This is a genomic window from Alteribacter natronophilus (assembly GCF_006007885.1).
Classification (GTDB): Bacteria; Bacillota; Bacilli; order Bacillales; family Salisediminibacteriaceae; genus Alteribacter; species Alteribacter natronophilus.
This window is the reverse complement of sequence record NZ_VCRO01000002.1, coordinates 287,932-403,274: the sequence shown is the minus strand read 5'-3', so window position 1 is coordinate 403,274 and position 115,343 is coordinate 287,932. Positions and strand designations below refer to the sequence as shown.

Here is a 115,343-nt window from a genome sequence, read left to right as displayed (position 1 = left end):
ACGCTTTCACAGCTCCCGGAACCGAAGTTACCATCCCATTCGAAGTTCGTACTGCCTGAGGATACACGAGTCCCGTTTCAGGATTAATCAGTACGTCTGGTCCAAACGCCTGTGTCGCCTGGGAACGGTTATCGATCGATATGTACTCGTCCTCTTCGGCAAGATACACAAGCATCATGCCGCCTCCCCCGATCCCACCTGAAAATGGCCGGGTTACACCCTGGGCAGCTGCACCTGCAATCGCTGCGTCAACGGCATTACCACCCTGTTCAAGGATATACATCGCCGCCGCTGAAGCCTGGGGATCTTCTGTCGCCGCAGCGCCTCCGTAGCCTGTGACCGAATCTTCCTGATCCTTCATGAAATCAGCATAACCGCTTCCGGGAAAAGCAAGTGTCCCGAAAACCATCACACCGGCAAGAACCGAAGATAACAGCCGTTTCTGTCGAATCTTCATCACTCCACCCCTTCATTTAGCAGAATATTAGCAATATTTAAACCTTATCACAGATATTTCGAGGGTGGAAATAACTATAGGTAATAACGCTATAAGGAGAGGTTATATCCAGATAGGATGCAGCTGTCTGCACGTTTCTTATCTATAATAAAAGCACAGACCCCGGTTTAAGGATCTGTGCTCGTTTTTATCCCCCAAACAGGTTTGCCGCGAGAGCAACGAGCGGAATTGTGCCAAGGGACAGAACTGTCGATACAGCGATGGTAACCACGGCCGTTTCCTCATCTCCGGCGTACCGGCCAAAAAGGATCGCCGAAAGCGTAATTGTCGGCATGGCTGACAGGATGACCACCAGTGCCTGAAGAAACGGATCGAGCGGGGTCATGAGAACAACCGCCAGCGTAACAGCAGGAATAACCATCAGGCGGATCACAAGCGGAAACCAGATCTGTCTGTACACCTTAAGACCCGCCACACGGAAATGGTTGTACAGCATCATGCCGATATACAGCATCGCAAGTGGTGCTGCAAGCCCGGATAAAAGAGCAGTCAGCTGCTGGAGAATGGCAGGCGGCTGAAAACCGGTCACCCCTGCAGTCAGTCCGGTAACGACCGCAACAAGCGGCAGGTTGATCACAGACTTCAGCTGCCGCAACTGAAACTTCTCCCCCGACTGAAGCAGGTAGACCCCGACACTGAATAAAATAAGGTCGAGCCCGGCATCGAAGACAGCTGCAAGGAGGCCTCCCGTTGGACCAAAAATCGTTGCGCACAGAGGAATCCCGATAAACCCGGTATTTCCGAGGGCTGCAAGTATTGTCATTTTTTTAGCGAACAGGGAACGAAAACCGGCGATACGGGTAAAAATCCACGCAAAAAGAAGCGCTCCGAGATGAAACGCAAGCGATATAAAAAAGATCAGGATCGCCTGATTCAGCAGCTGATCTGTGACCTCCGTATTAAAAACGCCGTTCAGTACGATTGAGGGAACAGCTATATTCAGGACAATCAGGATCATCGCCTGTTTCACTTCAGCTGTCACCGGCACCTTCGAGGCAAAAAAGGCCCCTATTCCGATCATGACACCCATGACCATAATTGATGTTATGACTACTGTTATATCCATGTTTGAATACCTTTCTGCCTGAGAGTTATGACAATAAGTTTAGCAGGTTAGTACTTTACGTGCATTAATAACAAGTAAGAAACGACCGCCTGTCTGGAAAGGATATCCGTAATTCCTGTCGAAAGATAAATAGAGTTATAGAATATACAGTCGTAAAAAAGCATGAAATGGTGGCAGTGCTAAATGATTTCACGTTTAAATATGATTCAGAAAAGGAGGTCGATGAGATGAAGCAGTGTCCGGCTTGTGAAATCCCGGTATCGAAACGTGCATCTTTCTGCCACTCATGCGGTGAACGTCTTGCAGGGTCTGATGAGAATACCAGCCACGTGGAAACGGATCACTCCTCACACGAAGCGCCCCTTTCTCCTCCAGCAGAACCTGCCGCTTCACATTCGTCTGCCACCCCGGATGAAAAAGAAGAGCTTGATGCTTTTGTCGGGAAAAACCAGTCATACTACTTTGACAGGTGGGAGCAGTCAGACGATCCGTCACGTACAGCAGGATGGAACTGGGCCGCTTTTTTTCTGAGCGTGTTCTGGCTTGGCTATCGGAAAATGTACGGCCTCATGATTCTGGTTATGGCCGTGAATTATTTTCTTCCGTTTTTTGTGAGGTCGGAACTTCTCGTCTTTGTTTTACTGATCAGCATCTCTATCTTCCTCGGCCTCAGGGGAAATGCCATTTACTACAGGCATGCGAAAAAGAAGATCGGTGATACCCATAAAGTAACAGGCGACATCCGGGCCGACCTGGCCAGAGCAGGCGGCACAAACCTGTGGAAAGCACTGGGGATTTTCGCTATCTTTGTGGTTGCTGTCTTCATTTTGGAAGAAGTGCTGTATCCGCATCAGTCAGCGGTGGAAAGTACATTCTCAGGCGGTGATCTGAACACCATCGTAATGGGGACAGGGATGGATGCCGATGCTGCCATCACGGGCCAGAAAACCACCTTCTCTCCTCTTGAGAACATCTTTATTAATGTTTCCTTTGGTGAGACAGTTGGTTCCAACTTCGACATCTACATCAGCAAAATGGAGCAGGGTTCAACACTGATGTACGATCAGTGGACCACCGACATCAACCCGACCTGGGATAATATCTCGTTTGTTCTGTACGATTCCTACTATGACCCCATATTTGAAGAAGGGGAGTACCTGCTGCAGATCTTTACCAAAGACGGTCTGGCAGGTGAACAGACCTTTACAGTACGATACTAAGAGGAGAGACTCATTTTGGATAAATGGTTTTATGCAAACGAAAGGGAAATATACGGTCCATACAGTGAGCAGGAGTTTCTGTCACTGATCACAACCGGAAAAGTTACACCGGAGACATTCGTCAAAAGAGAAGCAGACACGACCTGGTCGCCGTTGAAGGAATCCGGATTTTCCACTGAAGAAACGGCTGCTGTAAAAGAAGCGGAATTTTCCCTTCCTGATTCTGTGGGAACAGTTTTCAGGGGAGCTGCAGACAAGGTCAATCAGATGATTGGGGAAAAAGAGCAGGTCGACCTGAGACTCTCCGATGTCTTTTCATCCGTATCAAAAAAGCATTCAAAAGAAGAAGCTGAACTGCTGTTTATATCCGGCACTGCACAGACAACTCCCGAAGAAAAAAATATATCATCATCGTGGCCGAAACCGTGGCTGTTTTCCAGGGTGTTCTTATACTTAGCCCTTACGTACCTGCTTCTTTACGTATGTACATTTACGTTTTACAACGTCAATGCCATTCCCGGTCTCATTGTAATCGGCGCCTTTGCGGTACCGTTCTCCCTTCTCGTCTTTTTCTGGGAAACGAACGCTCCGCGAAACATCAGTATCTTTGAAGTTGTGAAAATGTTTTTTGTGGGAGGCGTGGCTTCAATCGTAGCCACCCTGTTTATCTTCTCCCTCTTCCCTGTCTACACATTGGACTTCGGCGGTGCAGTTACCGTCGGTGTAATCGAGGAAGTGGGCAAGCTCCTGATAGTGGCGTTTTTCATCTATAAACTCAATACGAAATATATCCTGAATGGACTTCTGATCGGTGCAGCAGTTGGGGCGGGATTTGCCGCCTTTGAATCGGCAGGCTATGCCTTTAATATTGGCCTGATGTTTGGAGAGAGTGCCATGGTCGAAAACATCTTTGACCGTGCCTGGCTTTCCATTGGCGGACACGTCGTCTGGGCTGCCATTACCGGTGCTGCACTCACACTCGTAAAAGGGGCGTCAACACTCACAAGTGAGCATATTTTCAACAGCCGCTTCCTGAAAATTTTCGCTGTCCCCGTTGCTCTACACGCCATCTGGAATATGCCGCTGTATACGCTCGAGGCATTTTACTTCAAATATCTCGTTCTGGTCACCATTGCCTGGATTTTTATTTTTACGCTGATGAACGCAGGGTTAAAGCAGATTACGAGGCTGAATGAAGAGATAAGGGAGGAAGAGAAGGGCAAAAGAAGCAATGCTTCGCCAGACTGATTACCCCGTGGCCTTTCTCCAGTAAACAATAAAGAGGATCGCCAACCGAGTCTGGCAGATCCTCTTTATTCGTTGTTTGTCAGAATGATAATTTACAAATCCGTATGCCACAGCCGCGGGCTCCTGCAGGAGGCTGGTGTGGAGTTTTACATCCCACCAGTATTATTCCAATTTTATCATTACGACTGACTTAAGGAACAGCAGGAGGATATTCTTGCATACCTTAAAGGCTTCATACAAAAAGCGAAGCCTGGTTTGCTTCGCCCTTGTATGCGGCTGAATCAGCAGGAAAAATCCCTTTTACTCATCCTTCACAAAAATGGCCACGTTCTTATCCACAGAACCATTGTGAACCTGAGGAACCACGCTGTGCAGTTCCCAGCCTTCCTTTGCTTCTTCGTTCAGCAGGGTTTCAAATTCCATTCTTCGCCGGTCAAAGACCAGTTCATCCACTTTCACTGTTTTGTACTGCTTCATTCGGAATTACCTCCATTGCAATTTATAAGCGCATGTCCTCTTCATTGACCAGGTCCATTGCTTCCTTAAACGGACGAAACGACTTTCCGGCAAACAGATCATTGAAGATCCGCCGTTCGGCTGTCCGGTAGGATTCCCCCATCTTAAGATCGAATTCTTCATTAAACAGCTGAAAATGCCCCGAGCGAGGGGTCGCTTCCCCGAAAAACAACCCGTCTTTTCCTTTCAGCATATCCAGACGGATGAACGGTGCAGGAATCTCCCTGCTGGCTGCTTTCACCATCTCCAGTTCCTCGCGTGTAAAGCCGTTTCCTCTGTAAAACTGTTCGTCGTATCTTCCGGTCTGAACAATATTCATATCTTCATCCCAGTAACAGAACTTCTTTTTATACATTGGATTCGTCTCTGAAACAAACAGGACTTCACCATAGAAACAGTAAAATTTCAGATCTGATGGCGGCTGTGTGTCCTCCTCTACACCGAGTATGAGCTCTTCAATCATCCATTCGTCTTTCAGGAGGTACGGCCTTGCCCGCTTCTGATCGCGCTCAAGCTGCTTTAGAACATCCTGTTCAAGCTCCGCCCAGCTGTCAAGCCACTTGCCTCGCCGAACAGAAAGTATTTTGTCGGGAGAATAGATCAGATATACACCCATGGAGCCTCGGGAGGAAGTTGGTTTGACAACAACCGGGCCGGTCTGCTCAGGAATTTCCTCAAATTTGTATGTCCGGCTGTCAGTATGGGGCCGTCTCAGGCCAATTTGATCGGCAAACTGGTACCCTCTCGTTTTTTTATTCAGCTTCCATGAATGTTCCGGAAAGCCCATCTGCTTAAGTGAAGACTGTTCAATCATAATCTCCTTATAGGACATGGCCTTTGGCAGTGTCATTTTTCTCCGCTCAAACTGTTTAATGGTGGCATAACTGACGTGCTCCGGCTTTACTGCCCGCCTGAGCTCATTGTACAGCGGATAATTTTCGTCAGATTTTATTTTCATATGCTTACTTGAGACCAGTTCTTCATAATACTGATAGAATCGCTCGTCTACTTCCCGGTGAAGCTGATGCAGGTCGCTGATCTGCTCCTTAACTGCATCATAATCGTCAAGATCGGAAGAATGATGATTACCTTCACCAAAGATCCGCTCTGAAAGTGACGGAGCCGCCTTAAGGGATAAGCCAGCAGCCTTTTTTGATTTTTTTACGCCTGTACCGCTATTAAAGTATGAAGGGCGAAAATCCCGGGGATTGGCGGTTTCCTGCGTCTCTTCTTTTATTTTCTGAAGGATTTCAAGTGTAAGTGAGCCAAACAGCGGCTTTTGCGCTGCCAGTTGATACAGCCAGGTAACTCCGCGAAAATTCATTTCTATAAATACAGGCTTCCCATCCTCACCTACAGCTACATCCCAGGATATAAAGTCATGGTGAAGGATTTGAGCATGCAGTTCTTCGACAAATTGAACAAACTCCCCGTAATTTGGAATCTGAGCACGTTCCTTAAACGAGTAGCCTGTGCTTGGGTGTTCATCGTGCCTGAAAGCATGCTCGTCTATTGCAAAATCAAGGAGCCTCCCCTTATCGTCCACCCCCACGCATACTCCGCCTGTTCCGGCGTTGTCACGAATACTTCCGTCAGCCCCGAATCGGGCAAACGTGAGCAGGTGCTTTACTTGTCCCTCCCACCTCAATGTGACCATACGAAGAGTATTCACAGAATTTTGATGGGGTTTTGCCATCACCCTATGCTGCTTCACAATATGCTGGATGGTAAAGTTTGGTCCATAGTATGACTCCAGGTCGGCCAGCCTCTGCGGTTTACCGTCGACTGTGATTCCCTCTTCTGTCATTTCAATCAGGTAGATGCCGGTGCCATTATTTGTGGTGCTCGGTTTTACGATATAAACTCCCTCACCGGAAGCTCCTCGCAGGTATCCTTCAGCTTCTCCTGAAGAAAGAACATTGTTTTCCGAATCGTAATATACTCCCCTAACCCGTTTTACAGCTGTTTTTGCCATTCGGTCAGTATCAAGAAGCTGTTCGTACAGGTTTTTATCACGATATACGTTCTTTTTTGATGACCCATTCAGGTACGGAACCACTGTTTTCCACACAATCGATGTAGGGATAAGATCCTTTTCTTTTCTGCCTGTTAACTGATGAAAAGCAGCATGGAGAGACGTGTCGATTTTTTCTCCTGTTCCTTTCTCCCAATGTGCCTGAACCTCATCCAGAAAAGCCGGTTCCGGTTTGCTGAGAAGGCCTGAATCAAGAAAGACACGGTGTTCCTTCATATTTATATTTAACCCAAAATTCCGGTAATGCTCTGTCGTCTCCGCCACAGTGAAATAATATCCCTTTTCATCCTCGCCTGTCCGGTAAACCAGCTCTCCCCCGTTTTTTTCGGTCAATGCTTTTAAACACTCCCTGCATTCCTCCGGGGTAACTGGGCGAACAGAGAAGTCTGTCTTTCTGTTATCAGTAACAATAGGATAAAAACGGAAGCCCGTCTCCCACTTTCCATCCTGCTCAGTAAACTGCAGCTTAGCCAGAAGGCTGTATGGAGGGGCGTCCATTGAAGCGTATCTGCCAGGGGAGTTGAATACATAATTGCCGATGGAATAGGCAATTAGTTTCCCATCGGATAAGGTCATTTCATTTGCCATATGGGTGCCATGACCAATAATGTGATCCGCACCTGCCTCGAGAATGGCTTGACAGCGTTCACGTATCCTCTCGTTGTCAGACGCCCATTTGTAGTCGCGTCCCTGCCAGTGAGGGATTACCAGTATAATCGCTTCAGGTTCGCGGTCACGAATATCCCGGATCCTTTTCTGCATTCTGGAGAGCGCCAGTGAATTGACACCAGCTTTATCCTTTTTGGCTATGAACCCGTAATCTTCCCGGTATCGCTTCGATGCTCTCATTCCAGTAAAAATAAACACTTTCTGCTCTGAATATTCTCCCTTTAAACTCAGTTCCAGAGGTGCAGATGCCTCTTCTCTGTCAGCACCCGCACCCACTGTCTTAAATCCTCCGGTTTCAAAGGCCTTTACTGTATTGAGGAAAGGCTCTTCTCCGAAATCAAGCGCATGGTTGTTTGCCATAGTCACGGCATTTACCCCAAGCTCGTTAAAAACAGACAGTATTTTATCTTTTTCATCCCAGTTCGGGTACTGTTTTCCTTCCAGGGGAGCAGCAGGACCGTCCAAAAATACAGATTCAAAGTTCAGGATAAAGTAATCATCGGCAGCTGTGAGAGGAGATACTTCTTTGAAAAATGAAGAAGGATCGTTTTTCAGACGTTCGTGGATATGCTGCCATTTCGGCTTATCAAGGTAATACTCCCCAAGACTTGTATCGCCCGCAATGGTAATGGTACTGGAATAGGCCATTGTATTACTCCTTTTCTTTCATTAGTAAAAGGCTCGGACCCCAAATTGCAATGAATTGGGGGCTACCGGGCAGCTTATTCGTTATTTTTTAAAATACGGTAATAGGAAATGAAGCTCGAGATGTTGTGCTGAGTAAAGTCGTTTCGCAGTTCAAAATGGTTAAGATGGCGGTGTACTGCGCCAAGGCAGAGATCTTTGTAATCAAAGTACATTACTGACTCCGGTTTCAGCTGCATTTGAAGCTGAAACTTGATTCCTTCCTCGATCGCTGACTTGTACTTCTCTGCTTCACTGTGATAGCCGTGATCGGATGCCAGTCTGTAGGCAGCACCTAGCCCCTCACTTCTGCATGCTACAGGGGTGGAAGCAGGTGTACCTGGCTTTTCGTAGGAACCGTACCAGCCTGGCTTTAAATCATCACCAAGGCGCTGGGCGCGAATGATCGCCTCTGATACAAAGAAAGCATGTTTAAGATACATTTCCTTCGGCCGCTCACGATACAAATCGTTCAAAGCATACAGAAGCCAGTGGTCATGGGCAATTGTTTTCAGAGTTGCATCGTTATCCCGGGTATTTATGAGATAATTTGCTTCATTTTCTCCTGCATCGAGCCACTTCTCATTTCCATCCACCTGATATAGGCGTGCCATTGCCAGGATTGCTTCTCCAGGATAATAGTGCGAAACAAAGTCCGTATCCTTACCGGTGGAATACTTCTGTTTGTGAACACTGAAGCGATCATGACCGTTCTGCAGCTCATAAATCCAGGTAGCCATGGACTGCATGATCGGCAGGTACTGCCTGTCCCCTGTTACCTGAGTATATTTCGCAAGCGCTACAATGCTCAGGCCGTTTCCACCCAGCTTGATCAGATCTCCTTCCACAACCACGTCGACTTCGTGTCCATTGATGGTAAGCTTTTTCGTCTGTTGAAGCAGAAAATCGATGGCACGCTGTATTTCTTTAAGAAGACCATCATCGGGCATGAGTTCGTATGTCTCGATCATGGAATAGGTCGTTCCGGCATGGCGGAGAATGTTGTAATCGTCCGGTTTCTGATTCAGATCCGGAAGAAAGCTGTACACAAATTTCCCTTTGGAGTTAACTGCGTGCTTATAGTAGTTATCCTTTGCTAAAGCAACGGCGTCCCACATGTCCTGAGCTGTGAGCTGGCCGTAGGAACGTCTCCCCCTTGTGAGGCGCAGGTACCCTTCTGATTCACTGTAAAAGTGCTCTTCTGTCTTAAACTTATAAACATCCATGTAGTCAGAAGCAATCATTCTTTTAACCGCTTTTTTATTGGATGAGAGAAAATGCTTTTCGAAAGCCCCGTACACACGCTCACGGACAATCTTTCGGTTTTCAACCATTCTGTAGGCCTGCACTTCTCTAGGCAGGAATGCAGTGTTAAAAGATTTACCAAAAAGAAGCCCGTCCCCGCCCCGGTTGTATCTCACTTCAGCACGGTCAATATTAATCCGGCTGGTTTTTCTTTTTACCGGACGAACACTCGTAACGATGTCGAGCTTCACAGATTCAGCCTTAAAGCCTGCAGGTTTATTTCTGTTAAAACGTCTCACAGCAAGTCTTACCGCCTCGTCCAGAGTTTCAGCAAGTCCCCGGCTCACAAAAGCACGTGAGTTGGCATCACTGACCGAAATAAACACGACCATTTTTCCGTCTTCCATCCGGTAGGAAGCTTCATAGTGATCCGTTTCTTTATACGCTCTGTTTTTCCCGGACAGCACATCCTGATAGATCGATTTTACTAGTTTCTCCAACTGACAAACCCCTTTAATTTATATTTTGTGATACTGTTTTTCTCTCTATGTAAGTTTCACAATTAAGTAGTTCAATAGTTTCCAGTATCGATTATAACAGAGGGATATGGGAAATTTGTCACCTTTAGGGAAAATATCGTATTTTCCACAGGAAAAGTGCACTATTACCTTTTCTTATAAGACTACTCTCTTGTAATTCAGTCTAAATAAATCCCGGAATCTCAGTGGATTCCGGGAAAATTCAAATTCAAGGTTATTAATCATCCAGCAGATCAGCAATTTTAGCGAGGGTTACAGGATCCGCTATTCCATTTACTGCAAGGTTGTATGTTTCCTGAAATTCTGATACCACGCCCATCGTAACTGGTCCGTAGCGCTCGGATGGATTTTCAGGGAAATTTCCGAAGCCAAGAGCTGTCAGATTCTGTTTCAGAATTTTAATTTCAGGCGCTTCATTTCCATCTGTATAAATAGAGTGGAAAATCGCCTCTACCATGTTTAGAGTTTCTTCATCTGCAATGCCTGATACACTTAGGCTATAATAGTCCTGAAATCCTGTCACTACCGCTGACGTAACTGGTCCATACAGCTCAGAAGGAGCCGCAGGGAAGTTTCCAAAACCAAGGGCTGACAGATCCTTCTTCAGGGAAACGATCTCAATTCCTCTATCCCCATTCTCAAATGGCACCTCAAGCGGCGGGATCATCTCGAGAATAAGTGCGTATGTTACCGGATCAGCAAGGCCGTTCACAACAAGATCCTGATCCTTCTGGAAATCAGAAACGACGTTCATCGTTACCGGTCCGTAGTTCTCGGACGGGCTTGACGGGAAATTTCCGTATCCAAGATACGTAAGACGTTCTTTCAAATCTTTAATTTCAGGAGCAGACTGGCCGTCTGTGAATACAGAAGTCAGAATGGATTTAATCAGTCCAAGTGTCGCTTCATCAGCTTCACCTGTTACTTCAATGCCGTAGTAGGACTGGAAGGCTTCTACGACACTTTTCGTTACAGAACCATATGTTTCAGACGGGTTCGCCGGGAAATTTCCAAACCCGAGCTCGGTCAGGTGAAGTTTGAGTTCTCTAACTTCAGGACCAACGTCTCCGTCCTTGTAAGGTACTTCAAGCGGAGCGAGAAGATCTTCAATTTTGGCAAGCGTGACAGGATCCGCGATCCCGTTAACAACAAGCCCGAAAACTTCCTGGAAGTCCGCAACAACACCCATTGTAACAGGTCCGTAACGCTCTGATGGGTCTGCAGGGAAATTACCAAAGCCAAGGGCTGTCAGATCGAGCTTAAGCTGCTTGACTTCTGCTGCTTCTCCGCCGTCAGTGAACACGGATGCAAGAATATATTCGATCAGGCCGAGTGTTTCCTGATCTGCTTCGCCAGTTACTTCAAGTCCATAATATACCTGAAACTCCTCTACAACTCCTGATGTTACCGATCCGTAACGCTCTGACGGGTCTGCAGGAAAGTTGCCAAAACCAAGCTCTGTAAGTTTAAGTTTAAGCTCACGGACTTCCTCACCTTCATCGCCGTCTTTATAAGGCGGTTCAAGAGGAAGGGCAACGATTTCTATACGTCCTTCGCCATCAGCGTAGTCGATCGGTTCTTCTGCCGCAGTATAGTTCTCTGCTAATTCAATCATCGCTGTCGTCATTAGTCCGTAATCGGCCAGTCGTTCACCATCAAACGTGTAGCCGCTTCCACCGGTAGCAAGGAAATCCGCTACCGCTACCGTGTAAGTGGATTCCATGTCGATTGTTTCCCCGTCAAGGCGGATGTCAACGTCGTAAAATTCACCACCACGGGTGTAAATCGTGTAATTCGCGCCGGACGTTTGAAGATCAAGACTGTTTCTACGTTCAAATGAGTATTTAATTTCTTCGTAAATTGCTTCGCCAGTCATTGCAATAACAGTAATTTCGTTTGCAAATGGCTCCACAGTGTAAATGTCTCTCATCATAACTGTTCCTGGATCAATGCTGGCACGGATACCACCATTATTTGTAAACGCCATATCCGCCCCTGCCGTGATTCTCATTGCATCCGTCCAGAAGTTACCAAGCTGAACGTCACGATCATAGCGAGGATCGCGGGAAAGACCGGTGTTCGAATAACCGATTTCCTGATCAAGAAGTTCATCCAATTTGTCGTTCCAGTAGTCAATAATGTCCTGGGTCGGCTGGTAAACTTCTGTCAGTTCTTCTGTATTCTGAAGAAACCCATCTACCCCAGTCACGTCAAGGGAATCTTCGTCAAGCGTAATTGTCACGTTACCTACATTATTACTGTTGGCACCTGTCTGAACGATCGGAGTGCCATTTACAACAGAAGGCTCTTCCAGCACGGTGTGCGAGTGTCCGCCGACAATGAGGTCAAAAAACTCAACTTCTTCAGCCAGGCGTTGATCCACACTATAACCCACGTGAGTCAGGCCAATAAACACGTCAACTTCATCTGCTTTGTGAGCATACTCTCTTGCAGTTTCCACCGGATCAGGGAATTCCAGTCCAACAAGGCCGGATGGCGCTGTAGCCGGAGGAGACTGAGTCAGACCCAGAATTCCTACAGAAAGTCCGTCAAGATCGAATTCCATGTAAGGCTCAGGCTGCTCAATAGCAATTGTATCGTCAGTCACAATCGTATTGGCACTGATCCATGGAAAATCGGACTCTTCCACTCTCGCCTGAAAATGTTCCTGACCGTAGTCAAACTCATGATTTCCGATTACCATTGCATCGAGTTCCATAGAGTTAAGAATCTCAATAAGCGGTTTACCATACTCCAAGTCTACTACCGGATTGCCACTGAAAATATCACCGGCATCAAGATAGAGACTACGCTCAGCTGCCTCTCTTTCTTCATTAATATACGCTGCAGCTTTTCCCAGCGGATCAATCGCAGCATGAATATCGTTCGTATGCAGAATCTTAAGTTCCAGTTCACCACTGCTGTCTTCTTCTGCATGTCCACCCGGTGCAAACACCGTAAATACGAGCAATACAGCAAGAGCAACTGCATAAATCTGTTTCAAACCCAATTTTGTCACCATAAATTCCCTCCCAAGGATTTATTTACATTTACAATAATACAACACATTATTACAAAATGACCCACTAATTTACAAAAATTAAGATAATTTGATGAACAGTTAGTAATATTCGAGTTTAAGACTAGTTAACTTCCATAAAATTGTAAATAAACCCTCTGAAACCAGGAAGCCATTCTACACCCAACACAAAAAAGCGAAGCAGTTTCTGCTTCGCTTCATTGGGAAAAGATATAATCCCGGACAGTAAAGCTTTTCCTATTTCACCGACACCCTCTCAACCAGCTCCGTTTCAAACGAATAGCTTTCCTTAACTTTCACACCTTCCAGCACCTGAAAAATAACATGGGAGGCGAGTTTGCCGATTTCGTATTTTGGCTGGCGCATCGTGGTTAATGGCGGTGAAAGATAAGGGGCGAGCTGGATGTCGTCAAACCCGATTATGGAGATGTCCTCAGGCACCTTGATGCCGTTCTCCTTCAGTGCTTCCAGGCCGCCGATCGCCATTTCATCGTTCGCATAGAAAATGGACTCCGGCATTTCACCCTGGTGGATAAGCATTTTTGTGGCCTGATAGCCGCCCTCCTGGGTGAACTTACCGTTTAGAATCCATTTGGAAAAGGGAGTCAGCCCATGGTGTTTCAATGCATCCAGGTAACCGGAAAGACGGTCCTGACTGTCCACTGAATTACCGGGACCGCTGATAAACGCCACCGATTTCTTCCCATTTTGGATCAGGTAATCCGTCGCCTGAAATCCGCCGTTCACATTGTTTACGTTAATACTGATAATGTTCGGGTCGCCGGTAACAGACCGGTCCAGCACGATAATCGGAAACCCTTCACGTGCAGATCCCTTGATAAAGCTGTCTTCGATATTATGGGCAAGCAGGATGACTCCGTCTGTTCTCGTTTCCCGCAGGAACTTAACGGCAGTGGAGCTTTCATCACCGTAGGAGCTGCAGACGATCAGATCGTATCCTTTTTCAAGAACCAGTTCCTGCACCCCTCTGATCAGTTCGGAATAGAAAGGTCCCGTAAGATCGCTCAGGATCAAAGCGATGGTTTTCGTTTTACTCTTTTTTAAATCCATTGCCATGCCGTTCTTCCTGTAATTTAATTCTTTGGCGGCCGCGAGAACCTTATCCCTTGTTGCCCCTTTAATTTTCTTGTTTCCGCTTAACGCATAGGAAGCCGTGGAAACAGCCACACCTGCTCTTTTTGCCACATCTTTAATAGTAGCCATGGATTCACCTCCCCCTGTATGACATTTTTCACCCGTTTCCTAAAGTCAGATACCTGTTACCAATTTACTACAAATAAACGGCTATTTCATTTTTCCCGCCGGAACCAATGTGCTTGTTACTGATTTTCAGTCCGCCATCGCGGTACCTGTTGGAAATCGTGTCCGCCGGAACCTCTTCACCGTTGACAGTCACCCTGCTGCCGGCCTCTTTGCCGGAAAGGTGATAAACGATCCTCACCGGACGTCCGGCGACTGCAAATTCAAACGTGAGGCCATCCAGACGAGTGTCAAGAACCGGATCGAAAATAACCATGTCCCCTTCCTCGCGGACACCAAGTACGTTCGACACCAGCTGATTCAGGTAAATTCCGGGACCGCTCGAGTAGATGCGCCAGCCGCCCTTTACTTTAACCTCGCCGCTCTTCAGCTGATCAAATCGCTCTGCCGCTTCGTAGCGTGTGTTGAATTTACCGTCCGAGCTGCTGAAGTAGGCGTTGCTCTGGCGCATTTCCGCATTCGGCACCGCATCGCCGATCCCGACAGGATTAATTACCTTCAGCGCTTCCCACGCCACATCGCCCTTGCCGACTTTCGCCATCGCTTCGATAAACCGGATGTGGGCGTGCACATACTGGAGTCCGATCTCCCTGCCGAAGTTCGCCGCCTGCTCGGCACGCTTAAAGTGCTTGCTCACACCGCCGTCGTAGCGGGCGGGCTTGTTCATGAGGCGCACACCGTCGGGGAAATAAAGATGTTTTCTGATCAGCTCGTAATGTTCTTTCATTTCCTCTTCCTCGAACAGCTCGCTGATCATGCTGCGGATCATCGGCAGAAGCCGGTATTCGATTCCGGTTTTACTGTCGGAAGGATGCACCATTTTCTCAGGGTTTTCCTTATCTGCGAAATACAGGAACCCGGAGATAACCTTATCGTCACGCAGGAACTTTTTATAGTCCCTTTTGACGCCTTCAGAGAGGTGTTTCACTTCGGCAGCTTCTTCCGGCGCCGCATCCTCAAGCATCTCACCGAGGCGCGTTAACGACTGGTAAGTCAGTGCCACAGTCCAGCTGCTGACCATATACTGCTTCAGTTCCTGGTTCGCCGGCTGCAGTGTATCGTCCCAGTCTCCGTCACCGTAGGAAGACAGAAACGTATCGTGAAGGAAGTTGGCTTTAATATAGTCAATCTGCTTATTTACGTGCTCCAGCAGCGTCCACTTCTGATTGGTAAATGTCTTGCTGCTTCTGTCTGTGTAGGGCAGCTGCTCATGGAGAATGGCCGTATCGCCTGTTGTCTTCAGATAATCCGCCAGCAGTTTCAGGGGCCAGACGATAATATCACCGTGGCTTTCCTCCTGCTGGATTTTCGTATAGTCATCGAACATAAACCACTGCGGCCAGTTGCCTGTATCCTCATACTGATGGGCATAAACCGTTTTGATAATATCTTTTACACGGTCGTATTTCTGCATGGCGAGGAAGTATTCTGCAGGTCCCTGGCACACATCCCTTGTGCCCCATGCCGCTGCTGTGTACTGCTCCAGTCCGTGCGGTACAGCGTAATGAATAAGCATATTGTGGGTATACCACCAGGCGAGCGTATTGAGCTTTTCCACATCGCGAGCCATGCTGCCGTTGTGCTCGAGCTTAAACCCGTTCATCAGCCCTGCAAAATAACTGCGGTAGCTTTCTTTCTCCTGCTCGAAGTCCTTTTCGCCTCCGGTGTCAAATTCCCCGGTTACACTGCCGGCAATCGTAAGGCGCCACTCGGCTGCTTCCTCCAGTTCGAAAGCGATTAAGGACGCTGTCCCCTGACCCTCCACTAACGCTCGTTCATCTGTCATGGCGGCCGGCACACTGAAGTCAAACTTGTACTTCAGGTCAGGATGCACGTCACGGCTGACGTCACTTTCCCCGGCCGTGACAAAGTAGGCTCCTTCTTTTTCTTCTATATAAAAGGGCTCCTCATATTCGTTGGCAGACATGGAAAGCTGATTTGTGACCAGGAACCGGTACGGCTTTCCTTCCCGGGACTCGATGTGAAGTGTCACTTGTGCATCACGGACAGACGTGTAATTGGTAATCACAATCAGATCGTCCTCTGTTTTGTAGTACCAGCGGGCGTAGTTAAAGCCCATCTCAAACAGGGACGGCATTGTGAGCAGGCAGTACTTCCCATCTCTTTCAACGTAAATCCGCTGTCCCGACGTTTTCGGGATATTCAGGGCGTTGCGGGGATTGGTCATGAGCTTATTGAGAGACGTATTCCCAACCGCCACCTGTGCGTTGAATATGCCGGTCATGCAGGACGTTGTAGTGATCTTATTCTGATCGAGCCCGCCGTGTTCTGCCGTCATCAGAATATGTCCATGCGGGCGTTCCACGCGAAGCTCTTTTTCAGGAAAAACAACATGCTCATGGGTTGGCGTGAAAAATGCCGCCAACCTGTCCCCGATGTTCTCTTCAAACCGTTTTTCCGGGAACAGACGGTCTACTTCCGAGGACGTCATCGGCAGCGCTTTAACATTTTCCCCGGTCAGTACGCTTACCGGTCCAAATTCGTCTTTCCCTGACTCGTGTTCCGCTTTCTCCACACGTTCCCAGGCCGCCTGCAGCTCCTCCTGAAACTCCAGTTCCTTCACAGGTTCCGGATGGTTTTCCTTAAACAGGACGTAAAAGACAGCCGTCCGGCTTCCGTTAATCGTTCCCCTTACTGATTTCAGGCCGGTAAAGGCAAACTCATACTGGTAGTTTTCGTTCGGAAAATCCGCTTTCTTTAACAGCTCAGGTTCGTTCGTTTCCTTATAGGAGAGGCCGAAGAACTGGAAGCCATCCGTTACATAGCCGTCCGCACCAGTCAGAGACCCCTGTTGCACGTATGGATTTCCTCCGGGCTGCGGCTGATTCTGCCTGCTGGCGATGACATAGCCCGCGCCTTCCGTCTCAAACGGTTTATGATCGATATACTGGGAAGCGTACGCTTCATTGGTGCGGACCATCGCCGGTGCGCCAAGGCCGAGGTCCTGCCCGTATACCACGTCCGCTTCCACTCCGTCCCCTTCCAGATCAACCTTCCAGAACCAGATGCCGGCCGGATCGGGTGAAAAAGTCACGCGGTACGAGACATTTTCAAAGCTCCCTTTCCACTGAACGGATTCGTCCCCAAAAGAGACAGCCGATGGGGAGCCTGAACCGAGCATCTTGCACCATTCGATCGTATTTTTCGAATGAATCCGCAGGTACAGGTTATTGAGTGAACCGTCAATCGTATTACCGAGCCACTGGTTGATCATGGTATGCTCCGAACGAATCTCATAAAGGTCTCCAGTGTGTAAAAACGTATATGTCAAATCACCGGATGTGATCTGGTGAATCTCACTTGGTCGTGTTTCTTTTTTCATCATGAATCTCTCCTCGCCGTATGCTCTGGTGGGTATTCCCTACTGCCGTCCACGGGGCTGATAGGAAAAACGTAGTTCGTCTGTATTCCGGCTGTCGGGACCAACACTGAGGGTAAAGTCCCCCGGGTCGCACGTGCAGGTTAAGTCGCTGTGGTGATACTTGAGGCTCTCTTCGTCCACCTCAAAAACAACCTGTTTTGTTTCACCCGGCTCCAGATGAATCTTGCGGAAGCCTTTCAGTTCTTTTACAGGCCTGACCACTTCCCCGACAAGGTCGCGGACGTACAGCTGCACAGTTTCCTCGCCGGCAGCCGTGCCGGTGTTGGTCACATCAACAGACACCCAAATCGTGCCGTTCTCCTCCATTATCTCTGAGGACAGCGCAAGGCCGGAGTAGGTAAACGTGGTATAGCTCAGACCGAAACCGAATGGGAATAACGGCTCGTTCGGCGCATCCAGATACTTGGAAGCAAACCGGTCCTCCGGAGCAATCTGATCCTTCGGCCGCCCAGTATTAAAGGAATTGTAGTAAACCGGTACCTGCCCCACGTTGTCCGGGAAGGACATGGTCAGCTTTCCAGAAGGGTTCGTGTCTCCGAACAGAAGGTCAGCCACAGCATGGCCTCCCTCCGTTCCCGGATACCATGCCTCAAGTACGGCGTCCGATTCTTCAATCACGCCGTGCAGGTCGAGGGGCCGCCCGTTGAACAGGACGGTTACGAGCGGTTTGCCGAGCTTCTTCAGTTCCGCAGCCAGCTTCAGCTGGGCTTCAGGCAGCTTAATGTTCGTCCTGCTGCCTGCCTCGCCGCTCATTTCGGAATGTTCTCCGAGTGCCATCACGACAACATCAGCCTGTTTCGCTGCTTCAACAGCTACCTCCAGCTCTTGAGAGGAGACCACTTCAATGTCACTGCCCTTTTCAACAGTCGGCCTGGTTCCGAGCTTTTCGCCAATGCCGGCGGCGATCGTGACAACATCGTCTTCTGATCCGAAGATGGACCACGGCCCCATGAGGTCCGTACTTTCTGCAAACGGACCGATTAGAGCGACGTTCTGCTCCTTCTTTAACGGGAGCGCTCCTTCGTTTTTCAAAAGGACACACGATTTTGCCGCGGTTTCCCGGGCAGCTTTGCGGTGTTCTTCAGACAGCGTCAGCTTTTCTTCCAGAGAGCTGTCTGCTCCGCGGTACGGGTTTTCAAACAGGCCGAGCCTGTTTTTCAGCTGCAGAATCCGAAGCACCGCTTCATCGAGGAGTTCCTCCGCCACCACGTCTTCTTCCACTAGCGTCTTTAAATGCTGAACGTAGCAGGGCGTCATCATTTCGATATCCACTCCTGCAGTTACTGCTTTCAGCGCGGCTTCCCTGTTATCTGCTGCCACCCCGTGAGGAATCGCTTCCTGGACGGCACCCCAGTCGGAAATGAGAACGCCGTTAAAGCCCATTTCCTTTCTGAGAAGGTCCCTCATAAGCCATTTATTGCTTGTTGCGGGTATCCCCTCTACAGTGTTAAATGCGGTCATGACCATTTCGGCCCCTTCGTCCAGGGCAGCTTCGTATGCCGGCAGATAATATTCCCTCAGCTGGCGCTCTGACATGTCCACCGTGTTATAATCCCTTCCGCCTTCCGGAGCTCCGTAAGCGGCAAAGTGTTTCACACAGGCGGCCAGTTTTGACTCATCGTTCTCAAGATTGTCTCCCTGGTAGCCGCGGACAAATGCACGGGCAAAAACACCGTTTAAGTACGGATCCTCTCCCGTCGTCTCCATCACCCGTCCCCAGCGCGGGTCCCTTACAAGGTCAACCATCGGTGAAAACGTGACATGAAGCCCCGCTGCTGCTGATTCCTTTGCGGCGATTGCGGCACTTTCCTCCACCGCATCCGGATCCCAGGTACACCCGAGGGCAAGAGGCACAGGGAATACCGTTTTATAGCCGTGAATCACGTCCGCCATAAACAGAAGCGGAATTCCGAGGCGGCTTTTCCCGAGGTATTCTTTCTGCAGCGCCCTCAGATCATCGGCTCCTGATGCTCCAAGGACAGAACCGCTCCCGCTCATATCTTCCTTTGCCACTTCCATTCCCGCAAACGGACCGGTAATTTTCCCTTCACCGCTCTTATCATCTATAAAGGAAGAAACCACCTGCGACATCTGAGCCGCTTTCTCTTCCAGGGTCATGTTCCGTACCAGATCATGTAATTTTGATTCATTCATAGCATTGAGTCCTCCTGAAATACGCTGAACAGAAGCTCCGCTTCACGCCGTCCGTTCGCTTTCCTCGGCGATGCCGGAAGCCTCATCGGCTTCGCCTGCGGGGTCTCGCCCGGCCTCCATTGCTTCTTCCTCTTCCAGTAACGCTCCGGAGCTGGCTGTGTCGAAGCAGCTCGCAGCTTACTCGTGAAGAAAAAGCTCATTGCCGCAGGAGTCTCTCTGCCGGCGTGAAGCTGCGCACGTAACTAATCAGCTGTTTTTGATGCTGCGGTGTGCAATTCTGTTCGCATGAGTTTTTCGTAAAGTCTATAGATCAGCTGCAGGCGGATGCAAACTCAAGTTCATTACTTAATGCCCGTAGTATTAAACCCTTCAACAATATAACGCTGCACGAACAGAAACAGAAACAGCACCGGAATGACCATGACAGTTGCACCGGCCATCTGCAGGGCAAAGCTGCTTGAGTGCTGACCCTGCAAAAGGGCAAGACCGACGGAAAGCGTATACAGCGCCTGATCATTTGCCACAATGAGCGGCCAGAGAAAACTGTTCCAGGCACCCACAAAGGTGAGAATCGCCTGTACCGCCAGAATCGGCTTTGATAACGGGAGGATAATCTGGAAGAAAATCCGGAACTCCTTAGCACCGTCTATCCGGGCAGATTCGATTAAATCATTTGGGATCGTCGTCATAAACTGACGGATCAGAAAGATGTTAAAAGCAGCAATTAATCCGGGCAGAATGATCCCTGCCATCGTATTCGTAAGACCCATCTGGTTTAAAAGCAGATAAACCGGAATCATGGATACCTGTGCCGGAATCATCATCGTTGCAAGCACACCGAGAAACACAACTTCTTTTCCCTTAAATTTGAACTTGGCGAACCCGTATCCCGCCATCGTGTTAAACAGCAAGCCGAGCATGGCAAAGATCACGATGATCAGTGTATTCGTAAAATAGGTGCCGAAGTTCAGATTCTGAAAGAGATTGATATAGTGCTCAAAGGTGAACTCCTGCGGCCATAATGTGGGCGGCATCGTGCGTGCCTCCCGTTCCGATTTGAAGGAACTCAGAATCATCCATATAAACGGGATGGAGACAAGAAATCCGCCGACCATTAAAACGATTGTCACGAACAGCTTTTCCAATCTTGTTTTCAACAGTGTTCACCTCAATTCTCTTTCGATTTATTAAACGTAAACTGGACTAGCGTAGCCACGATAATAAAAATGAACAGGACGAGCGATCCTGCCGCTGCGTAGCCAAAGTCGTTATACTGGAAACCACTTTCGTAAATAAACAGCGCCATGGACATCGTACCGTCAAGAGGGCCCCCGCCTGTCATGACAAACGGTTCCTCGAAAAACTGAAGCCAGCCGATCAGCGTTGTTACGGTTACGAAAAAGGTTGCATAGCTTAACGATGGAATCGTAATGTATCTTAGCTTCTGGAATTTGTTCGCCCCATCCATATCAGCCGCTTCATAGAATGACTTTGGAATTGACTGAAGCGCTGCCAGGTAAATCAGCATGTTAATCCCGATTCCTTTCCAGACGGCGAGAATAATGAGCGAGATTTTTGCAATGAACGGGTGTTCAAGCCACGGGACGCTGCCCAGACCAAGCGTGTTCAGAACATAGTTAAACAGTCCCACGTCCATGTTGTAGAGAAAGCCCCAGACAACCGCTATCGCGACGATATTTGTGATGGAGGGCACATAAAAAAGCACCCTGAAAAAAGTAAAAAGTTTGTTCGTCATATAATTTAGAAGAAGTGCAACAGCAAGAGAGCAGACAATAACTAATGGAACACCAATACTGACATACACGAGCGTGTTAAAAATCGACCTGCGGAACAGGGGATCCTGGAACAGTGCAATGAAGTTTTCAATGCCGACAAAGCTGACCATATCCCAGTTTCTGAGACCAATCAGGTTCATATCCGTAAAGCTGATCAGAAGGCTTACCAGGATCGGCAGCAGTGAAAAAGCAATGAGCAGCAGTACGGCCGGCCCGATAAACAACCATGGTGTAAGGGCGTTTTTATGATTCACATACCTTTCCTCCTCGTACAAATGATCGTTGAAAGAAGAGAGAAAGGCTTCCTGGGGGAACCTTTCTCTCTGAATTTATAGCAGGTAAAGAAGTGCTGCATCCCGCTTCAGGCTGTACTTCCCAAGGAAGCCGCCGTCTTTCGCTTCATTTCTTTCTACGGTACTGTAAAATTAATTCAGACGTCTTGCAGCCTGCTGCTGGAACTCGTCCAGTTCTTCGTCAAGGTCTGCACCGCCCCGGTTGATGCGCTCAAGTGAGGACAGCAGATCCTGGGCAATGTTTTCCCACTGGTCCAGTACCGGAGGAGCTGATGCTTCTTCCAGCTGGTCACCGAATACGGCAAGCTTTTCATCTTCCTGAAGCTCTTCGTCATCCCAGGCAGACTGACGGGCCGGCAGGGTGTTCGTTTCCTTGAACCATTCAACCTGTGTTTCAGGCTGGGACATGTAGGAAATAAACTCGAGGGATTCTTCCACGTGCTCCGTTTCCGCAAATACACTCAAGTGAGAGCCGCCGATCGCAGAAGCGTTGCGCTCACTTCCCGGAAGCATGGCCACATCCCAGTCTCCGTCAATGTCAGGGGCACTGTCACGAAGGATGTTGACCATCCATGGACCGCTGGAAAACATCGGTTTGCTTCCTTCCTCAAAGCCCTGCTCGATCGGTACCCCTTCTGTTACCTGAACGAGTTCTTCATCGAAGAATGTGTGATAGTAGGCCATCGCTTCTCTGAATGCAGGATCGGCAAAGTTCTCCTCTGCTTCCTCCTCGTTAAATTCCCATCCGTTCTGCCATGCAAAGATAGGCGGGACAAGCTGGTCATTCTGATCGATATCGTAGCCGTACATACCGTCGCCCCGATCAGCAAGCTCACGGGACACTTCCAGCATCTCATCCCAGTTCTGAGGCGGTTCGCTGAAACCGTGCTCCTCAAGGATGTCCGCGCGGTAGAAGAGTACACGCGTATCCACGTACCAAGGGACACCGTAAACACCGTCATTGTAAACCGTTGTATCAAGGGCACCTTCAAAGAAATCGTCATTACTGATTACGTCGTACTCATCTTCGTACTCCGACAGATCAAGGAATGCTCCCGCGCCTGCAAATTCCGCCACCCATGTGGTTCCGAGCTGCAGGACATCCGGGCCGTTACCGGAGGCGACTGCTGTGAGCAGGTTTTCGTGAGCATTATCCCACGGGATTGCCTGGACGTTGACTTCAATGTTATCGTGCTCGCTTTCAAAGTCCTCTACGAATGACTCCAGGGCGTTCCCTTCCTCACCCATGGCCCAGACATCAAGTGTGACAGCTTCCCCGTCACCACCCTGTTCGTCTCCATTACCACCGTTTGCATCGCCGTCATTCCCGCAGCCTGCTGCCGCGAGGACGGAAACACCGGCGAACATCGCTAAACTCTTTTTAAATTTCATCATGAACCCTCCTAAAGTTGAGTGAAACGTTTCAATTTTATACCAAAAAAATATTGACTTAAAAGACCGTACGAGTAGGTACACGCGGACATCTTTTTTTTGAGGGAGCCGGCCATTCTTCAGCCGGCCCCTCCTGATTAATTATTCGTTAATGGAAAACTCTTCTCTTTCAAGCAGGTGCTCAGGGTTAGAACCAATTTCGTTCTGATGGAAATAGTTCTTGATCAGACCGTCGTGAAGATAGTTGGCGATGGAAAGCATGATCATACCCTGGTCGAGGGCAAGATACGCCTCCGTCACTTCCCCGGTGTGAACATTTACGGTGTCATAGAAACCGTATGGTCCGTAAACGCCCAGCTTGCGAAGTTCCCTGAAGTTTTCAAACACTTCCATAGGCGCGTAATCGAGTGCCAGGAAGGACGCGTGAGGTGTGACGGTACCATCTTCAGGATAGCCTTCCATGCCGCCGGCCGGCACACCGAATTCCTGATAGTCACCAGGGATCGCTGCCGGAGAGAATCCCCAGACAGGGTACCCTTCTTCTTCAGCGTGAGCGATCTGCAGTTCTACATGCCGTTCATTGTTCAGACCAAGGCCGTCTGTTCCGAGCTCTTTTTCATTGATAACCAGTCCCGGCATTAAGGCTTCAAACATGCTTCCGCCCCAGCTCGGCACATATTTAATATCGTTGTGTTCGTAATGTCCCTGGAAAAAGGATACCCCGTCGTATTCCACTTCATACCCTTCTGGGATCTGACTCTGCCAGTCCCATTCAGGCGGGAATGTGCGGTACATGTTCCACCAGTGATCGGAAGGAACATCGCCTTTTCCAATCGCAAGATAACTTGTCATTCTTGTTTCCGAGTAAAATGTGCCGTAATGATGATCGGTCAGGCTGTCTGTCTCAACATCGTAGCCTCCGCGAAACAGGTTCTCGTCAAAATCGAAAAGAGTGGAATAATCCATCCCCTCTGCAAGAGCAAGGGCATCTTCCTCAAGCTCTTCGTAGGCTTCTGCCACGACGACCAGCCCTGCTGTGAGCCAGCCGTTATCCACCTGGGAGATAAACTGACCCCAGTCAGTCATGAGGCTCGCATCGTCCGTATAGTACCAGTTGTAGTATAGTCCGTTCCATGTTTCCATCTCCTGAAGGCTGCTGATCGTTCTGCTGATTTTTTCAACAGCTTCCTCTTCGTCAATAAAGCCCATCTCTTCAGCTGAGATCACACTCATCATATAAAGACCGATATTGGTAGGTGATGTATGTTTGCCTTCTTCGCCTTCATCCAGGCGGACAATATCATAGGTAAGACCCGTTTCCTCATCGGTAAAATCCTCAAAATACTTGTAGGTCTGCTTGGCAATTGCGTTCAGCTGCTTGTCCAGAGCAACATTCTGTCCAGGCGGATTCCCTTCATGGGGAGGCTGGGCATGCTGAGTGGATGGTAAAAAGGCAAAAACGAGTATTGCAGTTAACATGATGCTGAATAACTTTTTCATTAGACATCAACGCCCTTTCGTCTAAGGTTTTTGTTACATGACAAGTAGAAAGTTGCAAGTCACCATTCTGCTTACATGACGCCGGCAGCTCCAGCAATCACCTCCCCAACATTATGAAACTATTAAACAGCCATACCCGGTGGGCCCAAAAACCGCGGACGACATATGTATTTTCTGAAAGATTTCCACACCGGGAAAAAGACTTAAAGGTAGATCGAGTTGAAACGTTTCTCTAAAATAGTGTGTTTAGCTACAGTTAAGTAGTGAATTCAGTGTCACCATACAGGTGAAACGTTTCAATAATTTGATTGTAAAGTATTTTGTAAGCCCTTTCAACAGTGTTTTTAAAATTTCAGATAAAAATTGCGAATAGGGTAAATTTTCATATGTGGGCATTTGGCAGCTTCCCAGTCCCCTTATCCAGTTGTCACAATGAATCCACGAAATCATCTCAGCGCGGCAGTTTAAAAAAATGCACTTTATTTTTGACACCACTTTGAGATAATTTCATACGATCCGGGCTTTTCCGCTCCTTACACGTGCTAAACTATTAAGTAATATTATCCATTTCAGGAGGCATCCAGATGAAAAGAAAACAGACTTTACTTTCAGTCATTCTCGGATCGGCAATTACCCTATCCGGCTGCGGAGAGGTGAATGAACAGACCGGCACGGAGCCCGCTGGAGGAGACACCGAAGAAGACCATGAAGCTGCGGAACAAAACGAGGAAACAGTGGATAGCGATCCAGAGGAAACAACCGATCCAGGGGAAGATGACGATCTCGATAACAGTGATGAGGCAGTCGAAGAAGAGGAGCAGTCAGAAGGAGACTCAGAATCGGAGACAGATGCCGAGTCGGATACGGAAAAGGTTGAGGACAGTTCTGAAAGTGAAGATGCCCTTACATATACCAACAGTGAATTCGGGTATTCCATTACTTTTCCCGATGACTGGGAAGGGATCATCGAATACGATGAAGAACCGTTTTCAGAGCAGATTGAAGGAGCACTGAATGTGAGCTATGTACCGGAAGAAGAGATCGAACAGTACTTCTTTTCCATCATTGTTCTCTCCTCTGAAAAGGGAGTAGATTATCTGGAAGGATCACCGTGGGTTCATCTCGAGTCTTCCGATGACTACATTTTTGCCTATACCCTTGCCGGGGAGCCCGGGGAGGACTTGATGGAGCCAGAAAATGAAAGGTATCTGGCAGAGCTTCAGGATATGATGTATGACGAGCTGCCGGAGGTACTGGAGACGTTTACGCGTACTGATAATTAACAGAGGGTAAGCCAGAACACGCCCCTCCTTTACCGAGCAACCATAAAGTTCTTAGTTAAAAAACTTTCATTCACACAAAGTAACGGCAGGAACATCCATGCTCCTGCCGTTTTATCGCAAATGCTCTTATTCTGCTAGCCTCCCTTAGCGGAGGCACCACTGTCAGTTAATTCCTCATATAACCCGGGAGGAATGTAACCAGCTGCGGAAATGCGATGAGAATAGCGGTACAAAGGGCCATAGCGATAACCATCGGTGTTACACCTCTAAAGATAGTTTGAATTGGGATGTTCTTCGCGACCCCTTTTATAACGAAAATACTGACTCCCAGAGGCGGCGTGAGCAGCCCGATGTTGATTACCATAACCATGATGACACCGAACCATACACCGTCAAATCCCAGTCCGATAACGAGAGGATAAACTATTGGTATGGTGAGAATAAGAATAGAGATTCCTTCAATGAAGAGTCCGAGAAGAAGAAAGACTAAAAGAATCAGAATCAGAATGATGTAAGGATTTACGTCCATGCCGCTAACATAATTGGTTACCCCCACCGGGATACGGCTTATCGAGAGAAACTGGCTGAAGATAGTTGCACCGATCAGAATCAGGAAAATCATCGCTGTCAGTCTTACAGTCTCGTCAATGGAAGCCATCAGCTTTTTCCTGCTTATCCCCTTAAACAGCACCGCAAAAATCAGAGATCCAAACGCCCCTACTGCTGCTGCTTCAGTTGCTGTGAATATCCCGAAATAGATCCCGCCGATACTGATTGAAAACAACAGGAAAAACGGCATCACACTTAACAGAGAAGATGTTTTTTCCTTTACTGATGATTTCATGGTTCCTGCGGGTGCCAATTCAGGGTTGCGCTTTACAAGAAAGTAGATTGTCACGATAAAAATGAGCATCTGGATAATTCCTGGCACAATACCCGCAATTAGGAGCTCACCTATGGGTTCGGAAGTTAGAATTCCATACAGAATCAGGATGACACTTGGCGGTACTAGAATCCCTAATGTGCCCCCTGCAGCTACACAGGCAGTGGATAAACTGGGATGATACTTGTATTTTTCCATTTCAGGCAGGGTAATCTTTGCCATTGTAGCAGTGGTAGCGTTTACAGAACCGGAAATGGCAGAAAAGATGGCGCTCGTCCCAATAGTAGCAATGGCCAACCCTCCGCGTATGTGACCAATCCAAGTATCTACAGCACGGTACAAATCCCTTCCCATTCCACTGTAGGATAAAATCATTCCCATGAGAATAAAAAGGGGAATGACACTGAGAGAGTAAGAACTCGCAGTATCGAATGTCCCTGTCCCGAGTTGTGTAAGACCTACATTCCAGTTTCGAATCCATGCATACCCTACAAGACCAACCAGGAGCAGTGAAATGGCCACTGGCACCTTAAGGAGAATAAGAATGAACAATGCTGCAATTCCTGCAATACCAATCATTTCAGGACTCATGACTTTTACCCACCTTTTGAATTGACCGAACCACGTTTAAAAGTGCTGTAAGCATAAAAGCAATCGTCCCGACAACAGCCAGCATCAGAAAGATGTAAATCGGAAGGCGCAGATCCCCTGTAGTGGCGTTTGCGTTCATCAGACGCCTGGAGTTTTCCCATAGCTGCCAGGCCACCAGACCCATTAATGCCATAACTAAAAAGTTAATTACGATATTAAAATAGTACTGAACAGACTGCGGAAATTTCTCCATGATAAAGTCAATGGATATATGCTCTTTTGACAGTTCGGTATAACTTAAGCTGAAAAACACAACCAGAGCCAGGCCCAGCTCAGTCAGCTCAAAGGTGCCTCGGATCGGTTGGGAGAAAAAGGCCCGTCCAATCACATCGAAAGTTACAATAAACATCATCCCGAGCAGAATGACCTGGGAGACCAGATGAAGACCTTTACTGAATTCATGTATCACCTTTTCAAACATTTGCATCACTTCTTCTCTAGTTTAGTTCTTCTCCCAGCTCAAGAGCTCGTTCATAAATCTCTCTGCCCGGATAACCCTGCTCTTCCATACTGGCAATCCATTGTTCCACGATCGGATCCAGTGCTTCTTCCCAAGGTGCCATTCCTTCTTCATCCAAATGAATAAAAGTAATTCCTGCCTCTTCCGAGGAATCAATGGCGATATCACCGGTACGGTCAAAAACCTCTCCTGATTTCGCAGCCATTTCCCCACCAGAAATGGAATCAATCAGTTCTTGATCCGAATCGGACAGGCTCTCATACGTTGTTGTATTCATCGTGGAGAAAAACGGTGTCATTGAGAAATGACCAACTGTAATATAGTCAATCACATCATAAAAGTTATAGTCGTACACAGCCGAAAAAGGAACCATCGCTGCATCTACAACACCACGCTGCAGTGACTCGTAAACTTCTCCCATCGGCATGGATACCGGTGTACCTCCAAGCGCCTCAATGATATCAGTGGCCAGGGGAGACGGTGATCTGACGCGCAGACCATTTAAATCTTCCGGTGTTTCAATTCGGTGCTCCGCACTGATAAATTGGGCGGGCTCTGCTGTAAACAACCATAACGGCGTAGTGTCCTCATGTTCATCCTGAAATTCATCGAATTCCTCGTAAAGTTTCTGTATGATCTGAGAACCATTTTCAGCTGATTCAGTCAGAAAAGGTAACTCGACGATGGATACCAGGGGAAATCTCCCCGGCGTAAATCCGTGAACACTGATGGCAAGATCCGCTGTCCCAGTAACCGCCATGTCGTACTGTGAACCAGGTTCTCCAAGAGCTCCGGCAGAGTAGATTTCCGATGTAATCCGGCCGTCAGTCTGCTCCTCGAGTTCAGCTGTAAAATCTGCAAGAATTTCATCGTGTACAAGATGATGACTTGGGAGGAAGTGGGAAATCGTCAGTTCATGCGTTCCTCCCTCACCCCCACCAGCTTCCCCCGAGGTTTCACCATTACACCCTGCCAGCAGTATCCCTCCAATTGCTGCAGCACCAGTCGCGCAAATACTTTTTTTCCATCCGTAATTCATTCGTCAACTCCCCTTCCGAAAGCTTGAATACAGTCTAAATCTATCCAGCAATGGTCAGTTCCTGCAGCTTACCCTCTGGAGTCTTAAACAAAAATCTTTGTACAAGTCTCCATGTAATAACCCTTTCTTGAATCTGTTACTCGATCCAGCTGTATTTGTAATCCGGATCCTCCATCGCTTTTGCATGTTTGACTACTTTAAGCGGTCGAAATGTATCGAGCATCACTGCAAGTTCGGCTGTTTCTTTTTTTCCAATGCTTCCTTCCACTTTTCCAGGGTGAGGACCATGGGGGATGCCTGACGGGTGAAGGGTAATGGATGCCTCGCTGACCCCTTTCCGGCTCATGAAATTACCTTCCACGTAATATAGAACTTCGTCACTGTCCACATTGCTGTGATAGTACGGAGCCGGTATTGCTTCCGGATGGTAGTCGTACATTCGAGGTACAAACGAACAGACTACAAAATTATGCCCCTCAAACGTCTGATGAATTGGAGGAGGCATATGAACCCTGCCTGTAATCGGTTCGAAATCCTCCACGTTAAAGATATAAGGATACAAGTAACCATCCCAGCCGACCACATCAAGTGGATTATGACCAAACATATGCTGATGGAGATAGCCCCTTGACTTTGTACGGACCTCGAATTCCCCTTTTTCATCGTAGGTTTCCAGCTTTTCAGGGCCTTTAAAGTCGCGTTCACAGAAAGGGCTGTGCTCCAGTAGTTGCCCGTGAGGATTACGGTACCTCTTCGGGGTCGTGATCCAGCTGTTCGTCTCTACTACGAGAAACTTTGATTCACTTTCATCAGGAATAACACGGTAAATCGTTCCTATCGGAATTACTACATAATCCCCGGGCCGGTAATAGAGTGTACCGAACATGGTTTCCACTTTTCCTGTGCCGTTATGGACAAAGAGCAGCTCATCTCCGTCCCCATTTCTGTAATAATAGTTCATCGCTTCGGTCGGATTTACCACACCCATAACCAGGTCGTCATTGCCAAGGATAAAATGCCTTCCCTCCACTGCGTCACTGGATTTTCTATATTCACTTGTATGAAAGTGGCGTGGTACCAGGCCTTCCTGTTCTTCGAATTCAATCCGGCAGCTTTTCAACAACTTTGATTCAGTCATAGCTGTTGGCATGTTATGGTGGTACAGAATTGACTGCATTCCTGAAAACCCTTTGGTTCCCATAACCTGTTCCCGGTAAAGACTGCCGTCTTCCTTTTTAAACATCGTGTGACGCTTTTTCGGTATCCTACCCCTTTTCTGATAAAACGGCATCTCGGCTTCCTCCTTTGGTCTCTTCAACCTGGGTGGGGAGAATTCGTGAGTTCACCTGGCCAAAACCTACTCGATAGCCGTCTGCCTGGCACCACCCGGTTAATCTGAGCTCATCTCCGTCTTCAAGCCATACTCGCTTCTCTCCATTTGGGAGCTGCAGAGGCTCCTCCCCTCTCCACGTGCGTTCAAGCATGCAGCCCCTGGATGTCTTCTCGTCCCCGCTTATCGTGCCGGAAGCAAGGAGATCACCAGCGTTAAGATTACAGCCATTTACTGTGTGGTGAGCAATCTGCTGCGCCATGCTCCAGTACAAAGTCCTGAAATTGGTTTCTGTCACAACTACCGGCTCACTGAGCCCCGGTATTTTCAAGTGCGCCTCAAGATGAATATCAAATGTCTGATCTCCACTCCCTTTTAGATAGGGAAGCGGTTCAGGATCCTGTTTTGGCCCGGCTGTCCGGAAGGGCTCAAGAGCTGCCATCGGGACAATCCACGGTGAGATAGAGGTGGCAAAGCTTTTAGACAGGAAAGGTCCAAGCGGCTGATATTCCCAAGCCTGTATATCGCGGGCACTCCAGTCATTGACAAGAACAAGACCGAAAATATGCTCTTCCGCTTCTTCTACAGGGATTCTGGAGCCTGATTCATTTCCATGACCGATCACAAGCCCCATCTCAAGCTCAAAATCCAAGCGCATGGATGGTCCGAATTCAGGCTGGTCACCTTCAGTCTTTCTCTGTCCAAGCGGCCGCTTAATTTCAGTGCCGCTTACGATAATCGAGCTGGCACGTCCATGATAGCCGACAGGCAGGTGCTTCCAGTTAGGCATCAGGGCATTTTCCCGGCCCCGAAACATCGTCCCCACATTTGTGGCATGCTGCTCGGAAGCGTAAAAGTCAGTATAATCCCTGATTTCGACTGGCATAAGCATATCCACCCCGCTCTGCCTGGAAAACAATGAATCACGAAGATCGGCTTGATCACGAATTTCAGGGTTATCCTCCCTCAGAAGGTCCTGAAGGACGGTTCTTACCTCAGCCCACACATTTGGACCAAGGTTCATGAAAGCATTCAGTGATGGCTCCGAAAAAACCCTCTTTCCACCCGCACCGGTCTCATTAAAATATCCTTTATCATCCAGGATGGAGAGATCCAGTATCCAATCCCCAATCGCAACTCCTGCTCTAGGTGCTGTTTTCCCTTTTGGTCTAAATATACCGTAGGGCAAATTCTGAATCGGAAAGTGTGACTCCTCATCTACATCGATAAAAGATTTCAGCATCCTACCCCTCCTTCAGCAGTTTCAAGTTTCTTAAGTCTTCTCTCGGTTCATCAAAGCTGCAACTTCCAAATGACTGGACATAACGCTGGCGTGCATTTTGAATCTCCTCTTCAGTAGCCTCAATGCCCTGCCAGGCCAACATTTTGTTCGTCAGTGAAAAAGAAGCGGGATCTTCGTCAGCAAGAATCAGTTCAACCTTGTTGAGATCCGCTTTCCCGCAATCAGCAAGAACTCCCGCTGTAAAAACGTTTAAAAAACCGTGCATCATTGTGTCCAGTTCCCGCCTGAAGTGCCGGAAAGGATGGTGGAGACCAGCCGTAAATTTCATTTTAATGTCCCTTTCGCACGCTCCATGCATGGCAGCAGCTGTACTTTTTAAAGAAGGAAAATGGTCTTTTTCCACTCCTCCTGTTCTAAGCTTAAAATGAAGCTTGTTCTCGTCGCGGTCTTTGTTCAATTTTGCAAGCGTATCAAGCCAGCTGAATGTCTGTGCCTGCCATCTTTCATCAAAGGGATGAGTTGTTTCGCAGAATACCTCAAGACTCTCTTCAAAAGCCAGACTCTGAACCGCTTCAAGGAATCCTGCTTCCGGAGTAATTGGAGGCAGTGGAATTTCATATGCTTCCACTTTCGCTTTTCCATCAGATAACTTTACAAATTCCCGGATGAATTGCATATCCTTTTCAAGAATCCGTTCCGCTTCCTGCTTTTCCTCACCTCTTCGTCCAGTAACCGAAAGACGCAGCGGCTGATCTGGTGAAAAGAGATTAATATATGAAAGTATCTCACGCAGACGATGCGCTGGAGCGACAAACGGACCCAGCATCCAGGCATCGTCGTCCTTCAAATAAGAAGCGTAATTATGCATGGCAGGACCGAGGCTGAGTGAAGCCGGCGGAAACAGTCCTGCATAATCAACAATGCCACTGAGGAGAGTACGGACCGCTGGTGCTGCTCTTGTTTGACTTGCCATATTCAATCCCCCCTTAAGAATGAACCTGTACTGTCCGGCCCATTGCTGATTGCATCCTCAGCATTTCCTCTGCCAGATCGTCAATCCTGCCGAGCAGGTCTTGATCTGTAATAACGTTCTGGTCGTTAAAGCACGACTGCTGGGCGTACACGAAGCCAGGAGCTACAAAGCACCTTAAATATCCGGCAATAGGCTTGAGCTGGTTTTCAATAACGAGATAGTGCTGAAACGTCCCTCCGTTAGCTGCAAAACCCATCACTTTGTGACGAAAAACCGCTGGGGGAACAAGATCGAAAACGTTTTTCAGGGGGGCGGGGATGGATCCGTTAAAAATTGGAGTGCCTACCAGGTACGCATCAGCCTCAGATATAATTCTAACTATCTCTCTGGTATCACTACCGTATTTCTCAACAGGCCTCCCGTCGCAGAACTCCATTTCATAGTCCCGGAGATCCAGAAGCTCCACATCCGCTTCAGGATTGTTCTCTTCTATTCTTTTAAGAACGCTTTCTACGAGAACCGCAGTCTTGGATCCAAGAATTGTACCTGAGATACCGAGAATCTTCATTGTGTTAAAACCTCCATCATATGTTAATTGGGAATCGGATTCGCAGACTTCTGATCACTGAACGCAGGCATAACCTGTTCTGCAACTATTTTCATTGATTTAATAACTTTTTCATGAGGCAGCCCACCAAAATTCATAAGCATCATCACGTGATCACATCCAGCTTTCTGGTACTCTCTGAGTCTGCTGATGACGTCTTCCGGACTGCCGATAAGAAGCTGCTCCCGTTCCTCAAGATCCTCATACTGTGCAGACTTTCCGTACATTCTGGTATCCAGATAAAGATTAAGGTGATCCCTGGCAGTTTCTACTGCTTCCTCTCTCGTCGGGGCAACATACGTGTGCAGCGCTAACGGAATATTGATTTTTTCCTCCGGGTGACCCGCTTCAAGGTATGAACTTTTATAGCTGTCAATAACGTCTTTCAGTTCTGCAATGGAATTGCTCGCCACGTACGGCACGCCCATAATGTTATATCCCATCTTACCGACGAAGTGAGCACCTTGAGGGCGTAAAGCTCCGATCCAGAGCGGCACTTCCTTCTGCTTCGGCACAACTTCCAGCTGAACGTCAGAGAACTGATAGTATTCACCATTATGGGAAAATGTCTCGCCAGACCAGGCTTTATTCAAAACAGCCAGACCATCGTTAAATTTAAATGCCTTATCTTTCCCTTCAACATTAAAACCTTCAAATTCGTGAGGCAGATAACCGCTTCCAAGTCCGAGATTCAGCCTTCCATTACTCAGAACATCCACAAGGGCGTAGTCCTCAGCTACCTGAATCGGATTACGAAACGGAAGGGAAACGATGGAAACACCGAGACGGATGTCTTTCGTTCTCTCCGCAACGATAGAAAGAAGAATCTGAGGTGTTGTTAGAATCCCGTACTCACTGAAATGGTGTTCTGCGAACCAGACAGAATCGTAACCGAGGGTGTCAGCTTCGACCGACTGCTCCACCACTTCGTTCAGAAGTTGTACGTGCGATCGCCCAAGTCGTTCCTTATAGTTGTCAAAGACCGTAAACAAACCGAATTTCATTGCAAATGCCTCCATTTTCAAAGGGTATTTTGCACATAAAAAAACCAGCAGCAAAGTAAACCCCGTTTTGGGCAGACTCGCACCCTGAAACAGAGAGATTACGTTTACTACTGGTTGGTACCTGCTTTCCCGGTTAAAGGTTTTGGCCTTCACCGCGCAGATAGTCCAGTCGGTTTTTTAATCGTGCAATCGCTTACATTTATCATTATATTCTGAATTCACAGCCTTTTCAACCGCCTATACCAATTTTTTAGGTTTTTCTCCTGTTTTCGCCTCCCAGTAACGCTCATAAGCTGCATACACTGCCTGAATGACAGCCCGCTGGCCAGGGACAATAAACCTTTTTTCAATCACTTCGACAATCTCTTCAATTCCGTCTGTCACGTTTTTCCCTTTTACAAGGGAGACAATAAAGCAGTTTGTTACATCCATAAGAAATGTGAATGAAGCATCCTTAATCACGTCTGTTTCAGGGTCGATAATTAACACACACGTCAGCCCCCGCTGTGTCTCAAAAAGCGACGTCCCTTTTGGAAATTGCGCAAATCCGGCTGAAAGAACAAGATTCTCATCAATCGTCATAATCAGACACTCCTTTAACTATTAAATTATGACTATTTTATCATACGTGATAGAAGCAGCTGGTGGATTTGGTGTCTGTAATCAATTTAATACAGGCACCTTTGTATAAAGAAGGAGTGCGTGTAGGCGTCTGCGATTATGTAAACATCAATTTCACCATTCTAAAACCTCCATTTAAGCTCCGGCCGCTATTTATCAGCCCATTTTTTTCTAATATCATTTACCTCCGGAAACACATTCACCATTCTCGTGGACAAGTCAGTATCAAGATTTAAGCCGAGTTTGTGATACATATGAGTAAGGTGGCTGTGCCAGGTGCTGCGTTTGACTCCTATGTGTGTCGGATCGTTTACGAAATAGATGTTAACGAGCCAGGTGGGGATGCGAAGTTTCCTGTTGAGTAGAAAAAGGTAAGTAAGACGATTCGCGAACTGGTAGTACCTGTCGGTCCACTCAATGAGTTCAGCATTCGATTGATATTCCTGCTGCACGCTTCTAAACGAGTTTTTGATCTGCCTGATGCTGGAGTTGGAAGTTGCCTTCATGGCCGAGTAGGTTTCCGCTATGTTGGCCTTGGCCTCGACAATTATAAGTCCTTCCTTGCCACCAGATCCCTGAATCGTTGCTATTCCATCCCATACTGGTCCTCTAATAGGCCAATGCTCTCGAAGTAATTCAAGCATAGTAATTTTTGTCTCATCCTCCAGGCTGCAGTGATTCAGAAAATCATCCTGGTACTCCCTGTAATTATCCTTCGCCAACGGGGATTTCCAATTGAGCTCCGCACTAGACTCCTTAAAAGCCAATAATGAAGGGGAAGCGTCTATTATAAGTTCACTGAGGCGGGCCTGTTGCCCATTCACTAACTCCCCAAGTAAAAAACGGCTTCCCTTACCTGCTTTACTCATTTCACATCCTCCTGTCAGTTCCTTAAATTTATCATAAATCCCCAAAAGAGACTGCCAATTAAGACAGCCTCCCTCTCTATTAATCATCCATATACTCCTGCTCAAATACCGCTGTAACACTTTTATTCCCGTCCATCGTAATGGATGCTGTTCTGCTTGTTCCGGAATGATCCCCGGACCAGCGAACAAAGATGTAACCTGAATCCGGCTGAGCAGTGAGCGTCACCCGGGTGCCTTTTTCAAACTTGGATCCGGATGATGCGCCACTCACTGTACCTCCACCCTGGCTTCCAGTGGTTAAGGTGAATTCCTGCACAGTCTCCTCCTCAGGCTCTTCTTCTGAGCCGGAATTCCCACCTGAAGATCCACCAGATCCGCTGTCCGATCCTGAGCTCCCGTCCGATGAGCCGCCGGACCCGCTTCCTGATCCTGAACTGCCTCCTGATGAACCGCCGGAGTCGTTTCCTGACCCGGAGCTTCCTCCTGATGAGCCTCCTGAGCTGCCTCCCGAGCCGGAACTTCCACCTGATGAACCGCCGGACCCGCTTCCTGACCCGGAACTTCCTCCTGATGAACCGCCTGAGCTGCCTCCCGAGCCGGAACTTCCACCAGACGAACCGTCGGACCCGCTTCCTGACCCGGAGCTTCCTCCTGATGAGCCACCGGACCCGCTTCCTGATCCGGAGCTGCCACTGGGTGACCCGCCTGAGCTGTTCCCTGACCCGGAGCTTCCTCCTGATGAGCTGTTACTTCCGGAGTCTGAATCAGAGCCGCCATTTGAACTGCCGCCGCTTTCGTTTGAGTCCTGCTGCTCTCTGGCAAACACCGCACGCACGTGGTAATCCCGATTCATTGTAACGGACACAGACGTCGCTGATCCTGAAGCACCGCCTTCCCAGCGCTCAAATGTCCAGCCGCTGTCCGGTACAGCGACGAGTGTGACCGTATCCCCATTTTCGTAGTCAAAAATATCCTGAAGAACGGTTCCGTTTCCTTCCGTTCCGACAGTGAGCTCGTATGTGTCTCCTGAGTCTCCCGTTGTTTCAGTGAAAACGGCAGTAAGGGATAGATCTTCTTCCACTGTCACAGACAACGGATTACTCGAAGATTCGATATCTCCCTGCCAGCCGGCAAATTCCCATCCCTCCTTAGGCTCGGCCTGAAGATCCACTTCCGTGCCTGGAGCGAATGCATCCTGTTCCGGGGTGAGGCTGACCGCTCCCTCACCTTCAACATCGTAATTCACACGGTAACCATCGCCATCAATGCTTACTTTAACTTCCACTGTGAGATCATCTGCTTCTGCTGTAACGGTCTCCGTTCCTTTCTGTTCAGCAGTGAAGATAACATCTCCGTCCTCTGTCTCGGTAAGCGTGCCGAGATCCTCCTTCAAAGACCAGTCCACCTCCGGACTCATCTCGTCTCCTGCAAGATCCACACCAGCTGCTTCGAGCGTCACTTCCTCCCCTGCGTCCAGTTCAATTGGTTCGGAACCATCAGGAGAGAGCAGGAGTTCATCCAGCACCTGCTCAGCTACGTCAAAATTCCCCTCAATGGTGAGTGACTGCAGACGGGCTTCCAGAGTAACGCTGCCGGTTTCATCCGCCTCGATAAACATCTGCTCTTCTTCCTCATCATAATGAAAGGCTGCCGTTCCCTTCTCCAAAATCCAGTCAACATCCATATCAAGTGCGGTCTCTTCATCCCACACAAGGTACAGAGGATTTAAATAATCCAGCTGGAGACGCCCACGTGTGGACTGAATCGAGAGCCGTTCCTCAATCTCTTCCACAAGTTCATCAAACTCATTGGAGCGCGAAGCCCGCTGCCCGTCAAAAGTGACCTTAATGCCCTTTTCTATCTCCCCGGTGTGAAAATAGACATCGGCAAGGGTTATGTAATACGCGGATTCACCAGGTTTCAGTCGTATCCCCTCCTGGAGTGTCGCCTCCACCTCGTCCCATTTCCCAAGCATAAAGTAGGCTTTTGAAAGACCCATTCTCGCCCCAAGATGGCCCGGGTCAACTTCAAGAAATTCAAGGTAATAACGAATACTTTCTTCGTACTCTTCCTGTTCAAAATAAACTTCCGCTTTTTCAAAGAGTGAGTCATGATCTTCCGACTGAGCGACGTTAAATGTAAAGGCTCCTGCCCCAATTATCAGAAGGGCGCTGAGCACAATTAGAATAATCTTTTTCTGCTTCATTGGATCTTCCTCTCCCCGTATAATGCCAAGAATCTCTTATATAAGAAAAAGATACCATAATTATAGGAATAATGGGGCGTTTTTCGAGGGAAATCGCTAAAAAGTGGAACGAAAAGACAGGGGAAAGTGCTGTATTTTATGCCCCTTGCTTAGCGAATAATTATCTACCTTACAGGAATAAAGACTTTAATATTTTTATAAAGGCTTTCTTCCCCCAGCACCAGGAGCACCCTCCTTTTTTAAGGTACAAAATCAACTGAGGATGAATACAGTTACGATTCTACTGTCTTTCTGGGTATTGGCAGTAACCTCATGGAAGGTATCATCGATCACCATCATTTGACAGACAGTTTTAACATCATCGGCAGGAACTGGTGAGTACCGGCCTCTTTCCAACCATTGTCCCGGTAAATTTAATAAGTACTTTGAGTGCAATCAAACTTCATCCGGTCAGACTTTGATATCTTCCTTATGGTTCTCCACCAGCGTTACTGCCTGATGCAAAAATACCTCGATGGAGAACCAGTTCCCATTGACCAGGACATACGGATCTTTATACTTCAAATTATACCGGTAATTTCTTTACATAGTTCCAAATACTCTTTAAATTAACAGATATTTCTGTTCGTTTCATGTATACTTGACGTATCAAATCAAAGTGGAGGGTGTGCTTCCGTTGCCTGATCTGTTTATCAGTCATTCAAGTAAAGACAAACACCTTGTGGAAATGCTTCACGATAAGCTTGTTGATGAGGGGATAACATGGTGGATTTCTTCCGAAAACATCCCCACATCATCCACCTGGGCAGGAGAAATTACCACAGGAATTCGCGAGTCCAAAGTGTTTGGGCTCCTCCTCACGGAACATTCGAACCTGTCTAAAGAGGTCATCAAAGAGGTTTCAATTGCATCCAATCACAATATCCCGATCTTTACAATTCAAGTTGCCGAATTTGAACTCTCCAGAGATCTCGAGTATCACCTGAACGCACTCCAGAAACAGGTTAATCCATCCCCTGACCCGGACGACCTTCCCGATTTTTTCAGCCGGGTAGCCAGGGACGCTGCCGGTATCCTGAAAGGAAAAACTCATCAAATGAAAGCTGCAACCCTTCTCACAGACCTTGACGAAGTGGAAAAGGCGTTTAAGCAGAATAAAGATGCCAGTATTCAGCAGCAGTCCCTCAACTTAGTAAAACGTTTATTATCAGCTGTTTTTCAAAGAGATACCGAAAAGTTGAATGAGCCCGAAGATCTGCAGAAAGAGCTGGCCCAGCTCCGGTCGTTTTCATCTCCCCACGAAAAAAAGCTGGCCGCGGTGCTTTACCGCTCCATGAAACAGATGAAACCGAACGAAACATTCCTCACACCTCAGGTCATAACAGAGATCCGCCGTATTCTGAATGTGCTTGAGAACAGAAAGTCACCCGCACTTTCTTCAGATAAACCAAAACAGCCGGCTTCGTCCCAGCATTCTTCAGTGACCACCATAAACAAGCTCGACACTGTCATTCAGGGGTCGATCAATGCTCCGACTGTTATTAACGGCAATATGTATAACCATACAAAAGTCTCAAAGCAAAAGGAGTGACGGCTACATATGAACAATGATACTCCGGAAAAAGAAATACGTGAGGCCGGGACAAATCCGGAATCCGAGGCTGAAACTGCAGTTGCAGATAATCAGGACAACGTAAACGAATCTGAAGACCTTTCTGAAAAAGATACTGAGGGCGTGGACGAAGAGGACACTGAAAATGAAGACGAAGATAACCATTACGGTGAGATCGATGAAGATACTAAACAGCTGTTCGAGTCGGGGCGAGCCAGCAACCTGACAGTCACCTACTTTAACGGTCCTATAAATGCCCCGGTAACGTCAGGCGGGGATATGTCTCTCGGTCAATCTCATAATCCGTTCTCGTCCTCATTAAAAGAAGCAGCATTTCACCTGTCGGAATTTTATGTACCTCACGGATTTGAAAAGCAGCTTTCAGACCGCCTTCGCCAGGAGTATGTCATTCTCCTTACCGGAGCAGACCATACCGGAAAATACTCCACTGCCCTTTACACACTGCATGCCATGCAGTCAGCCGACATTCATCAGCTTCTGCCCACAATCGATCTGGAGGAATTGTTAAAAATGACGATTGAGCGTGATACCGCATACGTCATTGACAGCCTCGCAGTCGAAACAGCCGAAAAACTGAAAGAGCACAATCTTGATTACCTTGCCCGGCTGTGCAGGGAAAACAACAGCTGTTTTATTATCACCGTCAATGCCGAACGGCTGGAGGAGGTGCCCGCTCACCACCAGTTTAAAATGGCTCCCGCTCTTCGTCCGGTAGAGTGGTTCAGTAACCACCTCGATCACAATATGAACCTTTCAATCGAGGAAACGGAAAAAATCGAACATACCCTCACAAATGAAAAGATCAGTGAACTCGTTTCACGGCCAAGGGAGGCTTCAGCTCTTGTCACACGCCTTTCTGAAATAGTGATGCAGGGAGACGACATCGATACGTTTCTGCAATCCACGGAAAGTGATGCAGGAGACCACGTAGAACAATGGTTACAGGAAAAAAGAGGAATGGATGTCCTGACTTTCGCGCTCTCTCTCTCCATTTTCAGCGGCATGCCCTACGAGGATATCCGTAACTACGCAGGAAGCCTCAGGCATCACCTGTTTACCAGACATACTAAGCGGCTTGAAAACCCGGTTTCCACCGGGCGAAAGATGCTGCTTGATCAGGTGAACGGCCAGATCTTTTCAGAGCCTGTTCATAAAGAGTTCGGCGTCGTTAACATCGACTGTGCCAGGTACAGGGACAGGTTTTTCGGCGATTATGTTCTTTATTATGTCTGGCAGAATCACATCTTTGAAAAAGATCATCTCATTGAATGGATTCTGGAGCAGTTCAACGCTGAACCGAAACAGACCCGCCCTTACATAGCCCGGGCGTGCGCTTCACTGATTCAGACTGAAAACGACTTTCGGACAATGAAGGAAAAAGTGATTCACCCTCTGGCGAAAAGCGGTCATTTCATGGAACGCGCCCTTGCAGGGGATATACTCGTTCAGGCCGGACAGACAAAGGAATTTCTTCCTCTGGCTGGAAGACTGGTCCGTTCCTGGATTTTAAATCCGAATGAAAACCTGAACTGGACTGCCTGCTATGTGTACGGCAGCAGTATAAGAGGCTCCCTCTTTCAGGAGGCTCTGCGGGAACTGACTGATCTGAACCTCACGCGGAGCACCCCGGAACTCAGGCACGCCTCCCTCATCAGTCTCCAGAACCTTCTCCATTCAGGAGAAGATCAGCCGGTACTGCTCGACCATTTTCTCAGCTACACTGCCGAGTGCTTTGAACTGTACTCGGAAGATCCGAAAATGATGAACCGATTTCTGACGCTCTATTCTAAAATTCTGCACTCCGTGTCACCGGAGCTGCTCGCAATTCTGCTGGGGCGTTCACTTGCTTTACGATATAACGTTGCACCAGTACTCGCCTTTTCACTCACTCACCGGAAACAGAAAACGTTCACCGAGGCACTCTTCTCCTCCTGGCTTAACAGTGTGCCGGAAACAAATGCTCTCAAGGAGGACTTAACCTATTTGTTCACCGCAGTCTATGTGGAGCTGACGAAAACCGGTAACACTTTCGGGGTCAGACGCTTCGAAAACTGGCTTAAAAACCGTTTCATACAGGGCACCATGGACCAGAAAGATGTGCTGTACCCGATCATTAAGAAACTGTAATCCATTTTCAGGAAAGGATGATTCATATGAAATTTATTCTCGGTCAGTACGATGTAAAAAAGGGGCTTTTCGATAAACAGCCCTCCCCTTCTCCCAGGCGCTGCTATGTTTATGTAAGTGAATCAGATACACATGAAATTCATGCGGGAGACCGGATGTCACGGAGCGAAGTTAAATTTAAGCAGTATCATACTTTTTATGAACTCGATTTGAGGGAGCTCTCCTTCGACTACTTTAACGAGTATGCCTCCAGAAGCCCCCTCGAAAAAATTGAAATCAGGGTTACGTTTACCGTTCACATAGAACAGCCGGTCGACTTTATTACAAATGGCGGCTCCAATGAAATTGAGCACAGTATCCGGCAGACAGTCCGAAACAGCGTAGAAAAGATCGCCCGGACTTACGATGCCAGAGATTTAACAGGCCTTCACGAGGAACTGGAAGGAATCGAGTTTTCAAACGCCATGTTCAACAGTGTGACATCCAAGGGACTTCGGATGGGAACCCCTCATATCAACGTAGACCTGAGCGCTGAGCTTAAGGCTAAAATGAAGCAGCTCAAGGATCTTGAAGACGAAAGAACCCTAAGAACGGCAAAATCCCGTTTTCATTTGGAAGATCTCGAAGATGAGCAGTACCTGAAAAAGGTAAGAGCCAAAATGGATCTGGATTTTGACCGGGATACAACAGAAGATACAATACAGGCTCGCCAGGGCTACACAGCAGAAATTCTGAAACTTTACCGGGAATACGGCTTCGCTGGAGCTGAAATGATCCTGCAGGGCCATGAGGAAAAACTGAAAATCCTCAGAAACTACCACGACCGTATCCTGCTTGAGAAGAAAACTGATATTGACCGTAAACATAAGCAGGAGGATGCTGAAGCCGACTATCGTCGTCAGCTGATTGAAGCAGCAGTAAAGCAGGCTCGGGAAGGGAAAACACAGGAAACAAAAGATGTCATGGATCTGAGTGACCGCCTCCGGCCAGGAGCGGAACACCAGCAAGCTGAGGATGAACGCAGCAAGGAACTGAAAACAGCGGAAAAGGCGGAAAGTATGGAAGAGTCTCTGGATGAATATCTTAAACAGAAAGAAAGTAAGGCTTAGCTATGGAAACCGTAAACAGCATCCTTTTTCAGATCTGGCTCTTTTTTGGACAGCACCTGCCTTACTCCTTTCTGCTGCAGCCGTTCATCGTGTTCCTCTTCACCCTGACAGTAGCCATTGCACTCTTTTTTCTGCTTCCACCTGCAATCAGGCTTGTAATCTACTTAATCAGACATGTGATCCGGTTCGTACATTTTGTATGCCAGTTCTTCTTTTATCAGATTAATAGAGCGAGAAGAACACGGAAAAAAGCAGGCGCACGAATCATCCTGGCATTTGAGGACTGGCAGATGAAGCTTGAAAAGAACACCATGTCTCTTGCAGAAAAATCAAAGCACAGCGGGCCAAGGATTCGCCGATATAGGAAGCCATTTATCCTGACTTCCATCGGACTGATGGTACTTGTACCTGTTTCCTATCCCCACCTCTCTCCTGTAGCGGAAGGGTGGGACGACTTGGAGGATTGGGTGCTGGGAGAGCGGATCGGAGAATACGAAACCGCCGTGGCCGAAGCGAAGCAGGAAAGAGAAGACCAGTCCGGCAGTACCCGGGCTTCAGCCCAGGATCCCGAACCGATCTACTTTCAATTAAACGAGGAATACAGCGGTGGCGCCAACCTCAGAACAGATCCTGATATAAACAGTGAGGTTATTAAGATGGTCCGTGATCACCACACGCTCCTGTTTCTTCACGAGACACACGATGACGGTACCCGTGAGTGGGGTCTGGTGGAAACCGACACAGGAACAATCGGCTGGATCAGCGGAAATGTTGTAGAGATTAAGGAATAGTCAAATCCCGGAGTGCAGCCGCCAGCACTCCGGGATTTGTGTTTTTTGTTACGATAACGGTATAAGTTCATAGCCTGCTTTTTTCAGAAGGTCATACATCTGTTTAATGTAAATTTCATCGTATGCTCTGTAATCCGCATACTCGTTTCCATTTCGCTTCTGCTTTTCCTCGACTTTTCTCAGCTCATCCCAGCTGACGAGACAAACGTGTTCTTTTCTGTCTGTATCCTTAGGAGACAGATCTGCATTTCTCGTTTTCCAGCCATCTGCAAAATGAAAAGCGTTCCATCTATTGTGTTCCATAATGACGAGGTCACGAAAAACAGGTGCCAGCCTCCGCTCAAATTCCTCACTCGTCACAACGCTGGAAAAATCCGAAAGACTTTCTTTTTTTATTTTTTCCAGCCCAAGAACCGCCAGCTTTGTATCCAGATGATCTGCCTGAGCAATATTGGACTCTTTCCGGAACCTGTCCAGCTTCTTCCAGCTTGTTATTTTGCCGCCTTCGTTAAGATCCTGTTTCAGATTTTCATAAGCGTCATGAAGTTCAATTGCGGTCTCTTCATTTTCCTTCCCTGTAATACGGCCATAAGCAGCTGCCTCTTCCAGCGTGCCGAAATAACAGACAGACTCATATTTGTTTTTGTTTTGCTCAAGCCAGCCCGCAAAATCCGAAGCTGACGACATCCTCACCGCAAGCGGTGCATGTGAAACAAGTTCTGTCAGGAAAGAGGCACTCACAAAATCAAGATGGTCATTGTCAAAACAGACGGCTATATAGGTGATTGACTCTGAAATTCTGTTAATATAGCGGTAGAATTCCGGTGTATAAACATCCATGTTAATAAAATTTATCTCACACGCTTTTTTAAGTTCAGGACAGATCACATCCAGTTCTGCTTTCCTCTGATCTGATTCTCTGTCCACCACTGTCACATTCAGTTTTTTATGACTGGAAAAATGAGATCTGCGGACAGCTTCCAGCAGAACACTCCTCCCTGTTTTCCCAAACCCCAGTACTACAAGATGGTACCCGGCTTTCTTCGACAGGTCCTGTCCCCTGTACAGGGGCATCTGATCGAACAGGCATCTGGCACTGTTTTCAAAATGATTGAATACGCGGATGTCCAGAAGGGGTTTCTCGTTTTTCCCCTGCTCAGCCCACACCTCGTCGATGACTCTTTTATACTGACCTTCATTTAGATGAACATAACAGGTAAGTGGAGATGGAGAGTCTTTCGACCGATTTTTCTCATTTAATAACAACCTGTTTATCCGGAGTACGGATTCCACGTTGTTATGATCTTCCTGATCCATAACGAAGACACCCTTAGCCCTGAGAATCCCGGCCTGCTGGAAAACGCCCGCCTCGTCCGTCCCTTTATGTATAACGATGCACCCGGCAGCCCGCAGCCTCTCTACATCCTGATCCGGTGCATCTCTTCCGGCAATAATCACGATTCTTCTTTTTTTAATCTCTGCTGCCAGCACAGAAACCTCATCTGTAAGCCCCGTAATAATATAGTGGGACTTTCTGAATGGCAGCTTCAGCATGAACATCCTCAAGTGGTGACGGAGTTTTACCGCAAGAACCCAAATCACGTTCGAGATCACCACAAACATAGCCAGCCACCTCGCCAGCTCCAGCTGCCACGGAACCGCCTGGTGTGCAGGCAGATCAACGCTGAATGTGAATAAACGAACTGCTGAATATGCGCTGTCCAGCGGCGTAAAACCGGGAACAGCTGCATAGCTCCAGACCCCAAAGCTCACGGCCAGGAGAGTAAGAATGGCCGTAAAAACCATCCAGACATCTTTTTTGGACACCCTTGAAAAAAAACGCTTCACCCGATTCATATGGATCCCCCCTGTACGCACCATTACCTGACTATTATAACAATTACAGGCTCACATGGTACAATATTCATACAACTGATCCGTTAAAAAGGAGCTTCTAACATGACATATGAACCAAAACCGCTATCAACCAAAAACATTAAAATACCAGATCATGTCGAAAAGAACCTCGAAAAGATCGCCCGCAATATTCACGAAACGTGGTCTAAACAGCGTATACAGGAAGGTTGGACGTTCGGGCCCGAAAGAAGTGACTCAAAGAAGGAGCACCCGGGACTTGTTCCATACAGCCAGCTTTCAGAAGCTGAAAAGAGATACGACCGGACAACAGTCGAAGAGACTATAAAGTCCCTTATCCTGCTTGGGTATAAGATTGAGAAAAATTAATTTCGCTATGATGGAGAAGAAATAAATAAAGAGGCTGGTGTTTGTCCAGCCTCTTCTATAATGACCTCAGCACGCAATGGTACGAATGGGGACGGTTCTTCCGTTCCACGTTTCAATACTACTTCAGCGATCCTCTCATAACCCCACCAATGATCCACTTCTGAACAAAAATGTAGAGAACGATCATCGGAAGCATTGCCATCAGATAGGAGGCAAAGGCGAGATTGTAATCGGTACTGAACTGGCCCTGGAAGGCATACTGCACGAGCGGAAGTGTGTACATGCTCGAATCACTCAGAATAACGAGCGGCAGCATGAAGTCGTTCCACGCAGCCAGTGCCGTTAAAATGGCTACAGTGGCGTGCATCGGCATCATCATCGGGAAGATGATTTTCCAGAATACCTTCCACTGACTGGCACCGTCAATCGTTGCGGCTTCCTCCAGCTCAATTGGAAGAGTTTTCACGTAGCCTACATAAATGAAGACGTTAAATGCCAGGTGCATCACCCCGTTCAGAAAGGCAAGCCCAACGAGATTGTCCATTCCCCATGCACTTGTCTGCAGAACAAGTGGCAGCATGATAATTGGAAACGGGATAAACATGGCACTGATGAAGTAAAAGTAAAGAAACTTATAAAACTTTTTATGCATGTTACGGGCAATGGCGTAAGCGACCATGGAATGTGTCGTAATCACAATGAGTACCGTCAGCGCAGTAACGAATACGCTGTTACCGAGAGCGTTTGGGAAGTTTGTAATCTCAATCGCCCTGATAAAATTATCAAATGTCCAGTTTTCCGGCAATGCCAGCAGGTTCCCGCTCATTTCCTGAGGAGTTTTAAATGCAATCGTCACCGTCAGGTATAGGGGAAACAGAATCAGAATCGCCCCGACCATGAGCAGAATGGTAGCTTTCCAATTGGTTTTGTTTCTCATTCGTTACTTCACCTCTCTTCGTTCGAGAATCCGAAGCTGAATTACTGAAATGGCGACAATGATAATAAAGTAAAGCACGGCGTTGGCTGACTGATAGGCGAACTGGCCGCCTTCAAACCCGCCACGGTAAATTAAGAGGGAAATCGACTCCGTCGCACGTCCCGGTCCACCGCCGGTCAGGGCAATGATCTGGTCAAAGGCCATCAGGAAGTTCTTCATCGCCACGACCATATTGATCGTAAAAAATGGCGCAATCAGCGGAAACGTCAGACGCCAGAATTTCGCCCAGCTGTTCGCTCCATCAATGTCTGCAGCTTCATAAACCTGATCATCCACCGTGGACAACCCCGCCAGGTAAAGGAGCGTGTTAAAGGCTGTAGACTGCCATACAGCGACAGTCACAATCCCGAGCCACGCAAGGTTCTGGTCGCCCAGAATGTTCCGGGAGAGAAAATCGATGCCGAATGCCTGACCGAACTGAGGAAGCATGTGGGCAAACATAAACTGAAAAATATAACTCACGATAAGTACACTTAAGATAAACGGAAGAAAGTATGTTGCTCTGAGCGTCTTCCGGAATTTGATTTTTGAATTCAGCCCAATGGCCACGAGAAGGCTGAAAATATTCACGAGGATGGTGGATACAATGGCAAACTGAAATGTAAACACATAGGCACTCATGGCCCGTCCATCCTGAAATACATTGATATAGTTAAAGAATCCGACAAAATTCCAGTCCCCATAGCCCCGGAAATTGGTGAAGCTGTAGAAAATCCCCTGTAGGGCCGGGTACGTATGGAAGATAAAGAACAATAGAAATGCCGGCAAAACCATCAGTAAAAACACGTGGTCCTTTTTCACCTGCACTACCTCCTTAAAGTAAAGAGGGAATCTGAATCCCTGTCAGATTCCCCAAAGGAAACTATCTATTTCGATTAAAATCCCACTCGGAGTCAATTTCTTCGAGTGATTCCTGCTTGTTCTGGTTAATAAGGAAATCCTGGACCAGGTTTTCCACTCCCATGCCTGCAGGATAATAGTGATCCGGGAAGCTTGTGAGGCGGTCATCCTCAAAGTACTCACGGATACCGTCAAACACTTCATCTTCCTGATACACACCTTCCACCGCGGAGAAGGCACTCTGTTCATCGATGTACTGCTCGGCTACTTCCTGTTCAATCATAAATTCAAGGAAAGTCAGTGCTTCTTCTGAATGTTCAGTCGTCTCACTTACCGTAAGGACGACATCCACACCGGAGACAAGTTCATTTTCTTCTGCATCGTCGTTTGATGGAAGGGTAAATGTGCCAAGTTCGATGTCAGGGTTGGATTCCAGAATTTCAGGAATAGCCCAGTTTCCCTGGATATAAAAGACGCTTCCCCCGTTGGCAAAGGCGGTGTTTCCATCGCCATACCCAACACCAAAGTTATCGGAATGTCCGTACTCAAGGAGTTCGAGCATTTTGTCCGCTACTTCATCGTACTCTTCCACAAACGTTGCTTCTCCAGCGTTTTTACGCTCTGCAAAGTCCTCGTCGACGATATTACCTGCTACTGCATTCCAGATTGCCATGCCTGTCCAGGCTTCCTGAAGAGTGAAGTAGATCGGTGTCTCTCCGGCATCTTCAGCCGTCTCCAGCGCGTTAATGAAGTCTCCCCAGTCCTGAGGGATCTCAATGCCGAGTTCCTCCACTTTTTCCTTGTTGTAAATAACGTGATTGGCGTTGGTTGCATAAGGAAGCCCATACGGTGCATCATGCTCAGGTCCTGCCAGCTGACTGAGCATGTCCACATAGGAATCCTGTACTTCGTCTGTCAGACCAGATTCGGACAGATCATAAAATACTCCCTCTCTGGCCAGCTCACCATACGTGGCATTCCCGCCGATGGACATTATATCAGGCATATCCCCGCGGGTAAGCCGTGTTCGCAGTACTGTTTCAGCCTCTGGAGGTGCTTCCAGATTTACGCTGATTTCAGGGTGTTCACTCTCAAACTGTTCAATAAGCCGTTCGTACGTACCGATGCTTTCCGATTTGTTTGAAAACAACTCAATTGTCGCACCATCGTCTCCCGTTCCTGTTCCGCCGCCGCATCCGGCCAGCAGCACACTTAGTCCAACCGCTCCTGTAAACACTCCTGCCTGTTTTTTTACCATGTAAAGTCCTCTCCTTTAATATCACATATATTGTTAAACGTTTACGTAAAAAGCGTACTATCCTCTTTGCTTTGAAAATTACCAAAATACCATCAAAACCTGGTTGTAAAGGCATCCATATCAACAACTTATGCTTCCAGTAACAACTCATTTTACGTAAACGTTTACTTCCTGTGCATAAGAAACCTTCCTACTTGAGCCGCTTAACCGACTCCCGCTCGACAATACGGTGGGGATAGGCTGAACTCTGAACATTTGCGTTCAGATTAATCATATCCAGCATCATTCTGGCAGCCCTCTCACTCATCTCCTGAACCGGCTGGGCAATTGTTGTCAGTGCAGGGATACACATCTCAGATACAGCAATATTGTCGAAGCCGACGACAGAGACCTGTTCCGGTACTGAAATACCCATTCTGTGAGCCTTTGAAATCATCCCCAAAGCCATCTCATCACTGGCTGCGAAAACAGCGGTCAAATCAGAGTGACGTTTGAAAAGCCTTTCAAATCCTGATGCACCATCCTCATAACTGAAGCCTCTTCCGTACTCAATCAGACTCTCCTCAACCTCAACCCCGTTAGTTTCAAGGGCCATCTTAAACCCTTCAACCCTCGGCATACCGGCAATCATGTCCTTTTTGTTTCCACTCAGCATTCCGATCTTTCTGTGCCCCATACCGATCAGATATTCGACGGCATCATAGGAAGCCAGCCGGTCATCCACCTTTACGCTCGGCACCTGAAAGTTAATGGATTCAGTGGAAAGAAGGACGAGAGGAATATTGAATCTGCTGATAAACTCGTAATAGTCTTTCAGCAGCACTTCACTTGTAAAGATGATCCCGTCCACCTGTTTTTCCTTAAGCAGATGGAGATACTGCATCGTTTTCTGCCCGTTGGATTCGGTGTGACAGACAATCACACTCGTCCCGGCTTCGTGCGCGACGTTTTCAATTCCCGTGACCATATCGGATACAAGCATACTGGAGATTCGCGGTACCAGCACACCAATGGTATTGGTCCGCTTACTGATCAACCCCCTGGCGACGGCATTAGGATGGTAGCCAAGCTCTTCAATTGTTTTCATTACCTTTTTCCGTGTCTCTTCTGTAAATCCTTCTTTGTTGTTCAGAATTCTGGACACAGTTGCAATGGATACATTTGCTTTCTTCGCCACATCTTTAATGGTTGCCACAGGCCAAACCCCTTTATCTTATATCAGTGCGCACGTAAACGTTTACATGACGAGAGTACCACAAGAGCATTACAAAACTCAAGTGATTTTCAATTAAATATCTCTCCGGCATAAAATATCTTAGGACAACTGCACCAGGGAAGATCTTCTTGGCCGTCACGCCCTCTTGTGAGACATGGGCCCCCACGTTTCGTCAGACATTCACAAACTCAGCAGTTTAAATAAACGTTTGTTTAAAGTACATCCCCTTCCCATGTTTCGTCACCTACCCCATTCTATCAGCCGGGAGACACAAAAAAAGACGGCTCCTGCACTTCAAACATGAAGTACAGGAACAGTCCCAATCCCTCTCTATTAATCTAAACTCCCGAATAAGCCATAAACCCTCCATCAACCGGTACGGTGATGCCGGTTACGAATCGGGAACTGCTGTCATCGCACAGCCACAGCATGGTGCCGAGCAGATCTTCAGGATTGCCGAACCTGCGCATCGGCGTATTTGAAATGATTTTGCCTGCGCGATCGGTAAGGGAGCCGTCCTCGTTAGTCAGGAGCTGGCGGTTCTGGTCTGTCAGGAAGAAACCGGGTGCGATTGCGTTAACCCTCACTCCTGCTCCAGCCATATGAACAGCCAGCCACTGGGTAAAGTTATCGATCGCTGCTTTTGCAGAGCTGTAGGCGGGCACCTTCGTCATAGGTGAACGTGCACTCATGGACGAAATATTGATCACAACCGACGTTTCCTTTTCCGTCATGCGCTCGAGAAATACCTGCGTTGGTGTGACCGTTCCGAGAATGTTCAGGTTAAATACGTGCTGAAAGCCTGTTTCCGTCATGTCAAAAAAGCTGGCTGTATGCTCATCATCTATATCTTCAGCGGAAAACGTTTCATTCGTTGTTGCCCCTTCAGGGTGGTTACCGCCTGCGCCGTTGATTAATATATCACAGACGCCAAAGGTTTCAGTAACCTGTTTCTCCGCCATTTTCAGACTCTCCCTGTCCAGAACATCGCAGGCGATGGCCATTGCCTGGCCGCCTGCCTCTCTGATCTCATTTTCCACCTGTTTGCCTTTTTCCTCAGTCCGGTTCAGCACAGCTACTTTCGCTCCCTGGCGGGCAAGCTCCTTCGCCATGGCGGAACAGAGCACTCCGCTTCCGCCAGTAATGACTGCAACTTTTCCATTCAGTCCCTCATAACCTGGCAGCATATTATTTCTCCTCCTGACGTTCGAGAGCATCCCAGATGCCCCAGAGATACATGATTCCAAGAGCACGGTCGTAGAGGCCATAGCCGGGGCGGCACTTTTCGTTCCAGATATGCCGTCCATGATCGGGCCTTGCATAGCCGGTAAACCCGCTATCGTAATAAGCTTTGACTACTTCATAGATATCGATTGATCCGTCCTCGGTCCGGTGGGACGTTTCAATGAAATCACCGTTTTCAAAGATTTTCACATTTCTGATGTGAGCGAAATGAATGCGGTCTGAAAACGAGCGGATGATGTCCGGAATGTTATTATCCGGGTTTGCCCCGAGGGATCCACTGCAGAGAGTCAGACCGTTATAAGGACTGTCGTTAAGGCCCAGCATGCGCTTTACGTTTTCCTTCGAGGTGATCAGCCGGGGCAGGCCGAACACAGACCATGGTGGATCGTCGGGATGAATCGCCATCTTAATGTCCAGTTCTTCTGCCAGCGGAATGATCTCGTCCAGAAAATACGCCAGGTTTGACCAGAGGTCTTCCTCGGTAACATTTTTATAGGCTTCAAACAGTTCTGTGAGGTGGGCGAGCCGTTCTGGTTCCCAGCCGGGCATGGTCACGTCCGGGTTACCTGCAACTGTTTTCGCAAGCTCAAATGGATCTACATCCTCGATCCGCGACCCCTCGTAAAAAAGAGCAGTTGAACCGTCTTCCATCTCCCGGGCCAAATCGGTTCGCAGCCAGTCAAATACGGGCATAAAGTTGTAGCAGATCACTTTCACCCCTGCTGCAGCCAGGTGCTTCATTGTTTTTTTATAGTTTTCAATGTACTGTTCCCTGCCCGGGAGGCCAAGCTTAATATCTTCATGGACATTCACACTCTCGACAACGTCGATATGCAGTCCTGCTGCCTCTGCCTGCTGCTTCACTTCTTCGATTCGTTCAGGCGGCCACACCTCTCCTGCAGGAATATCATGCAGTGCCCAGACGATGCCCTTCGTGCCGGGGATCTGACGAATGTCCTGCAGCGAAACGTGGTCGTTGCCTTCTCCAAACCAGCGGAAAACCATATTCATGCTCTGCTGCCCCCTTTATTTCCGATCGAGTTTACTAACAAAATCCTCTGCGGCTTGGCGGACGCCCTCCTGGCCGTGAGATTTATACGCCTTATTCCACTCACTTCCGACGCCTACTGCTGCAGCCCCTGCATCAAGCCAGTCCTGCATGTTTTCAAGGTTCACACCGCCAGTCGGCATGATTTCCACTGTCGGGAGCGGCCCTTTAACCGCTTTGATCATGCCTGGTGCAAAGTGATTCCCCGGAAAGAGCTTGATCAGGTCTGCACCGTATTCCGACGCTTCCTTCATTTCTTTTACGGTCATGCAGCCCGGAATATAGGGAACGTGGTATCTGTTGCATATCATGGCTGTTTCTTTATCAAAGCACGGAGACACGACGTAATCTGCCCCTGCAAGCATCGCCAGACGTGCAGTTTCAGGATCGAGGACGCTGCCTGCTCCTGTAAGACATTCAGGATGCTCTTTTTTCAGTGAACGAATGATGTCATCTGCTCCCGGAGTTGTAAATGTAACCTCTATGGATTTTACTCCACCTTCTATACACCCGACCGCGATCGCTTCTGCCTCTTCAGGGGTATCTCCCCTTACCACGGCGGTGATTTTTTCGTCTGCAAGCTTCTGCAGCGTGCGTAATCCTTTAAACATCTCCATCACCTCTTAGTTATCTTTATTAAAGGCTCTTTTATTGTCTGTGGTTGATTTCCGCTCACTGCGCTCCCTTTCCGCGGGCACCGCTTCAGCCTCCTCGGGAAAACCGCCCTGCGGGGTCTTCAGCCGGCGCTGTTCCCGCAGGAGTGTCGCGCGTTCGCTTCATTCAACTATAGAAATATCAACATCAAGTTTTACTAGCCTTTTTAAATTGATCAGAAAACAGCAATGGAGCAGGGCAATGCCTGCATCCACTCACTGTATTGCGCTAACTGGATCATGCTAAAACACAATCACGGCTTTCCGGACATCGTTTGGATTTTTCTCAACAAAGTCAAAAGCTTCCTGAACCTCGTCCACTTTGAATGTGTGGGTTAAAAGACCTGCACCTGAAATGGTGCCATCATTCAGCCCGTTCACGACTTCGGAAAACTGGTTCGTCTGAAGACGGGAGCCGCTGATTGTGAGTTCTTTTTTTGTAATCGGAAGCTGGGAAATGGAAGACGGCTCCTCATCAAAACCGAGAACGACCACGCGGCCGGCAATGGATGCGGTTTCCACCGCCAGTTCAAACGTCTTCGGCAGACAGACAGCATCGATGCACACATTCGCTCCTTCACCTGCAGTGTGCTCCAGCACCCGGTCTGTCACGTTTTCTTTGTCTGCCTGAATCGTCACGTCTGCTCCTGATTCTCGGGCGAAAGCCAGACGCTCCTCACTCAGATCGGAAATAATGCACGCTGCTCCGATACGCTTTACGATCTTTAAACAGCAGATTCCGATCGGGCCTGCCCCCTGTATAAAGACGGTATCTCCTTCTTTTACCTGGCCGCGGAATGCTGCCTGCGCCCCGATCGTAAACGGCTCTGCCAGAACAGCTTCCTCAAATGGCACCTTCGTGTCCACCCGGTGAAGGTTATCCTGCTTTACCACGAGGTAATCCTGCATGCCACCGTCTCTGTGAACCCCGAATACTTCAAGCTCTCCACAGACGTTCGGTCTTCCGGATCGGCATGCGTAACATGTTCCGCACGGGACAATCGGTTCCAGCACGACTTTATCGCCTGGCATGAAACGGTCAGCACTTTCCCCGGTATCCTCCACCACACCGGTAATCTCATGCCCGATGATCCGGGGATAGCTGGCCAGTGGATTGGTTCCGTGATAAATGTGCATATCAGAGCCGCAGATACCGGCCATTTTTACTTTTACAAGAACGTCATCCGGCTCTTTTACAGATGGTTTTTCTCTTTCCACCACTTCCAGGGAGCCGGCTTGTTTCACTCTAACTGCTTTCATCTCTTTCACTCCAATCATCCGAACATGTCAGGCAGGAACAGTGTCAGCTGAGGTATAAACGCCACGAGAAGCAATACGACCAGACTTACAAACAGGAACGGCAGCAGTGCTTTGGACGTTTCCCATATCGACACTTTTCCTATACTTGAGGCAACGAACAGGCAGACCCCTACCGGTGGTGTGGAAAGTCCGATGATCAATGCCAGTACCATGAGCACACCAAAGTGAACCGGGTCCATCCCCACGCTTGTCGCAACCGGCAAAAGAACCGGGAACAGAATGACGAGCGCTGCAATTGTTTCCATAAACATACCTACAAACAGAAGCAGGAGGAGAACCAGCAGAATAACAAGAACCCGTGTATCGGTAATACCGAGAATCGTATCAGCTACCAGAACCGGAATCTGTTCTGCTACAAGGATCCAGCCGAACAGGTTGGCAAATCCTACAAGAATCATAATGGAAGCGGTACTTACCATTGAATTCAGAATGATTTTCGGCAGCTGGCTCACTTTAAGGTCCCTGTAAATAAACAGTCCGACCAGAAGTGCATAAAGAACAGCCACAACGGAAGCTTCAGTAGGTGTAAAGAAGCCGCCAAGAATTCCGTAAAGGATGATTACGGTCATCAGCAGGGCCCAGAAGGCACCAAAGAAGGATTTAGTCACTTCGCTGACAGGCTTTCTCGCCTGTTTCGGATAGTTTCGCTTTACAGAAATCAGATACGCCATCCCCATCAGCCCGATTCCGAGGAGTAAACCCGGAAGAGCGCCGGCCAGGAACAGGTCGCCGATGGAAACACTGGCGAGCGTCCCTACAATAATGAGCGGAAGAGACGGCGGGATAATCGGCCCGATTGTAGACGACGAGGAGGTAACAGCAGCAGAGAAGCTGGCATCGTAACCCCGCTTTTTCATCGCCGGAATCATAACAGAACCGATACTTGCCGTATCAGCAAGGGCTGTACCTGAAATCCCGGCAAACCCCATCGATGAGCCGATATTTGCCAGTCCAAGTCCGCCGCGGATGTGTCCCAGCAGGTCATTGGTAAATTTGATAATACGGTCTGTAATACCACCTGCATTCATTAGATTACCTGCAAGGATAAATCCGGGAATACAAAGAAGCACAAATGAGTTGATTCCGGAAAACATCCGCTGCGGTACAATTGTCAGTGGAATGTCCATGATGATCAGATAAAGAATAGAGGAAAGACCGAGTGCGAACGCGATCGGGATTCCAAAGAACATAAGTGCAAGAAAAGACAGGAAAAGAAACAATGCCATCATAGCTGCTCCTCACCTCCGTTCCCTTTATTTTTAATATAGGCAATCATATTCATTACCGCATATGCCCCTATAAAGATCATGGATATACTGATGCTTGCATGAATCCATGACATCTGCACCGGCATCGTAGCTGATGATTGCCCCTGACCGGTCTGGATAAACGACCAGCCGTGATAAGCAATGAAAAAGGCAGTTGCCGCCACAATAACTGATACGAATGCGTAATAGTAATGACGGATCCGTTCAGGAAAAGCACTGAAAATGAAGTCAATGCTGATAAACTCCTGACGTTTCATGGCCACAGGTGCCCCAAAAGCCACTGCATAAACAAACAGGTAGCGCGACAGCTCTTCTGTCCATACTGCAGATATAGGTAAAAATCTTGTTGTAATTTGAAGGGAAACGGTCAGTATAATGCCGATAAAACATAAAATCGTCAGTATTTCCAGGGTGCGGTCTACTAATTTCAGCGCCTTCATGCCCCTGCTGCCTCCTTTAGGAAGGAGGCATATCAACCTTTGGTTGATACGCCTCAGCCAAATTATTCAGTGTCGAGAATACGCTCGTACAGTTCAAACTGCTCGTCAGTAAGAGAGTTTTCAATTGCCGGCTCCATTGCTTCGCGGAACGCGTCCTGATCAACGTCCTGGTTAAACGTCATGCCCTCTTCTTCCAGCAGCTCATGGTAGTTTTCAATTTCCTCTACATAGAGATCCGCCGCATATTCCTGGGCTTCCTCAGATGCTTCCCAGACTGCTGCCTGAAGATCATCGGAGAGTTCTTCCAGCTGGTCATTACCTACAACCATGTAAATCCAGGAGAATACGTGTTCAGTCATATTTACATATTCCTGAACCTCGTAGAGCGCACCGCTGTGAATGAGGTCGACCGGGTTTTCCTGTCCACCGATAACGCCCTGCTGAAGACCGGTAAACACTTCATCAAAGTCCATTACTTGCGGGTTGGCTCCTGCAGCTTCCCACGCACTCATAAAGAGAGGCACGTTCGGTACACGCATTCTCAGGCCGCTCAGGTCGTCAGGTGAACTGATCGGATCGTTGGACGTAAGGTTACGAGGTGCACGCTCCATGTAGAAGAGAGGTGTCACTCCTGCTTTAGAAATGATTTCCTCTTCAATCTCCTCACCGATCTCACCTTCCACTACATTGATCATGTGCTCTGCGTCTCTGAAAGCATAAGGTGCTGCAAGGAGCGCTGATTTCGGTGACCAGTTCTGCAGGGTTTCCCCTGTAATAACCATGTCGGCATTACCGGCCTGAATACTGTTCAGCACATCCGTTTCACCGCCAAGCTGGTTGTTCGGGTAAATGGAAATTTCGATCTGACCGTCCGATTTTTCATTGACGAGATCTGCAAAATGTTCGGCTGTCTCGTGCCAGATGTGATCTTCCGCAGCCAGGTGTCCCATTCTCCAGGAGATCGTTTCGCCGTTCCCGTCTTCTCCGTTCCCACCGTTGCCGCCTGTGTCTGCATCTTCGTCTCCGCATGCCGCCAGTGCCACTGTCAGCGCTGTTCCTGCTACTAACCATTTGAATTTCTTCATTATTAGTTCCTCCTCGATTTTAATTGGTTTAAGTTTTGCGCACTTTAACCGCTTACATCAGTCAGCCAGGTATTCATAAACCGATTTAGTAACCGGTACACCATCACGCAGAGCTGCTTCCTCTTTAAGCTGTTCAGGCTCACCGGGAACGAGCACCCGGTCGAAACCTTCCGCCGGTTCCATGCCGTGAATCTCGTCAATCATCTGATCCATGTTAGTTAAGAACTCTTCTTTGTCTGTGAACATTCCAGGATCGATCACAATGAGGAAATGACCGAGCTTCCGCTTTTTACTGTAGTCTCCGTACATTTTCGTAATGCCCGGACCAAAAGCCGAACCTGTGAGAATTCCACTCATAACATCGACCATCATGCCCATGCCATAGCCTTTCGGGCCGGCAAACGGCATAAGAGCACTCACCTGGTGAGGATCCGTAGTAGGACGGCCTTCTTTATCCACTCCCCAGTTATCGGGAATCTCAGTACCGGCTTCGCGGGCGTGCAGCACTTTTCCAAAGGCCACATTACTTGTTGCCATATCGAGAATGACCGGCTTATTCTTCCCGGTCGGGAAACCGTAGGCAATCGGGTTCGTACCGAAGTACGGGTCTTTTGCTCCGAAAGGAACCACAATATTGTCAGTGTGGGTCATGGCCATCCCGACCAGGTTCTCTTCTGCTGCCTGTTCCACAAAGTAGCTGAGTGCGCCGCAGTGACTGCTGTTTACAACAGAGACCATGGCGATCCCGTTTGTTTTCGCCATTTCGATTGCTTTTTTCATCGCTTCCTTTGTAATGGCATGTCCCATACCATCGTCTCCATCAAAGACCGCTGAACATGGGCCGGTTTCCTCAACCGAATAATTTGCTTCCGGGTTGATCCCGCCTTCTGTCAGACGTTTTACATAGTGTTCCGTCCGGAGTACACCGTGTGAGCTCACTCCCCGCTGGTCTGCATGCACAAGGACGTCAGCAACTGCTTCTGCATGGGACTGTCTGAGATTGGCTTCTGTGAGGCGATTGACTACAAGCTGCTTTAGTTCTTCCGGTGATGTTCGAATGTCTGTCATTTTGTGTTCCTCCTATTTATTCCAGGTTCGCGTGGCGCGACTTAAGTTCATCGTTTGTTTTTTCTGCATCTCCACTGTTCAGACTGTGAATGATGACCGCATCGAGCAGAAGGTGGAGACTCTGATCGAACTGATTGCCGAGAGGCTGAATTGTATCAGGCTCTGTTTCACGGCGGTACTTGGTTGCTGCCGGAATCACAAGGCTGTGATCACTCTGTTTTCCGAGCGGAGAATCAGCGTCTGTTGTAACCGCAAAGACTTTCGCTCCTGCTTTTCCGGCTTTTTCAGCCATATCGACTATTCCTTTTGTTGTTCCTGATCCGGAAATGGCAACGAGCAGATCATCTTTCTGAATACTTGGTGTGATCGTTTCACCGACTGCATACACGCGGTATCCGCCGTGCATCAGCCGCATGGCAAATGCCTTGCCCATCAGGCCGGATCTTCCTTCACCGAGGACAAAAACTGCCGGAGCCTCCCTGAGACAGGTGCTTAATGTCTCAGCTTCGGAAGCGTTCACAGAGGCCAGCACCTCCTGTACTTCGTTTCCAACTGTCTGTATCGTCTGCTTCATCTGCCCATCAGCTCCTTTATTCGGGCTGCTGCTTTTTCAGGATCACCTGCGCCGGTGATGGCGCTTCCAACTATGACAATGTCAGGTTTCTGTGCCGCAATGTCAGGAAGCGTGTCCTCATTAATTCCTCCTGCAACGGCAACCCTTCCTTCAATTCCTTTCACCAGTTCAAACTGCGAAGCCGAGGCATGATCCCCTGCAGCCTGCATGTCCTTGCCGTTATGAAGGCCGAACAGATCTGCTCCCAGTGCGGAAAGTTCCTTCACTCTTTCTGCTGAATCAACATTTAACAGGTCGATCATCACGCTGGTGCCGTAGGACCGGGCCACATCAATCATGTCACAGATGGTGCCGTCCGCGGAAAACGCCATTACGGTGGTAACATCGGCTCCTGCCTCAAACGCCTGAATTGCTTCATGTCTGCCTGCGTCACACGTTTTCATATCTGCAACGATCGTATGATCAGGGTACCCATTGCGGATTTCTGTAATGATTTCTGTTCCGTACTCTTTAATGACGCCGGTTCCGACTTCGATCCAGTCGATGTAAGGGGCTGTCTGCCTAAGAACAGCCAGGCAATCCTCTCTGGACAGCCTGTCCAGGGCAAGCTGCAGTTTCATAAGCGCTACCTCTCAATCTTCTGTTTGTTTGATAAAAGCGCTTCCACATCTTCCAAATAAGGAAGCCCTTCGTTGTCACCGGACACACTGACTACCATGGAACCTACCGTGTTTGCCATACGGAGCGATTCTTCGAGACTCTTTCCATTAAGATACGAGTAAATGTAGCCTGCATTAAATCCGTCACCTGCACCGACGGTATCAACGACGTTTTTGGCCTTTACCGGGTCAGCGTTAACAACCTGTCCATTCCGGTAGCCCGTACTGCCGTGCTCTCCCCGTTTCATCACGATATCGGGAATGTTAAAGCCTTTGAAAAAGTCCAGGTAATCATCAAGGGACTGTTTTCCCAGCAGATGTTCGGCTTCTTCTTCTCCCGCCAGAAGGATGTCTACATCCGGCAGCAGAGAATAGAGTGCTTCCCTTGCTTCCTCAATGGACCAGAGCTTTAACCTGAGGTTTGGATCAAGTGATACTTTAACGCCGTGCTTTTTTGCCAGTTTTACCGCGTGGCGGAGGATCCCGGGGTTCTTCGGATCAATCGCAGCAAACACTCCGGTAATATGGAGAATCCGGGCATTTCTGATGTAGTCTTCATCTATACTTTCCTCGGTTAGTTGGGTCGTCGGCGAATTGTAACGGTAGTAAAACGTACTTCCGGACCCGCCCTCGAGGATTTCCTTAAAATTAAGTGACGTGGGATAGCCTTCCACAAGCTCAACCTGGGAAGTGTCAATTCCCTCCCCGCGGACGAAGTTGTAAAGATAGCGTCCAAATTCATCTTTTCCAAGTCTGCTGATCCATCCCGCATTCAGTCCCAGCCGGGAACAGCCGATGGCAAAATTCAGTTCGGCACCGCCCACTTTTCTCTCGAATGTATGGTTATAGCGTAAGGGGCCTTTCGCGACAGGATTAAACGTAATCATGGCATCCCCGATGGTAATAATATCTTTTTTCATGTACAGCCCCTCCTTTAATGTTGTTTGGTATTCCTTTTCTGAACCCGGCTGAAGATCAGCTCGACTCCCTCGGGTGGAGGGAAGGTTCGTAGCGGAGCACATGCTTTTCAGCTACACGCTCAGGCTTTTCCGTAAGCTCCAGCAGCATGGCAGCTGCCTCTTTCCCCATAAGAAATGCCGGCTGTTCCACTGTTGTAATTGAAGGAGTGAACAGGCTGGCAAAAGATACTTCATCAATGCCTACGACCGCCAGTTCCTCAGGAACCCGGATGTTCTCATCTTTGACTGCTGAAAGAATCTCCATCAGCGCCATATCGTTAGCGGCAAGAATCGCATCCGGCGGCTCCGGCAGTGACAGCATGTTCTTAACTTCTTCTTTCATAGATGGGATTTCCAGGCTCTTAATATATTCTTCCTTCGGCTCAAGGCCGTGCTTTTCAAGAGCTTTCCGGTACCCGCTGATCCGCTCGATCCTCGGGGTGATCTTTCGCTCGAGACTCGTAGTCATAATGGCAATCCGCCTGTATCCCTGATCGGCGAGGTGATCGACTGCCAGTTCACTGGCGGCTTCGTTATCGAGCAGCACACACCGGACAGGAAGCTGATCGATCAGTCTGTCCACAAACACGAGCGGAAACTTTTCTTCGATCATCCGATCGTATAGATCAAGGTTTTCGCCTGTCGGGAAGACGATGAGCCCGTCCACCTGTTTGGCGCGAAGCATTTCGATGTACTTCCGTTCTTTTTCAGGGTCGTCATCCGCGTTGCAGACAATCACGTGAAAATCCTGCTCATGGCAGTAGTCTTCGATTGCCCGGATCACCTGTGTTGAAAAAGAATGAAGAATATTGGCCACGATCACCCCTATAGTCGAGGTTTTTTTCTGTTTCAGGCTTCTGGCTACGTAATTGGGCTGGTAACCAAGTACACGGATCGCTTCTTCGATTCGCTTCTTTGTTTCCGCTCCCATGTAGTCATACCGTTTATTTAAATACTGGGAAACGGTGCTCTTTGATACTTTTGCATGCTCTGCAACATCCCGCATCGTAACCTTTTTCATAGTTTCTCCTTCGTCGTGCTCTTTTTTCTTTGCATTAACTAAATCGATTTAGTAAACCGGTTTAGTTGTAGTGTAAATGAAAGCGGATACAGAAATCAAGGGGAAATTTAAAAAAAATGATGATGAGAAAATGTTCCATCTCCGCCTCCGAAACGAACACCATATCAACCCCTCACTTCAGTCCAATTTTGCACAAAGGGCTGTACATCTTTCGGACTTCTCTTTCCCACGGTTTGTTTTTATGATGAAAGTAAGTCATCCAGCAAAACCTATCAGTCAGCTGACATTATTCAACCCAGGTGGTGGATGCGATGATCTTGGATCAGAAGAGTGCGCAATTATTAAATATTCTTGCCTTAAAGAACGAGCCGGTTTCCGCTGTGGAACTGAGCGAGCATCTAAACGTTTCCAGGCGGACGGTGTACTACAACTTAAATAAAGTCGATGACTGGCTGGAGCATAATGACCTCGGGAAAGTCCAGAGAGTCAAAGCCGTAGGCATCTTTCTCACAGAAGACACAAAAAAGCAGTTGCCTCAGCATGTCACATTGGACCAGCCGCACGATTATTTCTATGCCCCGGAAGAGCGCAGGGCGATGACAGTGTTTCTGCTGCTCACAAAAAGCAGGAAAATCCAGCTGAAAGACATTATCGAAACGTCAGGCGCGAGCAGAAATTCCTGTTTGAACGATGTAAAGCTCATCCGGGAACAGGTGTTCGAATTTGAGCTGGATTTAACGTTCTCCCGCTCACAGGGCTACACGATTGAAGGAAATGAATTTGACATCAGGAGACTGTTTATTCACACCGCGCACGAAAACCTGGACGGCGAGGTGGTGAAGGGGATGATGAGACTGTGGGAGGAAGCAGATCCGCAGATCCCGCAGAACATGAACCTCGTTCAGGGCCTCATGGAGAACGTATTTCCGGCCCCTGCACTCAAAGGGACAGCAGGCAGCTTCAGCCCTTTAACCTGGTATCTGACCTACTGCCTCCAGCGAAGCCTGCGCCGCTGTTTTGTGGAGTGTTTCGCCAGTGAGGCGGATTCACTGCGGAAGAGCCCGATGTACGAAAATACCAGGCGCCTGAGCCGGTCAATCGCCAAAGCCTTAAATGTAACCGTCCCTGCCCAGGAAACAGATTTCATCACGATTCTGCTCCTGAGCCAGCGCGTGAACACAGACAAAAACGATATCTCCGTCAAAGGGCTGGAACGTGTTGTTTACAGGATGGTCGTGGACTTCCAGCGGTATGCGTGTATGGAGTTCCGGAACTACAAAGAGGTTCAGAACAACCTGCTCATTCACATCGAACCTGCGTACTACCGGCTCAAGTACAGGCTTCCTGCCGGGAACCCGCTAACCGAGTCGGTAAAGGAAAAGTACAGCGATATCTACCAGCTGACCAGAAAGGTGATGCCTCACCTGGAACGTTTTACCGGCGTTCCGGTTAACGATGATGAAACGGCCTACATCGCCATGCACTTCGGCGGCTGGATGAGAAAGGAAGGTCACAAAGCCGCTTCGAGAAAACAGGCCCTGATTGTCTGTTCCAGCGGGATCGGTACGTCCCAGATTTTACGGGCACAGCTTGAGACGCTGTTTTCCACACTGGATTTTGAAGTGGTTACATCGGTTGAGGAAGCGACGATCACACCTGACCTGATTTTCACGACGGTGCCGTTAAAAAGCAGGCATTTACCGACCTTTCATGTAAACGCTGTCCTGACCGAGGCGGAAAAAGAACGCATTCTGGTGAATGTTAATCGACTCCTGAACTATAAGGAAGTTAATCCCGCACATTCCAAAGTAAAAGAAATCCTGGGAGCAGTGGAAAAGCACGCAGAGATTCATAACCAGGCGCAGTTACTGACGGAAATCGAGGAGATCCTTTCAGACAAGCCACTTCATATAAAGGAGCCGTATAAACCCATGCTAAATGAAATTATTCAATCCAACGCGATTCAACTCACAGAAAAAGCGGAGAGCTGGCGGGAAGGCATCCGGATTGCCGCCAAGCCGTTAATCGATAACCATTCCATCACAGAGGAGTACGTATCTGCGATGATTGCCAATATTGAAGAAAACGGACCGTACGTGATTCTCGCGCCCCAAGTGGCGATTCCCCACGCAAGACCCGAGGACGGTGTGGAGAAGCTCGGGATGAGCGTATTAAAGCTCGATCAGCCCGTCCGGTTCTCAGAAGAAGACCGGCATCAGGTATCGCTGATCTTCATACTTGCAGCGATTGATAACGAATCCCACCTTAAAGCACTGTCCCAGCTTTCTGCAATGCTGTCAGAAGAAGAAAACATCAGGATACTGCGGGCAGCAGCAGATCACGATGACATTCAGGAATTACTGAATCAGTACTCTGAGTAAACCAACTAAAATTTAGGAGGAATTTAAAATGAAACTATTAGTCGTATGCGGAAACGGTCTTGGAAGCAGCTTTATCGTAGAAATGAACGTAAAGAAGGCGTTAAATGAACTGGGAATCAATGCGGATGTGTCCCATACTGACCTTGCATCAGCAAAAACCGAACCCGCTGATTACTATATCGGTTCCCGGGATATCATCACGAACCTCGATGACGGAAATAAAAAAATCATACCACTTACGAACCTGCTCGATCAGCAGGAGCTGAAGGACGCGCTTCAAACACATCTACAGGAGGGATAAATTATGGCAGACCTCATTATGAATGACATTTTGGGTACGCCCGCCATCCTTGTCGGCCTCTTTGCCCTGCTCGGTCTCCTGCTGCAGAAGAAAAATGCAGCGGATACCGTATCGGGCACACTGAAGACGATTATGGGCTTCGTTATCCTCGGTGTCGGAGCCGGCGTGCTCATCACATCTCTTGATTACTTTTCGCAAATGTTTGAAACCGCCTTCAATATCCGCGGGGTGATCCCGAACAATGAAGCGGTTGTTGCTGTGGCCCAGGAGGCCTTCGGTACGGAAACCGCCATGATTATGCTGTTCGGTATGGTGGCCAACATCGTTATTGCCAGACTCACGCCCTTTAAATATATCTTTTTAACCGGGCATCACACGATGTTTATGGCCTGTCTGATTGCCGTCATCCTCAGCTCCGGCGGTATGGCCGGAATTCCGCTCGTTGTTACCGGGTCACTGATTCTCGGAGCGGCCATGGTCTTTTTCCCGGCGATCCTCCAGCCGTACATGCGGCAAATTACCGGAAACGATGACATCGCTCTCGGTCACTTCGGCTCACTCGGTTATTTCGTATCAGGTACGATCGGTAAACGCTTTGGAAACAAAGAGAAAACAACAGAGGACATTAAGGTTCCCCAGTCGCTCGGATTCCTGCGCGACACGTCCGTTGCCGTCTCCCTTACGATGGCACTCCTGTTTATCGTCGTCGCCCTCTTTGCAGGCGCAGCCTATATTGAAACCGAGCTCAGTGAAGGCATGAACTTTATCATCTTCTCCCTCATGCAGGGGATTACCTTCGCTGCAGGGGTGTACGTCGTTCTTGCCGGTGTACGGATGCTTCTGGCGGAAATCGTTCCGGCCTTTAAGGGAATTGCCGACAAAATCGTTCCGAATGCCAAACCGGCACTGGACGCACCAATTGTATTCCCTTTCGCACCAAACGCCGTGATTATCGGATTTATGTTCAGCTTTCTTGCCGGCCTCGGCAGCATGTTCCTTCTGCCGATCTTCGGTCTTGCACTGATTGTACCGGGGCTCGTTCCCCACTTCTTCACCGGTGCAGCCGCCGGCGTATTCGGAAACGCCCTGGGCGGAAGAAAAGGCGCGATCCTCGGTGCCGTTGCAAACGGCATCCTGATCAGCTTCCTCCCTGCCCTGCTCATGCCGATCCTCAGTTCCCTCGGCTTTGACAGCACCACGTTCGGAGACTCGGACTTCGGCGCAGTCGGGATTCTGCTTGGATGGCTTGTGAGTCTGTTTAACTAAACAGAATAATGTTTGGATGTAATGCAGAACTCCGCAATGGCTGCGGGGTTCTGCTTTTTTGTTTCAGGAGTTCCCCGGCTCGAACGTTCTTTATTTAGAATCCCACGTTTATCCCTCCCTCTCAAGTGAAATGAACACAGTAATATGTATTTTGATATGAGGTGAAATTGTGGGGCAGGCACAGCCGGCACAGAATAAGAATCAAAAGAGGAATGTTTTCATAGAAAAGCTTAAAGTCATCGGGCCGGGCGCGATTATTGCGGCGTCTTTTGTAGGTCCGGGTACGATTACGACTGCTACTGAAGCCGGGGCATCGTTCGGTTACGCCCTGCTGTGGGCGCTCGTCTTTTCCGTTATTACTACCATCGTCCTGCAGATGATGGTCGCCCGGCTCGGGATCATCTCCCGAAAAGGACTCGGGGCTGCCATAAGGGACCAGTTTTCCCATCCGGCCATCAAGTACAGTATCGTCGTTTTCGTGATTTTATCCATATTTACCGGCTCGGCGGCGTATATGAGCGGGGATTTAAACGGCACATCGCTTGGCCTGTCCACCTTAACCGGCTGGAATATCAACGCGATCGGTCCGTTCGTTGGCCTCGTGGTGCTTCTAATCGGCCTCAGCGGCAGCTACAAGTTAATCGAGAAAATGATGATCGGACTCGTGATCATCATGAGTGCCGTGTTTATTACGACCATGGTCATTGCCCAGCCGGATCTTGGAGGCATTGCTTCAGGGATGTTCGCTCCCTCGATTCCTGTTGGCTCCATCATTACAATTGCTGCGCTGATCGGTACCACTGTCGTACCTTACAATCTGTTTATCCATTCCACCTCGGTACAGGAGAGGTGGAATCATCCGTCTCAATTAAAAGATTCCAAGTGGGATATCGTGGTCTCGATCGGGCTGGGCGGACTGATCTCCGCCTCGATCCTGATTACCTCGGGGACGTTAATGCGTGGTGTGGAAGTGGAAACCGTGGCAGACCTGGCCCTTCAGCTCGAACCGCTTCTAGGCGGCTGGGCGGAGTCGTTTCTTGCCATCGGCATCTTTTCAGCAGGCTTTTCCTCCATGACGGCAGCTGCACTGGGGGCTTCAATTACCATTGCCAGTATTCTGAAATGGAAAGACGGCCTAAAAGACTGGCGTTTTAAAGCCGTGTTTACTACTGTCATTGTAATCGGTATCCTTAGTTTCACATTCAACGTGGAACCACTCGCTGTCATCCTGTTTGCCCAGGCACTGAACGGCATTCTCCTGCCGGGGATCGCTGTTCTCATCCTGATCATCATGAACAACAAGCAGCTTCTCGGCAAATACACCAACTCGCTGAAAGTCAACATTATCGGCGGGATTGTGGTGATCGTCTGTATCGGGATTGGGGCGTACAGCCTGTTTACGGCGATTAGTGATCTGGTGGGTTAAGCTCATCCCCACTGGAGACAACACATCTTTGCAAAACAAAAACACCCCCACGCTGTGAGGATGTTTAATTAACCTGCCTGCTTCCTTTTTGTACTAAACGAACAACCTGCAATTGACACTTTAATATTCAGCAGGACCCCGGGTGCTTATATCTCCCTCACGGATTCCCGTTCAATAATTTTGTGAGGCAGATAGGTCCGGACTTCGCTCAGTTCTTTTTTCTGAAGGAGAGCTTCAAGCTTTTCCATGGATTTATAGCCAATATCGTACATGGGCTGGCCAACGGTTGTCAGTTTCGGGATGCTCATTCTGGCGATTCTTGTGTTATCGAACCCGAGAACGGAGATGTCTCCCGGAACTGAGAGGCCCTGGTCGGACAGGAAGGAAATAACCCCGAGAGCCATTTCATCACTTACGGCAAAAACGGCCGTAATGTTTTTATTCTTTCTGTACAGGCGGCTCATGGCGTCATAGCCGGTGTCGTACTGGAAGTTTCCGAACTCGGTTAAGTCATCAACATCCGCGACACCGAGACGTTCTTTCATCGCCTGCTTATAGCCTGTATACCTCGGGTAGCCTGCAATGGGATCTGTTGTCGGGCCGCTGATCATGGCCACATGTTTATGGCCTTTATCGATCAGGTAGGATGTGCCGTCATATCCGGCTTTCTCGTCATCCACTTTTACGGAAGGATAGGCGTATTCCAGCGACTGGGTGGATGATAGGACAACAGGAATATTCAGCTCATCGAATTCCCGAAAGATTTCCTCTGTCAGCGGATCGCTCGTATATACCAGGCCGTCAACCTGCTTTTCACGGAGCAGTTTCAGGTACTTAATCATCCGCTCTTTGTTGCGGTCTGTATTGCAGAGAATCAGATTGCTTCCATGATTAATGGAAGCATCCTCCATCCCTCTGATCACCTCCGCAACATACGCGTTGGCTACATCCGGAAGGAGGACCCCCACAGACTGTGTGCGCTTATAAATAAGACCTCTGGCCAGCGCATTGGGATGATATTTTAACTGTTTAATAGCTTTTTCGACTTTGATTCGCTTTTCTTCTGTCACACTGGCCGGAGAGTTCAGCACACGGGAAACCGTGCTCATGGAGACTCCGGACATTTTCGCCACATCTTTTATTGTCGGACTCATGGTATCCCCTGCTTCTTCTTTAATTTGCAAACAGCTTGCTTCCTATCCCTCAGCCGGTGCCACTGATTTCTGTTCGATCTTATTGAATATGTGATAGCTGATACTCATTACAATCAGAGCAAACAGACTCATTCCGAAAAACAGCAGCAGAACCGGAACAAAAAGCATGAAGTAATACATCATTACAAGGGTCCCCACCATGAGAACAATATGAAGAGGGCGGAACAACCCGATGACAACAGCATGTTTAATATATCTCCAGAAGGATAATTCATAATGGGCAAACGTTGGGAACAGCATGATAAAACCGAGCAGGAGTACCATACCAATGACCGCGAGAACGGCCATGGTCACAAAAGCCAGGGTGTGATTGAAACCTGACAGAAAATAAAGATCTGCAGCAATAATGCCGGCTGCGGCCGCAAAAAGATAGAAAAGGCCGTTGGATTTAAGGAAGTCTTTGCGGTAATAATGCCAGTACGTTTTCGTGACCGGCACTTTTCCCTTCTCCATCAGCAGCTGGCGGACAACAGAAAACAGGGCCGATGTAGCCGGTGCAATCCCCAGAATAACGAGTCCTCCCAAACTGAAAAGGAGCCAGAGTATATTCAGGTATGCCAGGTTCATAAACCATTCAAAAAATTTATTAAATCCGCCTAACAGGCCCTGTTGTTCCATTGTTTTTCACCTCGTAACGTTATTATCTCACCTGAAGCTCAGGCCAGTCCAGCTCCACTCCCGCTTTTTCAAGCGTTTCCTGGAAAGCTTTCAGTTCCGTCTCACTGTTTCTGACTTCAGAGGGTGTGAGCCCTTTTTCAATACAGTAGGCAGCCAGAGCACCTGCAGCTTCACCGATATTCCATTCTACTGGATGCAGTCTGTAACAGCCGGTCGTAATGTGAGTTACCCCGATATTCTTGGCTGCGGCTACCAGGTTTTTGACCCGTTTCGGGATCAGGCTTCCCAGTGGAATCTGGAATGGAAGACTGGACACATCCAGGTAGTTTCTGTCCCCGGTACTCGGGTGAAGATCGATTCGGTAGCTCCCCACTCCGACGGAATCATAGAAGTATTCCCCTTTTACTTCAGGCTGATGGTCAGGACTCACGTGCTGCTCCACAACCGTGAATTCCGCCTCGATCCGGCGTGATTCGCGAATGTACGGTACAGCCATACCGTCCTCTGTCCCGACAATGTCTTTTCTCAGGCGCAGTCCCGGGTACCCGTAGCCACCATCAGGACGCGGAGCTTCGGTCTGCATCCAGTACAGGAAAGAAAGGGAAAGCTGTTTCGCCTGTTTCAGGTGCTTCTGTCTCTCTTCCTCTGGAATCTCGAAGACCGGTCCAAGCCAGTAGTCGATCTGCGGCCAGTTGACCAGGGTGATATCACTTTCATAGAATCCTTCTTCGAAATTATCTTTATCGATGATTCTTCTGAACAGCCAGAGGGAATCGATTAGGGTTCTTCCTTCCTGCTTGAACAGATCCCTTGACCACGGCTTGAGGTTCTCGGGAAACGGGTGGGTCCAGCTCAGAAGCTTGTCCGGCCAGAAATCCGGCTCATACTCTTTCCAGAATTCATAGTCCTCCGGTTTTTCGATCGTATGGTCTTCCCCTTCCTTGTAATCAAGAGCAAAACAGACACTGACAGCCTGCATATCGAGCGGGTCCGCTTCTTCCAGCGCACTCGGCTCCCCGGTCTGTTCAATCGATTCGGCCCCGGTAACGTATTCAACACCGGCAGCCGGAAGTACATCCCCGCATTCCGTTGCATCGAGAAAATAGGGAGCTTCCAGAATTACATCGCTGCCTGTTTCCAGGTTCCGCACCGTCACCGTTTTAATAAGATCCCCCTCCGTCTCAGCACCTGTAATTCTGTGCTTATGGAGAATCTCCACTTTACCTGAGGATTCGTATGGGGCCAGCATGTCATGAAGTACAGCAAGAGCAACTTTCGGTTCATGACAGAGACGGCTCACCCAGCCGTTCCCGGGATTTAAATTCTGCTTCCGCCGCGCTTCCGGCGTAAGCGGATAATGCTGTTTATAGTACTCTCTCACCCGGTTTCTGAAATCCCGGTAAGTAGCCGTGCATCCGAACTGTTCGATCCAGGGATGCTCATCCGGTGGAACAGCCTGACTTGTAAGCTGCCCGCCAATCCACTTCTCCTCTTCGGTCATTACGACTTTCTTTCCGCTTCTGGCAGCGGACAGCGCAGCTGCTGCGCCGCCCACGCCTCCACCAATAATCATAACATCAGATTTTAATCTCGTTACAGCAGTCATTTAGAAACCTCTCCTTTTATTATCCTTTTACAGCTGAGCTTGCTACACCTTCAATAATGTATCGCTGTCCAATGATGAAGATCAGTACAATCGGCAGAACAGAAGCTGTTGCCGCTGCCATCATCCCCGCGTAATCGACGGAGAATTCCATAACGAAATTATCCAGTCCGAGCGGAACAGTAAACAGGTGTTCACTGATCAGGAAGACAAGCGCGTCTTCATAGTTGTTCCAGTTCCACGAAAAATCGAGAATGGCAAACGTGGCAATCGCCGGCTTGGCCAGCGGCAGGAAAATCTGAAAGAAAATCCTGAAGTGCCCCGCCCCGTCAATAAAAGCCGATTCCGATATAGCGTGGGGGATCGTCAGGAAAAACTGCCGCATGTAAAAGACCCCGATAATCGTGAAAATCGTCGGCAGGATGAGTGCCCAGTGGGTATTGTAGATTCCTGCAAAATCAAACATGATGAATTTAGGAACAAACAGAACCTGAGGCGGCACCATCATCATCATCAGGTACAGTACGAAGAGACCATTTCTTCCTTTGAATGGAATCCGGGCAAACCCGTAAGCGGCCATCGCACCGATAAAGGTAGCACCTGCTGTACCAATAACAGCAATTTTAATAGAGTTCCAGTAGTACGTGAAAAAGCTGAATTCCCCGAACCATACCCGCTCGTGAGGACCTAAATTAAACGTGGATGGAATCCACTGAATGGGATACTCGAATATCTCTGCCGGTGACTTAAACGACGTGGATAACATCCAGAAGAAAGGGATAATCATCACGAGACCCGTAAAGGTCATGACAATCGTCATGATCAGCTTGTAGTAATTTATCTTTTTTGGACTTTTATTCTTAATTTTTTCCTGGCTGCTCATATCGTGTCCTCCCCCCTTCTAGTAGTGAACCCATTTTTTCTGGCCGAGCCACTGCAGCAGCGTAATGGCGAAAATCACAAGGAACAGAATAATAGCGATCGTCGATGCATACCCAAGTTCGTAATAACGGAAAGCCGTCTGGTAAACATAAAGCGGCAGAATCGTCGTACTGTTACCGGGCCCACCGCCGGTTACGGCCTGAATGAGGCCAAAGTTCTTAAACGCGTTGGCCACGCCGATAATGAGAAGAAATAAAGTAATCGGGCTGACAAACGGGAACGTTACATAGCGGGTAATCTGCCATTTTTTCGCTCCGTCCATACTGCACGCTTCCTCCAGCTCACGGGGAACGCCCTGCAGAGCTGCGAGATAAATAATGATGTTAAAGCCCATGATCTGCCATGCTGACATAATGATGATGGCGTACATGGAACTTCCCGTTGAGGAGAGCCATCCCGGCGGGTTATCCACCCCAAGGGACATGAGCATCACATTAATAGGGCCTTCTGAAGGATGGAATAACAGCATCCAGACAAAACCGATGGCAATCGGACTGATTAAATACGGTAAAAAGAAAACAGCCCGCAGCGCGTTTTTCATATATACACTCCGGTTCAGAAAAACCGCGACAAGAAACCCGAGAAATACAGCAATCGGTACATGAATTAAATACAGGAAGTTATTGAAGAATGCCTGACGGAAAACCTCATCTCCGAGGATCCTCTGGAAATTCTCCATTCCGATAAACTCCGTTCCGCGTCCACTCGGTCCCGACCAATTTGTAAAGGATAATACGAGTGAGAACAATAATGGAAACAGAAAGAAGATCGACACCCCGATAATGCTGGGTAAAATAAAGAGATAACCGATCATCTGCTGGCGTTTCATCCACTTCAACTTCGTTCGCCTCCTCTTCGCCCGGTCTCAAAGCCGGGTCTGTCTATGTAACCAGTATTAAAGAAAAGAGGGAGCACTCAGCTTCCTTTGTGCTCCCTTTCTTTTTAGCGGTTACGCTCAAGATAATCGTTGTGGAAATTCACCATACGTTCGATGGTCGTATCAAGGTCGTTGTTACCAAGGAAAAACATTTCCAGTTCCTGAGTGATGTTATCAAGAACCTGATATGGTGGATCCACGATCATCTCAGTGTTTTCAATCTCATAAACACTGTTAAGGGAATCTAAGTTGTAAGTGTCTTCTGCCCCTTCGACAATCAGTTCACGGGCTTCCTCTGCGGGACCGTCCTCAGATGCCGGAACACGACCTCCCGGAGCAAGGTGAATCATCCCTTCATTGGCATACCATTCAATAAACTCCCACGCCTCTTCAGGGTGATCGGTTTCGGCAACGATGGACATGGCATCCTCCACGTGGTGTGCTGGCATACTCTGTCCTTCGAAGTGCGGATAAGGAGCAAAAGCGACATTGAAATCACGAGGATATTCATCAAGGTCGTTCAGCATACGCAGACGCCACGCTCCCGCCTGGTACATCCCGACTTCACCGTCAATAAACATCTGTTCAGGCTGCATGTTCGTTGCCACCTGTTCAGATAATACAGGCATAACCCCGTCTTCATGCATCATGTCATAATAGAGCGCAAGACCTTCTCGGACATTCGGATGATCAAGGTTGGATTCACCATTTTCATCCACAAACCCATCGTCAATCAGGGCGTTCTGAATGATGCCGTGAATCGTGTCATGGTCAATTGCATAGCCGTACGGGAAATCACTCCCAAGCTCGTTGGCATACTCTGCCACCTCTTCCCAGGTCCACGTCTCAGGTACTTCGAGACCGTTCTCTTCAAGAGCGTCCTCATTCAGCATAATGAACAGCGCATTTGTGTTTGTCGGAACTGCATAATACGTATCATTCATCTTCCATCGTTCAGCAGCCGGTCCCACCGATCCTTCAATATCAAACTCTCCGGCATAGTCTGCAAGATCAAGAAGGAAATCAGAGTCCACTCTCTGTTCGAGGTGGTTCGGGGAATGGGACTTCAGAATATCGATACTTTCCCCAGTCTGAAGCGCCGTATTTACGCGCATGTTCCCTTCATCGTCATTAACGTACCTTGAATACTCAACCTGGACATCGGGATTGTTTTCATTCCACTCGTCCACAACCTCCTGAGGGCCGTTTTCCGCAGGGACACCTCCCCAGAAATGGAGGGTGGTCACTCCGTCATCGTTGTCTCCTCCCGTGTCATCACCACCGCAGGCAGTCAGAACAAGCGACATTCCCAGAACTGATACAAAACCCGTTTTCTTCATAGAAAGCATGTGTACATCCCCTTTTTTCGTTATTTTCCTATATCCTCCGCTATTAAGAGCGGAGCCACCAACTCTGAAAAGCTTTTCAAATCGAGTAAAAAAATATAAATCCTTCCTAGAACTTAACAAGAAAAGCTTTTCAAGAACAAAAAAGAAAAAATATACTCCGAAAATCTGAAAATACAAACCGCTGAAAGCCTTTTCATAGTTCAACTATAAATTATGTTGAAAACCTTTTCAATAGTTTTGAATTATTTTTATTAGATTTCTCCTTATTAATTTTTGCAGTGAGAAGGTTATCCTGTAAACAAATGATTTCAAACTGCACTGCCGCAGTTTTCAAGAGCCTATCGCAAAAAAACGAAGCCCAAAGTGCGCTTCGCTTTTCTGATGAATTAGTAAATTGTCACTTACTACGCTCCCCCCTACCCCGCAGCCCGCTCCTGCTCCCCAGGATCCGGCTTTGACGCATCTACCATGAGGAAGATCGCGGTAAGGATATGCATGACCATGCCCACAAACGGGATCCATGCTATACATGAGGTTATTATGCCAAGAATACTTCCTGTTGAAGCCCCTCCGTCCTTTTTCGTCAGGACAAGCGTGACGATATGCAGCGCCAGCATGAACAATAAAGGTGTATAAGCCAGACTGATCACAATCATTCCGCCCAGAATCGGAATGCCGAGAATCGCTTCAAGCCCTCCGGATACCCACTTAAGTATTCTGGATGTCGACAAAGCTTCCCCTCCCCTGCTGGTAACGTGAGTCTAAACCTCAAATACAGTGAACCATCCAACGGCTGCAATGAAAAGCAGAACCATAATTGCGTAAAGCACCGTTGCAATGATACTGCACACCAGCCCGCCAACAGCTAGCCCTCTCCCGCTTTCTGAATTCTCGCTGATCTCCTTAAACGCAAGTTTGGCAAGTACAATCCCCACGATTCCCGTCACCAGTCCCACGTAGGGAAGAATCAGGGATACAATACCCAGCACCAGGGAAGCCACCGCTTTTCCGTTCACTTTCCCCTTTACCGCCTCCACACTTTCCCCCATCGTCACCACACCCTCTCATCTGAGTAAAGAACCAGCAGCATCCAATCAAATGCGGGTAGACTCCCCCATTACTGCTACTCAGATATGTATGCTTTCATGCAGGCGGCATGAACAGGCGGACAATAAAGTTTTTTAGACAAAAGGTGTAAAATTCAAGATACATTACTTCCCCATATACCAGTCCCATTTTGCGGATTAAACCTTATACCTAATAATACTCAGCCGTCAGCAGCAGTCAGCCTACATTCGCTGACAACTCCCTCCATAACAACACCTCATTTAACCTTATCAAACTAAGAAACTACGACATAATTCGGGTAGTGAATCTAATAGCCGGTCTCCGGGAAGTAACAGGCATCCCATTCCCCTGTTTCGTGATTTTACAAAAAGCGGTATATAGTACTCTGGTTTTTTCTTTGTTATTATGGTGTTAGAGTAAAAATAACGCCTACATACGAAAAATTCCCAGAAAAAAATAAACTTGGAGGCAATCTAAATGCTGAATGAAAAACAAATGTATTCTATAGGCGAAATGATAGTTAATCAGAAAGAAAGCATTGCGCGGGAAGTTGAGGAGTTAGTTAACCGCAATCAAAACTTAGGAAAAATAGAGCATGAGGAATTAATTCAAATACGGGCTGAATTTGTCGGGCTTATAGGTGAGTCTTTAACTAAAGATAATTTAGACGATGTATTAGAAAAAGTTTATGAGTGGGGAAAAAATCTAGGGGATTATGCAACCGAGTCGAGTGTCCCGTTACATGAAGCTCTATGGGTGATCCCACATTACCGGCAATTTATTTTCAAATTTATTAGTAAGGAATTTGAAAACGAAAATTTAACATTTGATGACAACAACTTAATTTCAGAGCGAATTAACCCGACTATTGATCAAATTATCTATGCCTTTACTCAATCTTTTGTTAAATACCATGAAAAAGTATTTAATGAAGCAAAGGAGGAGTTAATAGAACTCTCGGTTCCTATCGTTACGTTAACGGAAGATGTAGCTATTTTACCGTTAGTTGGAACGCTGGATACATATCGCGCACAGCAGCTCCTGGAGCAGACGCTGAAAATGGGAAGTAAACTCGGATTAAAGTATTTAATTATAGATTTAACGGGTGTCCATATGATCGATACAGCAGTCGCCAAAAGTCTTTTCCAACTCCATGATGCTTTAAAACTTATGGGAATCACTGCTATTATTGCTGGATTAAGGCCAGAACTGGCACAAACTATGGTAACCTTAGGCATTTCATTAAATGAGATGAAGGTAGTGCAAAGCTTGCCAAATGCATTACCATTGACAGGATTAAGTATCGACCTTGATAATTAATATTTTTCCCCATAAGAGGTAATTCCTCCATATTTTGAGCTCCACAGCGACGTGTACGTTAAACCAAAAGACCACCCATAAAATTTCCGGGTGGTCTTTTCTTGCTGTGCCGGCTGCAACCAGCAGGGAACAAGGAGGTTGGCACTCACAACAGCCGTCAAAAACGGCTGTTTCAATTATTCTCTCGTTTAACTCTCAAAACAACATCAGCTGCTCAGCACCGCTCTCTTCCCCGCACTCCTTGTACCCAAGCGCACGGTAGCCTTTTAGACGCTTTTCGTACATACTCGCTAATACCGGTTCTCTCTCATCCACATAATCGTATACCTGAACCGATTCCTTCCCGACTGCCCAGCTTTCTTGCTTCCGCAGCAGGAACAGCTGCCGAAAAAACGTCCACACGTGACAGCCATTTCCCGACTTTGTCAGGTGGTGACAGAAACCCTCTTCATGCTTCCCCCTGCAGCGCGGCCGAAAATTACCTTATTTCCTGCTCCTTCTCCATATACTCCTCACGTATTTGAGAAAGTGTCTTCCCCGTCTCTTTATGAACTGCAAACACATAAGTCTGAATACTGGACCAGCCAAATAACTCCTTTAACCATTTCTGCATAGAAATTTCGTCACCATTAACTTCTACATTCCCGTTTGGCAAAAGCACCCCTTCATCATCCCGCCCTTTAGCAACTATGATGTCACCGGCCCTAACGACACCCCACTCAAGCATGTCATCAATTTTAGGTAGAGCTCTTCGTGTAAATCCTTTTTTCTTAATGGTGCTTTTTATAGGACTCTCTAAGAAATTCACATAATGATCTTTATATGTATTCAAAGGCAAAACCTTTTCAATATTTATGAACACTTCCCCATTGATTTTATATGGCGTCATCTTAAAACAACTAATATCAACATTATTACTGTTTAACCATGCTACAGCTGATACTGTCTGCTCATCAAAATCCGACGCAACCAGTATGATTCTCTGGTTCCTATTAAAGTCATTCCCGGCTCCATTTTCCTGCAAAAACTCATTTAATTTCCTATTACCAAGTTCTGCACTTGTTAAAGAACCATCTTCAAAGTCGCTTCGGTATTTTTCAATATACGGCGCGTATATTTTATTCACTAAATCCTCAGGGTCCTCTATCGTGGCATAGCTGGCTGCATATCGGATGGCCTGAAACTCAAAGGCTTCTTTCCTTAATTCCATATCTTTACGATCCCTCTTAATTTCAACTAATACAATATTCCCTTTATTATCAATAGCAGTGAGGTCGCTAATTCCATGCTGGGCGTTCCTGACTTGCTTTCCGACTATTAGCATCGATTCTTCTTCATCGCATATCATATCAATATTTTTTCGCAGTAATTCTTCAATATCACTTTCTTTATAATTAAGCTCTGAGAAAGTGGTAGCACCTATTTTTACTGCCTTCTCATTTGATACATTGTACATGGTAACTGCCTCCCTAAAGACACTTATAGGTGATTTTCTGTGACGTTCGCTTGATTGTACCTGAAATTGCTATTTTACCCCTTACATAACTAATTAATGAAGATCCGCTCATAATCGTGTCCCCACAATGACCATCCGAAGCTTGAAGCGACTTCGAGCTCCAGTCCCCATGTTTCAGGGATTTCAAAGACAATGTTGGTTCGTACACTCAGGTTGGGATTCACTTCATTAATAAAGAGTTCAAATGGAATTTGATTCACGTAATAATCAGCGTCGTAATCAGGGTGAAACGTCCTCCCCTCCCCGTCATAGAGCGTAAACATCGACGAATCCACTAACCGTGGACGTGAGTCGTGGTTGTGCACTTCCACATCCATAACGAGAAACGTACCACTCGTATTTAATTGAGAGAAACCGTCCGATAAACTGCTGTAAAACCAGAAATCATGCACCAAATATTCAAGGTCGCCGACCCTGACAGGACTTCCAACATAATAATCCGGATCATTTTCTGCTGCTTCAGCCTCTGCACGCGCCTGTTCTTCTGCTTCCTGCTGAGCTTTTTCTTCCGCTTCACGCTGCGCTTCTTCTTCCGCTTTTGCTATCTTCTCTTCTTCTTTTCTCTTCTTTTCCTCTGCTTCCCGCTTTGCTTCTTCTTCAGCTTCGGCAGCTGCTTCCGCTTCCTTTCGTTCCTGTTCTTTTCTCTCTGCTTCCGCTTCCTCCTTTTTGCGTTCTTCTTCCGCTTTAGCCTCCGCTTCCAGGCGCGCTTCTTCTTCCTCCTGTGCTCTGGCCTCCGCTTCTTTTCTCGCTTCTTCCTCCTCTTCAGCCGCCTGCTCTGCCTCTATGCGTTCCTGCTCCGCCTTCTCTGCCCGCGCTTCTGCCTCTTCCCGGGCAGCTCGCGCTTCTTCAAGGCTTTCTTCTGCTTCCTTTCTTGCCTCTTCTTCAGCTTCTGCTATGTACTGCTCCCGGGCAGCCTGTTCCTCCTCAGTTAAGGAATCCGCCTGCGCGGCAACCTGCTCTGCATGCGCATGATCAAATTCTGCATCCGGTGCGATTAACCCGGCGATTAAAAAGCAGGACAACTAAAGGTCCGGCAAGGTAAACAAATACAGACTTTCGTTTTCTTTTATTTTCTGCAAGGAAAGGCAGCACTCTTCCCGGTCGAAAAAAACCAATTACGACCGCAATCATTAATGGCATCACAATAAAAAAGAGGGCGGTTTCTGCCGGTATCACTAAAAACGCCGCTAGCGTCATTCCAACGATCGCAAGACCGTATACGAAAATCACATCTTTTGATGTTCGCTTATGCTCCGGCATAAAAAACAGCGCAAGCCCCGGTTTAAAAAGTCCGGTTATAAGTAAAACCATGCATAAAAAGTGGAGGAAAGTAAACGCCTCTTCCATGGATAGCACACTCCTTTTTCGTTTTTGCTGTCTGGTATTAGGAAATTATACCTATCGCTATTATAAAGTAAGTATATTAGATTGTTTTAATTTTTGTAGAACTTTGTTATTTACATACAAATTACCTATAAAATTGAAGATATCTTTCTGAAGGGTGCTCAATATTGATCTTGGGTGACACCAAGGATAAAATTGTAGATGTGATGTACAGCACGAATCCACTCATGGTAGCCTACCACCGTCTGCCGTGGCTTGTGTTTTTTCTGTTTGTGAGTCTTCGGTCCAGCGGGATCGTCAGCGGCTTTGAAGACACTCTCGAATCCGGTGTCGCACTCGCCTTCTTTACGCCGATGGTCGCCGGGTGACCGGAACCATCCTCCCTCAGATTCTCTTCAAACTCAAAGGCCGACCCGGCCATCGCTTCCCGGGTCAGCTGATTACAACCATCAACGACATTCTGTCGCTTCTTATCTACTTTGGGATCGCAAACCGCTTTTCTTCTCAACCTCTCATAAGTTTGGAAGAAGTCAGGAGCACCAGTACTCCACGATATATTAATACTTAAAAGGAGCGTGCAGAAATGGACACTGAACATATTGATACAGAGATGATTAAATTAGAAGTTAACCTTGATGATATTTCAGGAGAATGGCTTGGTTACGTTATGGAGCTGCTATTCAACGCGGGGGCAAGGGACGTTTATTATTCTCCTATCTTTATGAAAAAAAATAGACCAGGCTACTTAATGCAGATTCTCTGTGAATTAAACGACTTGAATAAGATGAAATCAATCCTTTTTCGTGAAACAACAACCCTCGGAGTTAGGTATTATCCTCTGTCCGTGCACCGTCTTGAGCGCAGTTTTTTTAAGATCCCTTCGCCCTGGGGTGAAATCACAGTCAAAGAAGGATCCTATAAGGGAACCGTTGTTCAGCAAGCCCCAGAATATGAAGATTGCCGTTTAATTGCCAAAAGTCAGGAAGTCCCTATAAAAGAGATATACCAGTATGTCTGGTCATACTTAAATCAAAAAGATAAATAAAAGGAATGCTCCTTCGTTCAGGAGCATTCCTTTTATTATCAATGCGAACCCACTGTCATTCGTACAACATTCGGAACTTTAGGGAATGTCTTGGTTCCCGCACCGTAGCCGATGTTCTGCACTGTCATGTCAGGAAATCCACTAAATTTGTCTACATAGTGTTTTACAATAGCTGCACCGGTCGGAGTAGTCAGTTCAGATTTGACGTCCGTCTGCTTAATTGGCACACCTTTCAGAATAGCAAGTGTGGCAGGAGCGGGCACAGGATAAAGCCCATGGTCAATATGGATTTGGCCGTTTCCAACCGGGATCGGAGTAGACAGGACTTTATCAGGGTTTAAACGGTTCATCAAAATTGCGGTTGATACGATATCGATAATCGAATCGATCGCACCCACTTCATGAAAATGAACCTGGTCCAACTTCATGCCATGGATTGCCGCCTCTGCTTCGCCAATCACTTTTAACATTGCGACAGCATCTTTTTGGACGCTGCTATCAAGCCCTGAATCTTCTATCATATTTTTTATAGAAGTATATGTTCGGTGATGGTGACCGTGATTATGGCTGTGCTCACTCCCATGATCAGCACTGTGTGTATGCCCCTCATCACCATCATTATGGTGGTGATGAGGATCACCGTCTGTATGAGCGTGAGTGTGTCCATGATCGTTTTCCAGGTCATGGACGTCAAACTTTGCCGCACTTATACCGTTTTTAATGACCCGCTCACAACCTGTTTCCCATTGGCCATCGATACCCAGCTTATCCAATTCATTATTTAATTCCTCTAAAGTCATGATATTCAAATCGAGTAAAGCCCCAACGGTCATATCACCACTGATTCCGGAATGACACTCCAGATACAGGGTTCGGCTTTCAGACTGACTGTCAGCTTTCATTCTTTTCCCTCTCTTCTTCGATGAGCCTTACTATGGACAATGCCTGATATGCAGCGCCAAATCCGTTATCTATGTTCACAACACTTATTCCAGGCGCACAGGCAGTCAGCATGCTAAGTAAAGGGGTTACACCGGAAAAACCGGCCCCGTAACCCTGGCTTGTTGGTACAGCGATAAGAGGCCGCTCGATCAGGCCTGCCAGTACACTCGGCAAAGCCCCTTCCATGCCTGCAATCGCAATCACCACTTTAGCCTTCTTTATCTCGGGAAGCACATGAAACAACCTGTGTATGCCTGCAACTCCCACATCATAAAATTCAGTGCATTTTCCGCCAAAAATATTAATTGTTCTTGCAGCTTCGGCTGCCACCTTCACATCCGAAGTACCAGCACACACTACTGCAATTGAAGGATAATCAGCATTCCTCTCTATACCGTCTACTCCTTCAGAGTGCCACAAGGCTTCTGCCCTTTCATCGTAATTCAAATCAGGATGATCTACCAGAACAGAACGGGCTTTTTCCGGATCGACTCTTGTAATAAGCAGGCGGAGTGTTTTTCCTTTTCTGTGGGCAGCGATCTCAGAAATCTGCTCTGCCGTTTTTCCGAGACCGTAAACTACTTCCGGGAAGCCGGTCCGCTCTTCCCTGTTCGTATCAAACACCGTATCCTGCATCTTCTGAAAGCCAAGAATGTCTGTTTTCACATCATCCAGCGTCTTTCTTCCTTCTTTATACTTCATTAAAATTTCTTCAAGTTCCCTCATTGTACATTCTCCGGTTTAAGTTTCAGTACCTCATTCATGCTTCCAGTGCGGTAGCCTTTCAGATCCAAAGAGACATAATGGAATCCAAGTTCCTTAAAGGCTGTATCTATTTGGTCATGCTGCTTTAGGACAGCTGCCATTTCATCCGGATTAACTTCAATTCTCGCAATATCTCCATGGTGACGTACACGCACCTGGTAAAAGCCCATATCGAAAAGGTAGTCTTCTGCTTTTTCAAGCTGCTCAATTTTTTCATCTGTAATACGTGTTCCATAGGGAATACGAGAAGACAGACAGGCAAAGGAAGGTTTGTTCCAAGTACGAAGCTGCAGTTCCCTTGAAAGGAGCCGGATGTCGTCTTTTGTAAGTTCAGCCTCTTTTAAAGGGCTTTTCACACCTTTTTCTCTGGTTGCTTTCATCCCCGGGCGGTAGTCATTCATGTCGCTGAAGTTTGTGCCATCAAGAATGAAGGGATAATCAGACTCCTCCGCCACCTGGTGAAGAGTAGTGTACAAACCAATTCGGCAATGATAACACCGGTTTACATCGTTTCTTGCAAATTCATCTTTCGACAATTCCTCAACGTGAACGGTCCGATAGGAAATGCCCACTTCTTCACAAAGGGAGACAGCCTCTGAGAATTCTCTTTCGGGAAATGTGTCGGAAGAGGCAATCACTGCCAGGACATTTTCCCTGCCTAGTTCTTCAGTTGCCCTGTAGGCAAGAAAAGTCGAATCTACTCCTCCTGAAAAAGCGACCATGACCTTTTGCATTTCTTTGACGATATCAGCTAATCTTCTGTCCTTTTCATGATGTCTGGTTACATCCAAGAGATCGCCACTCCTTCCTTATCCTTGGTTTCTGCTATGGGCGGGGGCCATTTCAACTCCCTGACGAACAGCCTCTTTCAGGCTGGCTTCGTCCGCAATACCTTTTCCTGCTATATCAAAAGCTGTTCCGTGATCCACACTTGTTCGCAGGATCGGAAGGCCGACTGTAATGTTGACCCCTGATTCGAGGCCGAGGACTTTTATCGGGGCATGGCCCTGATCATGATACATAGCTACAACTATATCAAAGTCTCCTCTTACCGCACGGAAAAACAGCGTATCCGCAGGCAGGGGATCTGTAACATTAATGCCTTCCTCTTTTGCTTTACGAATGGCCGGGTCCAGCTTCTCTCCTTCTTCTCCATAACCGAACAGACCATTTTCACCTGCATGTGGATTGATTCCGCACACAGCAATACGAGGATCTTCCAGTCCTGATTGTATTAGAACATCATGAGCCATTCGGATCACGTTATATACTCTTCCCGGTTCGATCTTATTTACAGCATCAATAAGTCCGATATGCGTTGTCACATGGATCACCTTTAACTTAGGTGAGGACAGCAGCATCGCGTAGTCGTTCGTACTCGTAAGGTCGGCGAGGATTTCTGTATGGCCTGGATACTGGTGCCCGCCTTTTTGCATCGCTTCTTTGTTCAAAGGTGCAGTACAAATTACATCAATCTCGCCTGTATTTGCGAGGGAAACCGCTTTTTCAATGTACCGGTAGGCGGCATCTCCGGCTGCTGGTGAAATTCTGCCGAAGGGGAGATCTTCGGGCAAAAGATCGAGATCAAAGACGTTTACGATTCCTTTTTTAAACACAGCTTCGTCCATTGTACGGATTAAGTTGAACTCCACATCGGCGCCTATGATACCGCCTGCTCTTTTCAATATTTTTAAATCGCCTGAAACGACCAGGTCAGCCCACTCATAAACTTCAGGATCTTTCATCATCTTCATGATAATCTCAGGGCCAATCCCTGCTCCATCACCCATCGTAATACAAATTACTGGTTTTTTCATGTGTTTTCCCTCCTGTTCACAAAGCACCGAGAAGAAGTTTCTCAAAGCTTTCTTTCGTTGGCACACGGGGAGTGTTCCTTACAAGACGATCAATGGTGAGTGCTTTTTCCGCTACTTCTGCCAGATCTTCTTCTTTTACGCCAATTTGAGAAAGAGAAGATGGGAGCTGAATTTCCTCCAGAAGCTGTTCAACTCTCTCAATAAAACGGTCGCCCGCCTCTTCTTCTGTAAGTACACCACTTTCAGGACTGATAAAACGCTCTACTGTCGCAAGTTTGTCTTTAATCACTGACTGGTTATATCTGAGAACGTGTGGTAAAAGTAAACCTGTTAATTCTCCATGAGGGGATTTAACAATGCCGCCTAACGGATAGGCCAGAGCGTGTGCCGCTGCCGTTCCCGCATTTGAAAATGCCTGTCCGGCCAGCAGACTGCCCATCAGCATTTTACTTCGCGCTTCAATATTTGACCCCTGATTAACCGCAAGCACCAGCCCTTCAAAAATATACTTGATTGCCTGAAGTGCAAGTGCATCACTGATTGGATTTCCACCTTGAAACAGCAGCTCATCGTCCGTTTCAATGTAGTGGGCATCTTTAGCTGTGTATGCCTCGACTGCGTGACTCAGAGCGTCGATTCCCGAACAAGCCGTCACATACGCCGGCAGCTTAAGTGTAAGTTCCGGATCTAAAAGGGCTACTTTAGGGCGGAGTTCGTTAGCAGAGATCCCGGTCTTCATTTTATTTTTCACATCGGTCAGAACCGTAACGGATGTTACTTCTGAGCCCGTGCCAGCAGTTGTGGGAATTGCAATTAACGGTGCCACCGGCCCTGGAACTTTATGCTCGCCAAAGTAATCTGCCGGTTCTCCTCCATAGCGGAGAAGGAGAGCGACCACTTTTGCAAGGTCGATGCTGCTTCCTCCTCCAAGTCCTACTATAAGGTCCACATCCATATAATTTTTTGCTTCTTCCAGACACTCGACGGCGCTATCCACCGGCGGTTCAGGAATAGCCCGATCATAGACGAAAGTCTGATAGGAGTCATCGAACGTGTCGACCACTTTTTGAAGAATCCCTGCATCTCTAATGCCACGATCTGTTACGATGACAATATTTTTAGCGTTAAATTTATCACATAGCTCAGGCAGCTCATTTATTGCGCCGTTTCCGAAAACAACTGTTTCTGTAAAATTGACTTTCCAGGTTGATCTCATTTTTCATAGCTCCCTTACTTCGTATTTATGACGATGATCTTCTCGTCTGTCATTTCTTCGATCGCATATTTCGGTCCTTCTTTTCCTACGCCGCTGTCTTTGATTCCACCATATGGCATAGTATCCGCGCGGAAGGTTGATACGTCATTTAAAATCACCCCGCCATAGCGAAGCTGTTTCGCTGCATTCATCGCCAGGTCGATGTTTGTAGTAAAGACACCGACTTGCAGTCCGAAGCGTGAATCGTTTGCCTGACGAATCGCATCATGAATATCCGAATACGGGACAACCACGACTACTGGAGCAAATACTTCTTCACATACCACTTTCATCTCTGGTTTTACATCTGTAAGAACAGTAGGATAATAGATTGCACCATCTCTTCGACCTCCACTTACCACACGTGCTCCGCTGGAAACCGCTTCGTTCACCCACTCCTCAATCCGCTCAGCACTTTTTTCGTCAATCAGTGGACCTACTCGCGTATCATCGTCCTGGGGGTTACCTACTTTCAAGTTTTCAGCTGCTTCCCTGGCATATGTTAAAAATTCCTCCAGACAATCGTCATGCACATAGACACGCTGAACGGAGATACATGCCTGTCCATTATGCATCATGCCCTTTTCTACACACGATTTCGCTACTTCAGACAGATCCGAAGCATCAGAATGTACGATATTTGGGGCATTGCTTCCAAGTTCAAGGGTTACTTTACGGATCCCCGTCGTACTTTTGACTATTTTCCCCACATCCGGGCTGCCGGTAAATGTGTACATGTCCACATCAGGATGCCTTAAAAGAGCGTCTCCGGCCTCGTGGCCAAAACCGTTCACCACATTGATAGTTCCTGGTGGAAAACCTGCTTCAAGCAGAACATCTACCAGCATCATGGCGCTTACCGGTGTTTTTTCAGCAGGTTTGAGAACGACTGTGTTACCTGCTGCAAGAGCTGGTGCCAATTTGTGAGCCGTCAAGTTAAAAGGGAAGTTGAACGGCGTTATGGCGCCTATCACACCAACGGGCTGACGGATCGTAAATGCAAGCCTGTTTTCGTTACCTTTCTGATTTTCAATAGGTACGGTGTGGCCGGTAATCCTGCCCACTTCTTCAGCTGCAGCAAGGAACGTCTGTACGCCTCTGTCCACTTCCATTCGCGCATCCCGAATAACCTTTCCTACCTCTGCGGAAATTGTCTGGGCGATTTCCTCTTTCTTTTCTGCAAACAACTTCGCAGCCTTTCTTAACAGCTCGCCTCGCTCGGACGGGGTGATCTGTGATTTTTCAAAAGTCTTTCTCGCCTCTGCTACAGCTCGATTTACTTCTTCTTCTTTCCCCCTGTAAACAGAAGCCATCACACTATTATCGTATTTATTCGCCACATCGATTGTCTCTTGGTTTTTTGTACGCTCTTCTCCGATAATATGGGGATAGAACAACCTTTCTGAACTCATCGCTTCATTCTCCTCTCTATTTTCTGCACATAATCAAACAAGATTTCCTTCTCCATCAAAAATCAGATCCCTGGGCTCCTCCAGTACTTCGACTGTTGGCAGATCCTTCACTTCTTCGTAAATTGATTCGGAAACATAAACGGTTGAAATCTCCAGCGTATTAGGGATTCGGATGAACCTTGTGTCCCGGGATGGGACCCCCCAGTTTCCACGTAAGGCTGCTTTAATCGCATCATGATCGTTTTTCAGGACGATGGGTACTGCCGCCCTGGACAGGAAAGTACTTGTAATGACGTTCTCGTTCATCGCCTGATAGTTGACTTTATTTAAAAGGCGTTCCGTTGTAAGATCAGCCAGTCCAATCCCCAGGGTGTTACCGTGGGACGGGGCACTTACATCCCCTACAACAATGTAATTGATCTCCGGCTTTGCCGGTTCATCTACACCGCGAATCCGAATCCTTCCAATGATGTTTGTATCCATACCCGTTCCGCTGAAGTTTTTTCCGATCTCATCAACAAAAAGTACATCGCACTGGTCCACCGGAAGAGACGGCATAAGAGACCTCGCCTTTTCAAGCAACTCCGATTCCCGGTCGTGAATCTCTTCTACAGGAATCGCTTCTATAATCGCGGTATGATCGTAAGCATTCTCAACAATACCGACCCCAAACTTTACTTTTCCACTGTCGAAAATAATCCTGGCCGCTTCCGGCATCACGTCCCTGATTCCGCGGATGCCCAGCGTATGAAGGGCAAGTGCCTGATCGTGTTTGCCCAGTCCAATACTTGCCATTTTGCAAATTCCGCTTTCAATCGGAGCTTTAAAATCGGTATGGGGCTTGATTCGCCCCATCACGATGACCCCGTCCGCCTCGTAAGCGAGTTTGTCCATATAAACCGACAGTCCATCCTTCGTTTCGCCAATATTCACCGTTTCCATCGAGGAACGGATTGGAGCCCCGCAGTAGTCTTCGGTAATTCCAAGACTGTTCAGGACTTTGACTTGACCTTCTGCAGTCGCTCCACCGTGACTGCCCATAGCTGGAACGATAAATGGCTCTGCACCGGCCTCTTTCAGGTTGGCGGCAAGTTCTTTAATAATCAGAGCAATATTGGCAATTCCCCTGCTTCCGGCTGTGATCGCGATTTTTTCACCAGGCTCAATTGTTCCTGAGATTTCAGTTTTACTGAATTCCCGGTTCATCACGGAAGGAATATCATTAATTTCAGGTCCTTCAAAGGTCTGTTTAATCTTTGCTACTTTAAAAAAGGATGACATTGTTTAACCCTCCATTAGTTTTGGAGTGACGGCAGGTACGTTGAAATAGCCGGTACGTAGGTGATTACCAGTATATTTATTATGAGCACGAACAGGAACGGCAGCACTGCCCACGCGATCCTCTCGAGCGAAGTATTGGCAATCTGAGCTGCAACAAACAGGTTTACCCCTACTGGAGGCGTCACCATACCAACCGCCAGATTGACAGTCATTATAATCCCAAAATGTACCGGGTCAATTCCCATCGCCATAGCGATCGGTACAAGTATTGGAGCCAGAATAATAATCGCAGCGGAAGTCTCGAAAATCATTCCTACAAGAAGCAGGAATATATTGACTAAAAGTAAAAAGACAATTGCACTTTCCGTAAAATCTGTAAAGTGCTGAGCAACCATCTGCGGTACCCGCTGCCGGGTCAAAATGTAGGCAAAAACTCCTGCATTGGCAATAATTATCATGATAATAGAGGTCGTAATTGATGAACGAATAAAAATACCCATCAGGTTTTTCAGTGTAATTTCCTTATAAACAAAGAAACCGATAATAAAGGCGTAAACCACGGCTACTCCCGCTGCTTCTGTAGGGGTAAAAATACCACCGTAGATACCTCCCAGAATAATAACCGGCATTAGCAGAGCCAGTGTGGCATCACGAAGTGCCAGAAGTTTTTCTCTCCAGTTTGTCTTCACGCCTCCGGAATACCCTTTTATTTTCGATATAATGTAGACCGTCACGAGCAGGAAAATCCCCATCAATATTCCCGGCAGAATTCCTGCAATGAAAAGGCTTCCGATTGAAACCTGGGCCACTACACCGTAAAGGATGAGCGGAATACTTGGTGGAATTATGACTCCTATTCCACCTGATACTGCCTGGACCGAGGCAGCAAAGTCCCGATTATAGCCTCTGGCAACCATAGCTGGAATCAATATTGAGCCAATCGCTGCAACAGTAGCTGGACTCGAGCCGGAAATAGCAGCAAAAAACATGGACGTGACAACTGCAACTGCCGCCAGACCGCCTTTCATTTCCCCGACCATGGCACTGGCCAGATTGATCAGTCTTCTGGAGATACCTCCTGTTTCCATCAGACTTCCGGCAAGGATAAAGAACGGAATAGCCATTAGAGGGAAAAGATCAAGAGAACTGAACATTCGTGTAATAATACTTTCAAGCGGCATCGTGCCGCCGTACCACACTGCAATTGTTGACGAAATTCCAAGTGCAAAGGCAATCGGAACCCCAACTATAAATAATAAAATCAATGCAATTACTAAAACTAACAGCAACGATGTCACTCCTTCCTGCGATTAAGTTCAAACAGCACTACAATAGAATTTAACAGCATAAAAAATGCTCCAACCGGAACGGCTGCATACGCCCACATCATTGAGATTCTCATTGCAGGAGAACGCTGGTTCTGTACATTGTCCAGAACGTTGATTCCCTTGTAGATAATGAAGAGAAAAAAGATGATTGAGGCAATGTACACGAGCGATGTGATAATCTTTTGAATTGAAAAAGGAAAACGCTCTACAAGTATGTTAATACCGATCAGACTCTTTTCTCTTAATGCAATGCTTGTTCCCAGAAAAACCAGCCAGATCATGAGGTACCTGGTCAATTCCTCCGACCAGGAAAGGGACGTACCCAACGCGAACCGGGAAAACACCTGGTACGCAATAACAATTGCCATCACAGCCAGGATGATTCCAAGCAGGTACCTGATACCTTTATTAATAACATCTATTCCTCTTACTACTGCATCCAAGTGTGTCACAACCTTTCTAAAAAAGGGCCGGGTGCTTTGTGACCCGACCCTTCATTTGCTTTATTACTCGTGGTCCATGATGGCGTCAATCAAGTCCTGCCCGAATACATCTGCATATTCGTCGTAAACCGGCTGAACTGCATCAATAAAGGCTTCAAGGTCTACATCGTGAACAACTTCCATCCCCTCTTCTTCCAATTCGGTAATAAAGTCGTCCTCCATTCGCTGAACGATTTCACGCTCAATAATGGCTCCTTCTTCTGCTGTTTCTCTGAGGATCTGCTGCAAGTCTTCAGGCATTGACTCGTATACCTGTTCTGACACGATCAGAATTGATGGGTTGTATACGTGTCCTGTCAGGCTGAGATGATCCTGTACTTCATAGAAACGGGAACTGTAAATTACAGGAATGGGATTTTCCTGTCCATCAATTACCCCTTGCTGAAGGGCTGTAAATAACTCGGTAAATGACATCGGAGTAGGGTCTCCTCCCATTTCACGGAAAGCTGCCATATGAATGTCATTTTCCATTGTACGGAGTGAAAGACCATCCACATCTTCCGGCCCATGAACTGGTCCATCATTGTTTGTCAGATGACGGAAGCCGTTTTCCCACCACGCCAGTCCAACAAGGCCATGCGGATCAAGCTCGTCGAGAAGATCCTGTCCAATCTCACCGTCCAGTACCCCATGCGCATGATCGTGGTCTCTAAAGAGAAACGGAAGGTCGACGACAGTTACTTCTTCAGCAAAACCACTCATCGGTCCGGTGGATGTGAGAACCATTTCCTGGTCACCCATTTGTAGACTCTCAATCATTTCACGCTCTCCGCCAAGGGCTCCGTCGGCAAAAATCTCAATTTCAATTCTGCCGTCACTTCGCTCCTCTATCATATCTTTAAATTCATAAAGCGCTTCCTGATAGTGGGAAGTCTCTGCGAGTGTATGACCTATACTCAGAGTAAATGTCTCATCAGCGTTCCCTCCTGCTTCACCGTCTCCCCCTGTATCCTCATCTCCACAAGCTGCCAAACCTGCTGTCAATAGTGCAGCTGCACCTGTTAAAAGCCACTTTTTCATTTAGAAATCCCCCTTGAATTCATAAGTGTTTGTTTCACACGAAAGATTGTTTCCTTCGATCCAAATCCTCCAGCTTTGGTGATGATATGCACCCCCTTGTAAGGTCCTGAAGTTACTTTACAAACCGGAATGCCTTCTTCCAGTTCACCTGCAATCGTCAGCAAATCAATGTTGGCTGATCGACACGTTTCAAAAGCGATATCTCCGCCTGTTAAATAAACCAGTTGATAGTGTCCACTTTCCATCAGGAAGCTGCCTAATTTACCAAGCTGATTCGCTATCCTGCTTCCAACCTCATCAGGTGTAAACGCATTCAACTCTTCTGGACGATCACTGACAGCGCTTACAACGAAAAGGTGTAAAGACGAATTTTTGTATTCACTTTCCTGCTTTTTCATCAAATCGGCGGGCGTATTTAAAAGAAGATCAGATGGATCAATTTCAATGACCGGAATCCCGTTATCCCTCGCAAATTGAACCTGAGTTCTGGAGGTGTCATTCAGACTGCCAACGAGCCCAAGAGCCTTTTGGAAATCATCAGGTTTTAAATGAGAACAGCAGGTCGTATGTCCGGTCTCAATCCTGCATGCCAGTGATTTTGCAAGTCCTGCCGACCCGACAAAGACTACTTTGGAAACCGCTTTCAAACCCGCCTCCACTAGATGATCGAGTTCCTCTTGACTCTGACAGTCAAATGTAAGAATCCTGAAGCCCTCCCGTTCTGCCGATTCGATTTCCTCGTGTATATGCCTTCTCGTAAGCAGTGTCTCTGAGCTGATGTGGCGTACCCGGAAACGTGATTGCTGTTCCAAGAGACTGTCTATACGGGATGTTGAGATAGGAAAGCGAGGATCACCAGCGAACTGTGTCTGATGGAGGGGTATTCCATTGACATACTGAATACCTTTAGATATCGTTCTGCCATTCTCCGGGTAAGATGGCGCAATTACAGCCAAATCGTAGTCACCTGACGTGAGGATTGCGTCTACCTCTGCCCCGATATGTCCTCTCATCGTCGAATCAATCTTTTTATAAAGAATCGTGTCATGATTTGAAATTTCACCTGTCCATTTGGAGGTTTTTTCTGCTGCTTCCATTCTTGATGCCGACCGGGTTTCTGCGTTGATCACCTTGACACCTTCACTTTCAGGCACTATGCTGCAAGCCCTTACAGAAACCTTCGTTGCATGTCCATTTTTGTAAAATTGAAGGGCAGTATCATTTGCTCCGGTCAAATCGTCTGCTAATACAGTAACGCTGCGAATATTTGTTCACCTCCAACTACCTTAGGTGGAATAACTAAAGTATAGCGAGGTTGTGTTTAATTTTTCAATAGTAAGAATAATAAAACTGTTTCATATTTAAACAAATCTTTATTAATTCATTTCCTTCAGCTTTCTCCAAAGGGTAGTGCGGTTCATGCCCAGCTTTTTCGCAACACTGGATTGATTGAACGCTTCTTCCTCCATGACTTTATCGATGACTTCCCTCTGGATTTCCTCAAGGGTTTTGCCTTTAATGTCGATCGAAGTTGAAGGCTGGGGTTCTTTTACCTGTGCTGCTACGTCAAGCTGTTTAATCACATCGTGAACATGCTTCTTTTCAATGTAGGGCCCCGGACTAAGAATGCACATCTGGTGTACAGTGGTTTTCAACTGTGTCAGGTTACCAGGCCAGTCATATTTAAATAAATACTGCTTTAGTTCTTCGCTGATCCCCACAATCTGTTTTCCAAGAACAGTGTTGGAAGAAACTATAAACCAGCGGATAAGGTCCTCCAAGTCTCCAATCCTCTCCTTCAAAGAAGGGATTTCGATAATAAAAGAGTTGAGGCATTTGTATAGTTCACTGCTGAATTCCCCTTGATCCACCAGGTCGCGAAGTGGCAGATAGTGACTGGAAATAACCCGCCACGACGCGTCACGACTTTCCTCAAGAAGACGGAGAAGTTTACGCTGATTTATCCGGGAGAGTTTCCCGATCTCACCGATATACAATGTTCCTGGGTTCTCGTTTTTCCTGACCCTCTCACGCCATTTTGAAAAAAAGTCCAACGTTTCTTCCTCGTCAAAAGCCTCGCAGTGCAGATGGACAAAAGGGCTGTCCTCTTTGCCTGCTTCATGATGAATCGCTTTTGCAATCGTCGTCTTCCCAGTGCCCGGAGCACCTTGGAGAAGGACGGGAAGCGTGGATTTACTGATCTTTTTGGCCAGCTCGATTACATGAAGCATCCGTTCCGAGTGTGTGACAAGCTGATTAAAGTAAACTCGGTCGTCACCCTCTCCCTTCTGCTCGACCTGCTCATTGCCTGCATAACTATCTTTCAGCGGTTGAAGTGACACAACCACCGCTGTTACCTCCTCTCCCGTTATAACCGGCTTGCGAGTCAGTTCAAAATACTTGTTTTCAATCTGGATTTCTTCTGTTGAGGCTTTCTTCAGCTTTACTGTTTCCATTACATCTAAATGTGGATGAATGGAACGGATGCTGGTTTTCAGCAGCGTGTTTTGGGGGTATTTAAGCTGCTCATAAAATGCACCTGTCACCGATTCAATGGTCCCTTTTGAGTTAGTGATGAAAACAGGTTTGTCAACGTACGGCATCACTTCAGCCAGCTTTTCTTTTTCACGCTCCTGGTAATAAAGAACATCTTCAGCCTCTTCAATGGCTTCTATACATGCCTCCTCCCCGCTGTTAATAAGAATGCCGTGCATCCCCCGTCTTGAAGCTTCCGTGGTGGAAATTACATCTCCTATTATCACCTGCACGCCGTCCCTGCCTGCGCAGTCGAGCTGATTCTGGATATCTCTATGAGAATCGATCTGATAGAATGTAAGATCAAAATCAAGCAGTTTTCCGATAGCATCGGCGCCCTGGATAACGTTAAAATAACTCATAATGCCGACTTTTCCTTTATATCCTCTCATCAGTGCGACGGTTCTCAGAATATCGTAACCTGTTATTTTCACATTAATTACCGGGATCGTGCAGCTTTTTCGAATCAGTTTTGCTGTGGCACCTCGACTAATAATGATATCAAAGCCTTCCGCTTCACCCTCAAGTGCTTTTTCTACTCCTTTCCCCAGGTTCCCAGTCCGAATCTCAAGCTCCTTTCCGTACTGTTGTCCCACCTTCCTAAACACATCCGCAAACCCTTTATATGGTGCAACGACTAATATTTTTTTCATAGACACCACCCTGCTTCATAATTGAACAAATAATATTATTATAATTTTCATAATACAACACATAATTAAAAATGAAAATGCTTACAAAAGTTGATTTCGTCTGTACCTGTTCATCTTAAAACAACAAAATGTTCCTGGAGCAGGTTTCCAGGGACATTTTGCTGACTTTGGGCTGCCATTTTATTGCTGCTGTAAAGAGAGTACTGCTTTCTCGCGACAAGTATATTTACGATTCGGACTCTTACCGGGGTATTCGAATTTACTCTTTAGTAAAGCCTGGAGAATGAAGACTGAATGCCAGGTCTGCTTCCAAATGGTTCTTCATGAGTTTCTCTGCCAGGTCTGCATCACCTTCATTGATCGCCTTATAAATCATCCTGTGTTCGTCAATTAAGTTCGGTCTATTATAGTAAACGACTTCTCTTCGAAAGAGATAGATGACCGAACTCATCCGCTCAATCATTGAGACCAGGACAGGGTTGCTGCTTGCATGTACGATCAATGTGTGAAAACGTTCATTCGCAGCCATCACTTCATCCCTGCTCCCGGTTGATGCAGTAACTACACATTCGTACAGCTGTTTTTTCCTGTTTTCATCCATGTAGAGGGCCGCACAGCGAACTGCATGGCACTCGAGGAGAACACGCACCTCAAACGTCTGCCGCAGTTCTTCTGAAGTTGGATTAATTACTTTCTTGGATTTTATCAGCCCTTCTTCTTCAAGTTTTCGAATCGCTTCCCTGACTGGTGTCCGACTCATCCTCAATTCTGTGGCAAGCCGGTCTTCTACAATTTTCTCACCTCCTGTTAAATTTCCGTTTAGTATTTTGTCCCGAATTGTCTCATAGGCATGCTGATATGCGCTTCTCTTAATTTTCTCCATATATATGGCTGCTGGTAGCCGTCCCACCTTTTCACTTTCACTTTTTTCTCCTTCATTATAATACGGGGATTAAATGTACTCAATCTTTTATCTTTTGTATACAATTCAGATTATTTTATGTACAATTCTTTTATAGTTAAATTGAAAACAAGGAGGCACGTATATTTATGAAACTCGGATTTATAGGTCTGGGAATTATGGGGCAGCCTATGGTCAAAAATCTTCTCGCAAATAATTTCTCCGTTACTGTAACGGATTTAAACCAGCAGGCTCTGACAAAGGCCGTTCAAGAAGGGGCAGTCGCTGCTTCGTCACCAAAGGAAGTCGCACAATTAAGCGATCTTATCTTTACGATGCTCCCAAATTCAGAGCATGTTAGAACAGTTGTAGCAGGCAAAAAAGGGATTATTGAAGGAGCAAGTGAAGGGAAAATTGTTGTCGACATGAGTTCCATCGATCCAACCGTATCTATTGAACTATCCTCTCTACTTGAGCCCACAGGTACTGATATGCTGGATGCTCCAGTAAGCGGAGGTGAACCGAAAGCGATTGACGGTTCGCTTTCTGTGATGGCAGGCGGCAAGCCTCACGTGTTTGAAAAAGTAAAGCCTGTCCTCGCCTGTATGGCTCATAATATCACTCTTGTAGGAGGACACGGTGCGGGGTCCACAGCCAAACTCGCCAATCAGATTATTGTAAACGCTAATATCGCTGCCGTGAGTGAAGCAGCAACACTTGCAAAAAAAGCGGGGATAGACCTGCACATCTTACATGAAGCCATTAGAGGGGGTCTAGCGGGTAGTGCTGTTCTGGACGCAAAGCTCCCCCTTATGGCTGAAAGAAACTTCAAACCAGGCGGTCGCATCGACATTAACGCAAAGGATTTACGGAACGTCCTGGCTGCAGGGGACCAGTATGAAACTCCTCTTCCGATCACAAATCAGGTGCTTTCAATGTTTGAGGAATTAATCAACGAGGGAAAGGCCGGAGATGACCATAGCGGTCTGATACAGTATTATGAAAATAAAGTGGCACAGGGAGGCGATTCCAAGTGAACGAAAAAACCGAAAATGTAAGCCTGCTATCCTCTCTTCCAAAAATTGATAAAGGGCGTTATGATCTGGAATGGAAACAAGCACACGAGAATTTCCGACATAAGATTCTGGTATTGGATGATGATCCAACTGGAGTGCAAACAGTTCATGGTGTTCCAGTCTATACGGACTGGACTTCCGAAACGATTGATCGTGCCTTTAAGGACGAGGCGCAGCTCGTGTTTATATTGACAAATTCACGATCCTTTTCTACTGAGAAAACAGCCTGTGTTCATAAAGAAATCGCAGAGAGAGTGGAAGTATCATCCCTTAACCACGATCAGCCGTATCTTCTCATCAGCCGTAGTGATTCCACTCTTCGGGGCCACTACCCCCTTGAAACAGAGACAATGAAAGAAAAGATAGAAGAATCTTCAGATTACCCCGTTGACGGGGAAATTATCATTCCTCACTTTGCCCAGGGAGGCAGATTCACCATAAATAATATCCACTATGTGAAGTCGGAGAATAAACTCATTCCTGTGGGAGAAACCGAATTTGCCCAGGATAAAACGTTCGGCTTTCAGTCGAGCCATCTAGGGGAATACATCGAGGAAAAAACGAAGGGAGAATTTCCAGCATCGAGCGTCACCTATATTTCCCTTGATCAACTCCGTCAGGGTCCGGTTGAACACATCACCGACCTTTTATGCAGCGTCAGCGATTTTAACAAGCTGGTAGTCAACGCTGTGGACGAAGAAGATGTGAAAGTCTTTACTCTTGCCATGCTGCATGCTTTGGAAAAAGAAAAGAAATTTCTGGTTCGAAGCGGTGCTACATTTACCAAATTAATCGCCAACATCTCTACCAAGCCATTACTAAGCAGGGACAGCCTAATTACAGAAGCTGAGAATCAGGGCGGGCTCGTGATGGTGGGGTCGCACGTAAACAAAACAACCGAACAGCTGAAGGAACTTCAAAAAGAAGAAGATCTTCATTTTATCGAATTTAATTGCCACCTTGTGTTTGAACGTGACGGTCTTCTTCAGGAAGCAGAAAAAGTGCGAAGAGAAGCAGAAGAAAAAGTACAACAAGGCATAACCACTGTCATTTATACTTCACGGGAGCTGATTGATGAAGACGGGGCTTCATCAGAAGAAAAACTGGCTATTTCTGTTGACATCGCAAACACTTTGACAGGAATAGTCCGTAACTTCTCAGTCAGGCCTGCTTTCCTAATTGCAAAAGGCGGAATCACCTCCAGTAATACCGGCACCAATGGTCTGAAAGTGAAAAGGGCTCTTGTGGCGGGTCAGATCGCACCTGGTGTACCTGTCTGGAAAACCGGTGAAGAAAGTACATTCCCTGGACTTCCATATGTTATCTTCCCGGGGAACGTTGGTGACCGGGAAACATTAAGGGAAGTTGTCAAGGAACTATGCTAAGTCATGGAGATTGTACTCGTTTGAAACATTTAATTACGAGCTCCCTATAGGCCCAAAGCTGGGCAGGACATGGCTTCCGGTGCGCTAGTGCCATCACAAAACATTTTCATAACGCCAAGGCCGCAGCAAAGTGCTGCGGCCTTGGCTGTATATCCACAGTTCTACTTAACCTGTGCGAGAGAAGATGGCACACATAGGGAAAGATATCGCCTTCCGAAGACATTGACCTTTCGGTCCTTCGAGGCTTTGGAAGAACTTCCAAAGGGAAAGCAGCTTCAGGTGGACTTTGGAGAGCAGAAAGTAAAACATTCCCGGTACAAATATGCAGAGAGGCAGGTCGCCCATTTACTACCAGAGATGTACTGCGAACCCATGAAAATGCCTTTCAGTACTTCGGCGGGATTACGGTAAGAGATTGTTTACGACCAGGATAAGCTAATGACCGTGAGTGAGAATGCAGGAGATATTGGAGGTTTTTCGTGGTAAGCTGTTCCGCAATCGTTGGTACATAGACTCGCAAAGAGTGGTACAAAAGTTTCAATGGTGGTAAGAAGTGAATGCTGTACTCACGAAATATTTTTCTTGCTCCGCGGTGCCCACCTTCTTCAGCCACCTTACTATGGTTTAAATCTGCAAGGGACTAAAACCACCTCAGCATTTTTGCTGAGGTGGTTTTAGTTGTGTAGGTCCAATAAAAAACATTGAGTTTGTCCGCTTTAGATAGAGAACGATCTCCGGGTGGCTTCAGACCATACCATATTACTACTCTCCCCAAAGCAGCCGTTCAAGTTCATTTGGATTGTCCTCCGCATATTGCTTGAGAAAAATCAGATTCATATATAAAGGAACAGACAGATCCTGCCGAGAAAGAAGCTTTTCCACTTCTTCCAGAAGGGCGGGCATATTCTCAATTGCATGCACCGTCCCTTCATAGACTTCTTTCTTTTGTGGCATCAGTTCATTGTATCTCTGGGATAACCGGGTGACACCAAGAAATTGCGGCTGGTTCCCCCGCAGTACCCACTTAAAGTACCCAAGGACAGTCGTATTCCAACCCGACCGAACCTGATCCATTTTAACCTTGTTTGATGGAAAGCTCTCCTCCCAAAGTTCTCTTTCCATCGCGTATGTAATGGTGGCCTTGAAATCTTCTCCGCGCCGATCCTTAAAATCACATGAACCACTGCCGGTAGGGGCGAGCAGTCCGTTACTGGAATTTGCCTTTCTGTTCTGGGTCCAAATGACAAGATAATGATCTGAAGTAAACCCAAGCGTTGAGATCCCAATCTGGTTGTTCATGACCGCATTGGTCGTATCCTGAATCACATCCTGGTCATTCTCCTTTTGCATTGGAAAAAGGGGTCGGGCATCTGCAATGAGCGTATTATCCTGGTTGGATCTTAACTGCTTTCCACAGACCCTGTTGGTAAGAAACGTATCGTAATACGATCCTTTATGACAGATTGCAACTGGGGTAGTACTCAGGTCACTGGAAAGGCAGAGCTTCTTCTCATTGAAAAAATACTTCCCCTGAAAGAGGGAGTTCCTGTATTCGTGACGCAGAAAAGGAAGCAGCGTCTCTTTATTTGCCACCAGGAACTGTTTCACTTTCTTTTCCATGTGCGGTTCGACCCTCAGTGTGAGATCCTCTTCCTGAAGGTACTTATTTAAGGGCTTGGAATACATAACAGCTTCCCTATCGCTTACCATCCTGTATTCGTACCCCAACTGCCTGTCTTTTGTACTCATTTTTAAATCTCTGAGGTTCACCTCTTCTTTTCGAACCTCTGCATATCCGAGTTTCATAAAACTCCTGAAAGTATCTACTAAGTTATAAAAATCCCATCCAACCTTACATAGGGAAAGGACGAAAATCCCCAGAATGGCAAAGTCAATTCCTTCTGTCCGAAAGCTGTTCAGCAGTGCTATGACCGAAAAAATGAAGATCAGTACATTTACAGCCACAATCATTGACTTCTTTGCCTGCAACTTTACAATGTAACTATAATAATCAATCGTATTTCTAATCACTTTTCTCCCCCATCCTCCCAGTACATTTATCTTATCAAATTTTCTTTTCCAAAATCCAGGAGGTGTTTAAGACTGTGAAAATTATCGAAATGAACGTAACCTCCAAAACCGGAAATTCCGATGACTGCGAAGATGGGATCGTTGTAACCGACGATTTCGCTGCAGTAATAGACGGGGCCACGAGCAAAAGCAGAAATATCATCCAAAACACCACAACCGGTAGACACGCAAGAAATATATTAATGGATGCTGTCCGAAGGCTCCCCCGGGATGCAGACTGCAAACTGACATTTGAAACCTTAAACCAGACGATCCTAAACAGCTACCAGTCTCTCCGTATTACAGACAGCATGCTCGCCAATCCAGCCGAGCGGTTTTCGGCTGCGATTGTCATTTACAGCAGGCACTATCACCAGGTCTGGTCACTAGGGGACAGTAAATTCCTGACTAGCAGTTACCTGCACGAAACCGAGACAGAAGCAGATCGGATTCTTGCCCGTACGAGGTCACTCTTTCTGGAATTGGAGATCCAATCAGGTAAAACCATTCAGGAATTAATGGAAAACGATACAGGCAGAGCGTACATCCTCCCTCTCCTGAAAAGAAAAATCAGTCTGCAAAACAGCCGGCTCTCTCCAAGGTTCGCCCATTTTATTCTGGATGGTTTTTTCGAGCAGCATGATGCCGTATTCGTCATGCAGTTAGATCATAAGGAGCCGTTCCTTGTATTAGCAAGCGACGGTTACCCTGCTCTTCACAGTTCCCTGTCTGATTCCGAGAAACACCTGCAACACCTCCTCCATGAGGATCCTTTATGCTTTAAAATATACCGGTCCACAAAAGGGCTCAAATCAGGAAACGTCTCCTTTGACGACAGGGCTTTTGTGAAAATTCAGCTTCACGAGGCCTGATTGAGACTTTGACAACTTTGGAACCTTCGGTTCCCAATCTCCAAACACAAAATGAATGAACATTCATTCATTAAATGCAAAGAAGGAGGTCGTAAATCACGACCTTATCCCTGTAATTACTTTATCTTATAGTAACCCACATACCAATCCGCAAACCGCTGCAATCCATCCTGAATAGATGTCTGCGGCTTGAAGCCAACGGCTTCATTGAGACGGTCAGTGGAAGCGTAGGTAGCAGGTACGTCTCCTGGCTTAATAGGTTCAAACTCCTTCTTAAACTCTACTTCTTTACCTGTGGCATTACTTAACGCCTTCTCAAGAGCACCAATGAAAGTCATCAGCTTTTCCGGGCTGTTGTTCCCGATGTTAAACACCTTATGTGGAACCTCTTCCTCCGGCGGGTTGGAGAGCAGGCGCTCGATTCCAATCACGATGTCGTCGATGTACGTGAAATCACGATACAGATCGTTCTCGAAGTCACCGTTGTTGTAGATCTTGATGGACTCTCCGTTAAAGTACTTTTCGGTAAAGCCGAAGTACGCCATATCCGGGCGTCCCATTGGTCCGTATACGGTAAAGAAGCGAAGACCTGTGGATGGAATGTTATAGAGATGGCTGTATGTATGGGCCATCAGCTCATTGGATTTCTTCGTTGATGCGTAAAGGGAAACCGGGTTGTCCACAAAGTCCGTCTCCTCAAACGGCACTTTTTTGTTGGCGCCGTAAACAGAACTGGAAGAAGCGTAAACAAGGTGATCCACCGGGTACGTGCGGCACGCTTCAATGATATTGTGGAACCCGACTACGTTACTCTGAATGTACACATCCGGGTTTTCGATGCTGTAGCGGACGCCGGCCTGGGCAGCCAGGTTAACGACGATGTCCGGTTTATGTTCTTCAAACACCGATGTTACTGCATCCTTATCAGCAATATCCCCTTTAACAAACGTAAACTTTTCAAAGGGCTCAAGCTTCTCTAGACGGATATGCTTCAGGTTCACATCGTAGTAGTCATTGACGTTATCCACGCCAATGACTTTACACCCCTGATCGAGAAGCTTCTTTGACAGGTAGTAGCCGATAAAGCCGGCTGCTCCCGTCACGAGGTACACTTTATCAGGATTTAACGGTTTGTAGCTCACGCTGCTTCGACTCCTTTTTGCTTACTCTTGCGGCAGATCGTCTGCCGACGGAATGATACTCCACTCCTGCTTCTTCCATTTCTTCAACGGCATAGATATTACGACCGTCGTACACGAGCGGTGTGCTCATGAGATCCTGGTACTGCTGAGGTACGAGAGCCTTGACTTCGCCCCACTCAGTAAAGACGAAACATACGTGTGCGTCCCGCAGTGCTTCCTCTGCAGAATTAGCATAGGTGATCGTCCCTTTACGATTCTCTCCTTCCGGAAATACCCGCTTAAAGTTTTCAGCACCAACCGGATCAAACGCAAAAATGTCTGCTCCCTGATCTAGAAGAAGCGGTACATTTTCAAGAGAGGGCGCTTCACGGAGGTCATCGGTTCCAGGTTTAAACGTTAAACCAAGGACAGCTACCTTCAGCCCGTTAAACGTAATCAACCGCTTGCTCGCTTTCTTGTAGAGCATCGTTTTCTGATCATTGTTCACGTCGATTGCAGACTTCACTGTACGAAGATCGTACCCCTTCTGCTGAGCAAGAAATTCAAGCGCCTTAGTATCTTTCGGAAAGCAGGATCCTCCGTACCCAATACCGGCATTCAGAAACTTCTCCCCGATCCGGCTGTCAAAGCTCATTCCGCGAGCCACGTCCTGCACGTCTGCTCCTGCAAGCTCACACAGATTGGCAATATCGTTCATATAGGAGATTTTCAAAGCAAGGAAATCGTTGGACGCATACTTAATCATCTCTGCAGATCGGCGGTTAACCGACACAATAGGCAGCCTGAACGGTTCGTAAATGTTCATCAGGAGTTCTTCTGCCCATTCGCTCTCCGTCCCGATGATAATCCTCTCTGCTTCCAGCGTATCCTTCACAGCAGAACCCTGGGCGAGAAACTCAGGATTAGATGCCACTTCCACTCTCACATCATTAACGAGAAAGTCTTCAATAAACTGTTCCACCTTATCGTTTGTTCCTACCGGTACGGTTGATTTCACAACTACCAGGCAGTCGTTCTCTACAGATTCTGCAATCTGTCTTGCCACGGTGGCAATGTAGGAAAGATTAGCCGATCCATCCAGCTGCTCAGGCGTTCCCACTCCAATAAAAATAGCATCCGCGTTCTTGTAGGCGGATGCATAGTCTGTTGTGTAATCGATTCTACCGGCAGCATAGTTATTCTGCATCAGTTCCTGCAAACCATCCTCATAGATCGGAGAAACCCCTGACTTCATCAACTCTACCTTAGCTTCATCAATATCTACACATGTTACATTATGGCCTTTTTCTGCAAACGTTGCACCGGCTACGAGGCCAACGTAACCCGTTCCTGCGACAGCAATTCTTAACATATTCTGCTACCCCTTTCTAACTCAATTTATTCTTTATCTACCTTTATTAGACTAAAACTACCAACTTCGACAAAATCCGGATAGTGACAGTCCGCGATCGCTAAGGTCCCCTTTGAATCTCGGATGACCAGTGACTAATATTTTCATTGACAAGTAATTCCCCCATTTTCTTTGCATCAACAGACTACTCCAGCAGGATTTCCAAAACATATAGCAACTTAAAAAGCTTATATATCGAGTTTTGTTATGTTGTCTATAAATTTCATTACATACAGATCAATATCTTTAGCAAATGTCCTTTGTCTAGATTGTAATAATCTTAAATGGATATATTCTAAACAGAAGATATAGATTATAGTTTGATCATCGAGGTTAAAATAAGACAATAATTCGTCATTAATTTGCCCACGAAGAAATATCTCTTTTAACATAGTATTTCGTTGATTTATTATAATCTCATCTTTCGAGTTATATAAAAAGTATAAAGTATCAAAAGACGGGGTTCGATATTCACTATATTCCCAATCAATTAAAATAAGGTTGCCCTCATGTTCAATCAAATTATTACTTTTTAAATCGCCATGTGTTAATGTGAGTGGTATTGATATATTATTTAATTCTCTATTTAAATCTAAGGTGTTATAAATTTTTGATACGAAAGTTTTTATTTTATTTTTTTGTAGATCAGTTATGATATAGTCTGCGTTTTCGTTTACTAATTCTAAGATAGCATGGTACCGCCTATTATAATAATTTGGTGCAAATGCTTTCTGTATATTAGATTTCAAAACTAAATTTAAAAGTAAATCTTCAAATTCATTTTCTATTTTATCATTTTTATTAATTAATGGGTGATAGCCGTTATAAAGTTTCTCTTTAGTAATTTTCCTCTCCTCGTCCCATTCTATCACTTTTGGACACATTTCATTAGCATTACTTATTTCAAGTTGCCTGTTCAAAAAAAAGATAAAATCACCTGCATATAATGTATAAACATGATTTTCTTTCAGATTAAATATTTTGTAATTTTCTCCACTAACCACCATTGCTATATGACCATTTATAGGTAATTTGATGTTATTTATATTTTTAATTTTGTTAAAAATTAAAAATGAAAACACTTTTATTAACCTTTTAGATTTTTGTAGAACACTTCTCCCCATAAATGGTTTCGACTGAAACAACAATAAAATAAGTACTTTTATCATTGAAATATTTGAATTTATATATAGATTACTATTAACTTTTACATATTTATGCAAATTTACCACCCTTAATACTTTTATCATAATTGATTTTTAAGTATTGTGGCATTCAATTAGTCCACAGTACCTTGGGTTCCCGAACATTATATCGATATAAGTAGGAATTGCATTATAAAATGCTACTGTATCAAATAATGTTCAAAATCAATGTTTGAATTTTCATTGTTAAAATTACCTGATGTAACAAGAGAATAGCTTTATATTAACAATTCGTTACAAATCCTAGCAACTCAGGAATTTACTAAAGTGGATTTTAATTTTACTGAATAGAGCCATGCAACTGAGCCATGGTAGGCCAAAAAAGAGAGCATAGTAATGATATAAGGGCTGCTATGGAAGACTGCGAATCTGCTTGCGATTTATATTAAACGCCCACTACTTAGTGACTCTTGAAGGTTCCGAGGTCCCAGCTAAGGCTTTTCTTGTTGTAATACTTTAGCAGAAGCCTGAAAAATACTATTCAGGCTCTCTGCGATGAGAATACAAACACGTACTTCATTCAGTTAATGTTGACGAGCTCTTGATTTAAATATAAGTATGTTTTAGAAGTTATGATATAAGTGGATCAGTTTTTGTCCTGCTAAGCTCAGTTTCTACTCGATGGAAATACTTATTTACCGCTGATTTAACTTATCATTTCTTTTACTAATACTTATTACTATCAACATTAGTAATGTATTAAAAACCGCTCCTGACAATCCGAATAAAGCAACAGCTACTAAATCACTTGAAAAGAAATAATATCCAACTACTATAGCTATTGTTCTTATTATTAAAACAAAAACAGTGTATATCAAATGAAAAGCTTGCGCATTTAAAACAGGTAATGCTCTAATACCCGGTTTATTTAAAAAGGAGAAGAATCCAGCTAAAGCAAGCCACCTTGCATATTCTCCTGCCATCCCCCAGTCTGAACCAAATACAAAACTGAATAACCAAGGACCAAATAAAATAATGACTCCATATGGTATAATTCCTAACATTCCAAGGCCAATAGTCGCCTTTTTGATTAAAAGTGTAAGGTTCTCTTTATTTTTTGATGCTTCGGCTATACGCGGGTAAAATACATCCCCTACTGATTTACCAATCAAAGCTGAAGGTACACTTATAACTGACCTGCAAATTGTGTAAAAACCCGCAGAAGCAGGTCCAAAAAAAAGGGTTAACATTAATATTGGAAGGCTTTGAGATGCTTCATTTAGTAGAACTTGGGGAGCTCTAAACAACGGGAAGTCTCTATGTTTCTTAAATAACTCAGCTATTGAAATCTGATTATCATCTGTCTCATTTCTAGTTGGATAATTTGCCTTTTTTACATATGCTATCATCATTAAAGCTTTAACTCCACTACCGATAGCTGTTATGATTATCAGTACTGTGGCAACTGGATGCAATAGACCAATCCCAACTTTACTTCCATTAACTAATATTGCATGGTAAAACTTAACTTTAGCCGTAATCCTAAATTGTTTTGTACGTATAAGCCATTGTTCTGTAACTTGTAGGAAGCCTGCAAACAGTATAACTAGAGGAACTAAATACAAAAAGGGTGCAATATTATTTAATTGAAAAAGATTTACAATCAAATGATTAAAAAAGAGCAAGATAAGCCCCACAACTAACGCAATTACCGTAGTTATATACAAGGAAAGTCGAATTAACCCCTTAGCTACAATATCACTTTTTGGTAATACAATAGCGATAGGATAAGTTAGCGCTGCTATTGGGCCAACCAACGCCACTATTGCTATAAATACTCCCATTAAGCCATACGCTTCAGGTCCATACATACGAGTAATAATTGGCTGTAAAAACAAATTAACAAATTGAGCAGCAACTGTCCCAGTAGCCATGACTATTACATTTCGAACAAACGGCTTTTTAGAAATTTTTTTGATTTTACTTTTCATTTCTTTAATACTCCTTAACATTCATATCTCACTTAACATCAGTAATTCATATCTTTGTAGTTATGATGAGTATCGCAGAAAAAATGAGCCACCGTTTGCGCTCTTCAGAGCTACTTTTTTTGCGGAAGGCAAGCCATGACAAGGATCATATTAAATTAGGTGACCATAATTAAAATTGAAACTCCCTCATCCGTCATCATTAACTTTACATTTATTGTGTGTATTGGAATGTTTGATGATGAGATAAAATCGAGATTTCCATTAAATAGTAGCGCGGAAATCGATTCTAAGTATCTGCTAGAGTGCCCTTATCCCTTCCAGCATCTACAAAGCAACGAGAGTTAATGTCCATGACATGCAGCTTCGCTGTGACTTAGACTAAAACTCATATATGAATACTTTAAAGCCTGGTTTTTGTGATCAGCAATTGTTGGGTCAAAACTTCGCTACGTGGCTCATTTTCATTTACAGTAGTTAGATGAGCTATCCGAACTTTAATTACTTCTTGTCTAATTTGTTAAAAGGAGTGCCTCTGTAAACCCTTATTGTGAAAAGAGGAATACTAGCTTTTGATTTTCGTTCTAACTGAACGCTTAATAGTCTCTAATTTCGAATAACTCAGTCCAGAAAGCACAAATAAGACAAATATATAATTCCTTACCTGAATTGGATCATAATATAATGATCTAACCATATACTTTAGACTTTTTTTACGGTTTTCTGTCTTCCAATAGCCTTTACCAGTCCCCATACAAAGCCTCGAATAAACATTACGTCTGTATTTAGCCAAATAAGGAAATTTATCAAAACTCTTCAAGATAAACGGTTCATTTAAATCAAAAATATTATCAGCATTAACTGTATTACTCATACTTTTTTCATTTACTCTTCTTTTCACTAGAGGTTTTGTAAAATGAAATACTTTAAACTCATGAGCCATTAACATCAAAAAAAAGTGATCTTCTCTCAATGGTAATTTCTCATCAAATCCCCCTACACTAATAACCGATTCCTTTCTTGCAGTTATTGTTGGGGTATTCATAGTTATTTGTCCCAAAAATAACTTTTTTACTAATTGTTCTCTATCAATTGGCACTTTATTTGAATGAATATATAAACATACACCTTCCTCATTCATCACCGTAACATTTGAAAAAACCAAATGAACATCTCTATTTTTTTCTAAAAATTGAATTTGTTCAGAGAGTTTTTCCTTTTCCCATAGATCATCAGAATCTAAAAAAGCAATATATTCACCGTTAGCTTTTTTTAGTCCAAGGTTTCTTGCGGCAGATGGGCCCTTATTTTTTTGGTAATAATACATGACTTTATTTGTATAGTTTTCAACAATACTTTTCGTGTTATCTGTAGAGCCATCGTCTACTACAATTACTTCAATGTTTGGATATGATTGATCAAAAATACTTCCCAATGTCTCATGTATCCACCTTTCACTATTGAAACATGGAACGATGACTGAAACTAAAGGTTTTTTTTCCACAGTGATGCCCCCTAAGAACATTTCAAAAACTTTGATCTATTATTATTTTTGCTATTATTACCCTCAATTATTGAATAAGAATTCGTAAGGGATATAATGACCTGAAGGGTTCTGAATGGTTGCTATCAAATTAGAGAGGTAAATAATACTAAAAACAAAAAACACTAGAATTTTTAAGTACTTATTTTTAATGACACTGATCATCATGGCGATCAAAATAATTTCTACAATCTTAAACGGTAACGACAACCTTCTGGCGAAAATTTGATACTCAGTAAAGAAAAAATAAATCCCGGAATTTATCATATATGACCAAATAAACACTTTAGAACTTTGGTACTTTAATAGAATCTTATCTATAAAAATAAATATTAATACAATAAAAAATATTCTCTCCAAATATCCCGCATTAAGAAATAAGGATGTTCCAACATGTCTACTCTCGCTGTATCTTATAAAATCCTCCACTAGAAATAAAGTATCAAACGACTCTAATAAAGGAAGAATAAATCTTATCACATCAATATAACCTAAAATAATTGATAGCGTTGTAATAGCAATCATCTTTACTTTATTAATATTTAAAGGATATATGAAATAAATAATTATAAATATAAACGATGTAGAATGAAAGAGACTGGCTATTAAAACCCAAAAAAGAAATTTCCCAAATTCTCGTTTTTCCACATGCTGAAAAGCCATTGTTAAGATAGAAACAGCAACAGCTTGTCGCATTTGCCCTGTAACTCCGCCTATAAAATAAATGGCTACGTACAAATAAAGTGAATATATTTTGTAGGGTGAATAGATCCAAATAAATCTACTAATACAAACAATTGTGATAATAGTCACTATTGTAAGTAGGACATGATAATTACCGGTTAACAACAATATGATTTGATTCAACACAATATATCCAGGTTCGATACTTTCACCAAAGTAACTTCTGTTATTTATGCTAAAAAAAATTCGTTCATACGAGCTGTAATCAAATCCAGTATTATATCTTAGACCAGCAAATAGCGAGAGAAAAATCAAGTAATAAAAAAAAAGTAACATTTGGATATTTCGATTATGAAAATCTTTAGTTAAATCCATAAATGCAAATAAAAACAATGGGGCAATTAAAATTAAGTAAGGAATCATATCTACACCACTTTAATTAAATTAATACTGGACGTTACAAAACCTTAATTTTTCTTGAAGTAAGTTCATTTCGAAATCTTTAAAATCTCTACGTTTGTATACCTTTTTGATATACATTTCAATTTTTAATTGTCTTATACTCTTAAGTAAATGATATTTATTATTTCGGACGACAGCACCTTTATGTTTGGCATCAATACCCTACTCTCTTCGCTCCGCCTTTCCCTAAAACAGGTATTAAAAATAATAAAGACTTCTTCTTATGCTTTATTTAGTTTTATTTAGCTTTATTAATCATCACTTCTTCTAGGTTGTGTATATATTTTTCCATCAAGAATTTGTTCTTAATTGTTTTTATACCTTGATTCCCCATTTCTTTTAACCTGTTTTCATCTACAAGCATATACTCTAATGCATTTGATAATTTAGTAATGTTTCCTGGAGGTATTAATTTACCGTTAACCCCATCTTCTATTATCTCTCCAGTACCTGCTACATCGGTTGCAACCGCTGGACAGCCACATGCTAATGATTCTAGTATCGTTCTCGGTAAGCCTTCACTATATGAAGGTAACACCAACAAATCTAATTGCTTCATAATATTCAATACATTTTTTCTCCACCCTAGGAAAAAGAAATAATCTTCTAAATTGTTATCTTTAATCATTGATTTAATTTCTTCGAGATATTTATTGTCCGAAGGATTTAATGTGTCTCCAATAATTAAAAAGCGGTGGTTACTAATCCCTTTGTTTTTTTGCATTTCAATAACTGCCTGAACTAAGTCTCTCTGACCCTTTCTAGGCTGTACAGAAGCTACTATACCTACTAGTTTAATATTAGAATCAAGATTCAATTCTCGTCGTATTGAATCATCTTTAATGACGGAATCAACCATTTCCATATCGATACCAGTATAAATTGTTTTAAATTTATTTGAAGAATTTATAATATATTTTGTATTAAAAATGTCTTTCACATTGTCGGCAATTACAATAATTTGATCTGCTATATTTGCTGCTATTTGATTAAATATCCCTAAATTTTTATCTATTCTCACATACCAAAGAACTGGTATTCCTAACATTTTTGCAGCAACACCGCACGTTAAAATCGAGCGAATATCATTGCAATAAATTAAATTGTAGTCTTCTCTCTTAAAATACTTGTAATATTTAATAATATATAATGGAAGTGATATTATGGATTTAATTTTACCTACTAGACCTTTACTCTTAATATCGCTTCCACTTTTATCAAGAGCCTTCGGATAAGTTACAACATCCCTAAGGATTTTTGCTTCATTCAATTGTTCGGTAAATAAACCCTCTCCAGGAGTTACTACTTTTAGGTGAAGATCAGGATTTTTACTGTTAATTAAAAAATTATATAGTGACTGTTGAGCACCGTAGAACATATTATATCCTGACTCACACACTGCAACTTTTTTCATTTTTTATCCCTCATGTCTGTATATACTAAATATAAACTTCTTTGACCCTCAAAAACTGAATCAAAACAAACCTTGCTTCCACTCCTATTCCACCTTGGATGAAGATCGCACCTGAAATCATTATCATATTTAAAAGGTGCAAACACCTTAGCTATAATTTGTGATTTCTTGTCATCCATTAAATAAAGTTTACAAACTCTAGCTCTATCAGGATACGTATCAGTAACTACTTTTTTTCCATCCGCCGAATAACTTGGGTGCCCATCGTTTTTCAATTCAGGCCAAAGCTGATGAATATTTTGAGTTTGGTCTTCGATCGAATAGTATCCATTACCGTTTTCAATTGTGTATGCATAAGCTATGATCTCTTTATCATTTTTCCAGTTACAGTGAGAAACCATCCCATCATCTAATAGATTACACATATCGGTTCCATCTACATTCACTGAAACTAATCTAGTGTATTTTTTACTTCCTACATACCATCTATGTAACACAATGAATCTGTCCCCACTTGGATTCAGCATAAGATGGTTTACTTTATGTTCAGCATTTTTCATTTCTTCTCTATGCTCAAAATGATAAAAATCAGTGTACTTTAGAATTGATTTAATCTTTCCATTAATTAAATCAATACTCCAAATACATGTAGCATCCGGGCACATATTTCCATTGGTTGAATCAGTTTTGTTTGAATAACCATACCCAGGCCTCATCCTATGGAGCCTCGCAAAATCTAATGTGACAGCCGTTTTTCCATCTTGGCTAACACTGTATACTGGTTTCGGAATGATGGCCTCTTTCTTTGAGTTTAAATCATAGATAATAGAACAAAATTCATTATTTCTAAAATCATTATAAATAATGCAATTTTTATGATCAGGTGCTAACCATTGAAGCATACAACCTTGCTGTACATTCCATGTATTAGTCTGACCTATTACCTTAATTTTATTTTGATTTTCTGTATCAATTAATATAATATCAGCGGGTTCTGATGGAGCTACGGATTTCGTTGTATCATTAACTCTTAAACATAGCATATAGCGACCCGTAGCATCCCAAGGAGATTTGTCATAGTATCCAAAGAAGTATTCGTATTCATCATCAGGAGTTACTCTATGAATATCACCTTCGTACTTCACTTTTTTGGATACCGCGTACATACTATATTGATAAACTCTTTTCACCACTTTTTTTACTAAAGGGAATTTCGATAGATAAGAGTTCACTTTTGATTCTATGCTCATTTCATTCACGACCCTCGACTGCAATTTTTTATTTGTTTCTCAAATACTTATCAGATATAACTTCCAATAACTTGATTGGTGCAAGAAAAACGATTGTTTGGCTTAAAGCTACGATTAATAAATCATTTAATTCTGAGTAACCTTTTCTCCAAAATGTATAGATCATCTTGATGTAGCTGCTACACTTAGTCCAACTCTTTCTTCTTTTGAGATTGTCACGATTTGCCCTGAATAATAATAATGATTTATCAATATTTGAACTTTTGTAACCAGAGTTTATTAGATTTATAAACAAGTCTAAATCTTGATTTCTTCTAAAATCCTTGTAGCCACCCATCTTTAAAATGATACTTTTTTTATACATTACAGTAGGGTGATTGAATGGGTTTCTCCTTCGTCCAAATTTCAATATATCTTCATGAGTTTGGGGTACAACCCTTGATGATATTATATTTTCTGGTTCATCATAAAACTCATCTATATTTGTGCCTGAAATAACAAGTTCTGGGTTTGTTGCAAATTCATTTAGTTGTAATTCGCATCGATTCGGCAAAGAAATATCATCGGTGTCCATTCTTGCAACTAATTCATTTCGGCAAGCCTCTAAACCTGCATTTATAGCCAGCCCCAATCCCACATTTCTTTCTAGTGGAACAATAGTAAATTTTTTTCCATATTCCGAGGAATAATACATAATAATTTGATCTAATTCCTGTGTTAATTCTCCATCTTTCACAATTACGATCTGTTCAGGTGATACACTTTGATTGAGCATGCTATCAATACTTTGCTTAAAATATTCAGGCTTTTCATTTATATATATTGACATTAGAACACTGTATTTTTTATTGGCACTCTTCACTATTTTACTCCTTCTGATAATTTAACTGCTTCCTCGTGCGAGAAAGTTTCACAAAGGTCTGATATTGTTTTATCATACACTAAAGTCCCAAATACCTTTTTGGTAATTGGAAATGGCGCGACTTTAATAAATAGATTGAAGAGGCTTGTAAATTTAGTTCTATTTCCATGTATCTTAGCAATTCTATTCACTAATTCTGCTGTATTTACGTACTCATAATCTTGAGGCAAATACAGGCCTTCGGATTGCTGTAAAATAACCTCCTCTAATTTAGCAGAAAGATTATCTATATAGAGCATACTTCTTTTATTTTGATAGTTTGGAAATAATGGGGTCTTCCTTGCAAGTGATGAAAGTCTACGGTAGTTCCCGGTACAATTTTCGCCATATATCATTGGTGGTCTTATAATGGCGACTTTAAAATCTTTGCTCTCCATCTCTTTTAATTCTTCTTCTGCCTCTAGTTTAGAAGCACCATAATTTGATTTAGGCTTGGGTTTAGTAGAGCGATCAATCACTCCAGTTTCAACTCCATATACGCTCATACTGCTTAAGAATATTAACTGAGCAACTCCCTCTTTTTTAGCTTTTTGAGAGAGTTCGACTGTTAGGTCCCGATTGATTTTATAATAAAGATCTTTGTTTTCTTTTGTCTCCTTAATATGAGCAATCCCCGCAGCATGAATGATTGAATCGTACTTAGAGAAATCAAGCATTTTCCACTTATTATCACGAACACTTACTTTATCTACAAGGAATTTCTCATCATGGTTTTCAAGCCATACTTTTAAACGATTACCAACGTACCCATTTTTACCAGTTATCAACACTCTCATTTTTTTGATACAACCCTTTTCTTTTTATCACAGTTAATAGCTTGCTCAGCTTTCCCCTCTACAACACCATCACTTTTCAGAACACTAATGAGGGTTCCAAAGAAACACTTTACATCTATCATTAATCCCAATCGGTTAACATACTCTCCATCTAACCTTGCTTTCACATTTATAGGTAGTTCATCTCTGCCGTTAATTTGCGCCCAGCCAGTTAATCCTGGAGGTACTTCATTTGCGCCGTATTTATCTCGTTCAGCTATCAAATCATATTGATTCCAAAGTGCAGGTCTTGGGCCAATGATACTCATTTCCCCTGTTAGAATATTCAAAATTTGCGGTAATTCATCCAGTGAAGTTTTCCTAAGGAACTTACCCATTTTGGTTATATACTGATTCGGATTATCTAACAAGTGAGTAGGTGTATCTTGCGGAGTATCAATCCGCATAGTTCGGAATTTATATATATTGAAATAACTTTTATGTATTCCAACTCGTTTTTGCTTGAATAATGCCGGGCCTTTTGATTCAAGTTTGATTGCAATAATCAATCCAATAAATATTGGTGACAATATTATTAATCCCGCGACCGACAGCACTGCATCTGAAAGTCTTTTTATTTTCATATACATTTTTGAATGCACTCCTTATTTTCATCAGAAAATTAGTACTGACTTGGTTTTGAAAGACCAAATAACTACTAATCATCTAATTATTAATTTTAATGTTACTTTGAGACGAGTTTCTTCAATATTATAAGTAACCTTCTCCACTTATCTCTCGATCACTTATTAAAATTATCCTGGTAGCTTCCGACGGAAGCAGATATTTTTTTGTTTAATCAACACTCTGGCAGTAAGAAAAGCTGAAAGCACACTATTGTTTCAGAAGGAAGCAAAAACTCTTCCAGACTTATCAACTTCGAAAACAAGCCAAACTTTCTCGAAATCCTCCCGTTCTACGAAGAAGACAACAAACTCAATCAATAAGTTTTCGAAGAAGACCAAAACCCAAAACAAACAAAAACACCCCGACCCACCCCCAAAAGGAAGCAGACCGGGTCATTATCCAAACGTCCCCAACTATACACCAGCCTTTTGACTTTTCAACACTTTCTCCATCGTCTCCAAAAGTTCATCTTTCAAACTCTCATCCTTCAAAGCAAACTCCAGCGTCGTCTTCACGAACCCCATCTTCTCTCCAACATCATACCGAGTACCTTCAAAGTCATAGGCAAACACCCGCTGGATCTCGTTCAGCTTCTGAATTGCATCCGTCAACTGCACTTCTCCTCCGGCACCTTTTTCCTGCTTATCCAGGTACATAAAGATTTCAGGTGTAAGAATGTAACGCCCCATAATTGCAAGGTTAGATGGTGCTGTACCCTGTTGCGGCTTCTCTACAAACTGATTCACGCTGTGGCGGCGACCAACCTTTTCAATTGGATCCACTATTCCATAGCGGTGGGTCTGGTCGTCAGGTACTGTCTGTACACCGATCACAGAAGCAAGTGTCTCCTCATATTGCTCCATCAGCTGCCGTAGGCACGGTTTCTCCGCTTCTACGATATCATCACCGAGAAGAACTGCAAACGGATCGTCACCAATAAACTTCCGTGCACACCAGACGGCATGGCCAAGACCCTTTGGTTCCTTCTGACGGATGTAGTGAATATCCACCATCTTGGAAGAGTACTGGACTTTTTCCAGAAGTTCTGTTTTGCCTTTCTGAAACAGGTTCTGTTCAAGCTCAAACGCATGGTCGAAGTGGTCTTCGATTGCGCGCTTCCCTTTACCTGTTACGATAATGATATCTTCAATCCCTGATTTAACAGCCTCTTCAACGATGTATTGAATCGTCGGCTTGTCCACAATCGGAAGCATTTCCTTCGGCATCGCTTTTGTGGCCGGCAGGAAGCGGGTACCGAGGCCCGCTGCCGGGATAATCGCTTTTTTTACTTTCTGCATGCAGCTCATCCCCTTTTATTTAACTAGTGATAATGACGCTTCTTCTTCAATTCTGAAGTGTGCCAGATCAAGTGTACGTTCCCGAAGACTTTTTACGGAATAGGATTCAAACATTTCCGTGAAGTTGTAAATGATGTCCATATCCACCGGAGGCGTTTTCCCCCGGTAAATCATCGGGTAGATCTGTTCATTGTGCACTTCGTCCTCACCGAGCAGCTCTTCAAACAGTTTCTCTCCCGGTCTCATACCGGAATATTTAATCTTAATGTCGTCTTCCGAGAAACCGGAAAGGCGGATCAGGTTTTTCGCCAGATCCACAATTTTCACCGGTTCACCCATATCGAGCACGAATACCTCCCCACCTTCAGCGAGTGATCCTGCCTGGAGCACAAGCCTTGACGCTTCCGGAATCGTCATAAAGTAGCGGGTCATCTCCGGATGCGTCACCGTTACCGGACCGCCGACTTCGATCTGCTTCTTAAAAAGAGGAATAACGCTCCCCCGACTTCCGAGTACATTACCGAATCGGACGGCAACAAATTTCGTTTTGCTGACGGTATCCATATGCTGGACGACCATTTCCGCAATCCGCTTCGTGGAGCCCATCACGCTCGTCGGGTTGACCGCTTTGTCCGTGGATACCATAACGAAGTTGGCTACTCCGTATGTATCGGCCGCTTCCGCGACGTTTTTCGTCCCTATCACGTTGTTTTTCACCGCTTCGTGCGGGTTACGCTCCATAAGCGGTACGTGTTTATGGGCTGCCGCATGATAGATCACATCGGGCTTGTACTTATCGATCACTTCAAAGATCCGCTCCCGGTCCTGCACGTCGGCGATTTCCGGCTCCACGACGATTTCCGGGAACTTCACTTTCAGTTCCATATCGATGCCGTAGATGCTGTTTTCTCCGTGACCGAGAAGAACAATCTTCTCAGGGGAGAAGCGGCATACCCGCCGGCACACTTCCGAACCGATGGAACCGCCTGCCCCTGTCACGAGGATCGTTTTACCGGTGAGTTTGTTGGAGATCGACTCGACATCCAGCTCCACCGGCTCCCGACCGAGAAGGTCCTCCACCTGTACGTCCCGGACCTGGTTGACCGAAACCCGGCCGCTCATAATGTCTTCGATGGACGGCATGATCTGGGTTTTCACTTTTGTTTTTGAACATTCCTCGAACACTTTGTTGAGTTCCTTTTTCGACATGGAGGGGATCGCAATGATGATGTGCTGAATGTTTTTGCTTTCAACCA

General features: G+C 45.9%; 98 protein-coding genes (2 of these 98 only partly in view). 18 read left to right on the top strand and 80 right to left on the bottom strand.

The window, feature by feature from the left end:
* Together FGB90_RS08980 and FGB90_RS08975 are read right to left on the bottom strand one after the other, a co-directional pair.
* On the bottom strand, positions 1 to 457 hold the start of the coding sequence (locus tag FGB90_RS08980) for a gamma-glutamyltransferase (protein WP_138810484.1). Its footprint begins 2,327 nt before the window's first position; 457 of the gene's 2,784 nt are visible here — the first part of the coding sequence; the start codon lies at positions 455 to 457; its stop codon lies beyond the left edge, outside the window.
* A gap of 187 nt (positions 458 to 644) precedes the next feature.
* Complete coding sequence (locus FGB90_RS08975; protein ID WP_138810483.1) at positions 645 to 1,583, bottom strand: AEC family transporter; 939 nt, start codon at positions 1,581 to 1,583, stop codon at positions 645 to 647.
* Between the two features lie 227 nt (positions 1,584 to 1,810).
* On the opposite strand from FGB90_RS08975, the gene FGB90_RS08970 reads away from it, so the two are divergent.
* Positions 1,811 to 2,803, top strand: coding sequence for a DUF2628 domain-containing protein (locus FGB90_RS08970; protein WP_171051761.1), 993 nt, complete (start codon positions 1,811 to 1,813; stop codon positions 2,801 to 2,803).
* 15 nt (positions 2,804 to 2,818) lie between these two features.
* Positions 2,819 to 4,051, top strand: coding sequence for a PrsW family glutamic-type intramembrane protease (locus FGB90_RS08965; RefSeq protein ID WP_138810481.1), 1,233 nt, complete (start codon positions 2,819 to 2,821; stop codon positions 4,049 to 4,051).
* 300 nt (positions 4,052 to 4,351) lie between these two features.
* Here FGB90_RS08965 and FGB90_RS08960 read toward each other — a convergent pair whose 3' ends face one another.
* From FGB90_RS08960 to FGB90_RS08910, 11 genes are all read right to left on the bottom strand, one after another.
* A complete protein-coding gene (locus FGB90_RS08960; protein ID WP_138810480.1) occupies positions 4,352 to 4,528 on the bottom strand; it encodes a DUF4177 domain-containing protein in 177 nt (58 codons plus the stop codon).
* A 22-nt stretch (positions 4,529 to 4,550) separates the two neighbouring features.
* Positions 4,551 to 7,919: a CapA family protein gene (locus FGB90_RS08955; protein ID WP_138810479.1), complete on the bottom strand. Its 3,369-nt coding sequence runs from the start codon at positions 7,917 to 7,919 to the stop codon at positions 4,551 to 4,553.
* Positions 7,920 to 7,993: 74 nt separating this feature from the next.
* A complete protein-coding gene (locus FGB90_RS08950; protein WP_138810478.1) occupies positions 7,994 to 9,700 on the bottom strand; it encodes a beta-L-arabinofuranosidase domain-containing protein in 1,707 nt (568 codons plus the stop codon).
* A gap of 256 nt (positions 9,701 to 9,956) precedes the next feature.
* Positions 9,957 to 12,761: a peptidoglycan-binding protein gene (locus tag FGB90_RS08945; protein WP_138810477.1), complete on the bottom strand. Its 2,805-nt coding sequence runs from the start codon at positions 12,759 to 12,761 to the stop codon at positions 9,957 to 9,959.
* Positions 12,762 to 13,016: 255 nt separating this feature from the next.
* Positions 13,017 to 14,003 carry a LacI family DNA-binding transcriptional regulator gene (locus FGB90_RS08940; protein WP_138810476.1) on the bottom strand — a complete coding sequence of 329 codons (987 nt, stop codon included), beginning with the start codon at positions 14,001 to 14,003 and terminating at the stop codon, positions 13,017 to 13,019.
* A gap of 67 nt (positions 14,004 to 14,070) precedes the next feature.
* Positions 14,071 to 17,406, bottom strand: a complete 3,336-nt coding sequence (locus FGB90_RS08935) for a GH36-type glycosyl hydrolase domain-containing protein (protein ID WP_246056115.1) — start codon at positions 17,404 to 17,406, stop codon at positions 14,071 to 14,073.
* Between the two features lie 36 nt (positions 17,407 to 17,442).
* On the bottom strand, positions 17,443 to 19,617 hold the full coding sequence (bglX, locus tag FGB90_RS08930) for a beta-glucosidase BglX (protein WP_138810475.1): 2,175 nt from the start codon (positions 19,615 to 19,617) through the stop codon (positions 17,443 to 17,445).
* Between the two features lie 341 nt (positions 19,618 to 19,958).
* Positions 19,959 to 20,732, bottom strand: coding sequence for a carbohydrate ABC transporter permease (locus FGB90_RS08925; protein WP_138810691.1), 774 nt, complete (start codon positions 20,730 to 20,732; stop codon positions 19,959 to 19,961).
* A 53-nt stretch (positions 20,733 to 20,785) separates the two neighbouring features.
* Entirely contained in the window at positions 20,786 to 21,667 is an 882-nt protein-coding gene (locus FGB90_RS08920; protein ID WP_138810474.1) for a carbohydrate ABC transporter permease, read from the bottom strand.
* Between the two features lie 171 nt (positions 21,668 to 21,838).
* On the bottom strand, positions 21,839 to 23,101 hold the full coding sequence (locus FGB90_RS08915) for a sugar ABC transporter substrate-binding protein (protein WP_246056114.1): 1,263 nt from the start codon (positions 23,099 to 23,101) through the stop codon (positions 21,839 to 21,841).
* Between the two features lie 138 nt (positions 23,102 to 23,239).
* The gene (locus FGB90_RS08910; protein ID WP_138810473.1) at positions 23,240 to 24,598 is read right to left on the bottom strand and encodes a glucoamylase family protein; all 1,359 of its coding nucleotides are present in this window, start codon (positions 24,596 to 24,598) and stop codon (positions 23,240 to 23,242) included.
* A 584-nt stretch (positions 24,599 to 25,182) separates the two neighbouring features.
* Between FGB90_RS08910 and FGB90_RS08905 the strand changes: the two genes are divergently transcribed.
* Complete coding sequence (locus FGB90_RS08905) at positions 25,183 to 25,881, top strand: hypothetical protein (RefSeq protein ID WP_138810472.1); 699 nt, start codon at positions 25,183 to 25,185, stop codon at positions 25,879 to 25,881.
* Positions 25,882 to 26,047: 166 nt separating this feature from the next.
* Here the strand turns inward: FGB90_RS08905 and FGB90_RS08900 are convergent, their stop codons facing one another.
* The 11 genes from FGB90_RS08900 to FGB90_RS08850 form a co-directional block, all read right to left on the bottom strand.
* The gene (locus FGB90_RS08900; protein ID WP_138810471.1) at positions 26,048 to 27,355 is read right to left on the bottom strand and encodes a TRAP transporter large permease; all 1,308 of its coding nucleotides are present in this window, start codon (positions 27,353 to 27,355) and stop codon (positions 26,048 to 26,050) included.
* Entirely contained in the window at positions 27,345 to 27,836 is a 492-nt protein-coding gene (locus tag FGB90_RS08895; RefSeq protein WP_171051760.1) for a TRAP transporter small permease, read from the bottom strand. The genes FGB90_RS08900 and FGB90_RS08895 overlap by 11 nt, the downstream gene beginning before the upstream one ends.
* Positions 27,837 to 27,852: 16 nt before the next feature.
* The gene (locus FGB90_RS08890; RefSeq protein ID WP_138810469.1) at positions 27,853 to 28,914 is read right to left on the bottom strand and encodes a TRAP transporter substrate-binding protein; all 1,062 of its coding nucleotides are present in this window, start codon (positions 28,912 to 28,914) and stop codon (positions 27,853 to 27,855) included.
* Positions 28,915 to 29,050: 136 nt separating this feature from the next.
* Complete coding sequence (locus tag FGB90_RS08885) at positions 29,051 to 30,205, bottom strand: homogentisate 1,2-dioxygenase (protein WP_138810468.1); 1,155 nt, start codon at positions 30,203 to 30,205, stop codon at positions 29,051 to 29,053.
* Positions 30,180 to 31,487: a fumarylacetoacetase gene (fahA, locus tag FGB90_RS08880; protein ID WP_138810467.1), complete on the bottom strand. Its 1,308-nt coding sequence runs from the start codon at positions 31,485 to 31,487 to the stop codon at positions 30,180 to 30,182. Before fahA ends, FGB90_RS08885 begins: the two co-directional genes overlap by 26 nt.
* 1 nt (position 31,488) lies before the next feature.
* Positions 31,489 to 32,460 carry a hypothetical protein gene (locus tag FGB90_RS08875; protein ID WP_138810466.1) on the bottom strand — a complete coding sequence of 324 codons (972 nt, stop codon included), beginning with the start codon at positions 32,458 to 32,460 and terminating at the stop codon, positions 31,489 to 31,491.
* Positions 32,461 to 32,473: 13 nt separating this feature from the next.
* Complete coding sequence (locus FGB90_RS08870) at positions 32,474 to 33,028, bottom strand: NADPH-dependent FMN reductase (RefSeq protein WP_138810465.1); 555 nt, start codon at positions 33,026 to 33,028, stop codon at positions 32,474 to 32,476.
* A 23-nt stretch (positions 33,029 to 33,051) separates the two neighbouring features.
* Complete coding sequence (locus tag FGB90_RS08865) at positions 33,052 to 34,071, bottom strand: LLM class flavin-dependent oxidoreductase (protein ID WP_138810464.1); 1,020 nt, start codon at positions 34,069 to 34,071, stop codon at positions 33,052 to 33,054.
* A gap of 237 nt (positions 34,072 to 34,308) precedes the next feature.
* Positions 34,309 to 34,653: a DUF3870 domain-containing protein gene (locus tag FGB90_RS08860; protein WP_246056113.1), complete on the bottom strand. Its 345-nt coding sequence runs from the start codon at positions 34,651 to 34,653 to the stop codon at positions 34,309 to 34,311.
* Positions 34,654 to 34,841: 188 nt separating this feature from the next.
* Entirely contained in the window at positions 34,842 to 35,561 is a 720-nt protein-coding gene (locus FGB90_RS08855) for a hypothetical protein (protein ID WP_138810463.1), read from the bottom strand.
* 79 nt (positions 35,562 to 35,640) lie between these two features.
* Complete coding sequence (locus FGB90_RS08850) at positions 35,641 to 37,767, bottom strand: InlB B-repeat-containing protein (protein WP_138810462.1); 2,127 nt, start codon at positions 37,765 to 37,767, stop codon at positions 35,641 to 35,643.
* A 676-nt stretch (positions 37,768 to 38,443) separates the two neighbouring features.
* Between FGB90_RS08850 and FGB90_RS08845 the strand changes: the two genes are divergently transcribed.
* The 4 genes from FGB90_RS08845 to FGB90_RS08830 are packed head-to-tail and all read left to right on the top strand — an operon-like array spanning position 38,444 to position 43,427.
* Positions 38,444 to 39,358 carry a toll/interleukin-1 receptor domain-containing protein gene (locus FGB90_RS08845; protein WP_138810461.1) on the top strand — a complete coding sequence of 305 codons (915 nt, stop codon included), beginning with the start codon at positions 38,444 to 38,446 and terminating at the stop codon, positions 39,356 to 39,358.
* A 9-nt stretch (positions 39,359 to 39,367) separates the two neighbouring features.
* Complete coding sequence (locus tag FGB90_RS08840; protein WP_138810460.1) at positions 39,368 to 41,527, top strand: hypothetical protein; 2,160 nt, start codon at positions 39,368 to 39,370, stop codon at positions 41,525 to 41,527.
* Between the two features lie 26 nt (positions 41,528 to 41,553).
* Positions 41,554 to 42,636: a hypothetical protein gene (locus FGB90_RS08835; protein ID WP_138810459.1), complete on the top strand. Its 1,083-nt coding sequence runs from the start codon at positions 41,554 to 41,556 to the stop codon at positions 42,634 to 42,636.
* A 2-nt stretch (positions 42,637 to 42,638) separates the two neighbouring features.
* The gene (locus FGB90_RS08830; protein WP_138810458.1) at positions 42,639 to 43,427 is read left to right on the top strand and encodes an SH3 domain-containing protein; all 789 of its coding nucleotides are present in this window, start codon (positions 42,639 to 42,641) and stop codon (positions 43,425 to 43,427) included.
* A 48-nt stretch (positions 43,428 to 43,475) separates the two neighbouring features.
* Here the strand turns inward: FGB90_RS08830 and FGB90_RS08825 are convergent, their stop codons facing one another.
* The gene (locus FGB90_RS08825) at positions 43,476 to 45,284 is read right to left on the bottom strand and encodes a hypothetical protein (protein ID WP_138810457.1); all 1,809 of its coding nucleotides are present in this window, start codon (positions 45,282 to 45,284) and stop codon (positions 43,476 to 43,478) included.
* A gap of 102 nt (positions 45,285 to 45,386) precedes the next feature.
* On the opposite strand from FGB90_RS08825, the gene FGB90_RS08820 reads away from it, so the two are divergent.
* Positions 45,387 to 45,671 carry a RyR domain-containing protein gene (locus tag FGB90_RS08820; protein WP_138810456.1) on the top strand — a complete coding sequence of 95 codons (285 nt, stop codon included), beginning with the start codon at positions 45,387 to 45,389 and terminating at the stop codon, positions 45,669 to 45,671.
* A 118-nt stretch (positions 45,672 to 45,789) separates the two neighbouring features.
* On the opposite strand, the gene FGB90_RS08815 is transcribed toward FGB90_RS08820, so the two are convergent.
* The 16 genes from FGB90_RS08815 to FGB90_RS08740 form a co-directional block, all read right to left on the bottom strand.
* The gene (locus tag FGB90_RS08815; RefSeq protein WP_138810455.1) at positions 45,790 to 46,608 is read right to left on the bottom strand and encodes a carbohydrate ABC transporter permease; all 819 of its coding nucleotides are present in this window, start codon (positions 46,606 to 46,608) and stop codon (positions 45,790 to 45,792) included.
* A 3-nt stretch (positions 46,609 to 46,611) separates the two neighbouring features.
* A complete protein-coding gene (locus FGB90_RS08810; RefSeq protein WP_171051775.1) occupies positions 46,612 to 47,442 on the bottom strand; it encodes a carbohydrate ABC transporter permease in 831 nt (276 codons plus the stop codon).
* A gap of 88 nt (positions 47,443 to 47,530) precedes the next feature.
* Positions 47,531 to 48,766, bottom strand: coding sequence for an ABC transporter substrate-binding protein (locus tag FGB90_RS08805; RefSeq protein WP_138810453.1), 1,236 nt, complete (start codon positions 48,764 to 48,766; stop codon positions 47,531 to 47,533).
* Between the two features lie 190 nt (positions 48,767 to 48,956).
* Positions 48,957 to 49,961 carry a LacI family DNA-binding transcriptional regulator gene (locus tag FGB90_RS08800; RefSeq protein ID WP_138810452.1) on the bottom strand — a complete coding sequence of 335 codons (1,005 nt, stop codon included), beginning with the start codon at positions 49,959 to 49,961 and terminating at the stop codon, positions 48,957 to 48,959.
* 359 nt (positions 49,962 to 50,320) lie between these two features.
* Positions 50,321 to 51,169: an SDR family oxidoreductase gene (locus FGB90_RS08795; protein WP_138810451.1), complete on the bottom strand. Its 849-nt coding sequence runs from the start codon at positions 51,167 to 51,169 to the stop codon at positions 50,321 to 50,323.
* A 1-nt stretch (position 51,170) separates the two neighbouring features.
* Entirely contained in the window at positions 51,171 to 52,238 is a 1,068-nt protein-coding gene (gene uxuA, locus FGB90_RS08790) for a mannonate dehydratase (protein ID WP_138810450.1), read from the bottom strand.
* A 15-nt stretch (positions 52,239 to 52,253) separates the two neighbouring features.
* Complete coding sequence (locus tag FGB90_RS08785; RefSeq protein WP_138810449.1) at positions 52,254 to 52,886, bottom strand: bifunctional 2-keto-4-hydroxyglutarate aldolase/2-keto-3-deoxy-6-phosphogluconate aldolase; 633 nt, start codon at positions 52,884 to 52,886, stop codon at positions 52,254 to 52,256.
* A 285-nt stretch (positions 52,887 to 53,171) separates the two neighbouring features.
* The gene (locus FGB90_RS08780; RefSeq protein ID WP_138810448.1) at positions 53,172 to 54,188 is read right to left on the bottom strand and encodes a zinc-binding alcohol dehydrogenase family protein; all 1,017 of its coding nucleotides are present in this window, start codon (positions 54,186 to 54,188) and stop codon (positions 53,172 to 53,174) included.
* Positions 54,189 to 54,202: 14 nt separating this feature from the next.
* Positions 54,203 to 55,477, bottom strand: coding sequence for a TRAP transporter large permease (locus FGB90_RS08775; RefSeq protein ID WP_138810447.1), 1,275 nt, complete (start codon positions 55,475 to 55,477; stop codon positions 54,203 to 54,205).
* Positions 55,474 to 55,956, bottom strand: coding sequence for a TRAP transporter small permease (locus FGB90_RS08770; protein ID WP_138810446.1), 483 nt, complete (start codon positions 55,954 to 55,956; stop codon positions 55,474 to 55,476). Before FGB90_RS08770 ends, FGB90_RS08775 begins: the two co-directional genes overlap by 4 nt.
* A gap of 62 nt (positions 55,957 to 56,018) precedes the next feature.
* Positions 56,019 to 57,041, bottom strand: coding sequence for a TRAP transporter substrate-binding protein (locus FGB90_RS08765; RefSeq protein ID WP_138810445.1), 1,023 nt, complete (start codon positions 57,039 to 57,041; stop codon positions 56,019 to 56,021).
* 57 nt (positions 57,042 to 57,098) lie between these two features.
* Positions 57,099 to 58,109 carry an ureidoglycolate dehydrogenase gene (gene allD, locus FGB90_RS08760; protein WP_138810444.1) on the bottom strand — a complete coding sequence of 337 codons (1,011 nt, stop codon included), beginning with the start codon at positions 58,107 to 58,109 and terminating at the stop codon, positions 57,099 to 57,101.
* A gap of 16 nt (positions 58,110 to 58,125) precedes the next feature.
* Positions 58,126 to 58,683, bottom strand: a complete 558-nt coding sequence (gene hxlB / locus FGB90_RS08755; RefSeq protein WP_138810443.1) for a 6-phospho-3-hexuloisomerase — start codon at positions 58,681 to 58,683, stop codon at positions 58,126 to 58,128.
* The gene (hxlA, locus tag FGB90_RS08750) at positions 58,680 to 59,303 is read right to left on the bottom strand and encodes a 3-hexulose-6-phosphate synthase (protein ID WP_138810442.1); all 624 of its coding nucleotides are present in this window, start codon (positions 59,301 to 59,303) and stop codon (positions 58,680 to 58,682) included. Before hxlA ends, hxlB begins: the two co-directional genes overlap by 4 nt.
* Before the next feature lie 5 nt (positions 59,304 to 59,308).
* A complete protein-coding gene (locus FGB90_RS08745; RefSeq protein ID WP_138810441.1) occupies positions 59,309 to 60,262 on the bottom strand; it encodes a sugar kinase in 954 nt (317 codons plus the stop codon).
* Between the two features lie 55 nt (positions 60,263 to 60,317).
* Positions 60,318 to 61,322, bottom strand: coding sequence for a LacI family DNA-binding transcriptional regulator (locus tag FGB90_RS08740; RefSeq protein ID WP_138810440.1), 1,005 nt, complete (start codon positions 61,320 to 61,322; stop codon positions 60,318 to 60,320).
* A 311-nt stretch (positions 61,323 to 61,633) separates the two neighbouring features.
* Here FGB90_RS08740 and FGB90_RS08735 point away from each other — a divergent pair, with 311 nt between their 5' ends.
* The 4 genes from FGB90_RS08735 (at position 61,634) to FGB90_RS08720 (ending at position 66,696) form a co-directional block, all read left to right on the top strand.
* Positions 61,634 to 63,703 (top strand): BglG family transcription antiterminator, encoded by a 2,070-nt coding sequence (locus tag FGB90_RS08735; protein ID WP_138810439.1) that lies wholly within the window; start codon positions 61,634 to 61,636, stop codon positions 63,701 to 63,703.
* 28 nt (positions 63,704 to 63,731) lie between these two features.
* Positions 63,732 to 64,004, top strand: coding sequence for a PTS sugar transporter subunit IIB (locus FGB90_RS08730; RefSeq protein ID WP_138810438.1), 273 nt, complete (start codon positions 63,732 to 63,734; stop codon positions 64,002 to 64,004).
* A gap of 3 nt (positions 64,005 to 64,007) precedes the next feature.
* Positions 64,008 to 65,270 (top strand): PTS ascorbate transporter subunit IIC, encoded by a 1,263-nt coding sequence (gene ulaA / locus FGB90_RS08725; protein WP_138810437.1) that lies wholly within the window; start codon positions 64,008 to 64,010, stop codon positions 65,268 to 65,270.
* A 169-nt stretch (positions 65,271 to 65,439) separates the two neighbouring features.
* Positions 65,440 to 66,696: an Nramp family divalent metal transporter gene (locus FGB90_RS08720; protein ID WP_138810436.1), complete on the top strand. Its 1,257-nt coding sequence runs from the start codon at positions 65,440 to 65,442 to the stop codon at positions 66,694 to 66,696.
* Positions 66,697 to 66,842: 146 nt separating this feature from the next.
* Here FGB90_RS08720 and FGB90_RS08715 read toward each other — a convergent pair whose 3' ends face one another.
* The 8 genes from FGB90_RS08715 to FGB90_RS08680 form a co-directional block, all read right to left on the bottom strand.
* Entirely contained in the window at positions 66,843 to 67,880 is a 1,038-nt protein-coding gene (locus tag FGB90_RS08715) for a LacI family DNA-binding transcriptional regulator (protein ID WP_246056112.1), read from the bottom strand.
* Between the two features lie 12 nt (positions 67,881 to 67,892).
* Entirely contained in the window at positions 67,893 to 68,528 is a 636-nt protein-coding gene (locus FGB90_RS08710) for a YesL family protein (protein WP_138810435.1), read from the bottom strand.
* A gap of 22 nt (positions 68,529 to 68,550) precedes the next feature.
* A complete protein-coding gene (locus FGB90_RS08705) occupies positions 68,551 to 70,134 on the bottom strand; it encodes an FAD-dependent oxidoreductase (protein WP_138810434.1) in 1,584 nt (527 codons plus the stop codon).
* A gap of 19 nt (positions 70,135 to 70,153) precedes the next feature.
* The gene (locus FGB90_RS08700; protein ID WP_138810433.1) at positions 70,154 to 71,014 is read right to left on the bottom strand and encodes a carbohydrate ABC transporter permease; all 861 of its coding nucleotides are present in this window, start codon (positions 71,012 to 71,014) and stop codon (positions 70,154 to 70,156) included.
* Positions 71,015 to 71,032: 18 nt separating this feature from the next.
* On the bottom strand, positions 71,033 to 71,902 hold the full coding sequence (locus FGB90_RS08695) for a carbohydrate ABC transporter permease (RefSeq protein ID WP_138810687.1): 870 nt from the start codon (positions 71,900 to 71,902) through the stop codon (positions 71,033 to 71,035).
* A 113-nt stretch (positions 71,903 to 72,015) separates the two neighbouring features.
* Positions 72,016 to 73,299 (bottom strand): ABC transporter substrate-binding protein, encoded by a 1,284-nt coding sequence (locus FGB90_RS08690; RefSeq protein ID WP_138810432.1) that lies wholly within the window; start codon positions 73,297 to 73,299, stop codon positions 72,016 to 72,018.
* Positions 73,300 to 73,715: 416 nt separating this feature from the next.
* Complete coding sequence (locus FGB90_RS08685) at positions 73,716 to 74,030, bottom strand: hypothetical protein (protein WP_138810431.1); 315 nt, start codon at positions 74,028 to 74,030, stop codon at positions 73,716 to 73,718.
* 30 nt (positions 74,031 to 74,060) lie between these two features.
* Positions 74,061 to 74,348, bottom strand: a complete 288-nt coding sequence (locus FGB90_RS08680) for a DUF4190 domain-containing protein (RefSeq protein WP_246056111.1) — start codon at positions 74,346 to 74,348, stop codon at positions 74,061 to 74,063.
* A gap of 496 nt (positions 74,349 to 74,844) precedes the next feature.
* On the opposite strand from FGB90_RS08680, the gene FGB90_RS08675 reads away from it, so the two are divergent.
* Complete coding sequence (locus FGB90_RS08675; protein ID WP_138810430.1) at positions 74,845 to 75,687, top strand: STAS domain-containing protein; 843 nt, start codon at positions 74,845 to 74,847, stop codon at positions 75,685 to 75,687.
* Between the two features lie 195 nt (positions 75,688 to 75,882).
* Here the strand turns inward: FGB90_RS08675 and FGB90_RS08670 are convergent, their stop codons facing one another.
* The 4 genes from FGB90_RS08670 to FGB90_RS08655 form a co-directional block, all read right to left on the bottom strand.
* On the bottom strand, positions 75,883 to 76,089 hold the full coding sequence (locus FGB90_RS08670) for a hypothetical protein (RefSeq protein WP_138810429.1): 207 nt from the start codon (positions 76,087 to 76,089) through the stop codon (positions 75,883 to 75,885).
* 76 nt (positions 76,090 to 76,165) lie between these two features.
* Complete coding sequence (locus FGB90_RS08665) at positions 76,166 to 77,143, bottom strand: hypothetical protein (RefSeq protein WP_138810428.1); 978 nt, start codon at positions 77,141 to 77,143, stop codon at positions 76,166 to 76,168.
* An 89-nt stretch (positions 77,144 to 77,232) separates the two neighbouring features.
* Positions 77,233 to 78,225: a DUF4352 domain-containing protein gene (locus tag FGB90_RS08660; protein WP_138810427.1), complete on the bottom strand. Its 993-nt coding sequence runs from the start codon at positions 78,223 to 78,225 to the stop codon at positions 77,233 to 77,235.
* Entirely contained in the window at positions 78,176 to 78,550 is a 375-nt protein-coding gene (locus FGB90_RS08655; protein WP_138810426.1) for a hypothetical protein, read from the bottom strand. The genes FGB90_RS08660 and FGB90_RS08655 overlap by 50 nt, the downstream gene beginning before the upstream one ends.
* Positions 78,551 to 78,714: 164 nt before the next feature.
* Here FGB90_RS08655 and FGB90_RS08650 point away from each other — a divergent pair, with 164 nt between their 5' ends.
* Together FGB90_RS08650 and larC2 are read left to right on the top strand one after the other, a co-directional pair.
* Positions 78,715 to 78,915: a hypothetical protein gene (locus FGB90_RS08650; protein WP_138810425.1), complete on the top strand. Its 201-nt coding sequence runs from the start codon at positions 78,715 to 78,717 to the stop codon at positions 78,913 to 78,915.
* Between the two features lie 215 nt (positions 78,916 to 79,130).
* Positions 79,131 to 79,592 (top strand): nickel pincer cofactor biosynthesis protein LarC2, encoded by a 462-nt coding sequence (larC2, locus tag FGB90_RS08645; RefSeq protein ID WP_138810424.1) that lies wholly within the window; start codon positions 79,131 to 79,133, stop codon positions 79,590 to 79,592.
* A 38-nt stretch (positions 79,593 to 79,630) separates the two neighbouring features.
* Here larC2 and larC read toward each other — a convergent pair whose 3' ends face one another.
* The 13 genes from larC to FGB90_RS08580 form a co-directional block, all read right to left on the bottom strand.
* Positions 79,631 to 80,494, bottom strand: coding sequence for a nickel pincer cofactor biosynthesis protein LarC (larC, locus tag FGB90_RS08640; protein ID WP_138810423.1), 864 nt, complete (start codon positions 80,492 to 80,494; stop codon positions 79,631 to 79,633).
* Positions 80,484 to 81,260 (bottom strand): nickel pincer cofactor biosynthesis protein LarB, encoded by a 777-nt coding sequence (gene larB / locus FGB90_RS08635; RefSeq protein ID WP_138810422.1) that lies wholly within the window; start codon positions 81,258 to 81,260, stop codon positions 80,484 to 80,486. Before larB ends, larC begins: the two co-directional genes overlap by 11 nt.
* The gene (gene larE / locus FGB90_RS08630) at positions 81,257 to 82,090 is read right to left on the bottom strand and encodes an ATP-dependent sacrificial sulfur transferase LarE (RefSeq protein ID WP_138810421.1); all 834 of its coding nucleotides are present in this window, start codon (positions 82,088 to 82,090) and stop codon (positions 81,257 to 81,259) included. Before larE ends, larB begins: the two co-directional genes overlap by 4 nt.
* 18 nt (positions 82,091 to 82,108) lie before the next feature.
* Positions 82,109 to 83,116: a 4-hydroxythreonine-4-phosphate dehydrogenase PdxA gene (pdxA, locus tag FGB90_RS08625; protein WP_138810420.1), complete on the bottom strand. Its 1,008-nt coding sequence runs from the start codon at positions 83,114 to 83,116 to the stop codon at positions 82,109 to 82,111.
* A gap of 16 nt (positions 83,117 to 83,132) precedes the next feature.
* On the bottom strand, positions 83,133 to 84,332 hold the full coding sequence (locus tag FGB90_RS08620; RefSeq protein WP_138810419.1) for an iron-containing alcohol dehydrogenase family protein: 1,200 nt from the start codon (positions 84,330 to 84,332) through the stop codon (positions 83,133 to 83,135).
* A gap of 14 nt (positions 84,333 to 84,346) precedes the next feature.
* Positions 84,347 to 85,783 (bottom strand): aldehyde dehydrogenase family protein, encoded by a 1,437-nt coding sequence (locus FGB90_RS08615; RefSeq protein WP_138810418.1) that lies wholly within the window; start codon positions 85,781 to 85,783, stop codon positions 84,347 to 84,349.
* Positions 85,784 to 85,816: 33 nt separating this feature from the next.
* Entirely contained in the window at positions 85,817 to 87,064 is a 1,248-nt protein-coding gene (locus FGB90_RS08610) for a nickel pincer cofactor-dependent isomerase, group 22 (RefSeq protein WP_138810417.1), read from the bottom strand.
* Positions 87,065 to 87,078: 14 nt separating this feature from the next.
* Entirely contained in the window at positions 87,079 to 88,362 is a 1,284-nt protein-coding gene (locus FGB90_RS08605; protein WP_306419231.1) for a TRAP transporter large permease, read from the bottom strand.
* Positions 88,359 to 88,835, bottom strand: a complete 477-nt coding sequence (locus FGB90_RS08600; RefSeq protein WP_138810415.1) for a TRAP transporter small permease — start codon at positions 88,833 to 88,835, stop codon at positions 88,359 to 88,361. Before FGB90_RS08600 ends, FGB90_RS08605 begins: the two co-directional genes overlap by 4 nt.
* Positions 88,836 to 88,898: 63 nt before the next feature.
* Entirely contained in the window at positions 88,899 to 89,915 is a 1,017-nt protein-coding gene (locus tag FGB90_RS08595) for a TRAP transporter substrate-binding protein (RefSeq protein ID WP_138810414.1), read from the bottom strand.
* Complete coding sequence (locus FGB90_RS08590) at positions 89,912 to 91,180, bottom strand: four-carbon acid sugar kinase family protein (RefSeq protein WP_281280038.1); 1,269 nt, start codon at positions 91,178 to 91,180, stop codon at positions 89,912 to 89,914. The genes FGB90_RS08595 and FGB90_RS08590 overlap by 4 nt, the downstream gene beginning before the upstream one ends.
* A 111-nt stretch (positions 91,181 to 91,291) precedes the next feature.
* Positions 91,292 to 93,103, bottom strand: coding sequence for a sigma-54-dependent Fis family transcriptional regulator (locus tag FGB90_RS08585; protein WP_138810412.1), 1,812 nt, complete (start codon positions 93,101 to 93,103; stop codon positions 91,292 to 91,294).
* 259 nt (positions 93,104 to 93,362) lie between these two features.
* Positions 93,363 to 93,986 (bottom strand): GntR family transcriptional regulator, encoded by a 624-nt coding sequence (locus FGB90_RS08580; protein ID WP_138810411.1) that lies wholly within the window; start codon positions 93,984 to 93,986, stop codon positions 93,363 to 93,365.
* 167 nt (positions 93,987 to 94,153) lie between these two features.
* Between FGB90_RS08580 and garR the strand changes: the two genes are divergently transcribed.
* On the top strand, positions 94,154 to 95,041 hold the full coding sequence (gene garR / locus FGB90_RS08575; protein ID WP_138810410.1) for a 2-hydroxy-3-oxopropionate reductase: 888 nt from the start codon (positions 94,154 to 94,156) through the stop codon (positions 95,039 to 95,041).
* Positions 95,038 to 96,465, top strand: coding sequence for a four-carbon acid sugar kinase family protein (locus FGB90_RS08570; RefSeq protein ID WP_138810409.1), 1,428 nt, complete (start codon positions 95,038 to 95,040; stop codon positions 96,463 to 96,465). The genes garR and FGB90_RS08570 overlap by 4 nt, the downstream gene beginning before the upstream one ends.
* A 762-nt stretch (positions 96,466 to 97,227) precedes the next feature.
* On the opposite strand, the gene FGB90_RS08560 is transcribed toward FGB90_RS08570, so the two are convergent.
* Positions 97,228 to 98,496 (bottom strand): hypothetical protein, encoded by a 1,269-nt coding sequence (locus FGB90_RS08560; RefSeq protein ID WP_138810408.1) that lies wholly within the window; start codon positions 98,494 to 98,496, stop codon positions 97,228 to 97,230.
* A gap of 74 nt (positions 98,497 to 98,570) precedes the next feature.
* Between FGB90_RS08560 and FGB90_RS08555 the strand changes: the two genes are divergently transcribed.
* Positions 98,571 to 99,407, top strand: a complete 837-nt coding sequence (locus FGB90_RS08555; protein WP_138810407.1) for a hypothetical protein — start codon at positions 98,571 to 98,573, stop codon at positions 99,405 to 99,407.
* A gap of 116 nt (positions 99,408 to 99,523) precedes the next feature.
* Here FGB90_RS08555 and FGB90_RS08550 read toward each other — a convergent pair whose 3' ends face one another.
* The 13 genes from FGB90_RS08550 to FGB90_RS08490 form a co-directional block, all read right to left on the bottom strand.
* A complete protein-coding gene (locus tag FGB90_RS08550) occupies positions 99,524 to 100,549 on the bottom strand; it encodes an SDR family NAD(P)-dependent oxidoreductase (protein ID WP_138810406.1) in 1,026 nt (341 codons plus the stop codon).
* The gene (locus FGB90_RS08545; protein WP_138810405.1) at positions 100,524 to 101,900 is read right to left on the bottom strand and encodes a UDP-glucose dehydrogenase family protein; all 1,377 of its coding nucleotides are present in this window, start codon (positions 101,898 to 101,900) and stop codon (positions 100,524 to 100,526) included. Before FGB90_RS08545 ends, FGB90_RS08550 begins: the two co-directional genes overlap by 26 nt.
* A 227-nt stretch (positions 101,901 to 102,127) precedes the next feature.
* Positions 102,128 to 103,162 (bottom strand): phosphotransferase, encoded by a 1,035-nt coding sequence (locus FGB90_RS08540; protein WP_171051759.1) that lies wholly within the window; start codon positions 103,160 to 103,162, stop codon positions 102,128 to 102,130.
* Positions 103,163 to 103,779: 617 nt separating this feature from the next.
* On the bottom strand, positions 103,780 to 105,075 hold the full coding sequence (locus FGB90_RS08535; protein ID WP_138810403.1) for a lipopolysaccharide biosynthesis protein: 1,296 nt from the start codon (positions 105,073 to 105,075) through the stop codon (positions 103,780 to 103,782).
* Positions 105,076 to 105,637: 562 nt separating this feature from the next.
* Entirely contained in the window at positions 105,638 to 106,576 is a 939-nt protein-coding gene (locus FGB90_RS08530) for a glycosyltransferase family 2 protein (RefSeq protein ID WP_171051758.1), read from the bottom strand.
* Positions 106,577 to 106,639: 63 nt separating this feature from the next.
* Positions 106,640 to 107,722 (bottom strand): EpsG family protein, encoded by a 1,083-nt coding sequence (locus FGB90_RS08525; RefSeq protein ID WP_138810401.1) that lies wholly within the window; start codon positions 107,720 to 107,722, stop codon positions 106,640 to 106,642.
* A 277-nt stretch (positions 107,723 to 107,999) separates the two neighbouring features.
* Complete coding sequence (locus FGB90_RS08520; RefSeq protein WP_138810400.1) at positions 108,000 to 109,175, bottom strand: glycosyltransferase; 1,176 nt, start codon at positions 109,173 to 109,175, stop codon at positions 108,000 to 108,002.
* The gene (locus FGB90_RS08515) at positions 109,172 to 110,425 is read right to left on the bottom strand and encodes a TolB-like translocation protein (RefSeq protein WP_138810685.1); all 1,254 of its coding nucleotides are present in this window, start codon (positions 110,423 to 110,425) and stop codon (positions 109,172 to 109,174) included. Before FGB90_RS08515 ends, FGB90_RS08520 begins: the two co-directional genes overlap by 4 nt.
* Before the next feature lie 28 nt (positions 110,426 to 110,453).
* Positions 110,454 to 111,287 (bottom strand): glycosyltransferase, encoded by an 834-nt coding sequence (locus tag FGB90_RS08510; RefSeq protein ID WP_246056110.1) that lies wholly within the window; start codon positions 111,285 to 111,287, stop codon positions 110,454 to 110,456.
* Positions 111,287 to 112,123, bottom strand: a complete 837-nt coding sequence (locus FGB90_RS08505; RefSeq protein ID WP_138810399.1) for an NAD-dependent epimerase/dehydratase family protein — start codon at positions 112,121 to 112,123, stop codon at positions 111,287 to 111,289. The genes FGB90_RS08510 and FGB90_RS08505 overlap by 1 nt, the downstream gene beginning before the upstream one ends.
* A complete protein-coding gene (locus FGB90_RS08500; protein ID WP_138810398.1) occupies positions 112,120 to 112,752 on the bottom strand; it encodes a sugar transferase in 633 nt (210 codons plus the stop codon). The genes FGB90_RS08505 and FGB90_RS08500 overlap by 4 nt, the downstream gene beginning before the upstream one ends.
* A gap of 450 nt (positions 112,753 to 113,202) precedes the next feature.
* Positions 113,203 to 114,087, bottom strand: a complete 885-nt coding sequence (gene galU, locus FGB90_RS08495) for a UTP--glucose-1-phosphate uridylyltransferase GalU (RefSeq protein ID WP_138810397.1) — start codon at positions 114,085 to 114,087, stop codon at positions 113,203 to 113,205.
* A gap of 15 nt (positions 114,088 to 114,102) precedes the next feature.
* Positions 114,103 to 115,343, bottom strand: the 3' portion of a protein-coding gene (locus tag FGB90_RS08490) for a polysaccharide biosynthesis protein (protein ID WP_138810396.1). The gene runs 580 nt beyond the window's last position; only the last 1,241 of its 1,821 coding nucleotides appear in the window; the start codon falls outside the window, past its right edge; it ends in the stop codon at positions 114,103 to 114,105.

What these genes read in the sequence shown, in the direction of transcription:
- FGB90_RS08910 (WP_138810473.1), bottom strand. Translation starts at nt 24,598, where the DNA reads ATGAAAAAGTTATTCAGCATCATGTTAACTGCAATACTCGTTTTTGCC.
- FGB90_RS08970 (WP_171051761.1), top strand. Translation starts at nt 1,811, where the DNA reads ATGAAGCAGTGTCCGGCTTGTGAAATCCCGGTATCGAAACGTGCATCT.
- FGB90_RS08500 (WP_138810398.1), bottom strand. Translation starts at nt 112,752, where the DNA reads ATGTATATGAAAATAAAAAGACTTTCAGATGCAGTGCTGTCGGTCGCG.
- FGB90_RS08925 (WP_138810691.1), bottom strand. Translation starts at nt 20,732, where the DNA reads ATGGTCGGCGGATTTCTTGTCTCCATCCCGTTTATATGGATGATTCTG.
- ulaA (WP_138810437.1), top strand. Translation starts at nt 64,008, where the DNA reads ATGGCAGACCTCATTATGAATGACATTTTGGGTACGCCCGCCATCCTT.
- FGB90_RS08580 (WP_138810411.1), bottom strand. Translation starts at nt 93,986, where the DNA reads ATGGAGAAAATTAAGAGAAGCGCATATCAGCATGCCTATGAGACAATT.
- FGB90_RS08905 (WP_138810472.1), top strand. Translation starts at nt 25,183, where the DNA reads ATGAAAAGAAAACAGACTTTACTTTCAGTCATTCTCGGATCGGCAATT.
- FGB90_RS08595 (WP_138810414.1), bottom strand. Translation starts at nt 89,915, where the DNA reads ATGAAAAAGTGGCTTTTAACAGGTGCAGCTGCACTATTGACAGCAGGT.
- FGB90_RS08620 (WP_138810419.1), bottom strand. Translation starts at nt 84,332, where the DNA reads ATGAGATCAACCTGGAAAGTCAATTTTACAGAAACAGTTGTTTTCGGA.
- garR (WP_138810410.1), top strand. Translation starts at nt 94,154, where the DNA reads ATGAAACTCGGATTTATAGGTCTGGGAATTATGGGGCAGCCTATGGTC.
- FGB90_RS08805 (WP_138810453.1), bottom strand. Translation starts at nt 48,766, where the DNA reads ATGGTAAAAAAACAGGCAGGAGTGTTTACAGGAGCGGTTGGACTAAGT.
- FGB90_RS08700 (WP_138810433.1), bottom strand. Translation starts at nt 71,014, where the DNA reads ATGAGCAGCCAGGAAAAAATTAAGAATAAAAGTCCAAAAAAGATAAAT.
- FGB90_RS08780 (WP_138810448.1), bottom strand. Translation starts at nt 54,188, where the DNA reads ATGAAAGCAGTTAGAGTGAAACAAGCCGGCTCCCTGGAAGTGGTGGAA.
- FGB90_RS08680 (WP_246056111.1), bottom strand. Translation starts at nt 74,348, where the DNA reads ATGGGGGAAAGTGTGGAGGCGGTAAAGGGGAAAGTGAACGGAAAAGCG.
- FGB90_RS08840 (WP_138810460.1), top strand. Translation starts at nt 39,368, where the DNA reads ATGAACAATGATACTCCGGAAAAAGAAATACGTGAGGCCGGGACAAAT.
- FGB90_RS08940 (WP_138810476.1), bottom strand. Translation starts at nt 14,003, where the DNA reads ATGGCTACTATTAAAGATGTGGCAAAAAGAGCAGGTGTGGCTGTTTCC.
- allD (WP_138810444.1), bottom strand. Translation starts at nt 58,109, where the DNA reads ATGACAGACATTCGAACATCACCGGAAGAACTAAAGCAGCTTGTAGTC.
- FGB90_RS08870 (WP_138810465.1), bottom strand. Translation starts at nt 33,028, where the DNA reads ATGAAGATTCTCGGTATCTCAGGTACAATTCTTGGATCCAAGACTGCG.
- FGB90_RS08975 (WP_138810483.1), bottom strand. Translation starts at nt 1,583, where the DNA reads ATGGATATAACAGTAGTCATAACATCAATTATGGTCATGGGTGTCATG.
- bglX (WP_138810475.1), bottom strand. Translation starts at nt 19,617, where the DNA reads ATGAATGAATCAAAATTACATGATCTGGTACGGAACATGACCCTGGAA.
- FGB90_RS08855 (WP_138810463.1), bottom strand. Translation starts at nt 35,561, where the DNA reads ATGAGTAAAGCAGGTAAGGGAAGCCGTTTTTTACTTGGGGAGTTAGTG.
- FGB90_RS08520 (WP_138810400.1), bottom strand. Translation starts at nt 109,175, where the DNA reads ATGAAAAAAGTTGCAGTGTGTGAGTCAGGATATAATATGTTCTACGGT.
- FGB90_RS08900 (WP_138810471.1), bottom strand. Translation starts at nt 27,355, where the DNA reads ATGAGTCCTGAAATGATTGGTATTGCAGGAATTGCAGCATTGTTCATT.
- FGB90_RS08505 (WP_138810399.1), bottom strand. Translation starts at nt 112,123, where the DNA reads ATGAGAGTGTTGATAACTGGTAAAAATGGGTACGTTGGTAATCGTTTA.
- FGB90_RS08890 (WP_138810469.1), bottom strand. Translation starts at nt 28,914, where the DNA reads ATGAATTACGGATGGAAAAAAAGTATTTGCGCGACTGGTGCTGCAGCA.
- fahA (WP_138810467.1), bottom strand. Translation starts at nt 31,487, where the DNA reads ATGCTGAAATCTTTTATCGATGTAGATGAGGAGTCACACTTTCCGATT.
- FGB90_RS08545 (WP_138810405.1), bottom strand. Translation starts at nt 101,900, where the DNA reads ATGTTAAGAATTGCTGTCGCAGGAACGGGTTACGTTGGCCTCGTAGCC.
- FGB90_RS08690 (WP_138810432.1), bottom strand. Translation starts at nt 73,299, where the DNA reads ATGCTTTCTATGAAGAAAACGGGTTTTGTATCAGTTCTGGGAATGTCG.
- pdxA (WP_138810420.1), bottom strand. Translation starts at nt 83,116, where the DNA reads ATGAAAAAACCAGTAATTTGTATTACGATGGGTGATGGAGCAGGGATT.
- FGB90_RS08915 (WP_246056114.1), bottom strand. Translation starts at nt 23,101, where the DNA reads ATGATGAAATTTAAAAAGAGTTTAGCGATGTTCGCCGGTGTTTCCGTC.
- larB (WP_138810422.1), bottom strand. Translation starts at nt 81,260, where the DNA reads ATGAGGGAACTTGAAGAAATTTTAATGAAGTATAAAGAAGGAAGAAAG.
- FGB90_RS08665 (WP_138810428.1), bottom strand. Translation starts at nt 77,143, where the DNA reads ATGTACAATGTATCAAATGAGAAGGCAGTAAAAATAGGTGCTACCACT.
- FGB90_RS08675 (WP_138810430.1), top strand. Translation starts at nt 74,845, where the DNA reads ATGCTGAATGAAAAACAAATGTATTCTATAGGCGAAATGATAGTTAAT.
- FGB90_RS08730 (WP_138810438.1), top strand. Translation starts at nt 63,732, where the DNA reads ATGAAACTATTAGTCGTATGCGGAAACGGTCTTGGAAGCAGCTTTATC.
- FGB90_RS08765 (WP_138810445.1), bottom strand. Translation starts at nt 57,041, where the DNA reads ATGAAGAAATTCAAATGGTTAGTAGCAGGAACAGCGCTGACAGTGGCA.
- FGB90_RS08745 (WP_138810441.1), bottom strand. Translation starts at nt 60,262, where the DNA reads ATGAAAAAAGATATTATTACCATCGGGGATGCCATGATTACGTTTAAT.
- FGB90_RS08960 (WP_138810480.1), bottom strand. Translation starts at nt 4,528, where the DNA reads ATGAAGCAGTACAAAACAGTGAAAGTGGATGAACTGGTCTTTGACCGG.
- FGB90_RS08535 (WP_138810403.1), bottom strand. Translation starts at nt 105,075, where the DNA reads ATGAAAAGTAAAATCAAAAAAATTTCTAAAAAGCCGTTTGTTCGAAAT.
- FGB90_RS08850 (WP_138810462.1), bottom strand. Translation starts at nt 37,767, where the DNA reads ATGAAGCAGAAAAAGATTATTCTAATTGTGCTCAGCGCCCTTCTGATA.
- FGB90_RS08835 (WP_138810459.1), top strand. Translation starts at nt 41,554, where the DNA reads ATGAAATTTATTCTCGGTCAGTACGATGTAAAAAAGGGGCTTTTCGAT.
- FGB90_RS08825 (WP_138810457.1), bottom strand. Translation starts at nt 45,284, where the DNA reads ATGAATCGGGTGAAGCGTTTTTTTTCAAGGGTGTCCAAAAAAGATGTC.
- FGB90_RS08695 (WP_138810687.1), bottom strand. Translation starts at nt 71,902, where the DNA reads ATGAAACGCCAGCAGATGATCGGTTATCTCTTTATTTTACCCAGCATT.
- FGB90_RS08860 (WP_246056113.1), bottom strand. Translation starts at nt 34,653, where the DNA reads ATGACGATTGATGAGAATCTTGTTCTTTCAGCCGGATTTGCGCAATTT.
- larC (WP_138810423.1), bottom strand. Translation starts at nt 80,494, where the DNA reads ATGAAAGCTGACAGTCAGTCTGAAAGCCGAACCCTGTATCTGGAGTGT.
- FGB90_RS08740 (WP_138810440.1), bottom strand. Translation starts at nt 61,322, where the DNA reads ATGAAAAAGGTTACGATGCGGGATGTTGCAGAGCATGCAAAAGTATCA.
- hxlA (WP_138810442.1), bottom strand. Translation starts at nt 59,303, where the DNA reads ATGAAACTGCAGCTTGCCCTGGACAGGCTGTCCAGAGAGGATTGCCTG.
- larC2 (WP_138810424.1), top strand. Translation starts at nt 79,131, where the DNA reads ATGGACACTGAACATATTGATACAGAGATGATTAAATTAGAAGTTAAC.
- FGB90_RS08885 (WP_138810468.1), bottom strand. Translation starts at nt 30,205, where the DNA reads ATGCCGTTTTATCAGAAAAGGGGTAGGATACCGAAAAAGCGTCACACG.
- FGB90_RS08815 (WP_138810455.1), bottom strand. Translation starts at nt 46,608, where the DNA reads ATGAGAAACAAAACCAATTGGAAAGCTACCATTCTGCTCATGGTCGGG.
- FGB90_RS08785 (WP_138810449.1), bottom strand. Translation starts at nt 52,886, where the DNA reads ATGTTTAAAGGATTACGCACGCTGCAGAAGCTTGCAGACGAAAAAATC.
- FGB90_RS08945 (WP_138810477.1), bottom strand. Translation starts at nt 12,761, where the DNA reads ATGGTGACAAAATTGGGTTTGAAACAGATTTATGCAGTTGCTCTTGCT.
- FGB90_RS08955 (WP_138810479.1), bottom strand. Translation starts at nt 7,919, where the DNA reads ATGGCCTATTCCAGTACCATTACCATTGCGGGCGATACAAGTCTTGGG.
- FGB90_RS08705 (WP_138810434.1), bottom strand. Translation starts at nt 70,134, where the DNA reads ATGACTGCTGTAACGAGATTAAAATCTGATGTTATGATTATTGGTGGA.
- FGB90_RS08710 (WP_138810435.1), bottom strand. Translation starts at nt 68,528, where the DNA reads ATGGAACAACAGGGCCTGTTAGGCGGATTTAATAAATTTTTTGAATGG.
- FGB90_RS08795 (WP_138810451.1), bottom strand. Translation starts at nt 51,169, where the DNA reads ATGCTGCCAGGTTATGAGGGACTGAATGGAAAAGTTGCAGTCATTACT.
- FGB90_RS08770 (WP_138810446.1), bottom strand. Translation starts at nt 55,956, where the DNA reads ATGAAGGCGCTGAAATTAGTAGACCGCACCCTGGAAATACTGACGATT.
- galU (WP_138810397.1), bottom strand. Translation starts at nt 114,087, where the DNA reads ATGCAGAAAGTAAAAAAAGCGATTATCCCGGCAGCGGGCCTCGGTACC.
- FGB90_RS08655 (WP_138810426.1), bottom strand. Translation starts at nt 78,550, where the DNA reads ATGGAAGAGGCGTTTACTTTCCTCCACTTTTTATGCATGGTTTTACTT.
- FGB90_RS08820 (WP_138810456.1), top strand. Translation starts at nt 45,387, where the DNA reads ATGACATATGAACCAAAACCGCTATCAACCAAAAACATTAAAATACCA.
- FGB90_RS08515 (WP_138810685.1), bottom strand. Translation starts at nt 110,425, where the DNA reads ATGAGCATAGAATCAAAAGTGAACTCTTATCTATCGAAATTCCCTTTA.
- FGB90_RS08610 (WP_138810417.1), bottom strand. Translation starts at nt 87,064, where the DNA reads ATGTCATCCTTTTTTAAAGTAGCAAAGATTAAACAGACCTTTGAAGGA.
- hxlB (WP_138810443.1), bottom strand. Translation starts at nt 58,683, where the DNA reads ATGAAGCAGACGATACAGACAGTTGGAAACGAAGTACAGGAGGTGCTG.
- FGB90_RS08810 (WP_171051775.1), bottom strand. Translation starts at nt 47,442, where the DNA reads ATGGTTTTGCCGGCATTTCTATTGTTCTTTATCTTCCATACGTACCCG.
- FGB90_RS08615 (WP_138810418.1), bottom strand. Translation starts at nt 85,783, where the DNA reads ATGAGTTCAGAAAGGTTGTTCTATCCCCATATTATCGGAGAAGAGCGT.
- FGB90_RS08830 (WP_138810458.1), top strand. Translation starts at nt 42,639, where the DNA reads ATGGAAACCGTAAACAGCATCCTTTTTCAGATCTGGCTCTTTTTTGGA.
- FGB90_RS08525 (WP_138810401.1), bottom strand. Translation starts at nt 107,722, where the DNA reads ATGATTCCTTACTTAATTTTAATTGCCCCATTGTTTTTATTTGCATTT.
- FGB90_RS08585 (WP_138810412.1), bottom strand. Translation starts at nt 93,103, where the DNA reads ATGAAAAAAATATTAGTCGTTGCACCATATAAAGGGTTTGCGGATGTG.
- FGB90_RS08775 (WP_138810447.1), bottom strand. Translation starts at nt 55,477, where the DNA reads ATGATGGCATTGTTTCTTTTCCTGTCTTTTCTTGCACTTATGTTCTTT.
- FGB90_RS08935 (WP_246056115.1), bottom strand. Translation starts at nt 17,406, where the DNA reads ATGATGAAAAAAGAAACACGACCAAGTGAGATTCACCAGATCACATCC.
- FGB90_RS08875 (WP_138810466.1), bottom strand. Translation starts at nt 32,460, where the DNA reads ATGGCAAGTCAAACAAGAGCAGCACCAGCGGTCCGTACTCTCCTCAGT.
- uxuA (WP_138810450.1), bottom strand. Translation starts at nt 52,238, where the DNA reads ATGAATATGGTTTTCCGCTGGTTTGGAGAAGGCAACGACCACGTTTCG.
- FGB90_RS08865 (WP_138810464.1), bottom strand. Translation starts at nt 34,071, where the DNA reads ATGAAATTCGGTTTGTTTACGGTCTTTGACAACTATAAGGAACGACTT.
- FGB90_RS08735 (WP_138810439.1), top strand. Translation starts at nt 61,634, where the DNA reads ATGATCTTGGATCAGAAGAGTGCGCAATTATTAAATATTCTTGCCTTA.
- FGB90_RS08895 (WP_171051760.1), bottom strand. Translation starts at nt 27,836, where the DNA reads ATGTTTGAAAAGGTGATACATGAATTCAGTAAAGGTCTTCATCTGGTC.